Source organism: Variovorax paradoxus (assembly GCF_009755665.1).
Lineage (GTDB): Bacteria > Pseudomonadota > Gammaproteobacteria > Burkholderiales > Burkholderiaceae_C > Variovorax > Variovorax paradoxus_G.
This window is the reverse complement of sequence record NZ_CP046622.1, coordinates 2,244,234-2,355,246: the sequence shown is the minus strand read 5'-3', so window position 1 is coordinate 2,355,246 and position 111,013 is coordinate 2,244,234. Positions and strand designations below refer to the sequence as shown.

Annotated in this window: 113 protein-coding genes (2 of these 113 only partly in view); 46 read left to right on the top strand and 67 right to left on the bottom strand. The window is 66.4% G+C overall.

All coding sequences use genetic code 11. From position 1 onward, the window contains the following. The 4 genes from GOQ09_RS11090 to GOQ09_RS11075 all read left to right on the top strand — a co-directional run. On the top strand, positions 1-341 hold the final stretch of the coding sequence (locus tag GOQ09_RS11090) for a tannase/feruloyl esterase family alpha/beta hydrolase (protein ID WP_157613474.1). It extends 2,410 nt beyond the left edge of the window; only the last 341 of its 2,751 coding nucleotides appear in the window; its start codon lies beyond the left edge, outside the window; its stop codon occupies positions 339-341. After that, a complete protein-coding gene (locus GOQ09_RS11085) occupies positions 338-1,696 on the top strand; it encodes a hypothetical protein (RefSeq protein ID WP_157613473.1) in 1,359 nt (452 codons plus the stop codon). The genes GOQ09_RS11090 and GOQ09_RS11085 overlap by 4 nt, the downstream gene beginning before the upstream one ends. A gap of 29 nt (positions 1,697-1,725) precedes the next feature. Beyond that, positions 1,726-2,700: a tripartite tricarboxylate transporter substrate-binding protein gene (locus GOQ09_RS11080; RefSeq protein WP_157613472.1), complete on the top strand. Its 975-nt coding sequence runs from the start codon at positions 1,726-1,728 to the stop codon at positions 2,698-2,700. 107 nt (positions 2,701-2,807) lie between these two features. Further along, complete coding sequence (locus GOQ09_RS11075; RefSeq protein WP_157613471.1) at positions 2,808-3,014, top strand: dodecin; 207 nt, start codon at positions 2,808-2,810, stop codon at positions 3,012-3,014. On the opposite strand, the gene GOQ09_RS11070 is transcribed toward GOQ09_RS11075, so the two are convergent. Continuing rightward, on the bottom strand, positions 3,015-3,764 hold the full coding sequence (locus GOQ09_RS11070; RefSeq protein ID WP_157613470.1) for a TerC family protein: 750 nt from the start codon (positions 3,762-3,764) through the stop codon (positions 3,015-3,017). It lies immediately after the preceding gene. A gap of 178 nt (positions 3,765-3,942) precedes the next feature. Between GOQ09_RS11070 and GOQ09_RS11065 the strand changes: the two genes are divergently transcribed. Beyond that, positions 3,943-5,715 (top strand): tannase/feruloyl esterase family alpha/beta hydrolase, encoded by a 1,773-nt coding sequence (locus tag GOQ09_RS11065; protein WP_157613469.1) that lies wholly within the window; start codon positions 3,943-3,945, stop codon positions 5,713-5,715. Positions 5,716-5,724: 9 nt separating this feature from the next. Here the strand turns inward: GOQ09_RS11065 and fba are convergent, their stop codons facing one another. Genes fba through GOQ09_RS11015 form a run of 10 tightly spaced genes read right to left on the bottom strand, consistent with a single transcriptional unit; the run spans position 5,725 to position 16,022 of the window. Next, positions 5,725-6,738, bottom strand: coding sequence for a class II fructose-bisphosphate aldolase (fba, locus tag GOQ09_RS11060; protein WP_157613468.1), 1,014 nt, complete (start codon positions 6,736-6,738; stop codon positions 5,725-5,727). 40 nt (positions 6,739-6,778) lie between these two features. Continuing rightward, positions 6,779-8,812: a transketolase gene (gene tkt, locus GOQ09_RS11055; RefSeq protein WP_157613467.1), complete on the bottom strand. Its 2,034-nt coding sequence runs from the start codon at positions 8,810-8,812 to the stop codon at positions 6,779-6,781. Between the two features lie 52 nt (positions 8,813-8,864). Beyond that, positions 8,865-9,743 carry a phosphoribulokinase gene (locus tag GOQ09_RS11050; protein WP_157613466.1) on the bottom strand — a complete coding sequence of 293 codons (879 nt, stop codon included), beginning with the start codon at positions 9,741-9,743 and terminating at the stop codon, positions 8,865-8,867. A gap of 51 nt (positions 9,744-9,794) precedes the next feature. Next, on the bottom strand, positions 9,795-10,868 hold the full coding sequence (locus GOQ09_RS11045) for a class 1 fructose-bisphosphatase (RefSeq protein WP_157613465.1): 1,074 nt from the start codon (positions 10,866-10,868) through the stop codon (positions 9,795-9,797). A gap of 21 nt (positions 10,869-10,889) precedes the next feature. Then, the gene (locus GOQ09_RS11040) at positions 10,890-11,609 is read right to left on the bottom strand and encodes an HAD-IA family hydrolase (RefSeq protein ID WP_157613464.1); all 720 of its coding nucleotides are present in this window, start codon (positions 11,607-11,609) and stop codon (positions 10,890-10,892) included. Further along, positions 11,606-12,331 carry a ribulose-phosphate 3-epimerase gene (rpe, locus tag GOQ09_RS11035; RefSeq protein WP_242631074.1) on the bottom strand — a complete coding sequence of 242 codons (726 nt, stop codon included), beginning with the start codon at positions 12,329-12,331 and terminating at the stop codon, positions 11,606-11,608. Before rpe ends, GOQ09_RS11040 begins: the two co-directional genes overlap by 4 nt. Before the next feature lies 1 nt (position 12,332). Further along, positions 12,333-13,136, bottom strand: coding sequence for an HAD-IA family hydrolase (locus tag GOQ09_RS11030; protein WP_157613463.1), 804 nt, complete (start codon positions 13,134-13,136; stop codon positions 12,333-12,335). Continuing rightward, a complete protein-coding gene (gene cbbX, locus GOQ09_RS11025) occupies positions 13,133-14,062 on the bottom strand; it encodes a CbbX protein (protein ID WP_157613462.1) in 930 nt (309 codons plus the stop codon). The genes GOQ09_RS11030 and cbbX overlap by 4 nt, the downstream gene beginning before the upstream one ends. A 38-nt stretch (positions 14,063-14,100) precedes the next feature. After that, complete coding sequence (locus tag GOQ09_RS11020) at positions 14,101-14,520, bottom strand: ribulose bisphosphate carboxylase small subunit (RefSeq protein ID WP_157613461.1); 420 nt, start codon at positions 14,518-14,520, stop codon at positions 14,101-14,103. Positions 14,521-14,555: 35 nt separating this feature from the next. Next, the gene (locus tag GOQ09_RS11015; RefSeq protein ID WP_157613460.1) at positions 14,556-16,022 is read right to left on the bottom strand and encodes a form I ribulose bisphosphate carboxylase large subunit; all 1,467 of its coding nucleotides are present in this window, start codon (positions 16,020-16,022) and stop codon (positions 14,556-14,558) included. A gap of 121 nt (positions 16,023-16,143) precedes the next feature. On the opposite strand from GOQ09_RS11015, the gene GOQ09_RS11010 reads away from it, so the two are divergent. Then, positions 16,144-17,121 (top strand): LysR family transcriptional regulator, encoded by a 978-nt coding sequence (locus tag GOQ09_RS11010; protein ID WP_157613459.1) that lies wholly within the window; start codon positions 16,144-16,146, stop codon positions 17,119-17,121. An 18-nt stretch (positions 17,122-17,139) separates the two neighbouring features. Here GOQ09_RS11010 and GOQ09_RS11005 read toward each other — a convergent pair whose 3' ends face one another. The 6 genes from GOQ09_RS11005 to GOQ09_RS10980 are packed head-to-tail and all read right to left on the bottom strand — an operon-like array spanning position 17,140 to position 24,256. Then, positions 17,140-19,443, bottom strand: a complete 2,304-nt coding sequence (locus GOQ09_RS11005; protein ID WP_165442077.1) for a TonB-dependent receptor — start codon at positions 19,441-19,443, stop codon at positions 17,140-17,142. A 15-nt stretch (positions 19,444-19,458) separates the two neighbouring features. After that, the gene (locus GOQ09_RS11000) at positions 19,459-20,454 is read right to left on the bottom strand and encodes a tripartite tricarboxylate transporter substrate binding protein (RefSeq protein ID WP_157613458.1); all 996 of its coding nucleotides are present in this window, start codon (positions 20,452-20,454) and stop codon (positions 19,459-19,461) included. Beyond that, a complete protein-coding gene (locus GOQ09_RS10995; protein ID WP_157613457.1) occupies positions 20,451-21,338 on the bottom strand; it encodes an ABC transporter permease in 888 nt (295 codons plus the stop codon). Before GOQ09_RS10995 ends, GOQ09_RS11000 begins: the two co-directional genes overlap by 4 nt. Further along, positions 21,320-22,510: a branched-chain amino acid ABC transporter substrate-binding protein gene (locus tag GOQ09_RS10990; RefSeq protein ID WP_157613456.1), complete on the bottom strand. Its 1,191-nt coding sequence runs from the start codon at positions 22,508-22,510 to the stop codon at positions 21,320-21,322. Before GOQ09_RS10990 ends, GOQ09_RS10995 begins: the two co-directional genes overlap by 19 nt. After that, a complete protein-coding gene (locus tag GOQ09_RS10985) occupies positions 22,507-23,502 on the bottom strand; it encodes a PQQ-dependent catabolism-associated beta-propeller protein (protein WP_157613455.1) in 996 nt (331 codons plus the stop codon). The genes GOQ09_RS10990 and GOQ09_RS10985 overlap by 4 nt, the downstream gene beginning before the upstream one ends. 40 nt (positions 23,503-23,542) lie before the next feature. Next, on the bottom strand, positions 23,543-24,256 hold the full coding sequence (locus GOQ09_RS10980; protein ID WP_157613454.1) for an ABC transporter ATP-binding protein: 714 nt from the start codon (positions 24,254-24,256) through the stop codon (positions 23,543-23,545). Between the two features lie 517 nt (positions 24,257-24,773). On the opposite strand from GOQ09_RS10980, the gene GOQ09_RS10975 reads away from it, so the two are divergent. The 13 genes from GOQ09_RS10975 to GOQ09_RS10915 all read left to right on the top strand — a co-directional run bounded on the left by GOQ09_RS10975 (position 24,774) and on the right by GOQ09_RS10915 (position 36,093). Further along, the gene (locus tag GOQ09_RS10975) at positions 24,774-26,603 is read left to right on the top strand and encodes a methanol/ethanol family PQQ-dependent dehydrogenase (RefSeq protein ID WP_157613453.1); all 1,830 of its coding nucleotides are present in this window, start codon (positions 24,774-24,776) and stop codon (positions 26,601-26,603) included. A gap of 100 nt (positions 26,604-26,703) precedes the next feature. Continuing rightward, positions 26,704-27,108, top strand: coding sequence for a c-type cytochrome (locus GOQ09_RS10970; RefSeq protein ID WP_157613452.1), 405 nt, complete (start codon positions 26,704-26,706; stop codon positions 27,106-27,108). Continuing rightward, the gene (locus tag GOQ09_RS10965; protein ID WP_157613451.1) at positions 27,105-28,001 is read left to right on the top strand and encodes a substrate-binding domain-containing protein; all 897 of its coding nucleotides are present in this window, start codon (positions 27,105-27,107) and stop codon (positions 27,999-28,001) included. Before GOQ09_RS10970 ends, GOQ09_RS10965 begins: the two co-directional genes overlap by 4 nt. Positions 28,002-28,012: 11 nt before the next feature. Then, positions 28,013-28,720: a hypothetical protein gene (locus tag GOQ09_RS10960; RefSeq protein WP_157613450.1), complete on the top strand. Its 708-nt coding sequence runs from the start codon at positions 28,013-28,015 to the stop codon at positions 28,718-28,720. Positions 28,721-28,750: 30 nt separating this feature from the next. After that, positions 28,751-29,125, top strand: coding sequence for a hypothetical protein (locus GOQ09_RS10955; protein ID WP_242631073.1), 375 nt, complete (start codon positions 28,751-28,753; stop codon positions 29,123-29,125). Positions 29,126-29,150: 25 nt separating this feature from the next. Further along, positions 29,151-30,131: a YncE family protein gene (locus tag GOQ09_RS10950; protein ID WP_242631072.1), complete on the top strand. Its 981-nt coding sequence runs from the start codon at positions 29,151-29,153 to the stop codon at positions 30,129-30,131. Between the two features lie 54 nt (positions 30,132-30,185). Continuing rightward, entirely contained in the window at positions 30,186-30,731 is a 546-nt protein-coding gene (locus tag GOQ09_RS10945) for an SRPBCC family protein (protein WP_157613449.1), read from the top strand. Positions 30,732-30,757: 26 nt separating this feature from the next. Further along, positions 30,758-31,777 (top strand): AAA family ATPase, encoded by a 1,020-nt coding sequence (locus GOQ09_RS10940; protein ID WP_157613448.1) that lies wholly within the window; start codon positions 30,758-30,760, stop codon positions 31,775-31,777. A 16-nt stretch (positions 31,778-31,793) separates the two neighbouring features. Then, entirely contained in the window at positions 31,794-32,669 is an 876-nt protein-coding gene (locus tag GOQ09_RS10935; protein ID WP_157613447.1) for a DUF58 domain-containing protein, read from the top strand. Beyond that, positions 32,666-33,535 carry a calcium incorporation protein MxaA gene (locus GOQ09_RS10930; protein ID WP_157613446.1) on the top strand — a complete coding sequence of 290 codons (870 nt, stop codon included), beginning with the start codon at positions 32,666-32,668 and terminating at the stop codon, positions 33,533-33,535. Before GOQ09_RS10935 ends, GOQ09_RS10930 begins: the two co-directional genes overlap by 4 nt. 13 nt (positions 33,536-33,548) lie before the next feature. Continuing rightward, positions 33,549-34,550 (top strand): vWA domain-containing protein, encoded by a 1,002-nt coding sequence (locus GOQ09_RS10925; RefSeq protein WP_157613445.1) that lies wholly within the window; start codon positions 33,549-33,551, stop codon positions 34,548-34,550. Next, a complete protein-coding gene (locus GOQ09_RS10920) occupies positions 34,547-35,098 on the top strand; it encodes an MxaK protein (RefSeq protein WP_157613444.1) in 552 nt (183 codons plus the stop codon). The genes GOQ09_RS10925 and GOQ09_RS10920 overlap by 4 nt, the downstream gene beginning before the upstream one ends. Beyond that, positions 35,095-36,093 carry an MxaL protein gene (locus GOQ09_RS10915; RefSeq protein WP_157613443.1) on the top strand — a complete coding sequence of 333 codons (999 nt, stop codon included), beginning with the start codon at positions 35,095-35,097 and terminating at the stop codon, positions 36,091-36,093. Before GOQ09_RS10920 ends, GOQ09_RS10915 begins: the two co-directional genes overlap by 4 nt. Here GOQ09_RS10915 and pqqE read toward each other — a convergent pair. The 5 genes from pqqE to pqqA form a co-directional block, all read right to left on the bottom strand. Further along, entirely contained in the window at positions 36,077-37,237 is a 1,161-nt protein-coding gene (gene pqqE, locus GOQ09_RS10910) for a pyrroloquinoline quinone biosynthesis protein PqqE (protein WP_431769304.1), read from the bottom strand. The two genes, GOQ09_RS10915 and pqqE, sit on opposite strands and share 17 nt — an antisense overlap. Then, a complete protein-coding gene (pqqD, locus tag GOQ09_RS10905; RefSeq protein WP_157613442.1) occupies positions 37,234-37,527 on the bottom strand; it encodes a pyrroloquinoline quinone biosynthesis peptide chaperone PqqD in 294 nt (97 codons plus the stop codon). The genes pqqE and pqqD overlap by 4 nt, the downstream gene beginning before the upstream one ends. Then, complete coding sequence (pqqC, locus tag GOQ09_RS10900; RefSeq protein WP_157613441.1) at positions 37,524-38,288, bottom strand: pyrroloquinoline-quinone synthase PqqC; 765 nt, start codon at positions 38,286-38,288, stop codon at positions 37,524-37,526. The genes pqqD and pqqC overlap by 4 nt, the downstream gene beginning before the upstream one ends. A gap of 23 nt (positions 38,289-38,311) precedes the next feature. Continuing rightward, positions 38,312-39,232 (bottom strand): pyrroloquinoline quinone biosynthesis protein PqqB, encoded by a 921-nt coding sequence (gene pqqB / locus GOQ09_RS10895; RefSeq protein WP_157613440.1) that lies wholly within the window; start codon positions 39,230-39,232, stop codon positions 38,312-38,314. A gap of 70 nt (positions 39,233-39,302) precedes the next feature. After that, entirely contained in the window at positions 39,303-39,377 is a 75-nt protein-coding gene (pqqA, locus tag GOQ09_RS10890) for a pyrroloquinoline quinone precursor peptide PqqA (protein WP_010100094.1), read from the bottom strand. 161 nt (positions 39,378-39,538) lie between these two features. Between pqqA and GOQ09_RS10885 the strand changes: the two genes are divergently transcribed. From GOQ09_RS10885 to GOQ09_RS10875, 3 genes are read left to right on the top strand one after another with little or no spacing between them, the layout of a single operon-like run. Beyond that, positions 39,539-40,540, top strand: coding sequence for an alpha/beta fold hydrolase (locus GOQ09_RS10885; RefSeq protein WP_242631071.1), 1,002 nt, complete (start codon positions 39,539-39,541; stop codon positions 40,538-40,540). Then, a complete protein-coding gene (locus GOQ09_RS10880; RefSeq protein WP_157613439.1) occupies positions 40,537-41,922 on the top strand; it encodes an ATP-binding protein in 1,386 nt (461 codons plus the stop codon). Before GOQ09_RS10885 ends, GOQ09_RS10880 begins: the two co-directional genes overlap by 4 nt. Next, complete coding sequence (locus GOQ09_RS10875; RefSeq protein WP_157613438.1) at positions 41,919-42,575, top strand: response regulator; 657 nt, start codon at positions 41,919-41,921, stop codon at positions 42,573-42,575. Before GOQ09_RS10880 ends, GOQ09_RS10875 begins: the two co-directional genes overlap by 4 nt. A 147-nt stretch (positions 42,576-42,722) precedes the next feature. Here the strand turns inward: GOQ09_RS10875 and GOQ09_RS10870 are convergent, their stop codons facing one another. From GOQ09_RS10870 to GOQ09_RS10805, 14 genes are all read right to left on the bottom strand, one after another. Further along, positions 42,723-45,359, bottom strand: coding sequence for a hypothetical protein (locus GOQ09_RS10870; protein ID WP_157613437.1), 2,637 nt, complete (start codon positions 45,357-45,359; stop codon positions 42,723-42,725). Positions 45,360-45,374: 15 nt separating this feature from the next. Then, complete coding sequence (locus tag GOQ09_RS10865; RefSeq protein ID WP_157613436.1) at positions 45,375-45,824, bottom strand: hypothetical protein; 450 nt, start codon at positions 45,822-45,824, stop codon at positions 45,375-45,377. 199 nt (positions 45,825-46,023) lie between these two features. Beyond that, positions 46,024-46,206 carry a hypothetical protein gene (locus GOQ09_RS10860; RefSeq protein ID WP_157613435.1) on the bottom strand — a complete coding sequence of 61 codons (183 nt, stop codon included), beginning with the start codon at positions 46,204-46,206 and terminating at the stop codon, positions 46,024-46,026. Between the two features lie 15 nt (positions 46,207-46,221). Continuing rightward, complete coding sequence (locus GOQ09_RS10855; protein ID WP_157613434.1) at positions 46,222-46,686, bottom strand: hypothetical protein; 465 nt, start codon at positions 46,684-46,686, stop codon at positions 46,222-46,224. 20 nt (positions 46,687-46,706) lie between these two features. After that, complete coding sequence (locus tag GOQ09_RS10850; protein ID WP_157613433.1) at positions 46,707-47,033, bottom strand: hypothetical protein; 327 nt, start codon at positions 47,031-47,033, stop codon at positions 46,707-46,709. 15 nt (positions 47,034-47,048) lie between these two features. Beyond that, the gene (locus GOQ09_RS10845) at positions 47,049-47,342 is read right to left on the bottom strand and encodes a hypothetical protein (RefSeq protein WP_157613432.1); all 294 of its coding nucleotides are present in this window, start codon (positions 47,340-47,342) and stop codon (positions 47,049-47,051) included. Positions 47,343-47,887: 545 nt separating this feature from the next. Then, entirely contained in the window at positions 47,888-48,544 is a 657-nt protein-coding gene (locus GOQ09_RS10840) for an HAD family hydrolase (protein WP_157613431.1), read from the bottom strand. 47 nt (positions 48,545-48,591) lie between these two features. Next, positions 48,592-50,508 (bottom strand): aminodeoxychorismate synthase component I, encoded by a 1,917-nt coding sequence (pabB, locus tag GOQ09_RS10835; protein WP_157613430.1) that lies wholly within the window; start codon positions 50,506-50,508, stop codon positions 48,592-48,594. Positions 50,509-50,510: 2 nt separating this feature from the next. Then, positions 50,511-51,044 (bottom strand): formaldehyde-activating enzyme, encoded by a 534-nt coding sequence (fae, locus tag GOQ09_RS10830; protein ID WP_157613429.1) that lies wholly within the window; start codon positions 51,042-51,044, stop codon positions 50,511-50,513. Between the two features lie 51 nt (positions 51,045-51,095). Beyond that, positions 51,096-51,926 (bottom strand): formylmethanofuran dehydrogenase subunit C, encoded by an 831-nt coding sequence (locus GOQ09_RS10825; protein ID WP_157613428.1) that lies wholly within the window; start codon positions 51,924-51,926, stop codon positions 51,096-51,098. After that, positions 51,923-52,885: a formylmethanofuran--tetrahydromethanopterin N-formyltransferase gene (gene fhcD, locus GOQ09_RS10820; RefSeq protein ID WP_157613427.1), complete on the bottom strand. Its 963-nt coding sequence runs from the start codon at positions 52,883-52,885 to the stop codon at positions 51,923-51,925. The genes GOQ09_RS10825 and fhcD overlap by 4 nt, the downstream gene beginning before the upstream one ends. Positions 52,886-52,901: 16 nt before the next feature. Further along, positions 52,902-54,584: a formylmethanofuran dehydrogenase subunit A gene (locus GOQ09_RS10815; protein ID WP_157613426.1), complete on the bottom strand. Its 1,683-nt coding sequence runs from the start codon at positions 54,582-54,584 to the stop codon at positions 52,902-52,904. After that, positions 54,581-55,825, bottom strand: a complete 1,245-nt coding sequence (locus tag GOQ09_RS10810; RefSeq protein ID WP_157613425.1) for a formylmethanofuran dehydrogenase — start codon at positions 55,823-55,825, stop codon at positions 54,581-54,583. The genes GOQ09_RS10815 and GOQ09_RS10810 overlap by 4 nt, the downstream gene beginning before the upstream one ends. A 253-nt stretch (positions 55,826-56,078) precedes the next feature. Beyond that, positions 56,079-56,816, bottom strand: coding sequence for a HisA/HisF-related TIM barrel protein (locus tag GOQ09_RS10805; RefSeq protein ID WP_157613424.1), 738 nt, complete (start codon positions 56,814-56,816; stop codon positions 56,079-56,081). 41 nt (positions 56,817-56,857) lie between these two features. Here GOQ09_RS10805 and GOQ09_RS10800 point away from each other — a divergent pair, with 41 nt between their 5' ends. Genes GOQ09_RS10800 through GOQ09_RS10790 form a run of 3 tightly spaced genes read left to right on the top strand, consistent with a single transcriptional unit; the run spans position 56,858 to position 59,527 of the window. Further along, positions 56,858-57,844, top strand: coding sequence for an ATP-grasp domain-containing protein (locus GOQ09_RS10800; protein WP_157613423.1), 987 nt, complete (start codon positions 56,858-56,860; stop codon positions 57,842-57,844). Continuing rightward, on the top strand, positions 57,831-58,928 hold the full coding sequence (locus tag GOQ09_RS10795) for a hydantoinase/oxoprolinase family protein (RefSeq protein ID WP_242631070.1): 1,098 nt from the start codon (positions 57,831-57,833) through the stop codon (positions 58,926-58,928). The genes GOQ09_RS10800 and GOQ09_RS10795 overlap by 14 nt, the downstream gene beginning before the upstream one ends. Then, positions 58,928-59,527, top strand: a complete 600-nt coding sequence (locus tag GOQ09_RS10790) for an aspartate kinase (RefSeq protein WP_157613421.1) — start codon at positions 58,928-58,930, stop codon at positions 59,525-59,527. Before GOQ09_RS10795 ends, GOQ09_RS10790 begins: the two co-directional genes overlap by 1 nt. Before the next feature lie 37 nt (positions 59,528-59,564). On the opposite strand, the gene GOQ09_RS10785 is transcribed toward GOQ09_RS10790, so the two are convergent. Genes GOQ09_RS10785 through GOQ09_RS10765 form a run of 5 tightly spaced genes read right to left on the bottom strand, consistent with a single transcriptional unit; the run spans position 59,565 to position 65,013 of the window. After that, positions 59,565-60,257, bottom strand: coding sequence for a (5-formylfuran-3-yl)methyl phosphate synthase (locus GOQ09_RS10785; RefSeq protein ID WP_242631117.1), 693 nt, complete (start codon positions 60,255-60,257; stop codon positions 59,565-59,567). 5 nt (positions 60,258-60,262) lie between these two features. After that, on the bottom strand, positions 60,263-60,844 hold the full coding sequence (locus GOQ09_RS10780) for a DUF447 domain-containing protein (protein ID WP_157613420.1): 582 nt from the start codon (positions 60,842-60,844) through the stop codon (positions 60,263-60,265). Beyond that, positions 60,841-62,316: a DUF6513 domain-containing protein gene (locus GOQ09_RS10775; RefSeq protein WP_157613419.1), complete on the bottom strand. Its 1,476-nt coding sequence runs from the start codon at positions 62,314-62,316 to the stop codon at positions 60,841-60,843. The genes GOQ09_RS10780 and GOQ09_RS10775 overlap by 4 nt, the downstream gene beginning before the upstream one ends. Beyond that, complete coding sequence (locus tag GOQ09_RS10770) at positions 62,295-62,948, bottom strand: flavoprotein (protein ID WP_157613418.1); 654 nt, start codon at positions 62,946-62,948, stop codon at positions 62,295-62,297. Before GOQ09_RS10770 ends, GOQ09_RS10775 begins: the two co-directional genes overlap by 22 nt. Positions 62,949-62,967: 19 nt before the next feature. Next, positions 62,968-65,013 carry a sigma-54-dependent Fis family transcriptional regulator gene (locus GOQ09_RS10765; RefSeq protein ID WP_157613417.1) on the bottom strand — a complete coding sequence of 682 codons (2,046 nt, stop codon included), beginning with the start codon at positions 65,011-65,013 and terminating at the stop codon, positions 62,968-62,970. A 326-nt stretch (positions 65,014-65,339) separates the two neighbouring features. Here GOQ09_RS10765 and GOQ09_RS10760 point away from each other — a divergent pair, with 326 nt between their 5' ends. Further along, the gene (locus tag GOQ09_RS10760; protein WP_157613416.1) at positions 65,340-65,771 is read left to right on the top strand and encodes a dihydroneopterin aldolase; all 432 of its coding nucleotides are present in this window, start codon (positions 65,340-65,342) and stop codon (positions 65,769-65,771) included. A gap of 57 nt (positions 65,772-65,828) precedes the next feature. Here GOQ09_RS10760 and fae (GOQ09_RS10755) read toward each other — a convergent pair whose 3' ends face one another. The 9 genes from fae (GOQ09_RS10755) to GOQ09_RS10715 form a co-directional block, all read right to left on the bottom strand. After that, entirely contained in the window at positions 65,829-66,341 is a 513-nt protein-coding gene (fae, locus tag GOQ09_RS10755) for a formaldehyde-activating enzyme (protein WP_012748178.1), read from the bottom strand. An 83-nt stretch (positions 66,342-66,424) separates the two neighbouring features. Further along, positions 66,425-67,363 (bottom strand): triphosphoribosyl-dephospho-CoA synthase, encoded by a 939-nt coding sequence (locus GOQ09_RS10750; protein ID WP_157613415.1) that lies wholly within the window; start codon positions 67,361-67,363, stop codon positions 66,425-66,427. Beyond that, on the bottom strand, positions 67,363-68,313 hold the full coding sequence (locus tag GOQ09_RS10745; protein ID WP_157616657.1) for an ATP-grasp domain-containing protein: 951 nt from the start codon (positions 68,311-68,313) through the stop codon (positions 67,363-67,365). The genes GOQ09_RS10750 and GOQ09_RS10745 overlap by 1 nt, the downstream gene beginning before the upstream one ends. 16 nt (positions 68,314-68,329) lie before the next feature. Next, positions 68,330-69,337, bottom strand: a complete 1,008-nt coding sequence (gene mch, locus GOQ09_RS10740) for a methenyltetrahydromethanopterin cyclohydrolase (RefSeq protein ID WP_157613414.1) — start codon at positions 69,335-69,337, stop codon at positions 68,330-68,332. Beyond that, on the bottom strand, positions 69,334-70,488 hold the full coding sequence (locus tag GOQ09_RS10735) for an ATP-grasp domain-containing protein (RefSeq protein ID WP_157613413.1): 1,155 nt from the start codon (positions 70,486-70,488) through the stop codon (positions 69,334-69,336). The genes mch and GOQ09_RS10735 overlap by 4 nt, the downstream gene beginning before the upstream one ends. Positions 70,489-70,508: 20 nt before the next feature. After that, the gene (locus tag GOQ09_RS10730; RefSeq protein WP_157613412.1) at positions 70,509-71,429 is read right to left on the bottom strand and encodes an NAD(P)-dependent methylenetetrahydromethanopterin dehydrogenase; all 921 of its coding nucleotides are present in this window, start codon (positions 71,427-71,429) and stop codon (positions 70,509-70,511) included. Between the two features lie 55 nt (positions 71,430-71,484). Beyond that, entirely contained in the window at positions 71,485-72,528 is a 1,044-nt protein-coding gene (locus tag GOQ09_RS10725) for a beta-ribofuranosylaminobenzene 5'-phosphate synthase family protein (RefSeq protein WP_157616656.1), read from the bottom strand. Positions 72,529-72,714: 186 nt separating this feature from the next. Next, a complete protein-coding gene (locus GOQ09_RS10720) occupies positions 72,715-73,083 on the bottom strand; it encodes a hypothetical protein (RefSeq protein ID WP_242631069.1) in 369 nt (122 codons plus the stop codon). 11 nt (positions 73,084-73,094) lie between these two features. Continuing rightward, the gene (locus GOQ09_RS10715) at positions 73,095-73,775 is read right to left on the bottom strand and encodes a winged helix-turn-helix domain-containing protein (RefSeq protein WP_207309946.1); all 681 of its coding nucleotides are present in this window, start codon (positions 73,773-73,775) and stop codon (positions 73,095-73,097) included. 551 nt (positions 73,776-74,326) lie between these two features. Between GOQ09_RS10715 and GOQ09_RS10710 the strand changes: the two genes are divergently transcribed. After that, a complete protein-coding gene (locus GOQ09_RS10710) occupies positions 74,327-76,009 on the top strand; it encodes a hypothetical protein (protein WP_242631068.1) in 1,683 nt (560 codons plus the stop codon). On the opposite strand, the gene GOQ09_RS10705 is transcribed toward GOQ09_RS10710, so the two are convergent. Then, positions 75,982-77,193 (bottom strand): LysR family transcriptional regulator, encoded by a 1,212-nt coding sequence (locus tag GOQ09_RS10705; protein ID WP_242631116.1) that lies wholly within the window; start codon positions 77,191-77,193, stop codon positions 75,982-75,984. The two genes, GOQ09_RS10710 and GOQ09_RS10705, sit on opposite strands and share 28 nt — an antisense overlap. Here GOQ09_RS10705 and GOQ09_RS26315 point away from each other — a divergent pair. The 7 genes from GOQ09_RS26315 (at position 77,146) to GOQ09_RS10675 (ending at position 83,210) form a co-directional block, all read left to right on the top strand. Then, positions 77,146-77,307 carry a hypothetical protein gene (locus GOQ09_RS26315; protein ID WP_242631161.1) on the top strand — a complete coding sequence of 54 codons (162 nt, stop codon included), beginning with the start codon at positions 77,146-77,148 and terminating at the stop codon, positions 77,305-77,307. The two genes, GOQ09_RS10705 and GOQ09_RS26315, sit on opposite strands and share 48 nt — an antisense overlap. Before the next feature lie 146 nt (positions 77,308-77,453). Further along, positions 77,454-78,482, top strand: coding sequence for an amidohydrolase family protein (locus GOQ09_RS10700; RefSeq protein ID WP_157613409.1), 1,029 nt, complete (start codon positions 77,454-77,456; stop codon positions 78,480-78,482). Between the two features lie 4 nt (positions 78,483-78,486). Further along, the gene (ligK, locus tag GOQ09_RS10695) at positions 78,487-79,188 is read left to right on the top strand and encodes a 4-carboxy-4-hydroxy-2-oxoadipate aldolase/oxaloacetate decarboxylase (protein WP_157613408.1); all 702 of its coding nucleotides are present in this window, start codon (positions 78,487-78,489) and stop codon (positions 79,186-79,188) included. Between the two features lie 26 nt (positions 79,189-79,214). Beyond that, positions 79,215-80,201 carry a Bug family tripartite tricarboxylate transporter substrate binding protein gene (locus tag GOQ09_RS10690; protein WP_157613407.1) on the top strand — a complete coding sequence of 329 codons (987 nt, stop codon included), beginning with the start codon at positions 79,215-79,217 and terminating at the stop codon, positions 80,199-80,201. 27 nt (positions 80,202-80,228) lie between these two features. After that, positions 80,229-81,536 (top strand): gallate dioxygenase, encoded by a 1,308-nt coding sequence (locus GOQ09_RS10685; RefSeq protein WP_157613406.1) that lies wholly within the window; start codon positions 80,229-80,231, stop codon positions 81,534-81,536. Then, the gene (locus GOQ09_RS10680) at positions 81,533-82,516 is read left to right on the top strand and encodes a Bug family tripartite tricarboxylate transporter substrate binding protein (protein ID WP_157613405.1); all 984 of its coding nucleotides are present in this window, start codon (positions 81,533-81,535) and stop codon (positions 82,514-82,516) included. The genes GOQ09_RS10685 and GOQ09_RS10680 overlap by 4 nt, the downstream gene beginning before the upstream one ends. A gap of 4 nt (positions 82,517-82,520) precedes the next feature. After that, complete coding sequence (locus tag GOQ09_RS10675; RefSeq protein WP_157613404.1) at positions 82,521-83,210, top strand: substrate-binding domain-containing protein; 690 nt, start codon at positions 82,521-82,523, stop codon at positions 83,208-83,210. 18 nt (positions 83,211-83,228) lie between these two features. Here GOQ09_RS10675 and ilvB read toward each other — a convergent pair whose 3' ends face one another. Beyond that, entirely contained in the window at positions 83,229-85,010 is a 1,782-nt protein-coding gene (gene ilvB / locus GOQ09_RS10670) for a biosynthetic-type acetolactate synthase large subunit (RefSeq protein ID WP_157613403.1), read from the bottom strand. 65 nt (positions 85,011-85,075) lie between these two features. On the opposite strand from ilvB, the gene GOQ09_RS10665 reads away from it, so the two are divergent. The 3 genes from GOQ09_RS10665 to GOQ09_RS10655 all read left to right on the top strand — a co-directional run bounded on the left by GOQ09_RS10665 (position 85,076) and on the right by GOQ09_RS10655 (position 86,521). Further along, positions 85,076-85,570 (top strand): Lrp/AsnC family transcriptional regulator, encoded by a 495-nt coding sequence (locus GOQ09_RS10665; RefSeq protein ID WP_207309945.1) that lies wholly within the window; start codon positions 85,076-85,078, stop codon positions 85,568-85,570. Between the two features lie 141 nt (positions 85,571-85,711). Continuing rightward, complete coding sequence (locus tag GOQ09_RS10660; RefSeq protein WP_157613401.1) at positions 85,712-86,158, top strand: SRPBCC family protein; 447 nt, start codon at positions 85,712-85,714, stop codon at positions 86,156-86,158. A gap of 9 nt (positions 86,159-86,167) precedes the next feature. Further along, positions 86,168-86,521 (top strand): DUF2200 domain-containing protein, encoded by a 354-nt coding sequence (locus GOQ09_RS10655; protein WP_157613400.1) that lies wholly within the window; start codon positions 86,168-86,170, stop codon positions 86,519-86,521. 21 nt (positions 86,522-86,542) lie between these two features. Here the strand turns inward: GOQ09_RS10655 and GOQ09_RS10650 are convergent, their stop codons facing one another. Beyond that, entirely contained in the window at positions 86,543-87,436 is an 894-nt protein-coding gene (locus GOQ09_RS10650) for a LysR family transcriptional regulator (RefSeq protein ID WP_157613399.1), read from the bottom strand. A gap of 89 nt (positions 87,437-87,525) precedes the next feature. Here GOQ09_RS10650 and GOQ09_RS10645 point away from each other — a divergent pair, with 89 nt between their 5' ends. After that, positions 87,526-88,326, top strand: coding sequence for an NAD(P)H-dependent oxidoreductase (locus GOQ09_RS10645; protein WP_157613398.1), 801 nt, complete (start codon positions 87,526-87,528; stop codon positions 88,324-88,326). A gap of 22 nt (positions 88,327-88,348) precedes the next feature. Here the strand turns inward: GOQ09_RS10645 and GOQ09_RS10640 are convergent, their stop codons facing one another. From GOQ09_RS10640 to GOQ09_RS10625, 4 genes are all read right to left on the bottom strand, one after another. Continuing rightward, positions 88,349-89,317 (bottom strand): Bug family tripartite tricarboxylate transporter substrate binding protein, encoded by a 969-nt coding sequence (locus GOQ09_RS10640; RefSeq protein WP_157613397.1) that lies wholly within the window; start codon positions 89,315-89,317, stop codon positions 88,349-88,351. A 47-nt stretch (positions 89,318-89,364) separates the two neighbouring features. Next, complete coding sequence (locus GOQ09_RS10635; RefSeq protein ID WP_157613396.1) at positions 89,365-89,730, bottom strand: AtuA-related protein; 366 nt, start codon at positions 89,728-89,730, stop codon at positions 89,365-89,367. Continuing rightward, entirely contained in the window at positions 89,727-91,121 is a 1,395-nt protein-coding gene (locus GOQ09_RS10630) for an acyclic terpene utilization AtuA family protein (RefSeq protein ID WP_157613395.1), read from the bottom strand. The genes GOQ09_RS10635 and GOQ09_RS10630 overlap by 4 nt, the downstream gene beginning before the upstream one ends. Before the next feature lie 306 nt (positions 91,122-91,427). After that, complete coding sequence (locus tag GOQ09_RS10625) at positions 91,428-91,808, bottom strand: helicase SNF2 (protein ID WP_157613394.1); 381 nt, start codon at positions 91,806-91,808, stop codon at positions 91,428-91,430. Between the two features lie 503 nt (positions 91,809-92,311). Here GOQ09_RS10625 and GOQ09_RS10620 point away from each other — a divergent pair. Then, positions 92,312-93,409: a GNAT family N-acetyltransferase gene (locus GOQ09_RS10620; RefSeq protein WP_157613393.1), complete on the top strand. Its 1,098-nt coding sequence runs from the start codon at positions 92,312-92,314 to the stop codon at positions 93,407-93,409. Further along, on the top strand, positions 93,406-94,257 hold the full coding sequence (locus GOQ09_RS10615) for a PA4780 family RIO1-like protein kinase (protein WP_157613392.1): 852 nt from the start codon (positions 93,406-93,408) through the stop codon (positions 94,255-94,257). Before GOQ09_RS10620 ends, GOQ09_RS10615 begins: the two co-directional genes overlap by 4 nt. Before the next feature lie 31 nt (positions 94,258-94,288). On the opposite strand, the gene GOQ09_RS10610 is transcribed toward GOQ09_RS10615, so the two are convergent. Together GOQ09_RS10610 and GOQ09_RS10605 are read right to left on the bottom strand one after the other, a co-directional pair. Next, complete coding sequence (locus tag GOQ09_RS10610; RefSeq protein ID WP_242631067.1) at positions 94,289-94,624, bottom strand: DUF1090 family protein; 336 nt, start codon at positions 94,622-94,624, stop codon at positions 94,289-94,291. Between the two features lie 123 nt (positions 94,625-94,747). Then, positions 94,748-96,106, bottom strand: coding sequence for a homoserine dehydrogenase (locus GOQ09_RS10605; RefSeq protein ID WP_157613391.1), 1,359 nt, complete (start codon positions 96,104-96,106; stop codon positions 94,748-94,750). Positions 96,107-96,502: 396 nt separating this feature from the next. On the opposite strand from GOQ09_RS10605, the gene GOQ09_RS10600 reads away from it, so the two are divergent. Continuing rightward, positions 96,503-96,907: a hypothetical protein gene (locus tag GOQ09_RS10600; protein WP_157613390.1), complete on the top strand. Its 405-nt coding sequence runs from the start codon at positions 96,503-96,505 to the stop codon at positions 96,905-96,907. A gap of 21 nt (positions 96,908-96,928) precedes the next feature. Here GOQ09_RS10600 and ybaL read toward each other — a convergent pair whose 3' ends face one another. The 7 genes from ybaL to GOQ09_RS10565 all read right to left on the bottom strand — a co-directional run bounded on the left by ybaL (position 96,929) and on the right by GOQ09_RS10565 (position 104,457). Then, positions 96,929-98,629: a YbaL family putative K(+) efflux transporter gene (gene ybaL / locus GOQ09_RS10595; RefSeq protein WP_157613389.1), complete on the bottom strand. Its 1,701-nt coding sequence runs from the start codon at positions 98,627-98,629 to the stop codon at positions 96,929-96,931. Between the two features lie 70 nt (positions 98,630-98,699). Further along, positions 98,700-100,043: a dicarboxylate/amino acid:cation symporter gene (locus tag GOQ09_RS10590; RefSeq protein ID WP_157613388.1), complete on the bottom strand. Its 1,344-nt coding sequence runs from the start codon at positions 100,041-100,043 to the stop codon at positions 98,700-98,702. A gap of 126 nt (positions 100,044-100,169) precedes the next feature. Beyond that, positions 100,170-100,907: an acetoacetyl-CoA reductase gene (phbB, locus tag GOQ09_RS10585; protein ID WP_126747179.1), complete on the bottom strand. Its 738-nt coding sequence runs from the start codon at positions 100,905-100,907 to the stop codon at positions 100,170-100,172. Positions 100,908-101,084: 177 nt separating this feature from the next. Then, positions 101,085-101,636: a hypothetical protein gene (locus GOQ09_RS10580; RefSeq protein WP_157613387.1), complete on the bottom strand. Its 552-nt coding sequence runs from the start codon at positions 101,634-101,636 to the stop codon at positions 101,085-101,087. Positions 101,637-101,667: 31 nt separating this feature from the next. Further along, complete coding sequence (locus GOQ09_RS10575) at positions 101,668-102,456, bottom strand: DUF899 domain-containing protein (RefSeq protein ID WP_157613386.1); 789 nt, start codon at positions 102,454-102,456, stop codon at positions 101,668-101,670. A gap of 47 nt (positions 102,457-102,503) precedes the next feature. Then, positions 102,504-103,190: a Vgb family protein gene (locus GOQ09_RS10570; RefSeq protein ID WP_157613385.1), complete on the bottom strand. Its 687-nt coding sequence runs from the start codon at positions 103,188-103,190 to the stop codon at positions 102,504-102,506. Positions 103,191-103,236: 46 nt separating this feature from the next. Continuing rightward, entirely contained in the window at positions 103,237-104,457 is a 1,221-nt protein-coding gene (locus GOQ09_RS10565; RefSeq protein ID WP_157613384.1) for a helix-turn-helix domain-containing protein, read from the bottom strand. Between the two features lie 80 nt (positions 104,458-104,537). On the opposite strand from GOQ09_RS10565, the gene GOQ09_RS10560 reads away from it, so the two are divergent. The 5 genes from GOQ09_RS10560 (at position 104,538) to GOQ09_RS10540 (ending at position 110,209) form a co-directional block, all read left to right on the top strand. Continuing rightward, positions 104,538-105,278 carry an NUDIX hydrolase gene (locus tag GOQ09_RS10560; protein WP_157613383.1) on the top strand — a complete coding sequence of 247 codons (741 nt, stop codon included), beginning with the start codon at positions 104,538-104,540 and terminating at the stop codon, positions 105,276-105,278. A 68-nt stretch (positions 105,279-105,346) separates the two neighbouring features. Beyond that, positions 105,347-106,210, top strand: coding sequence for a cysteine hydrolase family protein (locus GOQ09_RS10555; protein WP_157613382.1), 864 nt, complete (start codon positions 105,347-105,349; stop codon positions 106,208-106,210). A 26-nt stretch (positions 106,211-106,236) separates the two neighbouring features. Beyond that, on the top strand, positions 106,237-107,424 hold the full coding sequence (gene pncB, locus GOQ09_RS10550; protein ID WP_157613381.1) for a nicotinate phosphoribosyltransferase: 1,188 nt from the start codon (positions 106,237-106,239) through the stop codon (positions 107,422-107,424). A gap of 5 nt (positions 107,425-107,429) precedes the next feature. Then, complete coding sequence (locus tag GOQ09_RS10545) at positions 107,430-109,130, top strand: NAD+ synthase (protein ID WP_157613380.1); 1,701 nt, start codon at positions 107,430-107,432, stop codon at positions 109,128-109,130. An 8-nt stretch (positions 109,131-109,138) separates the two neighbouring features. Next, positions 109,139-110,209 (top strand): NUDIX domain-containing protein, encoded by a 1,071-nt coding sequence (locus tag GOQ09_RS10540; RefSeq protein ID WP_157613379.1) that lies wholly within the window; start codon positions 109,139-109,141, stop codon positions 110,207-110,209. 15 nt (positions 110,210-110,224) lie between these two features. On the opposite strand, the gene GOQ09_RS10535 is transcribed toward GOQ09_RS10540, so the two are convergent. Next, positions 110,225-111,013, bottom strand: partial view of a YihY/virulence factor BrkB family protein gene (locus GOQ09_RS10535; protein ID WP_242631066.1) — the 3' portion only. 348 nt of this gene lie beyond the right edge of the window; only the last 789 of its 1,137 coding nucleotides appear in the window; the start codon falls outside the window, past its right edge; it ends in the stop codon at positions 110,225-110,227.

Genomic DNA, 111,013 nt, shown 5'->3' with positions numbered 1-111,013 from the left:
GGCTCGTGAACGGCGCCGCGGTGCCGGTGCACCTGGTGCGCGAGTCGGCCGCCAACGCCGGCCTGCGCATGTTCGGCCTGCAGCAGACGCTGACGCCCGGCACGGCGGACGGCAGCTACGCCATGGCCGCCGTAACGGGCCAGAACCGCGAGGCCACGGTAGCGGGCAGCAGCTTCAACCTGGGCGGCACCTCTGCATCCCTCAGCTACGACACACCGGTGCTCGGGGCGGTGCAGGCCGATGCGGGCCGGCCGGGCAACTTCATCTTCAACAGCGGCGTCCTCGGATTCGTTTCCACGGCAGGAACGAACGCGGCGCTGGAACTCGGAGTACGACATTGAAAAAACAACTTTCGACGCTGGCCGCGTTCGCGCTGCTGGGCACCGCGCTGCCGCTTTCGGCGCATGCGGCTTCTGCAGCCAAATTGGCACCCACACCGGCAAGTTGCCCCGCGCCCGTGCCTGAGGCCACACGCTGCTACATCGGCGAAGACGGCAGCGGAGCTTTCTACTGGATCGCCATTCCGAAAGACTGGAACCGCGGCGTGCTCGTGATGCATGCGCACGGCGGGCCGGAGACAGGGCCGCCCAAGCTGGAGCGCAGCCAGGAAGACCTGAAGCGCTGGGCGATCACCGTGAAAGCCGGTTACGCGTGGGCTGGCTCCACCTACCGCCGCGGCGGCTACGGCGTGACGATGGCGGCGGAAGACATCGAGCGGCTGCGCCAGATCTTCGTGCGCCAGTTCGGACAGCCGCAGCGCACGCTGCTGCATGGGCAGAGCTACGGCGCGGGCGTGGCGGCAAAAGCGGCCGAGCTGTACGCGCCTGCGGACGGTGCAAAGTCGCCCTACGACGGCCTTCTGCTCACCAGCGGCGTGCTTGGCGGCGGCAACAGCGCCTATGACTTCCGGCTCGACCTGCGCGTGGTGTACCAATACGTGTGCCGCAACCATCCGCGCGCCGACGAGCCGCAGTACCCGCTGTGGATGGGCCTGCCGGCCGATTCGAGACTCACTCGCGCCGAGCTGGCCGCGCGCGTCAAGGAATGCACCGGCGTCGGCATGCCCGCCGCGCAGCGCACGCCGGAGCAGGCCGCACGGCTCAAGACCATTCTCTCGGTGGTGAAGATCGAAGAGCGCTCGCTGCTCGGCCACCTGAACTGGGCCACTTGGCTGTTCCAGGACCTGGTGCAAAAGCGCCTGGCCGGCCGCAATCCGTTCGGCAACATCGGCGTGGTTTACCAGGGCTCGGCCGATGATGCGGCGCTCAATGCCGGCGTGCTGCGCTACGCCGCCGATCCGCAGGCCAAGGGCGCCCTGGCGGTCGACAGCCAGCCGACCGGGCGCACCGCGCTGCCCACGCTGGCGCTGCATGCCATCGACGATCCGACCGCTTTCGTCGAACTCGAAAGCGCCTACCGCCGCATCCGCGACACGGCCGGCACCGGCGGCCAGCTGGTGCAGAGCTTCAGCGCGGAGCGCGAGCACAGCTACCTGAGCGATTCGGAATACCCCGCGCTCTTCACCGCCCTGCTCGACTGGATCGACAAGGGCGAAAAGCCCACGCCGCAAAGCCTTGCGCAGCGCTGCGCATCGCTGGCCCAGCGCTACGACACGGACGGCAAGAACGGCTGCCACATCACCCCCGATTGGCAGCCGCCCACGCTTGAGAGCCGCGTACCGGTGCGAGCCCCCTGATTTCCATTTTTTACTTGACGGAGACTTCCATGAAAAAACTGTTCGCCTTTGCGGCGCTGACCTTGGCCATGGGCGCGCATGCGCAAGACTTTCCAGCGGGAAAGCCGGTGACCATCGTCGTGCCCTTTGCGGCCGGTGGCCCGACCGACCGCGTGGCGCGTGACCTGGCCGAAGCGCTGCGCAAGCCCCTGGGCGGTGTGAGCGTGATCATCGACAACGTGCCCGGCGCCGGCAGTTCCATCGGCGCGGCCAAGGTGGCGCGCGCCAAGCCCGACGGCTACACCCTGCTGCTGAACCACATTGCAATGGCCACCGTGCCGACGCTGGTGCGCAACCTGCCGTTCAAGGTCGAGAGCGATTTCGAGTACCTCGGCATCGTCAACGACGTGCCGATGACGCTCATCTCCAAACCCGCCATCGAGGCCGGCAACTACAAGGAACTGACCGTCTGGATTGCAGCCAACAAGGGCAAGATCAACATCGGCAATGCCGGCGTGGGCTCTGCTTCGCACCTGTGCGGCCTGCTCTACCAGAGCGCCACCAGGACCGACATGACGCCAGTGCCCTACAAGGGCACCGCGCCGGCCATTACGGATTTGATCGGCGGGCAGATCGATCTGTTGTGCGACCAGACCACCAACACCTCGCCGCAGATCGAGGCGAAGAAGGTCAAGGCCTACGCAGTCACCTCGCCCAAGCGGCTGGCGACGCCGCTGCTGAAAGACCTGCCCACGCTGGACGAGTCGGGCCTGAAGAACTTCCAGGTCACCATCTGGCACGGCCTGTATGCCCCCAAGGGCACGCCGGCACCGGTGCTGAAAAAGCTCAATGAGGCCATGAAGGCCGCATTGCGCGATGCCGACTTCATCAAGCGCGAAGAAGCCCTTGGCGCGGTGGTGGCCACCGACGGGCGCATCGAACCCGAAGGCCACAGGAAGTTCGTGGCGGATGAAATCGCCAAGTGGACGCCGATCATCAAGGCGGCGGGCGTTTACGCGGACTAGGCCCGCGCCTCCAGCGACGATTCGCGCATGCCGGAACAACAACTCCTGCGTTTGCCCTTGCAGCCGGCGATGACTACGATGTTTCCACCATTACAAGGAGCACAGACATGTCGAATCACGTCTACAAGTCGCTGGAGCTCACCGGCTCGTCCCCCGTCAGCATCGAAGAAGCGGTGCAAACCGCCATCGCCAAGGCACACGAGACGGTGCGCAATATCCAGTGGTTCACCGTGACCGAAACGCGCGGCCACGTCGTGGACGGCAAGATCGCGCACTGGCAGGTCACGGTGAAGATCGGCTTCACGCTGGAGTAGTCAGTCGCCCGGTATGTGGGGCGGACGCAGTTCCACCGCCTTGGCCGCTTTCTTGCGCAGCCTGATGTTGAGCATTTCCACGGCCAGCGAGAAAGCCATTGCAAAGTACACGTAGCCCTTGGGCACGTGGTGCCCGAAACCTTCGGCGACGAGCACCACGCCCACCACCACCAGGAAGGCCAGCGCCAGCATCTTGATGGTGGGGTGGTTGGACACGAAGCGGCCAATGGGGCTGGCGAACAGCATCATGAGCAGCACCGACACGATGACCGCGGCGATCATCACCCGCACGTCGTCCACCATGCCCACCGCGGTAATGATGGAGTCCAGCGAGAACACCAGGTCGATGATCATGATCTGCAGGATGACCGCCGCGAAGGTGGCCTTCACCGCGTTGGACTTCTGCTCGTGGCCGCCTTCGAGCGACTGGTGAACCTCGCTCGTGCTCTTCCAGATCAGGAACAGCCCGCCCAGGATCAGGATCAGGTCGCGCCCCGAGATGCCCTTGCCGAGCACCGAGAAAAGCGGGTTGACCAGGCCCACGATCCAGGCAAGCACCAGCAGCAGCCCGATGCGCATGAACATGGCCATGAACAGCCCCACCCGCCTCGCGAACTCGCGCTTTTCGGGCGGCAGTTTGTCGACCAGGATGGAGATGAAGATGATGTTGTCGATGCCCAGCACCAGCTCGAGCGCAGTCAAGGTCGCAAAGGCAATCCAGACCTGGGGATCCGTCAGGAGTTCAAGCATCGGGGTTCTTTCGCCGCGGCAAACGCCGCCAAGAAGTTCAGGAAATGTCCTGAAGTCTGCCATGACCGGTTCCGCCGCAAGGGTTTGCCCTATTTTTTAGTTATGGATCAAAACTATATTGATTACGTGAAATAACTTTATTGATGAGCCGGGCCGCCCCGGCTGAAAGGAGACAGCGATGGTTCAATCCGTGTTCTCTTCGTTCCGCCCTGCATGGGCGGCTTTTGCCGCGGCATCCCTGCTGGCGGCCTGCGGCGGGGGTGGTGGCGGGGGCGGCGGGGGCGGCGGGGTGGCTTCCCGTTCGTTCCGCCGGCCCCCCCCCGGCGGCTCCACGCCATCGGAAGCGCGCCCGGGCACGCTGCAGTCGTGCACCGATCTCGCCGGCAAGGCGGCGTTCGGCAGCACCGTGTACACCAGCGTGAGCTCCGTGGCCGCCGGCGCGCTCACCGTGGCCGGCGCGAGCACGCCCGCGCCCGAGCACTGCCTTGTGCAGGGCCAGATGAACCAGCGCACCAGCAGCGTCGACGGCAAGACCTACGCCATCGGCTTCGAGATGCGCCTGCCCGTCAACTGGAACGGCCGGTTCTTCTACCAGGCCAACGGCGGCCTCGACGGCAACGTGGCGCGGGCCACCGGCAGCGTGGGCGGCGGTGCGCCGACCACCACCGCGCTGCACATGGGGTTCGCGGTCATCAGTTCCGACGCGGGGCACTCGGGCGCGCAGATTCCGACCTTCGGCATCGATCCGCAGGCGCGGCTGGACTACGGCTACAACGCCGTTGCGCAACTCACGCCCATGGCCAAGAACCTCATTGCCAAGGCCTACGGCCGCGAGCCCGATCGCTCCTACTTCGGCGGCTGCTCGAACGGCGGCCGCCACGCGATGGTGGCCGCGGCAAGGTTCGCCGGCCAGTACGACGGCATCCTGGCCGGCAACCCCGGCTTCAACCTGCCGAAGGCCGCGGTGGCCCAGCTTTACGGCGTGCAGCAATACGCCCGGGTTACCACCGCCAACACACCGGCCGGCAAGCCGGACCTGCAAACCGCCTTTACACCCGCGGAAATGAGCACGGTGGCTGACGCGGTGCTTGCGCGCTGCGATGCACTCGACGGCGCGGCCGACGGCATCGTTGCGGATGTGCAGGCGTGCAAGCAGGCCTTCGACCTTGCCAGGGACGTGCCCACCTGCGGCGGCGCCCGCACCGGCAGTTGCCTCACGGCCACCCAGAAGAACGTGCTCGGCAACATCTTTGCCGGCGCGCGAAACAGCGCGGGCACCGCGCTCTACAGCAGCTTTCCGTTCGACGCCGGCATCAAGGGGGCCGACTGGCGCCAATGGGAGTTCTCCAATTCGCAGAACCTCGACACCGCCGCGGTCGGCTTCGTGTTCAGCACGCCGCCGCTGGCGCCAAGCCGCCCCTTCGGTATCGATTTCGCGCTCGGGTTCAGCATGGACGCCGACGCCCCGACCATCTTCGCGAGCAACGCGGTCTACACCGAATCGGCAATGTCGTTCATGACGCCGCCCGACCCCGCCAACCTGTCGGCGCTTCGCGATCGCGGCAGCAAGCTCATGGTCTACCACGGCACCAGCGATGCGGTGTTCTCGTCGGACGACACCACCCGCTGGTACGAGCAGCTGCGCACGGCCAATGGCGGCGATGCATCGGGCTTTGCGCGCTTCTTTCCCGTGCCCGGCATGAACCATTGCGGCGGCGGCCCCGCCACCGACCAGTTCGACATGCTGACGCCGCTGGTGGCGTGGGTCGAACAGGGCAAGGCTCCGGCCACGGTGATTGCCAGGGCCCGCGGCGCTGGCGCCAACGTGGTCAATGCCGAGCTGCCCGCCGACTGGTCGCCCACCCGCACGCGGCCGCTGTGCCCCTATCCGAAGACCGCGGTCTACCTGGGCGGCCCGCTCGAATCGGCCTCGAGCTTCGCCTGCCAATAGGCAGCAACGCTACAGCGCCGCCGGCTTGATCCTGCCCGCCATGCCGGCGGCACCGAAGGCCTGGAACCGGTCGATGCACAGGTCGCGCGCGGCCGCGGTCGCCTCCTTCAGGAACTTGCGCGGATCGAACTCGCTGCGGTCGCTGCCCATGGCCCGGCGCATGGCGCCCGTCATGGCCAGCCGAATGTCGGTGTCGATGTTGACCTTGCGCACCCCGTGCCGAATGCCTTCCTGAATTTCTTCCACCGGCACGCCGTAGGTTTCCTTGATCTCACCGCCGTAGTCGCGGATCACGGCCAGCCATTCTTGCGGCACCGACGAAGAGCCGTGCATCACCAGGTGCGTCTTCGGAATGCGCGCGTGAATGTCCTTGATGCGGTCGATTGCAAGAATGTCGCCGGTCGGCTTGCGGCTGAACTTGTAGGCGCCGTGCGAGGTGCCGATGGCAATGGCCAATGCATCCACCCCGGTGCGCGAGACGAAGTCGGCCGCCTGCTGCGGATCGGTCAGCAATTGGTCGTGCGAGAGCACGCCTTCGGCGCCGCTGCCGTCTTCCTCTCCCGCCATGCCCGACTCCAGCGACCCCAGGCAGCCCAGTTCGCCCTCCACCGAGACGCCGACCGCATGCGCCATTTCAACCACGCGGCGTGTCACGCCCACGTTGTAGTCGTAGCTCGCAGGGGTCTTGGCGTCTTCCATCAGCGAGCCGTCCATCATCACGCTGGTAAAGCCCGAGCGAATGGCCTGCATGCACATCGAGGGGCTGGCGCCATGGTCCTGGTGCATCACGATCGGGATCTCCGGGTACATCTCCACCGCCGCCTCGACCATCTTGCGCAGGAAAGGCTCGCCCGCGTATTTGCGCGCACCGGCCGAGGCCTGCAGGATCACAGGGCTGTCGGTCTTTTTCGCCGCCTGCATGATGGCCTGGATCTGCTCCAGGTTGTTGACGTTGAACGCCGGCACGCCGTACTGGTGCTCGGCCGCGTGGTCGAGCAACTGACGCAGCGAAATCATGGCCATGGAAAGCTCCTGTGGATGTGGGAAATGCAAATGGATGAGGTCAGCGGCCGCCGTCCTGCAGCGCCTCGGCGGCCAGCAGGCGGCGCGCACGCTCGGCCACCACCTCCGCGGTCAGGCCGAACAGCTCGAACAGTTCGCCGGCCGGGGCTGATTCGCCGAAGCGGTCGAGCCCGACCACGTCGCCGTATTCGCCGACGAACTTCCACCACAGGCCGGTGCTGCCGGCCTCCACCGCCAGGCGCGGCAAATGGCGCGGAATGACCGCATGGCGCCACGCGGCGTCCTGGCGCTCGAACACGTCCATGCACGGCACGGAAACCACGCGGGCTTCGATGCCCTCCTTTGCCAGCAAGGCCGCGGCGGCCAACGCAACGCCGACCTCGGAGCCGCTTGCCAGCAAGGCCACGCATTCCGACTGCGGGCGCCGCAGCACATAGGCGCCGCGCGCAATCGCTTCGATGCGTGCACCGTCTTCACCCGCATGCGGGAGCGCCTGCCGCGTGAGCAGCAGGCAGCTCGGGCCGTCCATGCGGCGCAGCGCCTCCCGCCAGGCCACCGCGGTTTCAGTCGCATCGGCAGGCCGCCACACATCGACATCGGGAATCAGGCGCAGGCTCGATGCATGCTCCACCGGCTGGTGCGTTGGGCCGTCTTCGCCGAGGCCGATGGAGTCGTGCGTGAAGACATAGACGACCGGCAGCTTCATCAGCGCCGACATGCGCACGCCGTTGCGCGCGTAGTCGGAGAAGGTCAAGAACGTGCCGCCGAACGGACGAAAGCCGCCGTGCAGCGCAAGCCCGTTCATGATGGCCGCCATGCCGAACTCGCGCACGCCGTAGTGCACGTGATTGCCTGTGCCCGTGCCCTTGAGCGCGCGGTGGCCCTTCCAGTCCGTGAGGTTCGATCCCGTCAGGTCGGCCGAGCCGCCGATCAGCTCCGGCATGGCGGGGCCGACCTCGTCGAGCACCTGCTGCGAGGCCTTGCGCGTGGCGATGGACGCCTTGCGCTGCTCCGCACCGGCCGCGGCCGAAGCCAAAGCATCTTCGACCTGCGCGGTGAGCGGCGCATCGGTGCGGTGGCGACGCAGCAGCTCGCGCGCAAGCACCGGGTGCTCATGCGCATAGGCCGCAAAGCGCTCTTGCCACGCCTGGTGCAATGCGGCGCCCTTCTCGCGCGCCGACCAGGCCTGGGCAACCGAAGGCGGCACCTCGAAGGGCGCGGCGCTCCAGCCGAGCGCTTCTCGCGTCAGCGCAATCTCGGCGTCGCCCAATGCTTCGCCATGCGCCTTGGCCGTGCCGGCGCGGTTTGGCGAGCCCTGGCCGATGCGCGTCTTGCAGCACACCAGCACTGGCCGGTCCGCCGCGGTGGCCGCTGCAATGGCCGCATCGAGCGCCGCTGCATCGTGGCCGTCGACATCGCGCAGCACCGTCCAGCCATAGGCCTCGAAGCGGCCCGGCGTGTCGTCGCTGAACCAGCCGCCGACCTCGCCGTCGATCGAGATGCCGTTGTCGTCGTAAAAGGCCACCAGCTTGCTGAGCCGCCACGTGCCGGCAAGCGAGCACGCTTCGTGGCTGATGCCTTCCATCAGGCAGCCGTCACCCAGAAACACATAGGTGCGGTGGTCGATCACCTCATGCCCGGGCCGGTTGAATTCTTCAGCCAGCAGCTTCTCGGCCAAGGCCATGCCCACCGCGTTGCTGATGCCCTGCCCCAGCGGCCCGGTGGTTGTTTCCACACCGGGCGTCAGGCCAAACTCCGGATGCCCCGGCGTGCGCGAATGCAATTGCCGAAAGCGCCGCAGCTCATCCATCGGCAGTGCATAGCCGCTCAGGTGCAGCAGTGCATAGAGCAGCATCGAACCATGGCCGTTGGAAACAACAAAGCGGTCGCGGTTCATCCAGCGCGGGTCGGTCGGGTCGTGCCGCAGCCGGTGGCGCCACAGCGCCTCGGCAATGTCGGCCATGCCCATCGGCATGCCTGGGTGGCCCGAGTTGGCGGCTTGCACGGCGTCCATGGCCAGCGCTCGAATCGCGTTGGCACATTGCGTGCGCAAGGCAAGGTTTTCAATCGTCATGCCGAAGATCCTGTTGATGGTTTTGTGCGGTGTGCAGGCAGTGCGCGGCGCGTCAGATCGCATAGGCCTTCTTGCGGCGCTCCATCAGGCGCAGGATCATCGGTGTGAAGATCAGCTGCATGGCCAGCTCCATCTTTCCGCCCGGCACCACCAGCGTGTTGGCGCGCGACATGAACGAGTCGTGCAGCATGCTCAGCAGGTACGGAAAGTCGAAGCCGATCGGGTTGGCGAAACGGATCACCACCAGGCTTTCGTCCGGGCTTGGAATGGTCCGCGCAATGAACGGGTCGGAGGTGTCCACCACCGGCACGCGCTGAAAGTTGATGTGCGTGCGCGTGAACTGCGGGCAGATGTAGTGCACGTACTCGTTCATGCGCCTGAGAATCACGTCGGTCACGGCCTCGGTCGAATAGCCGCGTGTGTTCTTGTCGCGGTGCAGCTTCTGGATCCACTCGAGGTTGATCACCGGCACCACGCCAATCAGCAGGTCCACATGGCGCGCAATGTCGACCTTCTCCGTCGTCACGCCGCCGTGCAGGCCTTCGTAGAACAGCAGCTCGCTGGCGGGCAGCGTCTCCCATTCGGTGAAGGTGCCGGGCTCCTGCTTGAAGGGCGCGGCTTCCTGTGCGTCGTGCAGGTACTTGCGGCTGCGGCCGGCGCCGCATTCGCCGTAGTCGCGAAACAGCGCCTCCAGTTCGGCGAACAGGTTCGCATCCTCGCCAAAGTGGCTGAAGTTGCGGTTGCCGGCGGCCTCGGCTTCGGCCATGGCTACCTTCATCGAATTGCGGTCGTAGCGGTGAAAGCTGTCGCCCTCCACAATGGCCGCCTTGACGCTTTCGCGCCGAAAGATGTTCTCGAATGTTCGCGTGACGGACGTGGTGCCCGCGCCGGACGAACCGGTAATGGCAACGATGGGATGTTTGGCTGACATGGTGGCCTTGGGGAGATAAAAAAAGCTGTGCCGCAACCGCTCTGCAACCGCTCAGGCAGCGGTCGCAAAGAGTCCGCGTTTACCGAAGAGCGGCGCCTGGTAGGTGTCCTGCGGGTCTTCGCTGTGGTAGGCCTCCACGCGCGCCACCTCTTCCGACGAACCGAAGACGAAGCCGATGCGCTGGTGAATCGACTCCGGCTCCACCGCCATCAGCCGCCGCCGCCCGGTGCTGGCCATGCCGCCGGCCTGCTCGATCAAGAATGAAATCGGGTTGGCCTCGTACAGCAGCCGCAAGCGCCCGTCGCGGCCCGATTCCTTGCTGTCGCGCGGGTACATGAAAACGCCACCGCGCATCAGGATGCGATGCGTCTCGGCCACCAGGGAGGCGATCCACCGCATGTTGAAGTCGATGCCGCGCGGCCCCTCCTTGCCGGCCAGGCATTCGTCGACATAGCGCTTCACCGCCGGCTCCCAGAAGCGGCTGTTCGACGCGTTGATTGCAAACTCGCTGGTCTGCCGCGGAATACTCAGGTTCGGGTGGCTCAGCACCCATTCGCCCAGCTGCGGGTCGAGCGTGAACGCATGCGTGCCGTTGCCCAGCGTGAGCACCAGCATGGTCGAAGGCCCGTAGATCGCATAACCGGCGCCCACCTGCTCGGTGCCTGGCTGCAAAAAGTCTTCGGGCTTGGCATCGGCGTCGAGCGTCGGCGCGCGCAGTATCGAGAAGATGCTGCCCACCGCCACATTCACATCGATGTTCGACGAGCCATCGAGCGGATCGAACAGCAGCAGGTACTTGCCGCGCGGATACTGCTGCGGCGGCAGGTAGGGCTCTTCCATTTCTTCAGACACCATGCCCGCCACGTGGCCGCCCCATTCGTTGGCGCGCAGGAACATGTCGTTGCTCAGCACGTCGAGCGTCTTCTGCTCTTCGCCCTGCACGTTCTGCGTGCTGGCGCTGCCCAGCACATCGCCCAGCGCGCCGAGCGCCACCTTGCGCGAGATTGCCTTGCAGGCCAGCGAGACGTCGGTGATGAGCGCGTTGAGCGCGCCCGTGGCACCGGGGTGGCGGCGGCGCTCCTCGATGATGTATTGGGTCAGCGTGGCCTTGCCTGCAATGGGCATGATCGTCTCCTGTTGGATTTTTCAAACTCTGGTCGTCGTCGTTTCTTCGTCGCGCCGCACGGGGCGCGACTCGCGCACCGTCAGCAGCAGCTGCTGCGGCGTGGCGACGCGCCAGGCAGGCGCCGCGCCGGCCGCCGCCGCATGGCCGCCATAGCCCCATGCCACCAGCGCCGCCGGACAGCCGGCCGCATGCGCCGCCAGCAGGTCGGCCGGACCGTCGCCCACCATCAGCAGCCGCGCGGGTTCCACACCCAACTGGCGCGCCGCAGCCTGCAACAGGAAAGGCGCGGGCTTGCGCTGCGCCGCGGCGTCGGCGCCGTAGACCCCCGCCATCGCCGGCAGCAGACTTGCGGCATCCAGCACGGCGCGTGCCAGCGGCGTCGGCTTGTTGGTCACCACCACCATCGGCAGCGTGCGGCGCAGCCCGGCGACCAGTTCCGCAATGCCTTCGAACACGCCGCCGAACTGCAATGGCGCCGCCAGCGTGACGGCATCGAACGCGCGGCGCAGCCGCAGGCGCAGTGCCTCATCGCCCGGCACGCCTTGCCGGCGCAGGGCCTGCAGGATGAGCGCGTCAGGGCCGTCGCCGATCCACGCGCGCACGGTGTCCAGGTCGAAGCGGGCCAGTCCTTCCTGTCGGAGCGCGGCATTCAGCGCCTCGCGAATGTCGGGGGCACTGTCGACCAGGGTGCCGTCCAGGTCGAAGGCGATGGCGTCGATGCCGCGCAGGTCCTTCGTCATGCGGGACACCCTTCCACGGCAAGCCGCCCCTGAAGCGCCTGGGTGCGGATCGCGTCGATGGCTTCGCGGTAGCGGCCGCCGCTGAAGACCGCGGAGCCCGCCACCAGCGTGTCGGCGCCCGCCGCGCCGATGCGCGCCGCGTTGCCGGGCTTCACGCCGCCGTCCACCTCGAGCCAGATGTCGCGCCCGCTCGCATCGATGCGGCGGCGCACCGCCTCGATCTTCGGCAGCACGCTCTCGATGAAGCTCTGCCCGCCGAAGCCGGGGTTGACCGACATCAGCAGCACCAGGTCGAGCTGGTCCAGCACATGGTCGAGCACCTGCAGCGGCGTGGCGGGGTTGAGCACCAGCCCGGCCTTGCAGCCGCTGGCCGTGATGAGCCGGACCGTGCGGTCGATGTGCTCGGTGGCCTCCGGGTGAAAAGAAATGATCGAGGCGCCCGCCTCCGCGAACATCGGGATCAGCGCATCGACCGGCTTGACCATCAGGTGCACGTCGATCGGCACCGTCGCGTAGGGCCTGATGGCCTCGCACACCAGCGGGCCGATTGTCAGATTCGGTACATAGTGGTTGTCCATGACGTCGAAATGGATCAGGTCGGCACCGGCTTCGATGACCGCCGACACTTCTTCGCCGAGCCGCGCGAAATTGGCGGACAGCAGGCTGGGCGCAATGCGCATCGGCTGGCCGGGCGGCGGCGGAGCGGTTTTCGGGTTCTGCATGTCAACAGCCCTCCCGGTAGAGCGCCTGCACGGCATTGAGCTGCGGCGCCGTGGAGGCCATTTCCAGCAGTTCGTCGATTCCGAGCCATGGCGCACGCTGGAGCTGGCCGCCGGGTTCGCCGGGCAGTGGATCGGCCGCGTCTCCGAGCCCGGGCAGCACCAGCCCCGCACCGCGGAAGTCGCTGCCTTCGGTCCAGAAGGTGGGCGTGACCAGCGTCCATAGGCCGGCCCCAAGGGCGGAGCGCAAGCCGTTGGGCGAGTCTTCGATGGCGATGGCGCGCTCGGGCGGCACACCCAGCGTTTCGAGCGCCAGCAGGTAGATGTCGGAAGCCGGCTTCTTTGCGCGCACTTGGTCGCCGCAGGCAATCACATCGAACATCGTGAGGCCGCGCGGGCCCAGCGTGGCCTGCAGCAGCGCATCTATGTTGACGGCGGTGGTGGTGCTGGCAATGGCCAGCCGCAAGCCGGCGTTCTGGGCCTCTTCAAGAAACCGCAGCACGCCGGGGCGCAGCGCAATGCCGCCGCGGCGCGCCATGTCGGTGTAGTGCTGCGTCTTTGCGGCATGGATCTCGGGCACGCGTTCGTGCAGGCGCTTCTTGTCAGCTGTGGCCAGGGGAAGCGAGTCGATGTAGGCCTTCATGCGCTCCTTGCCGCCCGTCACGGCCAGCAGCGAGCGGTACTCGGCCTGCTCCCAGTGCCAGCCGAGCCCCAGCTGGTCGAACGCAAGGTTGAAGGCCATGCGGTGCACTTCCTCGGTGTCGGCCAGGGTGCCGTCCACGTCGAATACAAGGGCTTCGATGCTCATTTGCTTGCTCCTGCTGCCGGCGCGGAATCGGCCGGCGGGTTGAAGACGCGGCTCGCCAGGATGTCTTGCGCCTCGAGCGTGCAAAGCTGCTCGCGCGTCAGGGCGTTCTCGCTACCGAAGAGGCGCGTGGCGTGGCGCAGCCGGATGCGGTCGAGCGCATTGCGGATCGACCGCGCATTGGCAAAGTGCGGCTGGCTGCGCCGGAGGCTCACATAACGCCCAAAGGTGGACACCGCGCCGTCGTCGAAGCTGTAGTTCAGCCGCCCCAGCATGAGCTGCGCAATCTGCATGAGCTCGGCTTCGCTGTAGTCCGGAAAATCGATGTGGTGCGCAATGCGAGAAGCCATGCCCGGGTTGCTGCTGAAGAAGGTCTCCATGCGGTCCTTGTAGCCCGCAAGAATCACCACCAGGTCGTCACGCTGGTTCTCCATCACCTGCAGCAATATCTCGATCGACTCCTGCCCGTAGTCGCGCTCGTTCTCGGGCCGGTACAGGTAGTAAGCCTCGTCGATGAACAGCACGCCGCCCATGGCCTTCTTGATCACTTCCTTGGTCTTGGGCGCCGTGTGGCCTATGAACTGACCCACCAGGTCGTCGCGCGTCACCGCCACCAGGTGGCCCTTGCGCACATAGCCCAGCTGCTTGAGCACCTCGGCCATGCGCATGGCCACCGTGGTCTTGCCGGTGCCAGGGTTGCCAGTAAAAGACATGTGCAGCGAAGGCGGCTGCGACTGCAGCCCCTGTTCCTGGCGCAGCTTGTCGATAAGGAGCAGCGCCGCAACGTCGCGGATGCGCCCCTTCACCGGCGCCAGGCCGATCAGCTCGGCATCGAGCTGGTCGAGCAGCGCCTTCACGCCCGAAGACTCGAAGAGCTGCTTCGGCGCCGTGGCAACGGCCGGGGCGGTGGGAGTTTCGGTGGCGTCCATGCGTGCCTCTGGCAATGCGTGCGCGTGGCGTGTTCCGCTCAGTACCGGCTGCCTTCGGGTCGCGCCTGCGCCGCGTAGCTCTCGATGCTGTAGCGGATCGTGCGGCCCGGCTCCTCGGTGCGAATAAGGCGAAAGCCCGGCTCGTTGGAGGGACGGTTGACGATGAACGACATCACCACCGACTCGGTGCCATGCGTCGAATCGAACGCCGTCACGCGGATGTACTGCTGCGGAAAGGTCTTGCGGCAGGCCGCGAGCTCGAGCATGACGCCGGCCGCATCCTTGATGTCGAACATCGGGTTGCCGAACATCTCCCAGAAGGTGTTGCGCGGGTGCGGGTCGTCGGTGTATTCGAGACCGATGGCCCAGCCCTTGTCCAGGCAATACTCGACCTGGCGGCTGATCTGCTCGTTGCTCAGGTCGGGCAAGAAGGAAAAAGTGCCTTGTGTGATTCGCATGTCGCTTGCTCCAGGAAAAAGGTGAACGGGTCGCGTCAGGCCATCGACGGCGTGGGCACGTAGTCCGACGTGTCGGTGGAGGCGTAGTTGAAGGAGATCTCGCCCCACGTGTCGAGCGCGGCCGCCAGCGGCGTGCACCACTTGGCCGCGTCGCGCAATATTTGCGGCCCCTCGTTGGCAATGTCGCGCCCTTCGTTGCGGGCCAGCACCATGGCTTCGAGCGCCACCCGGTTGGCCGTGGCCCCGGCCTGGATGCCCTGCGGATGCCCGATGGTTCCACCGCCGAACTGCAGCACCACGTCATCGCCGAACAGGTCGAGCAGCTGGTGCATCTGACCCGCATGAATGCCGCCCGAAGCCACCGGCATCACCTTGCGCAGCGCGCCCCAGTCCTGGTCGAAGTAGATGCCGCGCGGCAGGTCGACCTTGGTGTGCGTGTCGCGGCACACGTTGTAGTAGCCCTGCACCGTCATCGGGTCGCCCTCGAGCTTGCCGACTGCGGTGCCCGCATGGATGTGGTCCACGCCCGCAAGGCGCATCCACTTGGCGATGACCCGGAAGCTCACGCCGTGGTTCTTCTGGCGCGTGTAGGTGCCATGGCCCGCGCGGTGCAGGTGCAGGATCATGTCGTTCTGCCTGCACCAGTGGCTCATCGACTGGATGGCCGTGTAGCCGACGACCAGGTCGATCATCACGATCACCGAGCCGAGCTCCTTGGCAAACTGCGCGCGGCGGTACATCTCTTCCATGGTGCCGGCGGTGACGTTCAGGTAGCTGCCCTTCACCTCGCCGGTGGCGGCGCTGGCCTTGTTGACCGCGTCCATCACGAAGAGAAAGCGGTCGCGCCAGTGCATGAACGGCTGCGAGTTGATGTTCTCGTCGTCCTTCATGAAGTCGAGCCCACCGCGCAGGCCCTCATACACCACGCGGCCGTAGTTGCGGCCCGAGAGGCCCAGCTTGGGCTTGGTGGTGGCGCCCAGCAAGGGCCGGCCGAACTTGTCGAGCCGCTCGCGCTCCACCACGATGCCGGTCGGCGGGCCGGCAAAGGTCTTGACGTAGGCCACCGGAAACTTCATGTCCTCCAGCCGCGCCGCCTTCAACGGCTTGAAGCTGAACACGTTGCCGATGATGGAGGCCGTGACGTTGGTGATGGAGCCTTCTTCGAACAGCGAGAGGTCGTAGGCCACGTAGCAGAAATACTGGCCCGGGTTGTTGGGCACCGGCTCCACCTTGTAGGCCTTGGCGCGGTACATGTCGCAGGCGGTGAGGCGGTCGGTCCACACCACCGTCCAGGTGGCGGTGGACGATTCGCCGGCCACGGCCGCGGCCGCTTCGACGGCGTCCACGCCATCTTGCGGCGTGATGCGAAAGAGCGCGAGGATGTCTGTGTCCTTGGGCACGTAGTCGCCGTCCCAGTAGCCCATCTGCGCGTACTTCAGCACACCGGCCGAGTAGCGCTTCTTGGCGTCGGTGATCTGGATTGCTTCGTTCATGTTGCCCATGGAGTGCCTCTCGAAAAGAAGGGGTTTGGTGCTGTCTGGTGAATTGAATGTAGGCCTCGTGAAAGATTAAGAAAAATTAAATCTTTTGACATTCACATTTGCCAAAACTAATATCACAGTCATGCCTCTTTCCAAGCACGCGAGCTTTCGCCAGCTCGCCACCTTTCATGCCGTGGCGCGGCTCGGCAGCGTTTCACTTGCCGCGGACGAAATGCACCTGACGCAACCGGCGGTGTCGATCCAGATCGGTACGCTCGAAGAATCGGCCGGCACGCCGCTCGTGCAGCGCACGGGGCGCGGCATACGGCTTACCGAAGCGGGCGAACTGCTGGCGGGCTATGCGGGCCGCATCCTCGACCTGTGGCGCGAAGCCGGCGACGAAATGGCCATGCTGCAGGGCGTGTTCTCGGGCACGCTGCGTGTGGGCGCGATCACCACGGCCGAATACCTGCTGCCGCCCATATTGGTGAACTTCGCCAAGGAACATCCGAAGGTGAAGGTCAAGCTGCAGGTCGGCAACCGCGACGAAATCGTGCGCATGCTCGCGGGCCAGGAGATCGACATCGCCATCATGGGCCGCCCGCCCGCCGAGCTGAAGACCGACTCCAGCGCCTTCGCCAAGCACCCGATGGCCTTTCTCGCGGCGCCGAGCCATCCGCTCATGTCCGCGGCCAAGCCCACGCTTGCCATGCTCTCGGACACGCGCATGCTGGTGCGCGAGCGCGGTTCGGGCACCCGCACCACGGTCGAACGCTTCTTCAAGGACCAGGGGCTGCCGCTGCGCATCGGCTCCGAGCTGTCGAGCAACGAGGCCATCAAGCAGATGTGCGCCGCGGGCTTCGGCATCGCCTTTCTGTCGATGCACACCTGCGTGCTCGAGATGAACGCAGGGCTGCTGGGCGTGCTGCCCGTGCCCGGCAACCCCGTGGTGCGCGACTGGTACGTGATGCACCTCGCGTCGCGGCAGCTGCCGCAAGTGGCGCTGGCTTTCGAGGAATACCTGCGCATGCATGGGCAGTCGCAGATCCAGCAGCAGCTGGGTTCGCTGCCCGCGGCGCGGGCGCCGACAAAGAAGCGCAGCGCACGGCGCGCTGCCTGAACCGTTCGGCGCGTGGGCTCAGGCGCCCAGTTGCACCCGCATGCCGACCCACACGGCCCGCGGCGCGCCCGGCGCCACGAACTGCGAGTTGCGCCACGCGTCCGGAGACGCCACCACACCGCTCGCGTCAAAGCCGTTGTGGCCCAACTGTCCCGCGGTGGCATAGCGGCGGTTGAACACGTTCGCCACCTTGGCAAAAAGCTCCACGTTGCGCCCGAGCTTCCAGCGCGTGGTGAGGTCGAGCAGCGCATAGCCGCCGATGCGGCCGCTGCCGCTGAAGTCCGCTCCGTCGGGCACGTGCAGGCCGTTCTCGTTGCCGCGCACGGTCTGCCGCGAATACACGCGGTACTGCGCGCCCAGGCTCCAGCTGGGCGTGATCCGCCAGTCGACATTGAGCTTGAGCGAATGCGCCGGCAGGCCCGGCAGGCGGTCTCCGGGGCGCACCGCGATCTCGCCTTCGCCGGTGCAAGCGGGGCTGGTCTCTTCGGTGCTGTTCGATTCGGACACCAGGCACGCCGGCGAGTCGTACCTTGCGCGCAGGTAGCTGTACGACAGCGACCAGTCGAGCTTGTCGCTCTGCTGCGAAAGGCCGAGTTCCACGCCTTGGCGCAGGGTGCGTCCAAAGTTGCTGAAGTAGCCGCGCGAGAGCCCGCTGCTGACGAACAGCAGGTCGTCCTTGTTGACCGTGCGGAACACCGATGCGTTCCACCGCAGCCCATGGTCGAGCGTGCCGCGCAACCCGGTTTCGAAGGTCTGCGAAACCACTTGCTTGAGCGGCGGATCGGACTGCAGTGCATTGGGCAGCACGCAGGCGTTGGCCGGGTCGGAGCAGCCCAGCTCGATAGGGCTCGGCGCGCGGCTGCCCTGGCTCCAGCCGGCATAGGCCGTGAGCCGAGGCGTGGCCTGCCACGTCAGGCCGATGGCAGGGTTGAACTTCTTGTAGCGGCCTTCGCCGTCGAGCTGCGTGGAAAGCCCGAGCAAGGCCCGCCCGTCGTCGCGGGTGGACACGCGGGTGTCGTTGTAGCGGCCTGAAAGGCTGAGCTGCAGGTTCGGCTGCAGCGTGATCAGGTCTGAAATATAGATGCTCGTGGTGCGGCTCTTGCCCGCGAGCAGTGCGTCGGCCTCGGCTTCTTCCTGCGGCACCACGGCGCGCGTGCCGACGAGAAAACCCTCCGCCTCGGTCTGCAGGAAGTGCGTGCGCGCACGGTCCACCGAGGCGCCGAAGGTCAGCTGGTGAATGCCGGCCGTGTAGGTCGACTGCAGCGCCACGCCCTCGCCGCGCTGCCGCGTGTAGGTGCGGTTCTCCACGCCCGTTTCTTCGACCTCGGGCGGTTCGAAGTCGTCGTTGAGGTCGCCGTTGAGCGTGCTGTAGCGCGAGCGCCGCGTGTAGGCGGTCATGGAAATCGTCTGCACGTCGCTCAGCCGGTAGCTGGCGTTGAGCGTCAGCATCGACATGCGGTTGTCGGTGCGGTCGGGCCGCGTGTACACCTGCCTGCGGTTCTGCGACAGCATCGACTCGGGCAGCAGGCCGTTGCCGATCATGCGGTTGTCTCCGTGGGTAAAGCTCAGGTCCCAGGAGAGCTTTCCGCTGTCTTGCCCCACCTTGGCAAACAGCTGCCGCACGCGCGAAGGCGAATAGTTGCGCCAGCCGTCTTCGTTGAGCCCGCCAAGCGCGAGAAACAGATGTCCGCCCTCGCCCAGCTTGCGTCCGTGCGTGAGCTCGGTGCTCACGCGGCCGAAGGAGCCGGCCTGCAGCTCCAGCTCGGTGCCCGGGTGCGTATCGCCCCGCTTGGTCTGCAGCGACAGCGCACCGCCGAGCGTGTTCAGCCCGAACAGCGGGTTGGAGCCCGGCAAGAGCGTGATGCTCGAGATGGCCGCCCTCGGAATCAGGTCCCAGTTCACCACGTCGCCGAAGGGCTCGTTCACGCGCACCCCGTCCTGGTACACCGACAGGCCCTGCGGCGTGCCCAGCACCGGGCTCGCGGTAAAGCCGCGGTAGTTCACATCGACCTGGTACGGATTGCCCTGGATTTCGTTCACGTTCACGCTCGGCAGCTGCGTGGACATGAAATCGGGGAGGTTCAGGCTCTGCGCGCGGCGCAGGCTCCGGTCGTCCGCCGTCTGCACGTTCGACGGGATCTGGTCCTTGGGCACCTCGATGCCCGGCACGGGCGTGGTGCTGACCACTTCGACGGCCGGCAGGCTGCCCGGCTGCGCCGCGGCTTCTTGCGCCTGGCCCGGCATCGGGCACGCCGCCGCGGCCACGGCAAGGCCGATCAGCCGGCGTGGGGTCTTTTTTAGATGCTTGGTCGGTCGGCTCACGAATGCTCCTCCTTTTCAAGTGCCGGTGCGCGTAAGGCCCAGCTTCTCCACCATGGCGCGCTCCTGCGCGAAGATTTCTCGGCAAGACTGCGCGTACGCTTCCGGCCCGAGGTAGTCGACCTCCTGGTCGTACTTGGCCAGCTCGTCCTTGAAGCGCTGGTCGAACATGGCTTTCTTGAAGGCGTCATGCAGCACCTTCACCACGGCCGGCGGCATGCCGCGCGGCCCGGCCAGCCCGTAAGGCGACTTGGCCACGATGTCGAAGCCGAGTTCGCGCAGCACGGGCACCTGCGGCCAGCGCTTCGACCGCTCGCCTGAAAAGATCGCCAGCAGCCGCAGCGTGCCCGCATCCACCGCCGGGCCGAAGCCGGTGGAATTGACGCCCGCCATCACCTGGCCGCCCGCAATCGCGTTCAGCTGCTCGGCCGTGCCCTTGTATGGCACGTGGATGTAGCGCAGGCCGCGCGCCGTGAACAGCCCTTCCAGAACCATGTGCGGCGTGGTGCCGATGCCGTTGGTGGCAATGGTCAGTTCGCCGGGCCGCGCACGCGCAAATGCGAACAGGTCTTCGAGCGAACGCGCCGGGCTGCCCGCCGCGACGAGCATGCCGAAGGTGACGCTGGACACCTGGACGATCGGCGTCACGTCACGGATAGGGTCCCACAGCACCTTTTGCGTGTGCGGTGCGCGAAACACCGGCTGCGGCATCTGCGCGATGGTGTAACCGTCGGGCCGCGCCTGCTGCAGCACCGGCATGGCCAGCGTGCCACCGGCGCCGCCACGGTTTTCGGTCAGCACCGTCTGGCCCAGCGGCACGGAGGCCAGTTCGGCAAGAAGCCGCAGCGAGATGTCGGTGGCCCCGCCGGCGGGCCACGGCACCCACAGCGTGACAGGGCGCGAGGGAAAGGGTTCGGTCGAAGCGGCAGCGCGCGCCAGGGGCAGCGCGGCCAGCGCCAATGCGGCCGCATCGCACAGCCAGCGGCGCCGGGTGGAACTACCCTCTCCGCTCATGGCCCGCCTCCTCCGCGCTTGGTCAGGCCGCCGAAGCCGCGCTGCGGGTCGTAGCCCCAGCAGGCAAAGCCGAAGAAGACGATCAGGCAGCCCAGCACCACGTAGGGCGCGAGTCCCGGGTCCTTGCCGTAGAGCGCAAAGCGGATCCACTCCACGGCGTAGGTAAACGGGTTGAAGCGCGCCAGCTGGTACACCCATTCGGCCCCCGACTCCTGCAGCTTCCATAGTGGATAGAGCGCGGTGGACAGGAAGTACATCGGAAAGATGACGAAGTTCATCGTGCCCGCAAAGTTCTCCAGCTGCTTGATGTGTACCGACAGCAGCAGCCCGAGCGCGCCCAGCATGAGCGCCCCAGCCGCGAGCGCCACCAGCGCATGCAGCCCGGCAAGCGACAGCAGCGGCAGCTCGGTGCCGATGAGCGCCGCCACGATCACGAACACCAGCGCCTGCAGCACAGACAGCAGCGCGGTGGCGCACAGCTTGGAGAACAGCAGCCATGGCCGCGGCAGCGGCGCCGTCAGCAACAGGCGCATCAGCCCCATCTCGCGGTCGTACACCATGGCCAATGACGACTGCATGCCGTTGAACAGCAGCACCATGCCGACCAGCCCCGGCACGATGTAGACGTCGTACGGAATGTAGGTGTCATAGGGCTCGACGATCGCCACGCCGAACACGTTGCGAAAGCCCGCCGCAAAAACAGCCAGCCACAGCAGCGGCCGCACCAGCGCCGACACCAGCCGCCCGGTCTGCTGCGAGAACTTGTAGAGCTCGCGCAGCACGATGGCGCGCATCGCCTGCAGCGCGTGGCCGAGGCCCCGCCGCGCGGCCGGCCCGGCGTGCTCGCTGGAGGGCGTTTCGGTTTTCAGCGCGCGTTCGGACATAGCTTCTCCGGCGCATCGGCCCCCAGCGTGTCGAGCACATTGCGGGCATGCAGCACGCCTTCGGCCGGCGCCTGCGCAATCACGCCCTGGCCGTCGGTCAGCAGCATGGGCTGGCGCAGCTGGCCGTCCCAGGCGCGAAAACTCAGGCCGGTGCCCTTGGAGCCGTCCAGCGCACTCTTCGCGATTGCCTGCGCCCAGGCCGCGTTCGGGCCCTTGGGCGCCGCAATGGCGATGGCCGCCAGCGTCTTGCCGGCCATCCACGCAGACCAGTCGTGCGCCGTCATCGGCCGCTTGGCGGCCTTGGCAAATCGCCGCGAGACCTGAGGCGCACCATACCGCTCGAACTGCGCATGCCAGGCCAGCGCCACCAGCCCGCCGTCGCCCACCACCGGACGCGGCAGCACGGTGCGGTAAGGCAGCGTGCGGGCGAACTCGCCGTCGCTGTCGACCACCCACACGGCGTCGTAGGTGTTGCCGGCCGTAAGCAGCAGCGGATTGGCCAGGTCGCGCTCGCGCGGGTCGGCCGAGAGCTTGAACGGCTTGGTGGCCACCACCTGCAGGCCGTAGCGCTTGATCGACGCCTGCGCGGTGGCCGCGCGCAACGCGTCCTGCGGGCTGCCGCCCACCAGCACAAGCAGCTTGCTCCATTTGCGCGACACCAGCGTCTGCGCCAGCGCATCGCTGCGCATGCGCTCGCTGGGCATCAGGTGGAACAGGCGCGCGCGGCAATCCTGCTGCCGCAGGCGGTCTGATGCGTCGCCCAGGTTCAGCACCGGGAGCTTCACTGCATCGGCCACGGCCAGCGTCCAGTCGGCGGGCAGATCGGTCAGCAGGACCGCGGCGCCCGCTTTCTCGGCCGCCACCGCCGCTGCGCGTGCCGCCGAAATGGAATCGGCCGGCGCGGTGGAAAGCGACACTTCGGTTCCCGCGGCTTCGAGCTCGAACTTAGCCTCCTCCAGGGCCACTTCGAGCCCGTCGGAAAGCGGTCCGCCCGGATGGCCGAGGTAGGCGCGTTCGAGCCGCGAGCGCTCCATGCGAGGGTCGTCTTCAGGCGCGATCAGCGTGGCCTTGAGCACGGCCGCACTCGCCACGACGGGCGCAATGAGCGACACGAGCGCCGCTGCCGTCAACCAGGCGCCCGCTGACCTTTGTGCCGGTGCGCGCATCCTCATTCGACGATCACGAGCCCATAGGGCACGCGCCCTACCGGAACGCTCTTCACGGCCTTGGCGCCGGCCACGTCGACCACGGTCACGTCGTCGCTCAGGCCGTTGACCACGTAGAGCCGCGCCTGCGCCTTGTCGAGCGTAACGTTCCAGGCCCGCTTGCCCACCAGCACCAGCGGGCCCACCTTGCGGCCGGGCACGTCGACAAAAGCCACGTGGTTCGCACGGCCCAGGCCCACGAAGGCCCGCTTGCCGTCGCTCGTCATCTGGATGCCCACGGGCGTGATGTCTTCGGCGCGCGCGCCCTTCACTTCGAACTTGAGCGTGTCGATCACCTCGTTGGTGGCGGTCGAGACGATGCTGACGCTCGCGCCCAGCTCGTTGGTGATCCACAGCTCTTTTCCGTCCGGCGTGATCGCCATGCGCCGCGGACGCTTGCCGGCCTTGATGTTCTTCACCACCTTGCCGGTGGCGGTGTCGATCACGTGCACGAGGCTGGCCACTTCGGAGGTCACGTACAGGGTCTTGCCGTCGGCGCTCACCTTCACGCCCTCCGGCTCCGCGCCCACCTTCACCGAGCGCAGCTTCTTGCCGCTGGCCGAGTCGATGAAGCTGGTTTCACCCGCGTCTTCGTTCGAAACATAGATGACCTTGCCGTCCGGCGAGAGGTCGAAGGCCTCGGGCTCGTCGCCCAAAGCAATGCGCCGCACCGACTTGCCGCTGGCGGGGTCGATCAGGTCGGCCTGGTTGGAGTCGGTGCAGGCCACCATGATCTGGCGCTCGGGCGTCAGCTGGATATGGCGCGCGCGCTTGCAGGTGGCAATGGTGCCCTTCACGGTCAGCGTTGCCAGGTCGATCATGGTCAGCGCGTTGTCCTTCTCGCTCGAAACGTAGGCCGTTCCCTGCGCCAGCGCGGCGCCGCCGGCGGCCAGTGCGAGTGCGCTAGCGGCCGCGCGAAGCAGCGCGCCGGGACACTGAAGGAAAGAAAGTTGCGGCATGCGATGTCTCCATTTTTCTTTGACTCGAATTTCTTCTTGTTCAGGCGGTGCGTGCGATGAAGCCCGCCTCCAGCGTGGTGCCGCCCAGCAGCTGGGTTACCTGGGCCGGCGTGCCGTCCGCCAGCAGCGCTCCCTTGTGCAACACGAGCACACGGTCGGCCTCCTCGGCCTCTTCGACCCGATGCGTTGCCCACAGTACGCACACGCCGCGTTCGCGCACGTCTGCGCGCAAGGCCGCCAGGAGGTCCTGGCGCGATTTCGGGTCGAGCCCCACGGTGGCTTCGTCCATCAGCAGAACGGCGGGCCGGTGCAGCCCGGCGCGCGCGAGCTCGACCTTGCGCCGGTTGCCGCCCGACAGTTCGCGCACCTTGCGGTCGAGGTCGGCATCGATGTTCAGCCGATCGCAGGCCGATGCAATGCGCTCTTGCGCGAGCCGCCGCGGCAAGCCGTGCAGGTCGGCCTGGAACAGCAGGTTGCGCCTGATGCTCAGGTCCAGGTCGAGCGACATCTGCTGGAACACCACGCCGATGTGCCGCAGTGCAGCAGTGGCCGAGCGGCGCAGCGAATGGCCGGCAACCTCGACCTCGCCTTCGTCGGCTGCGAACATGCCCGTCAGCACCTGGAACAGGGTCGACTTGCCCGCGCCGTTGGGGCCGAGCAGCGCCACAAACTGGCCTGCGGGCAATTGCAGCGACAACGACCGCAGCGCCGTGCGCGTTCCATAGCGCTTGGTTAAGTCGATGGTTCGCAGCATGTAGATCAGTGAGATTTGTCGAGCTGTCCGGGCTTCGGTGGTGTTGGCAGTTTGCTGTCGAAGCCGCAAATTCTGTGCCTCTGTCCGGCAAGGGTTTTCACTGTGATGCGTCCCTGTTCATTTGCGCGCGCAAGCGGCCCCCTGCTGCTCATCCGCGCCGGGCACCCGTACTTCGCACGAGACACTTTGCGTCAAATTTGGATGCGCACACAAGGCGCACGCAAGCGTATGCGTGTTGTGCTGCGCTGCGCAATGTGCCGAACGGCCCGGGATTTCCCTAGGTCCGATGCGGCTTGCGGCCCGCCGTCACAAGCTGCGCGCTGCCACGCAGCGCAAGCGTCCCCGCGAGTGAAGCCCGTGGCCGTCGCAACCGGCGCGCGATGCGATGTGGGCCCGGCACGGCTGAAAACGGCAGGCATGGATGTTGCGGACCGCAGCATTCGCCAAAGCGATCGAAAGATCCGCTGGCTGCTGCCAGATCCGTGTTCGAAACCCACTGAAATGTGAGGAGACATATATGAAGTTTTCCAGGCAGATCGCCGGCCGTCTCGTACGGCATGTCGGCGTCGCGGTGTTGGCTCTTCCGGCTTTGGCGCTAGCCAATGCCGACGTGGAGCAAAACATCGCCAACTCCAAGAACTGGGCCACGCAAGCGGGCGATATGTTCAACCAGCGCTACAGCAAGTTGAATCAGATCACCAAGAGCAACGTGGGCAAGATGCAGGTCGCGTGGACGTTCTCCACCGGCGTGCTGCGCGGACACGAGGGTTCGCCCCTGGTGGTCGACGGCACGATGTACCTGCACTCGCCGTTTCCCAACAAGGTGTACGCACTCGACGTCGAAACCCAGAAAATCCTCTGGAAGTACGAGCCCAAGCAGGACCAGTCGGTCATTGCCGTCATGTGCTGCGACACCGTGAACCGGGGCCTCGCCTATGCCGAGGGCAAGGTCTTCCTGCAACAGGCGGACACCACGCTGGTGGCGCTCGACGCGAAGACCGGCAAGGTGGCGTGGACGGTGAAGAACGGCGATCCGAAGGTCGGCGCCACCAACACCAACGCCCCTCACGTCTTCAAGGACAAGGTCATCACCGGCATCAGCGGCGGCGAGTTCGGGGTGCGCGGCTTCCTGGCCGCCTACAACATCAAGGACGGCAAGCTGGCGTGGAAGGGCTTCAGCACGGGCCCCGACGAAGAAATGCTGATGGACCCGGCCAAGACCATGACCTGGACCGACGGCAAGCTCGCGCCGGTGGGCAAGGACTCTTCGCTGAAGACCTGGAAGGGCGACCAGTGGAAGATCGGCGGCGGCACCACCTGGGGCTGGTACAGCTACGACAAGGCGACCAATGCCGTGTACTACGGCACCGGAAACCCGTCGACCTGGAACCCCTCGCAGCGTCCCGGCGACAACAAATGGTCGATGAGCATCTTCTCGCGCGACGTGGACACCGGCAAGGTCAACTGGGTCTACCAGATGACACCTTTCGACGAATGGGACTTCGACGGCATCAATGAAATGATCCTGGCGGACATCAACGTCAAGGGCAAGCCGACCAAGGCGCTGGTGCACTTCGACCGCAACGGCTTTGCCTACACGCTGGACCGGGTGACCGGCGCGCTGCTGGTGGCCGAGAAGTACGATCCCAAGGTGAACTGGGCCACCCACGTGGACATGAAGACAGGCCGCCCGCAGGTGGTTGCCAAGTACTCCACGGCGCAGAACGGCGCGGACGTCAACACCAAGGGCGTCTGCCCCGCGGCGCTCGGCAGCAAGGACCAGCAACCCGCCTCCTTCGATCCCAACACCAAGCTCTTCTACGTGCCGACGAACCACGTCTGCATGGACTACGAGCCGTTCAAGGTCGAATACACCGCGGGCCAGCCGTACGTGGGCGCCACGCTGTCGATGTACCCCACGCCGGGCAGCCATGGCGGCATGGGCAACTTCATTACCTGGGACGCAGGCACCGGCAAGATCGTGCAGACCAAGGCCGAGAAGTTTTCGGTGTGGAGCGGCTCGCTGAACACCGCCGGCGGCATCTCCTGCTACGGCACGCTGGAGGGCTACCTGAAGTGCGTGGACGCCAAGGACATCAACAAGGAGCTCTTCAAGTTCAAGACGCCGTCGGGCATCATCGGCAATGTGTTCACCTATGAGCACAAGGGCAAGCAGTACATCGGCGTGTTCTCGGGCATTGGCGGCTGGGCCGGCATCGGCATGGCAGCCGGCATCGATCCCGAGAAGAGCACCGAAGGTCTGGGCGCAGTCGGCGGCTACAAGGAACTCGCCCAGTACACCGAGCTCGGTGGTTCGCTGACGGTGTTCGCGCTGCCGAAGAACTGACGAGACCGCAACCCGCGAGAAATGAAACGCGGGGCCGGGAGAGCGCACTCACGAGAGGGCTCTCCCTTGTATTTCCCACAATATCGGAGACCCTGGAGCCATGAAATTCCGTACGTCAGCGTTGCTGTCTTCTCTTTTTCTGATTGCAGGCGTGGCCTGCACCCTGGCCGTCGCAGCGCCGGACCCGGCGCCCTACAAGGTGACCGATGGCTACAAGGTCGACCCCGAAACCATGAAGGGTTTCCGTACCTGGCGCTCCGCGGCCTGCGACCGTTGCCACGGCCCCAACCAGGAAGGCATGGTGGGACCTTCCCTCATCAACAGCCTGAAGACCCTGAAGAAAGAAGAGTTCATCAAGGTCGTGCGTGACGGACGGCTCGACAAGGGCATGCAGAGCTTCGGCAACAACCCGGCGGTGATGGAAAACATCAACCAGCTCTATGCCTACCTGAAGGGCCGGTCGGACGGCGCGATTACACGCGCCCGCGTGGAAGAAAACAAATGACCGCCCGGCCGCGCGCTGGCAGGCCCGTTGCTTTCCGCGCTCGCCTCGGGGCGGCGCTGGCGGGCGTGGCATGCTGCTGCGCGCTGGTACCGGCCGTGGCCGTGGCCCAGGAGACGCCGCCGCGCAAGGCGCTGCGCGTGTGCCAGGACCCGAACAACATGCCCTTCTCCAACAACAAGGGAGAAGGCATCGAGAACCGCATCGCCGAGCTGTTCGGCAAGACCCTGGGGCTGCCGGTCACTTACTACTCGTTTCCGCAGCGGCTGGCCTTCTTTCGCAACACGCTGCGCTACAAGCTGCCGGGGCAAGACTATCCGTGCGACATCGTGATGGGCGTGCCCGTCGGGCTCGATGAGGTTTCGGTCACCAAGCCGTACTACCGCTCGACCTATGCGCTGGTGTTTCCCAAGGGCAAGGGCATGGACAACGTGGCTTCGGCGGAAGACTTCCTGAAGCTCGATCCGGCCAAGCTCAAATCGCTGCGCATCGGCATCTACGACCGTTCGCCGGCTTCGCAATGGCTCAACCGGCACGGCCTGCTGGAGCAAGGCATTCCCTACAAGCTCATGAGTGCCGATCCCGCCCAGTACCCGGGCGAGATCGTCGAGCGGGACCTGGCCGAAGGCAAGCTCGACGTCGTGGTCGTATGGGGGCCGATTGCGGGCTTCTTCGCCAAGCGCGTCAAGACGCCCGACCTTGTCGTGGTGCCACTGAAGTCCGAAAAAGGCCTCAAGCTCGACTACCAGATGGCCATGGGCGTGCGCTACGGCGAACGCGAGTGGAAGCAGCAGATCGAGGGGCTGATCGAATCCAAGGCGCCAGAGATCCAGGCCATCCTGAAGGAGTACGGTGTCCCGCTGGTCGATGCATCTTTCGGAGCGCCCAACAACTGATCGGGTCTTTCATGCGCTTCGCCATTGCCTTCCCGCTGCGCACCTCGCTCCGTGCCTCGCTGTGCGCCCTGCTCCTTGCGCCCATCGGCTCGCACGCCGAGACCGACAAGCGCGACTTCTCGCAGGCGGAGCGGCTGCTGTTCATGACGCCGCAGCTCAAGGGCCTGCAGGCGCCCATGCTGCTTCGCTACACCTTCGGCAAGACCGGCACCTTCGAGCAGAACTTCGACGACAGCGTGACCGTGGCGCTGAGCGCCAAGGCCGACGGCCGATGCTGCGACGCCAAGGGCGCGTTTCTCAGCGACGCGCGCAAGGTGCAAGTGCCCGACGTGCCCGCAGCCGAGGGCAACCCGGTGATCCTCTATTTTCTGGAGCACGACGTGCGCGAGATGAAGCGGCTCACGCGCGGCTCCGACTATCACTTTCGCAAGCGCATCCGCATGGCGATCTACCAGGCCGCAGATGTGCGCGACGTGTCGCTGCGCTACCAGGGCCGCACGGTCAAGGGAAAGGAGATTGCGTTCAGTCCCTTCCTGGACGACCCGAACCGGCCGAAATACGAAAGGTTTGCGAAGAAGAGCTACCGCTTCACGCTGTCCGATGCCGTGCCGGGCGGCGTGTACGGCATTCGCACCTCCATACCGGGCGAGAGCGCCGCAGCCCAACCCCTGCTCGTCGAAGAGCTGCTCATCGACGGTGCCAGGGCGCCAGCGCGCTAGCGCCGCTTTTCCGAATTTCCAGCGAAAGCCATGACAAAAAACATTCTCCGCATTCTTTGCCTCCTGGCCCTTCCGGTGGCCGTGCACGGCGCTCCGCGCACGAACAACGACTTTCCCACGGTAGACCGCGTGCTGTACGTGCAGGAGTGCATTGCCGCTCATCCGGACGCCGGCAATTTCGAGATGACGAACAAGTGCTCTTGCGCGCTCGACGCACTTGCCAAGGAAATCAAGTACGACGACTACGTGCAGCTGAGCACCGCGGCCAAGGCCACCACCATCGGCGGCGAGCGCGGCGGCTACATCCGCGATTCGGAAAAACTGCAGGCCGACATCAAGCGCTACAAGGCGCTGCAGGCCAAGGTGACCAAGGGCTGCTTCATCGGCCCGCCGACCGCCCGCTGAGGCACACCACCCTGGGCAAGCTGCCATGACGGCCACCGCACCCCCTGCGCGCCTGATGCTTGCCGCCCTGCTGCTCTGCACCTCGGCCGGGGCCGCGCCGTTCGCCTACATCACCAACCAGGGCAGCCACGACGTCTCGGTGATCGATCTTGCATCGCAACGGGTGGTGTCCAGCATTCCGGTCGGGAAGTCGCCGGCGGGCGTGGTCGCGTCCAGCCGGGCCGGCCGCACCTTCGTCTCCAACCCGGACAGCAAGACCATTTCGGTCATCGACATGCGCCGGCAGCAGGTGGTGAACACGCTGCCCGCGGGCGACGGGCCCGTGGGCATCGACATCTCCGGCGACGGAAAGCACCTGTATGCGGCCGACTGGTACAGCAGCCGGCTATTGGTGTTCGATGCATTGGCTGCCAAGGCTTCGAAGCCCCTGGCCGCTATTGCCGTCGGCCGTGCGCCGGCGGGCGTGGCCGCGCATTCGGACGGCGCCACCGTGTTCGTGGCCGAGCGCGACGACGACAGCGTGGCGGTGGTCGACACCGCGGCACGCCGGGTGGCTGCGCGCGTGCGCGTCGGCAGCCATCCGTTCGCGCTGCTCTACGACGCCCCGCGCGCACGGCTCTATGCACTCAACGTGCAGAGCAACGACGTCACGGTGATCGATGTGCGCGACACACGCCGGCCGGCCGTCGTCGCCACCGTGAAAGCGGGCAAGGCGCCCTATGGCGCGGCGCTGGCGCAGGGCGGCGCGCTTCTGTATGTGACCAACCAGCACGAAGACACCGTGAGCGTGATCGACGCCGCTTCGCTGAAGGTGCTGCGCACCCTCCCCGGCTTTGCGTACCCCGAAGGCATTGCCGCGCATGGCGACCGCGTGTACGTCGTGAACTGGATGGACGACAACGTGCAGGTGCTGGACGCCGCAACCGGGCAGAAGCTCAGCACCATTGCCACGGGGCAGAACAGCCGCGGGTTCGGTGCCTTCATCGGCGCGCCCATGGAGCCCTGAATCTATTTTTTTGCCGCCCGACCTTTCTCTTCTCCTTCATCACGGACGTTTTCCATGCCGACTCAACCTTTCAGCCGAAGAACTCTCTCCGTCCTGCTCGCATCCGCCCTGCTCGCCGCATCGGCCTCCAGCCAGGCCCACGGGCCAACACGCCAGAAGGTGAGCGAGAAAGTCACCATCGAGGCGCCCGCCGACGCGGTGTGGGCCAAGGTCAAGAACTTCAATGCGCTGAAGGAGTGGCACCCGGCGGTGGCCGACAGCCCCGCCGACAAGGGCAACGCCGAAGGCTCGGTTCGCACCGTCAAGCTCAAGGACGGCGGCACGCTGATCGAAACGCTCGAAAGCTACGACGACGCGCAAAAGAAATACAGCTACCGCGCCAAGGACGGCGGCGCGCTGCCGGTCACCAACTACACCTCCACCCTCTCGGTGGTGGCGGACGGCGGCAAGTCGGTCGTCGAATGGCGCGGCGCCTTCTACCGCGGCTTTCCCAACAACAATCCGCCGCCCGAGCTCAACGACGAGGCCGCGCTCAAGGCCGTGACCGGCGTGTACCGCGGCGGGCTCGCCCACCTGAAGAAGATGATGGAGTCGAAGTAGCCGCTGCGGGCTTCGATGGAACCACCATGGGCTCCCAGGAACAACTCGAAGACTGGCGGCGCCTTGCGCTGCGCGTGGAAAGCGAAGTCGCCAAGGCGGTGATCGGGCAGGCGGAGACGATCCGCCTCATCAACGTGGCGCTGTTCGCGCGCGGCCACGTGCTGCTCGAGGGCGACGTGGGCGTCGGCAAGACCACGGTGCTGCGCGCCTTCTCGCGCGCCATTGGCGGCGATTTCGAGCGTGTGGAGGGCACGGTCGACCTGATGCCGGGCGACCTGGTCTATCACACCTATGTCGATGCGCAAGGCCGGCCGCGCATCGACCCCGGGCCGCTGCTGCGCCACGGCGAGCGGCTGGTCACCTTCTTCTTCAACGAAATCAACCGGGCCCGGCCGCAGGTGCAGTCGCTGCTGCTGCGCGCCATGGCCGAGCGCACCGTGTCGGCCTTCGACCGCGAGTACAGCTTTCCGCACATGACGGTGTTTGCGGACCGCAACAAGGTCGAGCGCGAAGAGACTTTCGAGCTGGCCTCCGCGGCGCGTGACCGCTTCATGTTCGAGCTGAACATGCCCAAGCCGAGCGACCGCGCCATCCGCCAGTCGCTGGTGTTCGACACGGCCTACCACGACACCGAAGCGCTCATCGACAAGGTGGCGCCCGCCATCCTGCCGTGGGACCGGCTCAACGCCATTGCCGCAGAAGTGCAGCGCAGCGTGCGCGCCAGCGAAACCATCGAGCGCTATGTGCTCGACGTGTGGGAGGCCACCGAGGTACCGCAGAAGTTCGGCATACGCCTGGACAACGTGGACATGGACCGGCTGATCCTGGCCGGCGCAAGCCCGCGCGGCATGAGCGCGCTGCTGCGCGCCGCGCGCACCGTGGCGTGGCTCGAAGGCCGCTCTCACCTGGAGCCTGCGGATCTTGCGGCAGTGCTGCCGTCGGTGCTTGGGCACCGCGTGTTCTTTACGCCGGTGTACGAGTTGCGGCGCGCCGAGCTGTCGGAAGCGCTGGTCACGCAGATCATCGACAAGATCGCCGCGCCTTGACGCCACCGAGCCCGCCATGGACCGCGTCGACGAATTCCACTACCAGCTGCCGCGCCGCTTCGGCGGCTGGCGGCCCGGTGCGCAGCGGGGCCTGAGCCAGGGCAGCGGGCAGGAATTTGCCGCGCACCGGCGGTTGTTCGACCATCCCGATCCGCGCCGCATCGACCTGCGCGCCAGCGTGCGCGACGGCCGCGGCGACTGGCTGGTGCGCATCCATCGGTTGCGCGTCGCCATTCCCGTGCATGTCGTGGTGGACGTATCGGCGTCGATGCATTTCGGCGCCGAGCGGCGAAAGCTCGACGTGGTGGCCGACCTGGTCGAGGCGCTGGGCTACAGCGCCTTTCGGGCCGGCGACACCGTCGGCCTGCTGGCCTTCGACCAGCGAGAGCGCGAAGACCTGTTCGTGCCCGCGCGCCACAGCCGCGGCAACGGCAGCCTGATGGCGAAGATGCTGCGCGAATGCCGAGCGACACCGGGCGCAGCCCCATCCGCCGACAGCACAGCAGGCGGCCTGCGGCGTGCCACCGAGCGACTGGTCGGCCGGGGCGGGCTGGTGTTTCTCGCTTCCGATTTTCACTGGCCTGTTGCAGCGCTCGGCGAGCTGCTTCCGCAATTCGCGCCGGCCTGCATCGTTCCATTGGTGGTCTGGGACCCCGCCGAAACCGAACCGCCGGATGCACGTGCATTGGTGGCCCTGAGCGATGCCGAAACCGGAAGCCGGCGCAGCCTGTGGATGCGCGATTCGCTGCGCACGCGGTGGCGCAATGCCGTTGCGGCGCGGCGCGCGGAGCTCACCGAGCTGTTCAACGCGCATGGCATGCCGCCTTTTCATCTGCACGGACGCTTCGACGCCGAGGCGCTCACGCGGTACTTCATGGAGACGACGGCATGAACCGGCGCCTTGCAGCCCTGCTGGTGCTAGCAATCGCGACCGGAACGGCAAGCGCCGCGACGGTCGAGCAGCCGCGCGCATTCGGGCATGTGATCGGCGACGTTCTCACGCAGCGCGTGCTGCTCGAGCAGGCCGGCCGGACTCTGCAGCCCGGCGCGCTGCCCAGCGCGGCGCGCATCGACCTGTGGCTCGAACGCAGGCCCTCGCGCATCGAGACCGATGCCGAGGGGCGGCGCTGGCTGGCCATCGACTACCAGGTGATCAACGCGCCGCGCGCGCTTACCGCCGTTTCGCTGCCGGCGCTCAACATTGCGACCACATCGGGCGTGCCGCTCGCGCTGCCCGCATGGCCTATCAGCATCGGCCCGCTGACGCCTCTCGAAGTGCCGGGGCAAGGCGATCTGCAGCCGCTGCGGCCGGACCGCGCCGTCGCGCCACTTCCCACCTACGCGCTCGGCCAACAGCTGAAGTTCTCGGTTCTTGCGCTGCTGGCCGTGCTTGTGGCCTGGCTCGGCTGGTGGGCGTGGCGAAACCGGCGCGAAGCGCAGCAGCTTCCGTTCGCAAACGCCTGGCGCGAGCTGAAGCGGATCGGCGATCCCGCGAGCCCGGAAGCCTGGCGCGTGTTGCATCGCGCGCTCAACCGGAGCGCCGGCCGCGTGGTTCACCACGCCAGCCTGCCGCAGCTCATGGCAGAGGCGCCGTACCTGCGCCCGCTGCAGCCACGCCTGGAGGAGTTCTATCGCGAATCGACGCGGCGCTTCTTCTTTGCCGAGAGCGTTGCCGCGGCCACGCAGCCGGAGGGTGCCTACCCGCTCCGGCCGCTGTGCCGGGCCCTGCGCGACGCGGAAAAGCGCCACCGGCATTGACGGGAGCAGAGCCATGCGCTTCGACCTTGCCCAGCCCTGGATGCTCGCCCTGCTGCCGCTCGCGCTGCTGCCGCTCTTGCGCAGGCGCAGCGACACGCTGGGCTTCTCCTACGTCGCCTGGCTGCCGTCGGACCGGGTCGGCCGCCTTGTCGGCTTCATGTGGCGTGCGTTCGCGGTCGGCGCCATGGCCTTCACCGTTCTGGGACTTGCCGGGCCGGGCCAATCGGGCGCGGTGGTCGAGCGTGCCGGGCGCGGCGCGGAGGTGCTCATTCTCATGGACCGCAGCAGCAGCATGGACGCGACGGTGCACACCAACGGCCTGCAGACCGCGGGCCGCATGTCGCAGGAGCCCAAGGCCAAGGTGGTGCGCGACCTGCTGAGCGAGTTCGTTGCCAAGCGGCCCGACAACCGCTTTGCCTTCATGACGTTCAGCACGGTGCCGGTTGCGGTGGTGCCCTTCACCCAGAAGACCGACACCGTGCAAGCCGCGCTCGCAGCGACCGCCATTGGCCGCGGCCTGCCCGAGACACGCATGGGTGTGGCGCTGCTCGCCGCCATCGAGGAATTCGAAGGCCGAAGCTATTCCGGCAGCCGCGTGATCCTGATCGTTTCTGACGGCGGCGCGCAGCTCGACGAGGCGACGCGCGAGCGCATTCATGCCGGACTCGCGCGCGAGAAGATCGGGCTCTACTGGATCTACGTGCGCAGCGGCCCGAACTCGCCCAACCTCAACACCGAGACGGTATCGGCCTACGGTCTTGGCGAGGAGCTGGCGCTGCACCAGTTCTTCAAGACGCTGGCCACGCCCTACCGGCTCTACCAGGTAGACGATTCGAATGCCATGGCGGCCGCCATGGCCGAGATCGACCGGCAGCAAAATTTTCCGCTGACCATTCATGAACGGGTGCCGCGGCGCGACCACGGCGCGGCCTTCTATCTTGCGGCCATGCTGTGCTGCGCGGGCCTGCTCGCGTGCCGCTCGGTGCAGCTGCAAAGCTGGCGAAAAAGCACATGAAGCGGCGCACGATTCACCTGGTGTTTGGCGTGCTGAGCCTGTGCTGCGTGGGTGTTGTTTGCGAGCGTGGGCTGCGCCTGCACCGCACGGCTGGCCTCAATGCCGAAATCGCCCGCATCGCCGCCATGCCCGCGGGCAAGGACGCAGCGCCGGCCCCGCTTTCGGCCCCGCGTGAACTGCAGCTGGCGCAGGCGCTGGCCCTTTCGAAAGCCGGCGCCCACGATGCCGCGCTCAAGGGCTATGCGGCGCTGATCCAGAGCGGAGAACGCGACCCCGTGGCGCGGCAGGCGTTGTTCAACCTGGGCAACATGTACCTGCGCCAGGGCATGGCGCAAGAAGCCGGCGCACTGCCGCTGTTCGAACTTGGCAAGCAGCGGCTGCGCGACCTGCTGCGCGCCGCGCCGCAAGACTGGGACGCGCGCTACAACCTGGAGCGTGCGCTGCGCCTCGCGCCCGAAGACCAGGAAGCCTTTTCGGCCGAGCAGCAGCCGACGCACGAACAGCGCCGGGTCCGGGTGCCGGGCTTCGTCGCCGGAGACCTGCCGTGAGACCGCGCTTGCTGCCCGCGCGATGGCTGTCCGCTTTGCGGCGCTTCGGCGGCAGCACGGGCAACGGGCCGTTGCTGCTCGCCCTGGTGCTGCTGGCGCTGGCCGTCTGGCCGCCGCGCGTGCAGTTGCAGCGCCCCGTCTTCAGCTGGCAGGTCAGCTTCGACATCACGCAGAGCATGAATGTCGAGGATGTCGAGCTGAACCATGTGGCCGCGAGCCGGCTTGCGCTGGCGAGAGCCGCGATGCGTGACGTGCTGGGCGCGCTGCCTTGCGGCTCCAGAGTGGGCTGGAGCATTTTTGCGGACTACCGCTCGCTGGTGATTCTTGCGCCGGTGGAGGTCTGCAGCCACTACGAAGAGCTGCTGGCCTCGCTCGAACGCATCGATGGCCGCATGCGCTGGGCCAACGCCAGCAATGTGAGCAAGGGCGTGACCTGGGCGGTGCGGGGCGCCCGCAGCGTGGGGCCCGACACCAGCTTTGTCTTCATCAGCGACGGGCAGGAGTCGCCGCCGCTGCGCGTCAACGAAACGCCACCGATGACGGACATCAAGCCCGGCGATGTGAAGGGATGGCTGATCGGCGTGGGCGGCGACGTGCCGGTGCCCATTCCCAAGACCGGCAGCACCGGCGAGCCCGCCGGCTACTGGCGGGCGGACGAAGTGGTGCAAGGCTCGGCCATCGGCGGCACGCTGAACAATGAGCATCTTTCCGAACTGCGGCAAGACCACCTGCGATCGCTGGCCGAACTCGTGGGTGTGAACTACCGGCGCCTCCAGACACCCGATGCGTTGAGAACGGCGATGCTCGACCGCCGCTATGCGCAGTACCTGCCTGCGGATGCGGACCTGCGCTGGATTCCTGCCCTGCTCGCGCTGCTGTTGCTCGCGTGGCGATTTGCGCCGGATTTCGGCTGGGTGCGCGAGCGCCAGCCGATGAGGCGGGAGAAGAAGATGGCCGGCAGCGTTCAGCCGCGCGGCCTCACGCGTCCGGCGTGACGAGCGCTGCGGAAAGCCGGCGTGAGTTGGCCGGATCGCGAAACACCAGCGGGTGCTCCACCGGCGCCGCGGGGTCGCGCGCAGCGGCACGCTCCACGGCCTCGACCACGCGGTGGTGGTCCGGGCTCTTCGCGCACACCGGGTCGGCCGCGGCCGCATCCTGCGCCAGCAGGTAGGCCTGGCAGCGGCAGCCACCCAGGTCCTGCTCGCGCTGGTCGCAGCTTGCGCAGGGTTCCTTCATCCAGCCGGTGCCGCGGTAGCGGTTGAAGCCTTCGGAGTCGAACCAGATCTCGCGCACGCTGTGCGCCTTCACGTTCGGAAACTCCAGGCCCGGCAGCATCTTGGCGGTGTGGCAAGGCAGCGCGGTGCCGTCGGGCGCCACGGTAAGGAACATGCTGCCCCAGCCGTTGACGCACTTCTTGGCCTTGCCCTCGTGGTAGTCGGGTGCCACGAAGAAGATGCGCATGCGCTCGCCCAGGCGCTTGCGCCAGGCATCGGTCACCTCTTCGGCATGGCGCAGCTGCTCGTGCGTGGGCAGCAACTGGTCGCGGTTGACGAAGGCCCACGAGTAGTACTGGGTGTTTGCAAGCTCCAGGTATTCGGCCCCCATCTCGTGCGCCATTTCGATGATGCGGTCGATGTGGTCGATGTTCATGCGATGGATCACCACGTTCAGCACCATCGGCCAGCCCTGGTCCTTGATGATCTTCGCCACCCGGTTCTTCAACTCGAAGGTCTTGGTGTGCGAGAGAAAGTCGTTCATCTCGCGCGTGGAGTCCTGGAACGACAGCTGCACGTGGTCCAGGCCCGCGGCCTTGAGCGCGGCGGCGCGCTGCGCCGTGAGGCCGACACCCGAGGTCAGCAGGTTGGTGTAGTAGCCCAGGCGGGCGGCCTCGGCGATGATGATTTCGAGGTCGTCGCGCAGCAGCGGTTCGCCGCCTGAAAGGCCGCACTGCACGGCACCGAGCTCGCGGCCCTCGCGCAAAACACGCAGCCAGTCGTCGGTGCTGAGCTCGTCCTCCTGTTTGGCAAAGTCGACCGGGTTGAAGCAGAAGACGCAATGGAGCGGGCAACGGTAGGTCAGCTCGGCCAGCAGCCACAGCGGCGGTCCGGGGCGGGGTGCGGCATTCGTCATGGGCGTCATGCAGGGTCCCAGCGCAGCCAGTTCTGCTGCGCCGCCATTTCGACGAAGCCGCGCACCTCGGGTTCGAGCCCGGTGGTGTCGAAGGCTTGTTCCAGGTCGGCCACGATCTGCGCCACGCTGCGCTCGCCATCGCAGCGCTTCATGATCTCGCCAGCGCTGCCGTTCAGCCGCACCATGCCCTCGGGGTACAGCAGCACATGGCACTCTTGCGCCGGCTCCCATTGCAGGCGAAAGCCGGGGCCGACGCGGGGTTTGCTTTCGGCGGTGAGCACGGCTTTGGTTGCTGTCATGTGCTGCTGACCCCGTAGCGCGTGGCCATCGCATCGTTCATGGCCCAGAGAATGTCGAGCTTGAACTGCAGCACTTCCAGCGCACGCTCTTGCAGTGCGCGGGTGTCGAAGTGGTCGAGCGTGATGGCCAGGCCCTGCTCCACGTCGCGCCGCGCCTGGCTCACGCGGTTGCGAAAGTAGCTCAGGCCGCCCGGCTCGATCCAGCTGTAGTGCTCCGGCCAGGTGGCCAGGCGCTGCTTATGGATTTCGGGTGCGAAGAGTTCGGTGAGCGACGAGCACACCGCCTCTTGCCACGGCGCGCGGCGCGCAAAGTTCACGTAGGCATCCACTGCAAAGCGCATGGCCGGCACCACGTGGCGCAGGTCGGTCACCTCTTCGCGCGACAGGCCCACGGCTTCGGCCAGGCGCAGCCAGGCTTCGATGCCGCCTTCGTCCTTGATGCCGCCGAGCTCGAAGCCGTCGTGGTCGAGGATGCGCTGCACCCAGCCGCGCCGCACCGCGGGATCGGGGCAGTTCGAGATCACCGCGCCGTCCTTGATGGGGATGGCGATCTGGTAGTAGAAGCGGTTGGCCACCCAGCCGCGGATCTGCTCGGGCGAGGCGCGGCCGCTATTGAGCATGACGTTGAACGGATGGTGAATGTGATAGCTGCGGCCGCGCTCGCGCAGCTTGGCTTCGAAGTCGTCGCGGCTCCATGCCGGCGCGTTCTGCTGGCCGCCCGCGGCCGGTCGAAACGGATCCTGGATTCTGTCGGCGTGCATGGTGGTGGGCTCGGCGCTTGGCTTCAGAGTTGAATCGTCATCCCGTCCTCGCAGGGCTCGATGCCCGCGCGCCGCAGCAACGCGTGCTCGTCGGAGTCTTCGTCGAGGATGGGGTTGGTGTTGTTGATGTGAATGAGCATGCGCCGCGTGCCCGCGGGCAGCCGCGTCAGCCATTCGATCATTCCGCCCTCGCCGGACTGCGGCAGATGGCCGATCTCGCGCGCGCGCTTGCCGCTGACGCCCAGGCGAACCATTTCGTCGTCGGTCCAGAAGGTGCCGTCGACCATGACCGCATCGGCCGTTGCCATCGCGTCGAACACGGGCGGCGTGATTGCGCCCAGGCCCGGCGCATAGAACAGGCTCTTGCCGCTCCTGCGGTCGAACAGGGTCACACCGATGTTGTCGCCCGGCACCTGCTGTTCGCGGTGCGGCGAATACGGCGCGGCCTTGCCGGTGAGCGCCATGGCGCGAAAGCTCAGGTCGGGCACGCCCGGCACCTCGAAGGCATTGCCGTCGAGCGCAATCGGGTGACGCGCCACGCCGCAATAGTGCGACAGCAACCGCAGCACGGGATTACCCTGACTCAGGTCTTCCGCCACGGGGTCGGTGCACCACAGCGGCAGCGGCGTGCCGCGCTCGCGCAGCATGAAAAGGCCCGTGGCATGGTCGACCTGTCCGTCGATCAGCACCACGCCGGAAATGGCGGTGTCGCGCAATGCGCGCCCCGGCTGCAGCACCGGGCTGCTGCGGATCTGCTCCAGGATGTCGGGCGACGCGTTGAACAGCACGCCGTCTTCGCCATCGTCAGGCCGTACAAAAATCGACGACTGCGTGCGCGGCTTGGCGCGCACAGTGCCGGCACGCACACCCGCACAGTTGGGGCAGTTGCAGTTCCATTGCGGAAAGCCGCCGCCGGCGGCGGAGCCCAGAACGGTAATGCGCATCGAATAAGAAAGAGGGGGTTCGAAACAACCCGCCCTGGCGTGCCGGGACGGGTTGTGAAGAAGCGCGCAATCAGCGTGCGCTGACGTACATCGTGATCTCGAAGCCGAAGCGAAGATCAGTTGCCGTCGGGGTTTCCCATTTCATAGAGTCTCCTGAAAAGGTTGCACAGCGCCACCTGGCGACTGCGGGAACTTCGAGCGCTCCAGAACGCATATTGAACCGATGCACGGCCGCAACCTAGCCGTGAAATCATGAATGGGACTTCATGATTTTCATGAATAGCGGCCACGGAGCCACCGCGTACCATGGCCCTCGTGCTTTCTAACGGCCTCTACCCAGAAACCCAGCCTTGGCGCATCCACGCAATGGAGGCGCCGCACGGCCACGTGCTGCATGTAGAAGAAAGTGGTGATCCGACGGGCATCTGCGCCGTGGTGCTGCATGGCGGACCGGGCTCGGGCGGCTCGCCGCTGCTGCGCCGCTTCTTTGACCCCGCGCGGTATCGGGTGATCAGCATCGACCAGCGCGGCGCGGGCCGGAGCCGTCCGCGCGGTGCGACGGCGCATAACCGCACCGAGGATCTGCTAGAGGATTTGCGCCTTGTGCGCGAACGGCTCGAAGTGCCGCGCTGGCTGGTTGTCGGTGGTTCGTGGGGCGCCACGCTGGCGCTCGCCCATGCGGCGTTCGAGCCGCAGGCAATCGCGGCCTTGCTGCTGCGCGCGGTGTTCCTGCCGAACGCCGAATACATCGAAGATTTCTTCCAGGACACCGCGGGCCGCGCGCCTGCCGAATGGGCGCGTTTTGCATCCGCAGTGCCGGCGAATCAGCGCCACGACATGCTGGGCTATCTGGCACAAGGCCTGCAGGAGCCCGCGGCCGACGGCGATAAGGATCTGCCGCGGCGGCTCGCCCTTGCCTGGTGGCAGTGGGAAAGAACGTTGGCCGGCGGCGAGCCCGTTTCGACTACCGACGTGCAACCCGGCCGCGAGACGCTCGAGGCGCTGGTCGACCGCTACCGCGTGCAGAGCCATTACCTGCTGCATCGCTGCTGGCTCGGCGCGCCCCCCCTTCTCGACCGTCTCGATACGCTCCCGAAGGTGCCGACCCTGTTGCTGCATTCGCGCGACGACCGCATCTGCCGGCCCGAAGGCGCACAGGCGGTGCACGAGCGCATCGCGCACAGCCAGCTTCGGTGGGTCCATGGCGCGGGCCATGACCCTTCGCATCCGGCGATGGCTTCGGCCATGGTCACCGCGCTCGACAGCTATGCGCAGCACGGCCACTTCGGCGACGGGCGCGGGCCATGACGCTGCGCCTGAAGATCAACCTGATCGTCAGCCTGCTCACGCTGCTGTTCGTTGCGGCCATGCTCGCGCTGCAGGTGCGCGCCATGCGCGAGTCGGTGCATGAAGAAGTGGTGGCCGCCAATCGCGTGGCGGCCCAGTTGCTCAACCGCACCGCGTGGCTCTACGCGGCGCAGGGTACGCCGGCCATGCTGTCGTTTCTGCAGGGTGTGGGGCGCGTTCGGTCCAACGACATCACGCTGCTCGACAACGACGACCGCGTGCTGTACAGCTCGCCTACCTCGGTCTACAAGGCCGGCCGCGATGCGCCGGACTGGTTTGCCGGCCTTGTCTCGCCGCCGCCCTCGCAACTGTCCATCGCGTTTCCGGGCGGGCGGTTGATGGTGCTTTCGAACGCCTCGCGTGCGGTGCTCGACGCCTGGGACGACTTCGTGCTGCTGATGCTCAGCGCGCTGGGCCTGCTGGCGGTCGTCAACGCGGGCGTGTTCTGGCTCGTGGGGCGCGCAACACGGCCGTTCGCGGACATCGTCCATGCCCTCAACCAGCTTGAAAGCGGGCGCTTCGATGTCGCGCTGCGCGCCTTGCCCGGCACCGAGGCGGCGGCCATCGGCTCCGCGTTCAACCGCATGGTCGGCATGCTGCAGCAGCACATCGAAACCGAGCGGCGCGCCGTGCGCGCCGAAAGCCGCCTTTCGGAAAGCCGCGAGCTCGGCCGCTGGGTCGACCAGAAGATAGAGCAGGAGCGCCGCCTCATCGCGCGAGAGCTGCACGACGAACTGGGGCAATCGGTCACCGCAATGCGCAGCATGGCGCTTTCGATCGCGCAGCGCGTGCAGGCGCTCGATCCGCAGGCCGAGCAGGCCGCACGGCTCATTGCCGAGGAATCGGGCCGGCTCTACATCGCCATGCACGGCATGATCCCGCGCCTGACGCCCCTGGTGCTCGACAAGTTCGGCCTGGTGGCCGCGCTCGAAGACCTGGTGGAGCGCACGCGCAACAGCCACGGCGATGTGCAGGTCGAATGGAGCCTGGAGCTCGAGCTCGACCGCCTGCGGCTCGACACCGACACCGCGCTGGTGCTGTACCGCGCCGCGCAGGAAGGCATTACCAACGCCCTGCGCCACGGCGAGGCGCACCGCATCGTGCTGGCCTTGCAGGGCGAAGAGCAATCGGTAAAGCTCACGCTAACCGACGACGGTCGCGGCCTGCCCGGCCCTGAGGCCGCAAGGGAAACCAGCACAGGGCACTATGGCCTGCGATGGCTCGCCGAGCGCATCGACAGCCTGGGCGGCGAATTGCGCCTCGAGCCCGCCGAGCCCAGCGGCGCCCGATTGACGGTGCGGCTGCCCATGCGGGCAGACGAAGCGGAGAACACAGACACATGACCCAGGCAGTTCAGGCAGCCCAGCCGATTCGAGTGATGCTGGTGGACGACCATGCGCTGGTGCGCATGGGCTTTCGCATGCTCTTGGCCGACGCGCAGATCGAAGTGGCGGCCGAAGCCGACACCGGCGAGCAGGCCTGCCAGGACTACCCGCAGGTGCAGCCCGACCTGGTGGTGATGGACCTTTCAATGCCCGGCATGGGCGGCCTCGAAGCCTTGCGGCGCCTGCTGGCCCACGACCCGAAGGCGCGCGTGCTCGCGCTCTCGGCGCACGAGGACACCATTCATCCGCGCCGCGTGCTGCGCGCGGGCGCCCTGGGCTACCTGGCCAAGCGCAGCGCGCCCGAAGCGCTGATTGCCGCCGTGAAGGCCGTGGCACGCGGCGAGCGCTATATCGACGCGAACACCGCGCAGGCGCTGGCCACCGCCCAGATTGAGGGCGAAGCCAACCCCGCAGACCTGCTCAGCGAGCGCGAGTTCTCGGTTTTCATCCAGCTTGCGCGCGGCATGACGGTGGCGCAGATTGCAAGCACGCTGAACCTTTCGCTCAGCACGGTGGGTTCGCACCTGTACCGCGTGAAGCAGAAGCTGGGGGCGACCAACCAGGCGGAGCTGACGTGGGTGGCGCTGCGGTGGGGGTTGATTCAGGTTTAGCTCCGGGCCTTCTCTTCGAGTGTCGTTTCAGGCAGGCCGCCGCCTTGATTCCGCCACAGCCACTCGGAGGGGTTGACTGCGCGCTATCGCGGGAAGGTGGCGCAGTTCATTGCTTGATCTTGTTGATGTGCCTCTTGGTGTGCGCCCTCATCGCCCGCCCAGCGCCGGCCCCTGCTGCTGGTTGGATTGCACTGCAGCCTGAGCCTGAGCCTGAGCGTGGACTCGATCATGCGCGCGCTGCTCGTCGAACTGCTGCACGTCCTGCATGGTCTGCTGCACTGTGCGTAAAGGCTGCGTGGCTTCAAGAGCGGCGTATCGGCCGGGCAACGAGGTCGACCTGAACAGAACCGTTCCGTTGATGCCGTGGACGTCGCCCAGATCGTCGGGCTTCCTGATGTTCGACATGTAGCAGGCCGCCGTCGCCTGTGCCACCCATCTCGGAGACGTACCCTCGGGAAGCACCTCTTTGAGGGTGTTGTACAGCGCATGCTGGGGATGACCCGGGTCGCTGAATTCACGCAGCAACGGGCGGCTCGCATCAGCAACGGCAGTGGCGGATACCTGCTTGCCGTGCGTGCCAGCCTCCGAATCTTGCCGGGTGTCGCGGCCTTGCGCGAGTTGCGTGGTCTCAGGCTGATCGCGCTGGTCCCTCTCATCGCGCTCATCACGCCGCTCCAGGCCGTCGTGTCGCTCTGCGGCCATGCGTGCCCTCTGCTGTCGCGTCGCGGCCAATTCGGCCTGCGCCGCAGCCGCCTGGGCTTGCGCCGCCGCAAGGGCTGCGGCATCGCCCTGAGGGTTCGAGTGCACCGGGGCCGCCACTGAGGCGTGGGTTGAGGCGTGGGTTGTCAGCGAGTGCATCGCCTCGGCGCCAGCGGCCGGCCGAGCAGGGCTGACATGCGCCTGTGCCACAGGTACCTCCTCCAGCAAACGCCCTGGCGAATGGTCCTGCGTACGTTCCTGCGTACGTTCCTGCACGCGCTCCTGCGTGCGCTCCACCGAGGGCTGTGGAAGCTTGGGCTCGTTCTTGAACCGCTCCCTGTCCTGCGCCAGCGCAATCTCCAGGTCGCGCATATGGGCCTGCTCCTGCGCCAGGTGCATCCGGTACAACCGGCTGCCCTTGTCCATCTGGGATGTATCCAGCTTGCCCACGGGCCGCAACGAGCCCGGGGAAATCTGCTCGGGTTCGTCGCGGCGCCGGTGCGCCTCGGCAAAGCTCATGCCCCCTGGCGTGGGCACGATGCGCGATTCATGCGTGGTGATGCGCTCGATCTGCTGAGGTGTCAGGTGGCCGCTCGCGGGCTGCGGCTGCGCAGGCGTGTGCCGTGGCGTGGCATGGGGCTCCTCGCGCACATGACCTGAGGTGCCGTGGGTGACGGCGGCCGGCACCGAGCCGTGCTGCTTCCATCCATGCTGAGCGTAGGCCTCCAGATAGCGTTGCGCGATGGCTTGCGGGCTGTGGGCGATGTTCTCGGCCATGACGCGCTGTGCCGCCGCCTCCAGTTGCAGCGTCTGCTCGGGGCTGGCCGCGACCGTGCGCTGGACCGGCATGCCGTGCGTCATGGGCGTGGCCGCTTCGGTGGCCTGCCGCGTCCAGACATGGCTTTGCGGATCGCGTATCCACGGCTGGCCGGCGCCGATGCCGGGGCGCACCTGTTCGCCGATGGTCTCGGGGGTGTGCGAGTACGGGTCTTTGGGGGCAGGCGGACGGGCCAGCGCCAGCTCGGCGGCCGTGCTGCTGGCCTTGTAGTTCAACTCGTCGGCCAAACGGGCGTCGGCATGGACAGGGCGCATGGGCATCCCGCCGCGGCCCGGCCCCTCGTCGGCGCTCATGCGCATCCAGCCGTGGCCGGAGCGCTCGTCCAGGTGCCAGGCGTTGCCGTCGCTGCCGCGCTGGTGGTAGATGCGGGCCTGGTCGGCGGCGTCCAGGAGCTTGTCGCCCGCGACGGCGCCGGCCACGCCGCTCACGGCGCCGCCGATCATCAGGCCGGGCACCCCTCCGAGAGCTGCACCGGCACGCGCGCCCAGCGCTGCAGCGCCGGCCATGCCCAGGTTGCGCGCGCCGAAGTGCAGGACCTCGGATTGGGCGCCCGTCACATTGCCCTGATCGAGCAGGCGGATGGCTTGTCGGGCGGTGGTGTAGGTGTCCACTGCGACCGTGCCGGCGACGACCGCCCTGCCGCCGATGGCGGCGACGTCGGCCGCGCCAGCCTCGGCCGCACGCACGCGCAGACCGGGCGCGGGGGGCTCGAAGGCATTCAGGCGCGTGCTGCCCTGGATGGCCGGGAGGGCCCGGTAGGCCTCGATGTACTTGCGGTACTGCACTTCACCGGCAACGTCATTGGCGATGGCGCCCTTCTGGAAGGCGCGATCGAGCATTTCGGCGCTGTTGGTGGGCCGAATGCCGGGGGCCTTTTGCAGCTCTTGCGGGGAGGCGAAAAATTTGTCGTCGGACCACACGGCGGTGCTGCGGCCCTGGGCATGCTCCCGGGCAGCCACTTCGGTCATGGAGTGTTCGCCGGCGTTTTTGCGAGGGAGGCGGCCTGCATCGAGTTGTTGCTCGGTTTGCGGTGTGGGGATGACGGGAATGTGTCTATCAGAGATGTACTTCAGGAGTTCGGGGCCGCGTGGGGCCTTTTTGATCTCATCTCGAACAGTTGTTGTGATGGCGAGCAGGCGATGTTCTTTGCTTGCCAAGTCATAGTAGATATCGAGCAGCTTCGTCCCGCCGGTGCGGTGGGCATAAGCCAGGCTGTTGGCGTCGGCGAGAAGGTAGCCTTGGTTCATGGCGGTGCTCCTCGGTCAGATCAAGTGGGCTTGGGCGTAGTCGCGCACGCCACTAACCAGTTCTGAGGCGTCCATGGAATCCAGGGTATTCAAGCTGGGCATCCATATTTTCGTCAATGCTTTCATGTCCCACCAGATATCGGGATCGAACCAGCGGTCGTCTTCATCCACGTCATCCAACTCTTTTTGGCGCAATTCCTTTTCATGCTGGAGGTACTTGGCATAGAGGTCAGGCGCCTGCGCCTTGATGTATTCGATGAAGGCGATGACTTCGCTTTCCTGCCACTTTCTCATGCGGGCCTGTTGTTCTGCGGCCATCTGATAGCCGGTGACGATGACCTCAAAAATGTCGTCGTCGGATGCCCGGTGCTCCCTCGGGCTGTCAAGAGATTTAAATATCCTGGCTCTCAGCGCGAGATCGGGCAGCGCGTCAATCCTGGCTTGCAGTTCGGGGCTGATTCGCATGGTTTTTTCCTCTCTGTTTTATGGGTGGCGATTTCAGGTTTGAAGTACGGCGCTATTGCATCAACGGGGCCTGGGCATGCTCCCGGGTGGCCACTTCGGTCATGGCGTGTTCGACGGCGTTTTTTCGAGGGAGGCGGCCTGCATCGAGTTGTTGCTCGGTTTGCGGTGTGGGGATAACGGGACGGTGTCTATCAGAGATCTACTTCAGGAGTTCCGAGCCACGAGGGCCTGGCTTGATTTCCTTCCGCACGGTTTCTGCGATGGCGAGCAGGCGATGTTCTTTGCTTGCCAAGTCATAGTAGATATCGAGCAGCTGTGTGCCACCTGTGTGATGGGCGTAGACCAAGCTGTTGGTGTCGGCGAGAAGGTAGCCTTGGTTCATGGCGGTGCTCCTCGGTCAGATCAAGTGGGCCTTGGCGTAACGGCACGCGGCGCTTACCAGTTCCGAAGCGTCCAGAGCTTCCAGATCGGGCATCCGCTTGTATGCCAATCTTTTGATATCCCACCATAAATCCATGTCAAACAAGACCTCATCAGCGCCGTTCAGCTCTTTTTGACGCAACTCTTTTTCATGCTGGATGTACTTGACATAGAGGTCAGGCGCTTGTGCCTTGAAGTATTCGATGAACTCGATGACTTCGTTTTCCTGCCATCTCCGCAAACGGGCCTGTTGTTCTGCAGCCATTTCGTAGCCAGTGACGCTGATGTCAAAAATATCTTCGTCGGATATCCCCGGCTCTCTTGATAGAGCCAGAGATTTGAGAATTGAAGCTCTCAGGTTTGGATCTTGAAGCGCATCGATCCTGGCTTGCAGTTCGGGGCTGATGGGCATGTTTTTCCTCTCTGTTTTGTGGGTGGCCATTTCAGGTTTGAAGTACGGCGCTATTGCATCAACCGGGCCTGGGCATGCTCCCGGGCAGCCACTTCGGTCATGGAGTGTTCGCCGGCGTTTTTGCTGGCGGCGCCCGCGCGCAGGCTTTGTTCAGTTTCGGGCGCAGGGATGATCGGGATGTGCCTCTCGTCGATGTACTTCAGGAGTTCGGAGCCCCGGGGAGCCTCTTTGATTTCCCGTTTGACGACGGTTGTGATGGCGAGCAGGCGATGTTCTTTGCTTGCCAAGTCATAGTAGATATCAAGCAGCTGTGTGCCACCTATGCGATGGGCGTAGACCAAGCTGTTGGTGTCGGCGAGAAGGTAGCCTTGGTTCATGGCGGTGCTCCTCGGTCAGATCAAGTGGGCCTTGGCGTAGCGGCACGCGGCGCTTACCAGTTCCGAGGCGTCCAGAGCTTCCAGCTCGGGCATCCGCTTGTATGCCAATCTTTTGATATCCCACCATAGATCCCCATCGAACCAGAGTTCATCCTCATCAACGCCGCGCAACTTCTTGTCGCGCAACTCAATTTCATGCTGGAGGTACTTGACATAGAGGTCAGGCGCCTGCGCCTTGAAGTATTCGATGAAGGCGATGACTTCGCTTTCCTGCCACTTTCTCATGCGGGCCTGTTGTTCTGCGGCCATCTGATAGCCGGTGACGATGACCTCAAAAATGTCGTCGTCGGATGCCCGTGGTCCCTCGGGCTGTCAAGAGATTTCAATATCCTGGCTCTCAGCGCGGGATCGGGCAGCGCGTCAATCCTGGCTTGCAGTTCGGGGCTGATTCGCATAGTTTTTTCCTCTCTGTCCGAAGGCGCGAAGGCTCAGGCGGGATTCCAGGGTATTCAAAGCTGGGCAACCGCTTCTGCCGAATGTGTGACGATTAAGCCTAGCACCCGAGAAGAGGTTGCTCGATCTCAGTACCGACCCACGAGCTACGTTGCGCGGATAGATTTCACGATCACGATCAAACTTTCATCGGCGAGAGTAAGTTTCCAATCCCGATGAGTCCGGCACCGCCCGGCGCTATCCAGCCACCTCCCGCTGTTGGCTATCGACCCGGATGTGAGGTTCGCCTGGTATTGAAAGCTGCCCTTGTTCCGGCCGTTCACCCAGCCGATCGGTCAGCTCCGTCCCAGAGTTATCGAGCCAATCCCTGCTGACGGATCTCGGCCCGGTTCTTCTTCGCGTCAGCTGCGCTCGAGAACCGGCCAGCCTGCTTTCAGCACCCGCGCACGCAAGCGCTCGTCCGGCGCCACTGCCACAGGATCCGACACGGCTTCCAGCAACGGCAAGTCGCTAGCCGAATCCGAATAGAACCACGACTGCTCCAGCGCATCGAGTCGCGTGCCGCGCAGCGCAAGCCATTCGTTCACATGCGCCAGCTTGTGAACGCCGAAGCATGGATCGCCGTCGATGCCGCCGTCAAGCGTGTCGTCGATCACGAGCGAGCGCGTGGCCAGCACGTCGGCAACGCCGAACACCCGGCCGAAGGGCTCGGCGATGAAACGGGTGGTGGCGGTCACGATGGCGCAGAGGTGGCCGGCCTCCTGGTGCTTGCGCACCAGCGCACGCATCTGGTCGGGGACCCGAGGCTCGATCTCGGCTTCGAACTCGGCCGCCCACTTTCGCAGCATCGCCATGCCGAAGCTTGCCAGCGGCGCAACGCTCACGCGGTGCAGTTCGCGGATGTCGAGCGTGCCGTCCACGTATTGCTGGCAGTAGCCGAGGTACACCATTTCGGCATCCGCCGGCAGCACGCCTCGCCCAACCAGGAATCGCGTCCAGGCCATGCCGCTGTCGAACGGAATCAGCGTGTGATCGAGGTCGAAGAGCGCCAGTTTCATTGCATGCCTGCATGCGTGCGTGCGGGGCCGCTTACTGCCCTGCTGCGTTAGGCGGCCGAAGCCTCGTGCGGCTGGCGCTCGGCTTGCATGAGCAGCTGCGCCGGCAGCACGCCGCGCAGAGCGTTGCACACCACGAGCTTCTGCGCCGCCTTCAGATCTTGCAGATACAGGCTGCGTTCCGCGGCTTCCCAGATGGAGTCTTCGATGAGCACGCCGCGCATCACACCGGGCAGTGCGCCGTCGGAAACGGGCGGCGTCCACCAGCGCCCGTCGATGCGTGCGAAGAGCGTGCTGCGCCCGCCTTCGACGAGCCGGCCGTCTTCCGTGAAGAAAATGCTGTCGAACGCGCCGGCGCGTTCGGCGGCGCGTACACCGGCGTCGTAGTGCTGGCGCACGGTCGTCTTGAAGGCGCCCAGCGGGTTGGCGTTGGGCAGCCGCTGGTCGGCGATAACGAGCTTTACCGCACCGGGAGGCAGAGGCGGCAATGGCGAGTGCGTGATGCCGATGCGCCCGCCGTGCGCGAGCGCGAGGCGCAAACGCGAAGGCTGGTTGGGCGAAAGCGCAGGCAGCGCATCGCGCAGCGCCTCTATCGCGGCATCGCGGCTGAACTTGAATCCCAGCGCGCGTGCACTGCCCGCCAGCCGGCCCAGGTGACGGTCCAGGTAGCGGATGCCTTCGCCCGGCGTGACCAGCATGGTTTCGAAGAGCTCGAAGCCGGGGTCGAGCGCGGTGAGAAAGCGCGCCTTTAGCAAACACTCTTCGAACTCGTCGGCCGCGATGCTGTCTTGCACGATGCCCGCGCCGACACCCAGGCGCAGAGGCCGCAGGCCTTCGGCTTCCTCGCCGAGCGTGAGTGTGCGAATGGCCACCGACAGGCAGAAGTCGCCGATCGACGCGCCCTGCCCCGGCGCATCGATCCAGCCGATGGCGCCGCAGTAAAGGCCGCGCGGCGTGCTCTCGAGCTCCGCAATCCATTCCATGGTGCGGTGCTTGGGCGCGCCGGTGATGGAACCGCAGGGAAACACCGCGCGCAGCAGCTCGGGCATGCCGACGTTCGCACGCAGCCTTGCCTGAACAGTCGATGTCATCTGGAACACCGTGGCGTAGGGCTCGACGGCAAAGAGCGTGGGCACCTTGACCGAGCCGACCTCCGCCACGCGGCCGATGTCGTTGCGCAGCAGGTCGACGATCATCACGTTCTCGGCGCGGTTCTTGGTGTCGACCGAGAGCAGGCGCGCCATTTCGCTGTCGCCTTCGGGCGCATCGGCGCGCGCGGCGGTGCCTTTCATGGGGCGCGCGGTGAGCACGCCTCGGTCATGGCGCAAGAAGAGTTCGGGCGAGCAGGAGAGCACGTGGGTCGCATCGCTCTCGCCGGCCTTGCCCATGCCCTCGGGCAAGGCGATCAGCGCGCCATAGGCCACGGGCTGCCGCTCACGCAGCCGCCGGTACAGGGCCACAGGCAAGCCGTAGCTTCGGCCATGCAGCCGGTAGGTGAAGTTGACCTGGTAGGTCTCGCCCGCGGCAATGGCCTCGTGAATGCGTGCAATGGCCTCCGTGAACGCGGCTTCATCGATGCTGGGGTGCAGGTCCATCACGCCGGCGGGCTGCGGCTGGCCGGGTGGATGCGACTCGCCGGCCTCGCGCTGTTCGAGCCTTGCCAGCCAGGCGCCCACCTCGTCGGCCGAGAGCCTGGTGCATTCGCGGAACATGAGCACACGCAATGCCGAAGCGTCGTCCGGAGCAAGCCGCGCCTGCCCCGCATGCAGCAGCTTGGCGCCCCATTCGTAGTCGGCCAGCAGCACCGCATGCAGGCCTTGGCGCAAGTCGGCATCGACCTGCGCCCACACCTCGTCGAGCCGGCCTGCATCGGTGCACCGGTGTTCGCGGACGAACCCGGTGTGCAGCCGGCTGGTGGGCCGCTCGGCCGTGGACCCGCAGTCGTCGAGAAGCGCGAAGGCGGGCAAGGTCAGCTCCAGTCGTCCATGTCGTGCTTGATGCGGTGGCGGTTGGCAATCAGCTCGTCCACCGACGGCTCGTTGCTCAGCGCGCGGCGGATGGCGAGCTTGGTGGCTTCGTAGTTGGTGCGGTACATGTCTTTCTTGTCGAGGTGTTCGTCCTTGGCGCAGCGTGGATCGATCCACACCAGGCTGATGATGCACAGCGTGTTGGCCAGGTTCCTGGGAATGATGCCATCGATCAGGCAGTCGACCACCGCGTCGGCCGTTGCACCTTGCACCACCCCGCCAAACAGGTCGATGTTGGCCGAATCTTTCAGCGTCACCTTGGGCACCATGATGGTCGCGGGCCGCACGAGTTGGTTGCAGGCGCGAATCGCGAACATCGCGGTGTGGCCCTTGCTCTGGGCCATCATGCCCGCGAAGGCATGGCCCACCGGGCCGTCGGTCGCGCCGATCAGGATTTCGGGCATGGCGTCTGTGAACTGCCCTTCCCTCGCAAGAACCGTGGCTTCGCCAGCGTGAAAAATATAAGGATGCGTCATATGAAAGAAGAATTCGGAAGGAGGGTTTTTGAAGAAGCTTGAGGAAGCAGGTCACAGGCAAACGATGAGTTCGCCCTTGCCGTCAGCGGAAAGATCGCCCAGGTGCCGCTCGATGCGGCGCATCGGCAAGTCGCTGAAGAGTCCGCCGTGCCGCGCAAGGTCGCGCGCCAGCAGCGCCCAGAAGACCGGCGTCGCGGCGCGGTTCGGCACGAAGGTCGGCGCCGATCGGGTGCCTTCTGGCAAGGCCGCCCGCGCCTCCGCAAAAACGATGCTGCCGCGGCGCATGCCATAGCCCGCATGCGCCCCGACACTGCCGCCTACGGCAATCGTGCCGGCCACCATGCGCGACCCCAGGAAAGCGCCCGCCCCGCCATGAACCAGCGCGGTGCCGCGGCGCATGCGGTCGCCAAAACGCTCGCCCGCGTTGCCATGAACGACGAAGATGCCGCCGCGCATGCCGTCCATGCTGCCGGGCAGTGTGCTGCCGGCAAAGTCGCCGACGTCGCCCTTCACGTCGATGGTGCCGCCGGCCATTTCGCAAGCGACCAGCAGGCCGGCGCGGCCTTCGATGCGCAGCTCGCCGCCACGCATGCAGCCGCCCGCGTAGTGGCCGGCATGGCCTTCGACGCGGATGCGGCCGGCGTCCATCTGCCACCCGATGCGGTCGAAGCGCTCGAGGTCGCCCTCGAAGCGAAGCGCGCCCTCCTCTTTGCCAGGCGCAATGTTGAACAGCTCTGCTAGCGCAAGCATCTCGTTGCCATGGCCCACGGGCAGCTGTTCGACCTGCGCGGCCGAAAGTCCGGCCAGCGCAGATGGCGTGACGCCGCGCAGATCGACGCGCAACGCGGGCACTTGCCGCAGCCTGAGGTTCCATCCGCTCATGCCGCATCTCCCGCGCCGAGGAGCTCGTGCAGATGAAAGTGAAACGGGCCGAGCTTGCCGCCGTAGTTGCCCGCCGAAATGCGCAGCAAGCCGCCGGCCGGGCCAACGCCGATGGCCGCTTCCATGCCCACGCGCATGGCGGCGGCCACGTCGGCTTCGGTCAGGCCGTCGATCACGATCTCCATCACGCAGCCGATCTGCTGTGCGTGCGCGCCACCGTTGCTTGCCAGCTCGCTGTGAGGCACCAGCCCGACGAGGCTCGGGCAAAACGCATCGTTGGTCGACGCGTTCAGGTTCGCATAGCGGCTCCCCACCTTCGAGCCCGAGCGCACCACGCCGCCCGGAAACGGCATGACCACGTTGGGCAGCCGCTTCATCGCGGCCACGGCCGCCTCGGCCGCCGCCAGCGCGCCGTCGGTGTCGCGCGCGAGCAGCAGCAAGTTGCCGCCGCCCACGGCCTTGACCACGGGCGTGTCTTCCTGCGCGACGAATTCGCCGTCCATTACCGGCACGCGCCAATAGCGCACACCGTCGATCACCTTCGAAATCTGCCAGCCATCGCCGAAGAAGCGCAGGTTCTTGCCGAGCGCCGCCACATCGCCGCCGGCCGTGCGCGGCAGGCCGGCAAACACGGCCGTGGTCGGGCAGGTCAGCACGCATTGGCCGACACGGCGCTCCAGCTGTTTGCCAAGCTCCTTGCCCGACATCGAGAAGATCAACACGTTCACGCCCGGCCGGCCGTCCGGTGTTTCGTGCGGGCCAAGCTCGCGCTCGATGCCCGCCTCGCAGCCGCAGGCGATGACCGAGGTTGCAAACCCTGTGGCCGATACCGCCGCATGGCGCGCCCACTCGAGCGTGTGCGCCGTGATGACGATGCGCGTCGCCTTCATCGGAAAGGCCTCGGCGAAGGTCTGGTCGATGACGACGCCGTTGCGCTGAACGGATGGGAGGTCCGTCATGCCGCGCACGCCTTCCTCATGACGACGCCTCCTGAAAACACTCCGCCGGCAGCAGTCGCCCGCCGTTGCAGCAGCGGCAAAGCTCGTCGTGGCCAATGCCAATGTGGTCGAAGTTGACCGAACCGTGCGCCGCCAGGTGCCGGCGCAGCCGCTGCTCGATGCCGCGGTCGTACTCCGGCGCCACGAAGTGCGTGCCGCCCGTGGGCACGGCCGTGACTCGCCCGGCGCGGGAAACCAGCACGCCGTCCTTGAACACGTATTCGGGCGTGGCGAACATGGCCTCGCGGTTCTCGTTCTCACGGTACACGGCGATGTCGGCCGCGGCGCCCGCACCCAGGTGCCCGCGGTCTCGCAGGCCGAGCAGGCGCGCGGGGCCGGCGCGCGTCATGATGGCGATCTCGTAGAGCGAAAGCTCGCGCGTGATCGACCGCAGCGCCGCCTGCGCCGCTACCTCGGGGTGCAGCTTGGCCAGCTGCTCCTCGCGAAAGCTGCGGTCCATCAGCAGGCGGATCAAATGCGGGTAGCTGGTAAACGGCCCGCCGTTGGGATGGTCGGTGGTGAGCACCACGCGCCACGGATCGTCGACCAGCAAGAAGATTTCGAGCCCGATGACCCACTGCAGCGCGTTCACATAGCTCTGCTCGCGGTAGCGGAACGGCACCACGCCGCAGCCAGCTTCGCATTCGATGTCGGCGCCGATCCACTTGCGCGGATCGGCCAGGCCCGACTGCGCATGCTGGCGCATGGTGTCGCCCGAGGCGGTGACGGTCTGGCCGAACATGATCTGGCCGACGTCGATGCTCACGTTCATGTTGGCGTTCACCACCTCCGCGAGCTGCAGCGCGGCGGAAGAAAACTTCTTCGGCCCCTCGGTGCCGTAGGCATGGAACTGGATGTGCGTGAGGTGCCCTGGCAAGCCGTCCAGCGCGGCAATGGTGTCGAGCGTCGACTGGATGTTGCCCGCCACCCCGAGGTTGCTGCCGTGAATGTGCAGCGGATGCGGCACGCCAAGCTCGCTCAGCGCGCGCGCCAGCGTGTGCACCACCTGCCGCGGCGTGACCTGCCAGTGCACATGGTTCTCGTCGACGTCGAGCTTGCGCTGATTGAATTTGAATGCCGAGATGCCGCCGGGGTTCACCACCTTCACGCCCATCGCCTTGCTGGCATTGATGGTCCAGCCCGCGTAATCGCGAATGCGCTCGAAGTCCCAGCGCTCGGCCAGCATGCGCAAGAAGAGCTCGTCGTTGCCGAGCATCACGTATGCGCCATGGTCCAGGATGGGCGTGTCGCCCATTTCCATGTGCGTGTGGCGTGCGTTACAGGCCATCATGGCCGGCTCGAAGGCCGCCGTGTAGCCCATCTCCACATAGCGGTAGCCGGTGGCCAGCGTGCCGGGCGCGCAGCCGCCGCACGATGCTAGCTCGAGCAGGTTGTCCGGCAGCGCCAGGGGGTTGGCGTTGGCGCGATGGTCTTCGGGCAGCAGCATGCGCGCAAGGTTGACCTTGCCGCCGCCGATGTGGGTGTGCATGTCGATGCCGCCAGCCATTGCGATGCAGCCGCCGATGTCGATCTCTTCTGTGGCGGTCTCGTGCGGCCCAAGTTCCACCATGCGGCCGTCACGCACGTACAGGTCGCGCACTTCGTCACGGCCGTTCGTGGGGTCGATCACGCGGCCACCGCGCAGGCGCAGCGTCGTCATTGCGCCCGCTCCCGCTTCAGCGCTTTCACGGCTTGCGTCAGGCGCCTGACGACATCGTCCACGCTGGGCAATCCGTCTTCGTATAACGGCCGCAGGGGCAGCAGCACCGAGCCATCGGTGCGAAACAGATGGCCGCTGCAACCGATGCCAGGTGTCGACACGGGGACGAACACCTGCTTGCGCGCAATCGTCCCCCCACCCTGCGGCCGCATTCCCGGATGCCCGAGCACGATGCGCGGCATGTCGGCCAAGGGCGGTGCGGGTTCGGGGCCGTAGCTCGACACCCACAGCAATGCGTCGATCGCGTCGTCGGCCAGCAGGCGCCCGGCATCGAAGCACAGAGGCTCATGCTCCAGGCCCAGCGGCCCGGCACGCGAGCGCAGCGGCAGCCCCGAAAGCCAGGTGAACACCTGGTTGGCGGTGGCGGCGCCATCGCCACCGCCAAGCGAGAGCGACGCCGCGCGCGTGCTCCGGTTGAGCGTGGCGACAATGCGCTGGATGGCTTCGACAATCAACGCGCCTTGTGCCGGCAGGCGGCCCGGCTCGTACACCAGCACCGAGTAGCGCGCCGCCCGCAACCGCACCGACAAGGCCGCAAGCTCCGACGGCACGCGCGCGTGGTCCACCGGAATGCGGTCCGCCACCAAGGCCGCGAGCAGGCCCACGGTATCGAACATGTCGCCTGCCATGGGCAGCATTTCGGTCTGCACGTCGTCCCGCTCGCCCACTCCGCATCGGCGGAAGAACTCCGGATATCGCGCGGTGGGGTCGCCCGTCATGCAGACGGTCAGCTCGGCGCGCGTTCTTGCTTCCGCCAGCGTAGTGGTGAAGCCGCCGCGGTCTTGCAGCGCGCGCAGGCCGTGCATCATGGCCTGGCCCTGCGCAGCATCGCAGATGGCACCGGTTTCGCAGGCCAGCGCGTACAGCGCGCGGGCACCGGCCACGTCGGTTCCAATGCCGCCGAACAGGGGCTGATGGCTGGCTGAGAGGAGGGACGCGGCGGCAGCAATGGCCGTGTCGAGGTCGCAGTCGCTGCCATCGACCTGTGGCTGCGACGCGACCGGGGCGCCGTCGAACTCGGCCAGCGCGGTGTTCGCCCGCGGGCAGTCGCTGCCGACAAGCTTCAGCGGCGTGCCGGGCGGGCCGACGTCAACGCCGAAGGTATCGCACAACAGGGGGCAGAACGGGCAGGTCCACGGAGGGGGGCCGGGCTGCGCGGCGGCGGGATCGAGTTCGCTCATGGGCTGGCGACCACGCAAGCCATGTGCCATTCACCGGCCGGGCGGGCCCGCCTAGCGGCGTCTTGGCCGGACAGCTACAGGAAGGCCTTCATGACACTCGCGTTTGAGACACAGTGTTGCGATTTTGGCGGTCAATGCGTGCTGGCACAGGTCATCGGCAGTACTTGCAAGCCCCTCCCGGGATGGCACGGTTCGTGTGTGCGGCGGGTTGATGGCATGTCTCACCCCCCCTCGTTGCATCGGACCCGCCGGATCAGCGGTCCACCCGCGGCAACTGCAGGTCGTGCAACGCGCTGGCGACCAGCCAGGCGTCGGCACCGGCGGCACTGGCAAGCGCCAGGTCTTCGGGGCTGCGGATTCCGCCGGCGCCGATGACCATGGCGCCCGGCGCCAGCCGCCGCACTTCTTGCAAGGTCTCCAGGTCGGGGCCGGCACCGGAGCCGACGCGCTCGAGCGTCATCACGATCAGCCGCCGCGGCCACAGGTCCACGGCGTCCCAGCAGCCCGCCGGGTCGAGCCGCCGGCCGTCACGGCGGTCGAGCGACAGCGCGGCGCCGGACACACCTGCTTCGGCTTGGCCGTTCGCGTTTTCGAAACAGCGCTCGAGGGCCTCGCGCGAACGCAGGGATTCGCTGCCGAACACCAGCACGATGCGCGACGCAAAAGGCGCGAGCTGCTTACGCACCGCCGCGCCGGCCGCTGCATCCGCCAGGCCCACGTCGAGCCAGAGCTCGATGTGGGGCAATGCCTCCAGCACATCGGTCAGCACCGCGATCTGCACCGCTCCGCCCTGCAAGGCATCGAGGTCGGCCACGTAGAGCTGCCGCGCCGCGCAGTGCTCGCACAGAATGCGCGCCACCGTCACCGGATCGCTGCTGGCGCACAGCGCCGAGACGATCGGCCGGTACGACTTGCGGTCGCCGCGCACCGCCCTCACCACCTGGCCCTGCAGCAAGTCGACGACGGGGATCAGGTTCAGTTCGGAAGTCATTGGGAAGTGATGGGGAACGTACCCGGAAAGTGGATGATGAAATGACGACACGCGTTTTTGTCTACGAGTATCTCAGCGGTGGCGGCTGGAGCGACTACGGCGACGATGCGGCCGCCGATGAGCTGTTGCCGCTGGGCCTTTCGATGCGCGACGCCATGGTGGCCGACTTGATGCGCGTGGTCGATTGTTCGGTCTCGGCGGCGGTCTGCGAACCGGGGAACACCCTGCCCGCTGGAGCGGTGCCGCTGCGGCCGCTTGCAAACGAATCGGCCTTCGACTTCGTGGCACGACAGAGCGTGCTGCACGATGTGGTGTGGCTGGTCGCGCCTGAGACGGACGGGCTGCTGGCAAGATTCCAACGCACGGTCGGCAATGCGCGCTGGCTGGGTTGCAGTGCCGGTGCCATCGAACTGACGGCGGGCAAGAAAGCCACGCTCGCGCACCTGGCGGCCCATGGCGTTCCAACGCCCCTGGCCTTTGCCGATGCGCCCGGCATAGAACGCTGGGTGGTCAAGCCGGACGACGGCGCCGGCGGGGTGGCCACCCATGTGCACACGCGCCACGCAAGCGCTCTCGAAGACCAGGCCCGGCGCACGCAGGCCGGCGCCACCTTGACGCTGGAGCCGTGGATCGAAGGCGAAGCCCTGAGCCTCTCGCTGCTGTGCACGGAGCAGAATGCTGAAATGCTGAGCATCAACCGCCAGTGCATTTCGGTCGACGCGCAGGGAAGCCTGTCGTTCGATGGTGTGAGCGTCGATGCGGTGAACCGCAGCGACCCGAGCTGGCCACCGCTGGCCGCACTGGCCATGAAGGTGGCGCGCGCCATTCCCGGGCTGCGCGGGTTCGCGGGCATCGACCTGGTGTGGCATCCGCGGCAAGGGCCGGTGGTGATCGAGGTGAACCCGCGCGTCACCTGCGCCTATGTCGGGCTCTCGGCCGCGCTGGGCCGCAACTTGGCGGCCGAACTGCTGGCGGACCGCGGACGCGGCCAACTCGCCGAACGGGAACTTGCACGTGCCGACGCCTGAACGCACCACCATCGGGTGGGACATCGGAGGCGCGCACGTGAAGGCCTGCCTGCTGCAGGGCGGCGAGGTGGTCGACGTGGCCCAATGGGGCTGCCCGCTCTGGCAAGGCCTCGATCATCTGGCGCGCGCGTTGCAGGCCGCACGCGTGCGCTGGCCGGCTTTCGATGCTGCACAACATGCGGTGACCATGACGGGTGAAATGGTCGACTTGTTCCCCGACCGCGAAGCCGGCGTGCGAGGCATTGCGGCTGCGCTTGCGGCAGCGCTTCCCTCGCGGCCGGGTGCCTTGCATTTCTTTGCCGGGGACGCCGGCTGGTGCACCCCCGCGCAGGTCACGCGGCATTGGGAGCACATTGCCTCGGCCAACTGGCTGGCCACCGCGCGGCATGCCGCGTTGGTGTTTCCGCAAGGCGTGCTGGTCGACATCGGCAGCACCACCACCGACCTGATCGCCTTCGGCAACGATTGCGTGCTGACCACCAGCCGCACCGACGCCGAACGCCTGGTGAGCGGAGAGCTCGCCTACCACGGCGTGGTGCGCACACCCGTGTGCGCGCTGACGCAGCGCATCGAATGGCGCGGCCAGGCAAGCCACGTGATGAACGAGTTCTTCGCCACCACGGCCGACGTCTACCGCCTGTGCGGCGAGCTCGATCCGGCGCACGACCTGTACCCGAGCGCCGACAACGCAGCCAAGAGCCTGCCCGCGACGCGCCAGCGGCTTGCCCGCATGGTGGGCCTGGACGAGCGCGATGCCACCGCGGAAGAATGGCTGGAGCTCGCACGCGCATGGCGCGCGGCGCAGGTCGAGGCCATCGGATCGCAGCTGCGCCGCGTATTGGCGGCGCATGCGCTTTCGCGCGAAGCGGTGATCGTGAGCGCGGGCTGTGGCGCATTCCTGGTGCCGGACCTTGCAACCGGCGTTGGCGCCTCAAACGCTACATCGGTGCCGCACCGCTTTGCTTCCTACGGCAGCGGCGTGGCCGACGTGGCCCGCCATGCAGCCGCGGGCATCACCGCCTGGGCACAAGTGTGTGCACCCAGCGTGGCGGTGGCGGCGCTTTTCGAAAGGGAGCACGACTGATGTGGGTCGTCAAGATCGGCGGCAGCCTTTGCTCCGACCCGGTGCTGCCGCAGTGGCTCGACCTGCTCACGCAGATCGGCGGTGGCCGCGTGACGGTGGTCTGCGGTGGCGGCACCTTTGCGGACGAAGTGCGGCGCGTGCAGGCGCACTGGCAGTTCAACGACCTGGCCGCCCATAACATGGCGGTGCTGGCCATGGCGCAGACGGCGTATCAGCTGCATGCGCTGAACCCGGCGCTGCAGCTCGCAACACGCAAGACTGAAATCCCCGACCTGCTGCGGCGCGGCAAAACCGCGCTGTGGCTGCCGCTTGAACTGCGGCGCGACAAGCCCGACGCCCGCACCGGCTGGGAGGCCACCTCGGACACGATTGCGCTCGATCTGGCGAAGCATCTCAATGCAGAGCAGCTGGTGCTGGTCAAGTCTTGCGCCATCGATCCGCAGATGACGCTGGGCGAACTCGGTGACGCCGGCGTGGTGGACCAGCAGTTTGCCGACCGCTCCGGCGATGCGGCTTTTCCGATCACACTGCTTCACAAGAACCAGCTGGAGACCATGCGGGCACTGCTGTTGGGCGAAGCCACCTTCGTTCCGCGCTGAAGCTGCCGGGCGAGGTACGGCCGCCCACGCCGGGCACTCAGGCCGCTGCAGGCTCCACAGCCTCGCCATGCAACGATGCGGCCAAGGCCGCAAGCCGCTCCGGGCACAGCGCCGTCTTGCGGTCGGCAATGCAAACAGCACTGCGAAAGCCCGCGAAATCGGGCGCCAGCGATTGCAGCAAGGGAAGGTGCGCCATGCGCAGCGCGCCCGCCAGGCCCACGAGGCGGCCCGAGGCGCGCACGCGCGCGACAAAGGCGCGCAGGTCCGCCGTCGGCACGGCATCGAACAGGCTGCCGGCCAGCTTGTCCGCGGTGTCGGCCATGAGCGCTGGAAAGCCCAGCGTGCAGGCATGCGCGACCAGTGCTGCGTCGATGCCATGGTCTGCAATGAAGACCGGCACCACCGGCCAGTCGCAGGCCGAGAGCGCATCGAGCACCACAAAGGCCCCGGGGCCGCGCTCGATGCCGACTTTCACGTAGTCAACGCCGCAGCCACCGACCGCATCGACTTGCGCGAGGATGCCGTCCAGCGCCTGCATGGGCAGGTCGCCGATCGTGGCGCTCACGGGCAGGCCGATGCCGTGCGCACGCAATGCACTCACGATGGCGCCAATGGTCGCCACCGGCAAGCCGCCCAGTGCGCCGTCGCTCGGCTCCTTCAGGTCGATGAAGTCGGCGCCGCCGCGCGCGGCGACCAGGGCTTCGTCCACGCTGCGCACGCTCACCAGCATGCGGGTCACGATGCGCGCTCCGGTGTGCCGTTGCGGTGCTGCGCAACGGCAGCGCTCAGCCACTCCCAGGCCTCGTGCTCTTCGGGGCCGGCGGTCTTGTCGATGGCAATCTGCAGGTAGGTCATTTCGGTTTCCACTTTCTCGGGGGGCAGCATGTGCAGGCGGCTGACCAGCACGGCGCCTTCGATCACCGCGGCCTGTGCCCGATTGAAGCCAACGAAAGGCGCATGGGTGGCCTCGTGCACTGCCACCATGCGCAGCACCGGCCGCTGCACGTCGTCGCGCTGCTCGGCCAGTTCAAGCTCCACATGGCGCAGTGCCGCGGCAAGCCGTACGCCTTCGATGCGTTCGGCGGGCAGCGTGGGCCACAGCTTGCGCCCGGTGACGCAGCCCGCGAACACGCGGGTGTCGCACACGATGTTGAGCACCGCATGGCCGGTGGCCACGATGTTGTCGTGCGTGGTCGAGGGCTTGAACGGCATCAGCAGGACGCCGTCTTCACGGTAGCGGATGCCCATCGGCGCCACATGCGGCTTGCCGCCGGGTGCGACGGTGGTGACCACGGCTTCGAAGATCTGGTCGTTCATGTGGGTGATGGCGCGGCGGCCGTGCTCACGGCGCCGGGCTCTTGCGCGTTGTTCTTCGATGTCTTCATGGTGGTGCCCGGTGCGCACCAGCGCGCAAGGTCTTCGGCGGGCCGCGGCGCGGCGCAGCCCCAGTCGAGCGGCTGGTCCTGCACATAGCGTTTGCCAAGCTGCCATGCGATCTCGGCGCGCGCAAGCTCCACGCCCATGTAGAAGGCATGGTCGGCATCGTCCTGCAGCTTGAGCTGCGGCCAGAGTTCGAAGGCGCCCTGCCCCAGCCGCAGGCCGTCGCGGTTGTACACGTGCAGGCCCAGCGGCGATATCTGCACGCGAAAGTTGGGGTCGTGCACCTGCGAGGCGATCTCGCCGATTTCTTCCGGCGTATCGGGGAACGGATGCTTGGCATGCACGGTCATCAGCGCATCGCTCATGCCCTTGGGCAGCGTGGCATTGCGGGCCGCCGCATGCATGATGCGGCGCGCCCAGTCGGCCTCGCTCACCGCGCGGCGCGCATGCTGGCTCACTTGCGTCGTCAGCACCGCCGCCACGTTCAGCTCGGCGGCTATGCCGAACAGCACCGCGTTGATGCCGCTGGTGTCGGCCTCGGTGAGCTCGGTGACGTTGCCCACGCCAAGCATGATCGGCGCATCCGGAAAGCGTTCGCGCAGCCGGTGGTAGCGCACGATGGAGGCCGTCAGTCCGAAGGGTATGGGGTCGAGAATGGAATCGGCCAGAAAGGCGCGGCCACGCTGCTGCATTTGCGCCACCGCTTCGTACAGCGATTCTTCGTCTGCCGGAACGCGCGGGATCAGCACCGGTGTTGCGGCCACTTCGTCGGCAATCCACAGGCTGTCGAGCGTCAGGCTCAGCAGGTAGTCGGCACCGGCCTTGCCGCCGAGCAGCAGCTCTTGCGAGTCGCTCGAATCGACGCTCACCTGAAAGCCCGCGGCCTTGAGCGCCTGCACGCTTTCGGCCAGGTGATCGAAGCGCGTCTCGGGCAGGCAGCCCAGATCGATGACGTTGGCACCGTCGGCCACAAGCTGACGGGCTCGCTCGATGATTTGCGCCACTGTGAGCCGCGGTGCATCGACGATCTCGGCAAAGATCGCGACCTCGTATTCGGTCAGGTCGACGGCGCGCGCGCTGCGGTTGAAGTGGCGCGGCAGATCCTTCAGCTCTTGCGGCCCGCGTTCCACCGGAACGCCGAAGTATTGGGTCAAGGCCTCGACATCGCCGCGGCAGCGGCCCGGCACCATGATGCGGTCGGCACGGCGCGGCGCGGCGCCCTCGCCGTCAGCCTCGGTAACCACTGGTGCCGCAACGCGGCGGCGGATCATGTCGGCCGTCATCAATGCGGCCACCTGCAACCCGATCTCCCGCACTTCCCACGTGAACGGTGCCGCCTCCATGCCGGCCAGCACCCGCGTGAGGCTGGCTTGGGCGAGGCGCCCGGTCAGGAAGACGATGTGTTCCATGCGAGAGAGAGTTCCTTCATGCGTGCATCGAGCACGGCTTCGAGTTCGGCAGGCGACGAGACCACCTGGCAAAAATCGATGCCGCGCAGCCGCTCCACGTTGTCCAATTCGATGCGCCTCGGACGCAGCGTGACCCAGTCATGCGGCGACTTTGTCACCACCACCGGTTCCGTGTCGCATGCAAACACGATGCCAGGAATGCCGAGCTTGCCGGCCTGGGCAAACATGTTGGTCGGCAGCGAATCGCTGATGCCGAATGCGCACTTGGCCACCGTGTTGCTGGTGGCCGGCGCCACCACCACGGTGTGATAGATGTCGTCGTAGAGCATGCCCACGGGCACGCCGCTGGCCGTCTTGTCCCGGAACACCCGAAAGCGCGACTTCAGCGCCTCGATGTGCAGCTTGTAGATGGGCAGCACTTCTTCCGCCGCGGCCGAAAGGAACAGGTCCACCGAAGGCAGCCGCTCTGCGAGCGCCAGCGACTCCTCGAGAAAGTGGCCCGAGCCGGTGATGCACCAGGCCAGCCGAGATCGCGGCGGCGAGGCAGGCAACGGCGGCTCGCCGTCTTCCACTGCCAGGCCCGCACCGCGCGGATCGATCTTGCCCTTTTCCGGTATCCCTCCGTTCGTCATGACTGGCGAGCCTGACGGCTCAATCGGGTGGAGATATCTCGATGTGAAGCTTGTGGAGTTTTCGGTACAAGGTGTTGCGGCTGACATCGAGCGCCTTGGCGACGTTGCTCACGTTCCAGCGGTGCTGCTCGAGCATCTGCAACAGCACCTGCCGCTCGTTGGCCTGGATCGGATTGAGTTTGACGGCCGGTGGCGCATCGGCGGCCGCGGCTTCGCCCTGGGCGTCGGCCGCTTCGGCAGTGGCGGCAGGCAACGCGTAGGCCGAGGCAGGTGAAGGTGCCGGTCTTGCGGCCAACGAAGGCAGGTGCTCGCGTGTGATGGTCTTGCCGTCTGCCAGCGCGGCCGCGCTGCGCAGCACGTGGCGCAGTTGGCGCAGGTTGCCCGGCCACGGATAGGCCATGAGCATGCGCTCGGCATCTTCACCAAGCCTGCAGTCGCTGCCGCCTTCATCCTTCAGCACGTCATGAATCAGATCGCGCTTGTCGGTGCGGTCGCGCAGCGCGGGCAAATCGAGCTCGATGCCGGCGAGGCGGTAGTAAAGGTCTTCCCGGAAGCGGCCTTCTCGCACCAGGCTTGGCAGGTGCTGGTGGCTTGCGCTCACAAGCTGGAAGTCGACCGGGTGCGTTTCTTCGGTGCCCAGCGGCGTGACCTGCCGCTCATCGAGCACGCGCAGCAGGCGGGCTTGCAGCTCCAGCGGCATGTCTGCAATTTCGTCCAGAAACAGCGTGCCGCCGTCGGCCTGCAGGATCTTGCCGCGCCGGCCGCTGCGCTGCGCGCCGGTGAAGGCGCCGGCCTTGTAGCCGAAGAGTTCCGATTCGATCAGCGTCTCCGGCAGGCTCGCGCAGTTGACAGCGACGAAGGCACCTTCTGCATGCGGACTGGTCTCGTGGATGGCGCGCGCGAACACCTCTTTGCCCGAACCTGTTTCGCCGCACAGCAGCACGGGGGTTCGGCGCGCGACCACGCGGCGGGCGGTATCCAGGTGGGCCACGAGCCGCGCATCCTTGAAAGTGCGGATGCCGGGCGCACGCGCTGCCGCGGGCCGCAGCGGCGCACGAAAGGCCTCGGCACCCGCCTCCGCGGCCATGGGCGCCGCGATCGCACCGACGGCACGCGCACGCGCCGGCGTTGCCGCATCGGATGCAGGCCGACGCGCCACCGCAAAGAAGCGCAGCGCCGCGTTGGCCCGGTACGCCACCACCGGGTGGAACGAAGAAGAAAGACTGCGCTGCACGATGTCTTCGAGCGAAGTCTGGAACAGGTCGTCGATGCGTTGCGTGCGGATCTCGTCCATCGTTTGCACGCCAAGCTGGAACAACGCGCTGCGATTGGCCGCAAGAATGCGCCCGTCGTCACCGACGGCGAGCTTGCCTTCATGCAGCGTGTAGACGAACTCCGGCCGGCTGTGGAAGTGCAGCGGGTGCGCATTCGAGAAGCGCTTGTCGATGAGCCGGTTCTCGATCATGCGGGCGGTCATGCCAAGCAGCACGAGCACGTGCTGTTGCATGAGGCTGGAGCGGCTGGTCACGTCGAGCACCGCGATGATCTCGCCGGACGGATCGAACACCGGCACCGCCGAACACGTGAGCTGCGTGAAGTGGCTGAAGAAATGTTCTTCGCGCCGCACAGAGATAGGGTGAGCGGCCGCAAGGCAGGTGCCCATGCCGTTGGTGCCCGCCTCGGCCTCACCCCACATGCCGCCTGCACGCAGGCCCATGGGCTCGGCTTCGGCGGCAAACTCCGGCGACGACACCATGTGCACGATGACACCGTCGGTATCCGTCAGCACCACCGCAGACTCCGCATCTGCCAACTGCTGGTAGAGCGTGGTCATCTCGTAGCGTGCGCATTCGATGACGTCGGCATGCTGGTTGCGCCGGCTCTGCAAGGCCGAGGACGCAATGACCACCGGTTCGCGCGGGCGGCCTGGATCGAGCTGGTACTGGTTGAGACAGCGGCTCCAGGAGCGGGTGACCAGGTCGTTGCCCTCTTCGTGAAAGCCCCGCCTCACCACGTCGAGCACTCGGTCGGCATGTCTGTCGCCTTGTCGCAGCGTCAATGTCATTGGATGTCTCCAGCGCGTTCCATCGTGTCTCCTTGGCCGGTCCATTGTTGTACTTGCCGACACGCTGCACACCCGGTGAAACACCGAGCAGTGAAAAGCGCCGCAGTGGATCCGCTCTCTCTGGCCTGCATTTTGCGTTGATGAATCCTGCATGGGGGCATTGCCTCGCCTGCAGACACACTTTCAAACACATTCGAATCCACTGGAGACACCGCTTGAACACCAGCCAGAGCCCTTCCATCGGCCACTTTGCTTCGAATGTTCCTCATGCTTCCAGCGCGTCCGCTGGCGCCGGTGAGGGGCCCGCCTCCGGGAGTGCAACGCCCATGGACCTGATCTTCATCGAGGGCTTTCAAGGCAACACGGTCATCGGCATCCACGAATCGGAGCTGCATCACGCGCAGCCGCTGGTGATCGACGTGCATGCCGGCCTGCCCCGCTCGCGCGCCTGCGACACCGACCGCATCGGCGACACCATCGACTACGGCGTGGTGCGCGAGCGGCTGCTGCGCCTCATGGCGGAACACCGGCTGCAGCTGCTCGAGGCCTTTGCCGAGGCCATCGCCGACATCCTGATCGACGAGTTCAATGCCAGCTGGGTGCGCGTCAAGGTCGTGAAGCCGCGCAAGTTCGACGATGTGCAGGCAGTAGGTGTCCAGATCGAGCGTCATGCGGCAACGCACCGTGCCTCGAAGCCTGCCCACAGCGCAACCGTGCTGAAATTTCTGGCGAGCGGCATGGTGCCTGCGAAACACTGAGCAAGAAAAAAGAAGCCGGCCCGGATTCACGGTCGGCTTCTTCCTTTCAGGTTTGCATCAAAGATGCGCGGCGAACGGGTGTGCCGTGGTGCCCTTCTTGTCGACCACTTCAGCCGCAGTAGGCGAGCCGGCCACCGCACGTTGAATGGCTTCGCGCGTAGCCTGATAGTTGTAGTCCTGGATCTTCTTGTCGTCGTCGGCAAGCCAGTGGATGAACACGCCGACGCAGATGAACAGGTTGTCCGCCTCGGCCATGGGAATGGTGCCGTCCTCGACGCTGTCTGCCACCGCCAGGGCCACGGCGCGCTGTGCCGGCCCGAACATCTGCACCGCCTGTTTGGCGCCCTTGATAGTCACTTTGTTGAACATCACGGTCGCGGGCTTGGTCAGCAGGTTGGGCGCCACCACTGCGAGCAGCGAAGTGAAGCCGTCCTTGTTGTTCGTCAACGCGTTGGCGAAGGCGGTCTCGGCGGCGCTTCCGCGCGGTCCGATGATCAGGTCGATATGGGCTACTTCGTTGCCGTCGCCGACGAGCGATTCGCCCACCATCAGTCGATCTATTTTTGCCATGGTTTCGGGTCTCCTCTTAGAGGTCCAAGGTGGTTAGGGTCATTACGACACCGGTCAGAACGACCAGCGCAATGCCATGGTTATCACGATCCGTGCCATCCGGCCGCAGGGTCGCGGGCGGGCGCCGGGCAAGAGCGGATCCAGCCCGACAGCAGCAGCGCGGCCACGGTGAAATCGGCGCTGGTTCCCGGGTTGATGCCCGCAGCCTTGAGCGAAACGTCCCACGCCGCGAATTCGGCGTCCGCATCGAGCACCGCGCCGTCGCCTGCGCGCGCGCGCCAGGCCTGCGCCGCCGTCATGACAGACTGTGCCACGCGCCCGCCGTGTTTTCGAACAATGTGTGAATCGGGAAAGGCGCCCATGCAGGACAGGTAAAGCCGTTGGACAGAAGCCACAGTGGCCTCATCGGGAGATGCTTCGGCGCCGGCCGGCGCGTTGACCAGGCCCGCTTGGTGCACCGGCACCTGGAACGCCAATGCAAACAGGTCTGCGAAGCCGTCGCGGTACTGCCGCGCGATGAGGTCGCGGTCAGCCGCAAGCGCCATCGCCGCGCGCAGGTCGACCGTCGGGGCGTCGTGCACGTCTTCCTGGGGCGCGCTTCCAAGGCCGCCCGGGTGCGCGCGTGCGATGGCGCGGTAGGCCGCGCGGGCGTCGTCGATGTCGAGCGTGGCCAGCACGGACTCCACGGCCGCTCGCAATGCCGCAGGCGTTGCGGCGGTGGGGTTCTGCTCCACGGCCGCGGCTATAGGCGCGCACAGCAGCAATATGCCGAGGTTGGTGTTGCAACCCGCTACTGCCCAGGTGGCTTCCACAGCGGCTTCGATGCGTGCTCCCACGCGCAGCCCCGGCTCGAAGAGCGGGACTGCCGCGGCCTTGGCGCTCTCGATGAACATCGAAGCCTGCATGCGGTGGCCAGGTGAGTCGCGGCTGACGTTGCCCGGTTTGCGCACTGCAACATCGAGCCAGCAGGCGCGCAGGAAGCAGGCACGCGCCCGTTCGATGGCCGCCTGCCGGGCATTCATCAGGCACGGCGCTCCGGAGCCAGGCTTTCTTGCACGCGCCTGCGGCTCTGCGCCATCTTGCGGTCGAGCAGGTCGTCGACGATGGCACGGGCGATGTTGAAGCCCGTGACGCGCTGCAGCCCCTGCCAGGCGGCCACGCCGTTGACTTCCAGCACCTGGATCTTCGGACCGCTGGCGGCGGCGATGAGGTCTACGCCGGCGTAGTCCATGTCGAGTGCATGCGCCGCGCCCTCGGCCATTTGCGCGAGTGCCGGTTCGAGTTGGGCGGGCTCGCAGCGTGCGCCCTGCGCCACGTTGTGGACCCAGTGCGTACTGACGCGCCGCATCGCAGTAATGGCACGCCCTCCGACCACGAGCACGCGCCAGTCGAAACCGGGCGACCCCATCGGCGGCACAAAGCGCTGCAGATAGGCGAGGCCCGCATAGCGGGCGTCGGTGTCGGGCATGGGGTGATGCACGCCGTCTACCTCGCCCACGAGCCGCAGGTCCTTGCCCTGCGAGCCGAACAAGGGCTTGATCACCAGCGCATGCCCCACCGCCGTTTCGCGCATGGCAATGCGCCTGGCCTGCGCCGCCGACTCGGTGGCCCATGTGGCGGGTGCGGGAATGCGCGCGGCATGGAGCAGCAGGCTGGTCATCGACTTGTCGACCGAACGCTCGATGGCGCGTGCATCGTTGTAGACGGGCACGCCAAGCTCGCGCAGCGCATGCAGCACGCCGAGCCGCTTGGTCACCTGCTCGAAGCTTCCGCCGGCAATGCCGCGCACCAGCACTGCGTCGGGCAGCTCCCGGCCATAGCCGGGAATGACGAGGCCGTGCCACGCCGCGGTGGTGTCGATGCTGCAGTCGGCCAAGTCGACGCAGCGGCCCACCGCGCCGCGTGTGCGCAACGCGGCTTGCAGCTGGCGGGTGTGCCAGCCGATTTCGTCCGTCATGATGGCGATACGCATGTTCATCGAATGGCCCTCATGCCTGCTGCAGCCACAGGCGCTGCAGCAGTGCCATCTCGGGCGCGCCGCCGTGCCATGTGTTGCCGCTGTCGATGTTGCTCACCCACACTTCGGCGGGCGCAAACAGCGCGCCGTCGATCTTGTAGAAGTCGTACTCGACCTCCTTGAAGATGTGGGCGAACGAGCGGCCGTGGTCGCGCGAATTGCGGGAGGGCAACGCCCGGGCCAGTTCGCGTGCGGCCTGGTCGTCGCCCCGAACCGTGAGGTGCACGCGGCCACCGTAAAGAATGGAATCATTGGTGCGCCCCATCGCCTCGACCCCATCGGCACTGGGCGAAGGCAGCGGCGCGCTGCCTGCGCCATCGACGATATTGGCGAGCGCAAAACCAAGCTCGTGCGACTTGTGCAGCGCCACCTCGAGCACCCGCGCCACGACCTGCGTGGTGCCCGCAAGACTGGTGGTGGGCGTGAGGATCAGCGTGAGCGCGTCGGCCGCCAGGTTGCAATCGCGCAGCAGCTTGTCGATCACGATCTTCGGCGGGGCGCGATCGACTTCCAGCACCAGAACGCCGCACTCTGCGCGATCGCGATAGTCCAGTTCGGCAAAGAGTTTCTCCTTGACCGCCAGCGCGCGCGCCGGGCCGGAACCGAGCGAAAAAAACTTCTTGCCACCGGTTTCTTCCTTGGTTGCCGAAAGGCTCCAGCCGGCGTACTGGCTGCCGAGGCATGCCAGCACGGGCTGCGAGCTGCGCACGTCGAGCCATGTGGGCCAACCCTCGGTGTCGCTGCCGCTGCGCAAGTGCACATGGCCGAGCCCACCCATGCAGATTTCGCCGACGCGCAGGCCGGCCTCCACAGTGCCCGGCGCCTCGATGCCCGCGTCAACGATGTGCACGCCGCTCTCGTCGCGCCGCACTTTCAGTCCGAGCGCATCGGCATCGTGCAGCAAGCGTTCGACAAGAGGCCGCGCCATCCGGTTGACGCTCAGGCTCGCGGCGAAGGGCGGCGGTGGTGGGTTGCTCATGCCGATGTCTCCAGTGATTGCAACAGCCGCTCGCGGCTTTCTCCGAGGCGTGCGCGCACCTCGTTTGCGCTGGTGCCGCTCGCGGTGAGGGTGCAGACGGGGTCGTCGATATCGAAGCGCTGGCCGGCGCATGGAATGTCGCGGATGCCCGGCCATTCCGCGAGTTGCCGGGCCACGGCAGTGTCGAGTTGGATGGATCGCCGTGCGAAGAGGATCTCGATGCCTTCAACGTCTTGCGCATGCGCATGCGCAGGCACTGCAGGCAACTCGCCATGCAGGCAAGCCCGCAGGTGCGCATGCATGAGGCCCGGTGCGCCTGCCGGCCGACGGTAAAGGCTCATGCTCGCAGGAGGCCTCGGATTGACTTCGAGCACGCCGATGGCGTCGTCGTCGCGCATGAAATCGATGCTGCACAGGCCCCGCAGTTCGAACTCCGCGGCCAACGCGCGTGCGATTTCGGTCACGCGCATCGCCATGTTCTCCGGCACGGGCACAGGCCCGACCGCGCCGCAGAACACGAAAGGCCGCGCGCCGAAACGCCGCACCGTCATTTCATTGAAGCCGAGCACGTGAACATCACCTCCGTTGGCAATGAAGGTGGCGGACATCGGCCGGCCCGGCACCTCGCGCTGGAAGTAGTGGTGCGACGACAGCGGCTCTTCCACCGACCACGGCGCGTGGCGAACATGCCATCCGCCGCAGCCGTGCGCGTCTTTCATCAACCATCCGGTGGGGTCCTCGGGAGGTTCGAGCAGCACCTGCGGGTACGGCATCACGCGTGTGCGAAGAAATCCGAAGAAGCTTGCCGGGTCGCGCACGCGGCGCACGGCATGTGGCGTGGTGCCGATCAAGGGCAGCACAGCCGCACCCTGCTCGAGCAAGCCGGGCTCGCCCTCGAAGCCGCTGCCTGCGATCCAACCCATTACCGCGTCGCCGCCCTCGCCTTCTTCGGCCAGCCGGCGCAATGCGGCCAGCGTGCTTGCCGCATCGATCTGCAAACTGCCGGGCGTGCCGATCGGCAACCAGCGCGATGCGGCGCGGCGCGTGTCGGCGTCCCCGAAGAGATCGAGCGCAACGACCTTGAAGCCGTCATTCGCCGCCGCCTCGGCCATGGCGCGCGCGGAGATGGCTGCAACGGCAATGGTCTGCATTTCGCGAGCGGGCCTGCTTGTCAAGACGCCTTCGTCGCGGCCTGCTCGACCAGGAATGCGCGCGCCACCGCAAAGGCTTCGGCAAAGCTCAGCACCTGCGCCTTCTCGGCCTCGCACATCTGCACCAGCATGCGGTGCTGCGTCTGGTACTTGACGTTGCCCACGGCCAGCGCGCCGATGCCCACCGCTCGCGTGCCCGCAAGCGGCTTGGCGTCGTCCATCACGCCGACGCCGGCAATGCCTTCGGGCGGCACGGCATTCACGTCGGCGGCAACCTTGAGCCGCGTTGCGGCACCAAGCGCTTCGCTCGAGACCACCTGCACGCCCGCGGCGGCGCAGGCCAGCAGCACGTCGGCATCGGCAATGGAGCGACGCACGGCATCGGGGTCGCCGCCCGAAAGGCCGTGCAGCTTGACACCAAAGCGATGGCCGGTTTCGTCCGCCGCGTCTTGCGCCGCGTCGATGCCGTTGCGGCTGGACAGGTACACCTCGGCACCGGCCTGCGCCGCGATGACGCCCGCTACGCGGCCCACGGGGCCGGTACCACCGAGGATCACCACGCGCTGGCCCTCGAGGCCCTGGGCATGGTGGCGCTTCAAGGCGGCCTCCACGCAGGCCACCATGGCCGCGGCGGTGGTGTAGGCGCCGCTCGGGTCGGCCATGAGGGAGACGACGAAGGGCTTGACCATCGAGGTTCTTGCACGCTCGAGCATGTCGGCCGCCAGCTGCGCGTCGCGCCCGCCAATGAAGATGCCCGTGCGCGCAACGCCCTTGGGCCCGCGCGAGAAGATGGTGTCTTGCGTCAGCCCCGTGATTCGGTCGAGGGCCACATCGCAGTAAGGCACGATGATCTGATAGCCCGCGTCCGCCGCCATGTTGATGTCGAAGGGACTCATCTGGGGGCCGGGGGTGAACATGTGAAGAATACGGGGACGTTCCATGAGAGCCTGTGTGGTGTGGAAGAAGTGGCGTCGGCTTGGGACGACAGCGGTGAATTCAACGGGTGCGCGGCTGCGCGATGCGGTCGTGCACCGCCGCGCCGCTGTTGCGGCCCGAGACGATGTGCAGTTCCAGCTGCGGTGCGGCGCGTTCGGATGCGCGCGCGGCGTCCACAAGCAGCTGCGCCTGTGCCTCCGTGGGCACGATGGCAAAGCCGGTCGGCCCCCAGGAGCTCTGGCCGATGGCGGCTCCGCCTGAGCGGCTCGCGTCCGCGAACCATTGCATCAGCCGCGCGACCGCTGGGCTGGTGAAGACACCGCCCTGCGCCGGCGCGAAGTGCTCGCCGAGCAACTGCTGCATGCGGTTGATGCCGGCGGCAAACGGCGCGAACTCCGCGCCGGCGGCGGCGGGCAGAACGCGCATCAGAACCTGATGGCAGATTTCGGCAGCCGCTGCCTGCGGCAACGGCGGCAAGGCTGCGATGGCTTTTTTTTCCTCTCCGCCCGAAAGGCCGCGGTGCGCGGGATCTTGCACGACGACGATGCGCCACGCAGGCGGAAACGCAATGCGCGACAAGAGTGGCGCAGGCAGGCCGTCGGGACCGGGGCCGCCGTCGAGCAGCAGGCCGCCGGTATCGAAGCCCGCGATTCCAATGCCCGATCGCAGCCCGCGGCCGAGCCAGTGCGCCAGTGTGGCGGTGCCCAGCTCGAGACCATGCCACTCGGCAAAGGCCCGCCCGATGGCCGATGCCAGCTGCGTGCCCGAGCCAAAGCCCGCGTGTGCCGGCAGCACGCGGCGCAACCTCAGCGAAAGCGGCGCATGGCGGCCGCTGCGCTGCTTCAGCCGTTGGAGATGGGCTGCAGCCCGGTCGAGCTCCGCCTCCGCAGCCGGCGTGTCGGCTGCCAGGCGGTCACAGCCTGCGGCTGTCAGTTCGACTTCGGTGGTGAACCCGTCGATGACCACCCCCAGGCTGCCGAACGAACGCCCCAGCGAGCCGGAGGGGTCGAGAAAGCCCAGGTGCAGGCGCCCGGGAGCACTCACGCTCACTGTGCGAAGGCTCAGGTCTTGCCGCGGAGCAACGGCGAAGTCGGCGGAGGTCATGGGCGGATTCGGGCGGCGGGACGAAGTCATGGACTTGCTTGTCATAGCAAGGGCCGTTCCGTCCATGCGCCCACAGGGCGGCGCCGCGGGTTCACGCGCGATGAGTGCGGGCGATGTCCCAGGAGCGTGACAATGTGTCACGTCATTCCGCCAGGAGGAAGATGGCTGCCGCAGTGCGGCGCCGCGCTACCGCGATTCCGCCAGGAAGGTCGAAATCACCAGTGCCGCGGCACGCTCGAACTCAAGCACTTCGATCACGCTGTAGTGCCGCCCTCGCCGATGGCCGCAGACGCTGGGCAAGCCCCGGACTTCAAGCAGGACCTCGGCAGCCAAGTCGCGGTCGCTACGGGGTTGGCCGTTGGAAATGAGCCAGTTGTCGATGCTGTCGCTCGGCATGCGCCTGAAGGCAGCAATCACCGGAACATAGGTGCACTCGCTTCCAATAAGAATCGGCAGATCCATCGGACGGCTGAATCTTTCTTCAGCTTTCAACATATCTGCGGCTTCTTTCATTGCATTTTGAGCCGCTTGGCTCGTTTTTTGTTGGAGCAACATGGCAGCCTGCCTCAACCAATAGCCTTGCCCATGCCGGTCTCCACGCTGGCCATCCGGCTCAAGAAGCGTTGGCTCTGATCGTCGGGTCGTTCGGGCATGTCACTCAGCTGATAGCCTTGGCCCCAGATCGCCTGCAGCTTGAAATGCAGGCCCAGCTTGCGGCGCAGGCCCGATACGCTGACATCCAGTGACCGGGAAACGGGGCCGCTCTCTTCTTCTTTTCTTCCCCAGACATTCACAAAGAGCCATTCGCGCGTTAAGAGCCGGTTGACGTTGCGAAAGAAGGCCACCGCCAGATCGAACTCGCGGGGACGCAGCTTGATGACAGCGCCGGCAAGTTCTGCCTTGTCCTCGTCCAGAACGAAGCGATAGCCCTGCCATTCGAGCACCCGCTCCGCAATGGGCACTCCGCGGCGCAGCAAATCGGTTTCGAGCAGACGGTAGGTGTCTTTGAACGAAGACGGCGCATGCACCACGGTGGAAAGCGCATCTGCATGAAGAACCGACATGACGCGGAACTGGCTCTTGCACGCGCTGAGAATCAAGGGCACCTGATGGCCCAGGATTTCGCGCACCTGGGCGATGAGCGGCTGAAATAGAGCGGGGTCCCTGGGGCAGGCGAGCAGGAAAACACCAAAGCTCTCAACTTCGGAGCCATGCTCCTGCAATTCATCCAAGCTGGCAAAGGTCACTGGCACATGGCCCAACCTGCAGATGGCACGGCGCGCCAGCTCTCGGGATCGAAGTGTCGGATCTAGTACGGCAATTTGCAAAATGGTTCTCGCGGTCAATCGCTTCCCGCACAGGAAGCAGTTGGGTCGGAGTGCATCGCGAACTAAAGGACTGTTCGCATGCGTTAACGAATTCCGACATGACCGCAGAATCTAAAGAAACCGATAGTTTGAGTCCCCCTAAATTGCGCACCATATGTCCGCAAGATTACGCATGCTTCGATGACCGCCAAAAAAACGCAAACTAAGTCCGCAAAAGGCGGTTAGGAAACGACAAACGCTGTCGGTTTGCGCCGCAGCGTCGATGCGATCACCCAGAGCTGATTTACCCGAGGTCTGTGCGAAATTAAAACGAAAGCCAACAACATGACTCTTGGCGGCTCGCGGGCGCGGCGCGACGAGCGCCGCTCGCAGGCCTCATGAAACGGCGCGGCACAATCGGTCGCGTGCCCCTCCTTACACCGAGCCTGCCCGCTGGCCTCGCGGCTTTGGCGTTCCTAGCGTCCCTCGCCTTGGCCCCCGCCGGCGCGGCGCGTGCGGCCGAGCGGCCGCTGCTTCTCGTCACTTCTCCGGCCGCCTTGCAACTGGCCGAAAAATCGGGAGCAGGCTTTGGCCGCTGGTTCGCAGAGGCGTCCTCATCACCCGACGGTATCGCCACCAATCAGTTGCTGATGCGCTCGCCGGCCTGGCAATCCATCGCCCGTCCGCTGAGCGAAAGCCTTGCCCGCATCCAGCGCAGCGACAGGCAGGCCGGTGTCGGCATCTCCCGCTATCCGCACCGGCTGTTCGACGCACGCTGGCTCGCAAGCCCCGATGCATTTTTCGAGCTCGTGGGCGTTGCCAACCGCATGGACCGCCGGCCATTCCAGAACGGCGCCTGCGGCGAAACACGGCTGGTGTATCGCCTTGCCTACCGCACGCCCTCGATGCAGTCCCGCCTGCCGATGACCGTCAATGTCGAACTGCGCGGCGATGCGCCTGATGCAAACGGCAGTTGTGCTGCCACGGCCCGGCGCTGGCAGCCGCCAGAGCCTTCGATGACCGACGAAGCGCTCGGCCGCTGGATGGTGTCGCCGGACGGTCCGCTTGCGCCAGAGCGCCTGGCTCCGGCGCGCATCGCGCAGGTCACCACCAACCTGCAGAGCGTGCGCTGGCCCTCCGCGGTGCGGCCCGACCTGGGTGGCCACGCGGAATACATGCTGCGCGCCTTTCGCTGGAACGCAGGCGCACAGCGCTTCGACGCGGCGCCTCTGGAGAACACGCCCGACGTCGTGCGGCTCAAGGCCAACGCTCCGTTGCGCAACGAGCTGCGCCAATGGCTTCAGCAGCCTGGAAACATGCGCGCACTGGACGAGGCCACGCTGCAACTGCCCGAGAAGTTTCTGGCAACCGAAGCGATCTCGGTCGCACCGCGCGGTCTGGAGCGGCTGGCAAACCGCTCGTTTGCCCAGGTCTTTTCAGCCGGCGACTGGCAGGCCGTGCCCGGCAGCCGCACGCTCCAATCGCCGCAGGCGGTGCTGCGCCGGCTTGACGACCTCAGCTGCGCGGGCTGCCACCAGAGCCGCGCGGTTGCGGGCTTTCATTTGCTGGGCATAGACCGGCGCGGCTCATCACGCACGTTTACCGCGGGCAATGCGCTCGCGCTGCCGCATTCGCCGCATCTGCAAGACGAACTGTCGCGGCGGGGCCGCTATGTGCATGCCGCGCTTTCGACACCCCAGCCCGACCCGTTCCGGCCGCTGGCCGAGCCGCACGACGCGAATGGCGTGGTCCAAAAAGCCACCGTCGGCGCAAGCTGCGAGCCCACCCGAATCACGCAGTCTGCCAACCCATGGCTGGACCGCGCAGAGAAACTGCCGCGCATCGCCTGCGAAGGTGCGCTTTCCGTCTGCGAAAAAACCTCGGTCGGTTTTCCGGGCGGCATGTGCTCCGGTCCGTGCGACCCGTTTGACAAGAACGGCACCTGCGGCGGCATCGCCATCCTCAGCGACTTCAATCAGTGCCTGGCCGCGAATCGGCCATTCGGCGAGTGCCTGAGCAAGCACACGCGGCCCGGCAACCTGCGCAGCTGCTCGGCGCAGCAGCCCTGCCGCGACGACTTCATCTGCGCGCAGGCGGAGGGACAGCCCGAAGGCCGGGGTGCGTGCATACCGCCCTACTTCCTCTTTCAGATGCGGGTGGACGGCCACTCCTGAGGATGAAAGTCGGCAGAGCGCTCGATCACTGCGCGTATCTCTTGCATCAGGGCCCGCGCCCCAGGTGACGGGAACGCGCCCAGCCGCTGGCTGAGCCCGATGTCGCGCCGCGTCTCCTCAAGCGGAAAATCCAGCACGACCAGGCTGCCGTCGCGAATTTCGTAGTGCAGTTGATGGGCCGAGATGGCGGTCAGCATGTCGCTCTCGAGCAGCAGGCCGCGCAGTACGGCAAGGTCACCCGTTTCCACGGCAGGTATGGGCGGCGCCTCTCGCGCGGCATGAAAAAACCGCTCGAACAGTTCGCGCCCCGGCGTGCCGTGCCGCGAAAGTGCCCAGGTCGCCTGCCGCAATGCATCGATGTCGACTCGCGCAATGCGCGCCAGCGGATGGCCGGCGCGGGCAATCACGGAGATGCGATCGACGAAGAGCGCCTCTTGCTGCAGATCTTTGGCTGTGGCGCCGCTGCGAAGCGCACCGAGAATGAAGTCGACCTCACCGCTTCGAAGCGATGCCGCCAATGCGTCGTAAGGGCTCTCGACCGTGGCAACGTGCAGGCGCGGATGGCGCGCCACAAGCGAGGCGATTGCAACCGGCAATATCTGCGTGCGGCCGAGCGGCAGAGCGCCAACAGTCACGCTGCCCTGCAGCGTGCCTTCGCTGGCCGCGATGTCGGGGCCGATGTGGCGCAGTTCCGCCAGCACCCGCTTGAAGTGGAACGCCGCAATTTCGCCCGCCGCCGTTGGCACCAGTCCGCGCGACTTGCGCTCCAGCAGCGGCACGCCGAGCCCCGCCTCCAGGTCTTTCAGCGCACGGCTGATGGCCGGTTGCGTGATGCCGAATTCACGTGCCACCGCGGGCATGTTGCGCTTCTCGACCAGGCTGGCAATCACCGCAAGCCGCCGGCCGTTGAGGATGGATGCGAAGAGCGAATGCACATCGGCAGATGTACCGATGCCGCCCCGCGCGACGAGCTGGGCGCGCGCCTCTTCGAACTCGCGCTCGATGCGGTGCGCGCGCGCCAGTACCAGGCCGCCATATGAATTGAGCGTCATACCGCGGGAGCCGCGGTCGAAAAGCGGCCTTCCCAACGCACCTTCAAGTTCCGAGATGGAACGCGTCACGCCCGAAGCCACGCGGTGCAGCTGCTCGTCGGCGGCTTTTGCAATGCTTCCGGCGGCGGCCACGGCCGAGAACGCGCGCAGATGCCTCAGGTTGATGCCAAGCGCGCCGGCATGCACCCTTTCGATAACTTTCTCTCGCTGATTCTGGGGATCGGCTCTGCGCATGTTCCGCCTTGAGGATGTTCCCGCAACCTTCCCGGGTAAACCCTGATCGATAAAAAAGTCTGATGGTAGACCAAACCGAACTCATCCCACGCATCCGCTGCGCAGAACACACTGTCGCACTGCCATCTTTACAGCCCAAGCAACCCACGGAATTGCCAATGATCATCGATTGCCACGGCCACTACACCACGGCACCCAAGGCGCTGGAGAACTGGCGCAACCAGCAGATCGCAGGCTTGAAAGACCCTGCACTGAAGCCCCGCGCATCCGACCTGAAGATCAGCGATGACGAGCTGCGCGAATCGATCGAGAGCAATCAGCTGCGCCTCATGAAGGAACGCGGCAGCGACGTCACCATCTTCAGCCCACGCGCCAGCTTCATGGCGCACCACATCGGCGACTTCGAAACGTCTTCGACCTGGGCCGCCATCTGCAACGAGCTGTGCTTTCGCGTGAGCCAGCTGTTCCCGGACCATTTCATCGGCGCGGCCATGCTGCCGCAATCACCCGGTGTCGACCCGCGCAGCTGCATTCCAGAACTGGAGCGCTGTGTGCGCGACTACGGATTCGTCGGCATCAACCTCAACCCCGATCCATCGGGTGGGCACTGGACTTCACCGCCCCTGTCGGACCGCCACTGGTATCCGCTCTACGAGAAGATGGTCGAGCACGACATTCCGGCCATGGTGCACGTGAGCACCAGCTGCAACGCCTGCTTTCACACCACCGGCGCCCATTACCTGAACGCGGACACCACCGCCTTCATGCAGTGCCTTACGTCCGACCTCTTCACCGACTTTCCGACGCTGCGCTTCGTCATTCCGCACGGCGGCGGCGCGGTGCCCTATCACTGGGGCCGTTTTCGCGGACTGGCGCAAGAAATGAAAAAGCCGCTACTCGAGGACCATCTGCTGAACAACATCTTCTTCGACACCTGCGTGTACCACCAGCCTGGCATCGACCTGCTGACGCGCGTGATTCCGGTCGACAACATCTTGTTTGCGAGCGAAATGATCGGCGCTGTGCGCGGCATCGATCCCGAGACGGGCTTCTTCTTCGACGATACGCGGCGCTACATCGACTCCACACCCATGCTCGACGCCGAGGCCCGGCACAAGGTGTTCGAGGCCAACGCACGCCGCGTATACCCGCGCCTGGACCGCGCACTTACCGCCAAGGGGCTCTGATCTCATGTCTTCATCCAACACTCTCCAACAGCTTGGTGTTGTCTACCGCAACGTGGTGCGCGCAGACGCCGCCGCCGTCGAAAAGCTTTCGCGCTTCGGCGTTTCCACGGTGCACGAGGCGCTCGGCCGGCTCGGGCTGATGCAGCCGCGCATCCGCCCCATTCATCCTGAAGCACGCTTTTGCGGCCCGGCCGTCACCGTGCTGCTGCAGCCCGGCGACAACTGGATGCTGCACGTGGCGGCCGAGCAGATCCGGCCGGGCGACGTGGTGGTTGCGGCCTGCACCAGCGACAGCACCGACGGCTTCTTCGGCGACCTGCTCGCCACGTCCTTCAAGGCACGCGGCTGCAAGGGCCTGGTGATCGACGGCGGCGTGCGCGACGTGCGCGACCTCAACGCGATGGGCTTTCCGGTGTTCAGCCGCGCCATTCATGCCAAGGGCACCATCAAGGCGACGATCGGCTCGGTGAACGTGCCGGTGGTATGCGCCGGCGCGCTGGTGCACCCCGGCGACGTGGTGGTGGCAGACATCGATGGCGTGGTGGTGGTGCCTGCCGCACGTGCGCAGCAGGTGGCCGATGCGGCCGAGGCCCGCGAGGCCAACGAAACCGCCAAGCGCGAACGCTTTGCAGCCGGCGAGCTCGGCCTGGACATGTACGCCATGCGCGAGCCGCTCGCCAAGGCCGGCCTTCGCTACATCGACTGAGCCGGAACCGGAAGGCTGGAGACATCATGAAAAACAATCCCGGCATCCTTGCCACCGCGGCACTGGTTGCCGCCGCCTTTTCGCTGGCAGCGGCTCCCGCCAGCGCGCAGGACTACCCCACGCGGCCCGTGCGCATCATCACGCCGTTTCCGGTGGGCAGCGGCCCTGAGGGCGTGGTGCGGCTCTTGGCGGACAAACTCAGCCGCGCATGGGGCAAGCCGGTAACCGTGGAGAACCGGCCGGGCGGCAACGGCTTCATCGCCATCGATGCCTTCAAGCGCGGCGCGCCCGACGGGCATGACCTGATTCAGCTCGACAACGTGCACCTGGTCGCCTACCCGCATCTGTTCAAGAAGCTGCCCTACGACCCGGTGAAGGATTTCGAACAGATCGATCCGCTTTTTCGCACCAACTTCTTCGTCGCGGTGGCCACCGACAGCAAGTACAAGACGGTCGGCGAGATCGTGGCCGATGCAAAGGCCAACCCCGGCAAGCTGAACTACGGCTCCTGGTCGATCGGAAACCCGGTGCACCTGGGCTCGGCGCTTTTCGAGTCGACCACCAAGACCTCGATGGCGCACGTCATTTACAAGGAAACCACGCAGCTCTACACCGGCGTGGCAACGCAAGAGCTGTCCTTTGCGCTGGGCACGCTGGGCAGCACGCGGGCACTGCTGCAGGCCGGCAAGCTGCGCTACTTGGCCGTGGCGGCGCCGCAGCGCCATCCGGCGTTTCCCAACGTGCCGACCGTCGGCGAATCGGGCGGCCCGGCCGGCTTCGAAGTCACGGGTTGGACCACGATCGCGGCGCCCGCGGGCCTGCCGCGCGCCGTTGCCGGCAAGATCCGGCGCGACGTCGAGAAAGCGCTGGCCGATGCGGACTTCAAGGCCAAGTACGAGGCCTTCGGCTACGAGCCATTCCCGGTCGCGCACGATCAGTTTCAGCAGTTCGTGCAGAGCGAATCGACACGCTATGCGGCGGTGATCAAGAACGCCAAGGTCTCGCTCGACTGACGCAGGGCCGCAGAGAAAGAAATCACCATGGCTCGCATCATCGGCGCCGTCGCGTGCTCGCACACGCCCACCATCGGCTTCGCTTTCGACAAGAAGAAGCAGCAAGACCCTGTGTGGGCGCCCATCTTCGAGGCCTTCAGGCCTGTGCAGCGCTGGCTGACGGAGCGCAAGCCCGACGTGATCTTCTTCATCTACAACGACCACGTCAGTTCGTTCTTCTTCGACCACTACTCGGCGTTCTCGCTCGGAGTGGGCGAGCGGCACGAAGTGGCGGACGAAGGCGGCGGCGCGCGCGATCTTCCCGCGCTGGCGGGGCACCCTGCCCTTGCCCGGCACATCGGCCGCTCGCTGGTGGCCGACGAGTTCGACATGTCCTTCTTTCAGGACCGCGCGCTGGACCACGGCGTGTTTTCGCCAATGTCGCTGCTGTGCCCGCATGAGCCCGCCTGGCCCATACCGGTGGTGCCGCTGCAAGTGGGCGTGCTGCAGTCGCCCGTGCCCTCGGCGCGGCGCTGCTACAGGCTCGGGTACGCACTGCGCCGCGCCATCGAGAGCTATCCGGAAGACCTGGCCGTGGCCATCGTGGCCACAGGCGGCCTCTCGCACCAGGTGCACGGCGAGCGTGCGGGCTTCAACAACACCGCGTGGGACGCGCAGTTTCTCGAGCTGATCGAAAACGACCCGGTACGCCTCACCGAAATGACGCAGGCCGAGCTGGCCACGCTCGGCGGCATGGAAGGCGCCGAGGTAATCATGTGGCTCGTGATGCGTGGCGCGCTGTCGTCCAACGTGCGCAAGACGCACCAGAGCTACTACCTGCCCTCGATGACCGGCATTGCCACTGCCATCTACGAGAACCTGGCGAGCCCGCCCGTGGCCGGTGAAGTGCAACGGCACCGCCGCCGCATGGACGAGCAGCTTGCGGGTATCGAGGTGCTCGAAGGCTCTTATCCGTTCACGCTGGAGACCAGCGTGCGCGCCTACCGCCTCAACAAGTTCCTGCACGGCATGACGCGCGAGGAGCACCGCACGCGTTTTCTTGCCGACGAAGAGGCCGCCTTCGAAGCGGCCGGGCTGACTGCGGAGGAAAGCGACCTGGTGCGCCGGCGCGACTGGCGTGGGCTCATTCGCTACGGCGTGATCTTCTTCATGCTCGAGAAGCTCGGGGCGGTGGTCGGCGTTTCGAACCTGCACATCTACGCTGCCATGCGGGGGCAATCGCTGGAGAAATTCCAGCAGACACGCAACGCGCCCGGTGCGCTGTATTCGGTTGCCGGCAAGAACGCGGCACCTCAGGCCTGGGAAGAAAAATCCGTTCAACCTACCAAGCAATGAAGACAAACTCAATTCGCCGCCACGTTCTGGCGCTGGCCGGCCTGCTCGCACTCGGTGTCTCGGCCAATGTGGCAGCCGCCGATGCCTTTCCCACCAAGCCCCTGAAGATTCTGGTCGGCTACAGCGCCGGCGGCGCGGTCGACGCCATTGCGCGTTCGGTCGGCCAGCGGATGTCGGCCATCCTCGGGCAGCCGGTCATCGTCGAGAACAAGCCGGGCGCAGGAACCAACATTGCCGTAAAGGCGCTCATCGCCAGTCCGCCCGACGGCTACACCCTGCTGCTGGCGGCCAACGCCTTGGCGGTAAACCCTTCGCTCTTCGAGCCCGCGCCCTACGACCTGGAGCGCGACCTGACACCCGTTGCCTCGGTCGGCCGCGTGCCCGTGGTGTTCACGGTGCGAGAGGGCTCGGCCATCAAGACCTTGCCCGAACTGGTGGCCGCCGCCAGGGCCAAGCCGGGCAGCGTTACCGTTGCAACCCCGGGCAACGGCTCCACGCCGCACCTGGCAATGGAACTGTTCCAGCACACGGCCGGTCTCTCGCTGCGCCACGTGCCCTACAAGGGCGGTGCGCAGGCCATTACCGATGTGCTCGGCGGCCATGTGGACGTGGTGGCGGTCAATGCGCTCGAAGTGCTTCCGCTCGCAAAGTCGGGCAAGCTGAAAGTGCTGGCGGTCATGAGCACCGAACGCGCCGCGGTGCTGCCGGGCGTCCCCACCGTGGCCGAGTCCGGGTACCCTGGCTTCGAGGCCAGCGTCTGGTATGGCTTTGTGGCGCCCGCCAAGCTGCCGCAGCCTGTGCTGGCCAAGCTGCACGACGCGGTGCAGAAGGCGCTCGAATCGCCCGAGGTGCGCGACCAGCTCGCAGCAGCGGGCGGCGGGCCGCTGCCGGGGCCGACCTCGCAGTTCGACAAGCTGCTCAAGACCGATGCGGCCCGCTACGGCAAGCTGATTCGCGAAGCCAACATCAAGCCGGACTGAAGCCATGACCGCAACTCTTCAAGGCGTCTGCTCGATGGCAACCCGGGCGCTGCTCGAAGAGCTTGCCGCAGCGCATTCGCAGCGTGCCGGCACGCCCGTTGCCTTCGTGGCAATGGGTGGCGTCGAAGCCGCCCGGCGTGTGGCCGCAGGCGAAGTTTTCGACGTGGTCGCGCTAGCGTCGGACGCCATAGACGGGCTGGTTGCGGCAGGCAGGCTCGATGGCGCGGGCAAGGTGGACCTGGCCCGCTCTGGCGTGGCGGTTGCGGTGCGCGCCGGTGCCCAGCGGCCCGACATTTCAACCGGCGGTGCATTGCGAAGCGCCGTTCTGGCCGCCCAGGGCATTGCCTATTCGACGGGGCCGAGCGGTGTGGCCCTGGTCGCGCTGTTCGAGCGCTGGGGTATTGCCGACGACGTTCGCGGCCGGCTGGTGCAGGCGCCTCCGGGCGTGCCGGTCGGCTCCCTGCTTGCACGCGGCGAAGCGGCGCTGGGCTTTCAGCAACTGAGCGAACTGATCGGCGTCGAAGGCATCGATTTGCTCGGCCCGCTTTCGGCGGACGTCCAGATCACCACTGTCTTTTCAGCCGCTCCCTCCACCCGCTGCGCGCACCCGAAGGCCGCGCGGGCGCTGCTCGAATTCATGGCTTCGGCCGAGAGCGCGCCCATCAAGCGGCGCTATGGCATGGAGCCCGCCTGAGACCCAAAATCCGGCCGCTCAGCGCTCCTCGAACCAGCGGTCTTTTCCAAGCATGACCCGGTGATGCCCGTGCCCGGCCGGCATCATCGGAAAGCAGTTCTCCTGCGGCGCGACCTGCACGTCGAGAAAGAATGGACCGTCGCTCTGAAGGCATTCGGCCAGCGCGGCCTGGAGCTCGGCGGGGTCCGACACCCGCCTCGCGCCCCAGCCGAAGGCCTTGGCCAGTGCCACGAAGTCGGGCAGCGCCTCGTTCCAGCTGTGGCTCAGCCGGTTGCCGTGGTTGAGCTCCTGCCATTGGCGCACCATGCCCATGTAGCCGTTGTTGCACAACACCAGCTTCACCGGCGTGCGGTGCTGCACAGCGGTTGAAAGCTCCTGGATGTTCATGAGCACCGAGGCATCGCCGCTCACGCAAACAACCAATGCCTCCGGGTGCGCCACCTGCGCGCCGATCGCTGCCGGCAGTCCGTAGCCCATGGTGCCGGCACCGCCAGAGGTAAGCCAGCGGCGCGGCTGTTCGAAGTGCAAATACTGCGCAGCCCACATCTGGTGCTGGCCCACGTCGGTCGACACGATGGCATTGCGCCCGCCAATGGCTTGCTGCAGCGACGCCATCAGCTGCTGCGGCAAGATCGCATCGCCGCGCGGCTCGAAGCCAAGGCAATCTTCCGCACGCCAGCGCTCGATGCGTTGCCACCAGGGCGCGAGCCGCTCAGGCGCAAAGCTCTCGGCCGGCAGCAGCGCCAGCAAGGCATCGACGATGGCACCGCAATCGCCCACCATCGGCACGTCGACCTTCACCACCTTGTTGATGCTGCCCGGGTCGATGTCGATATGGATCTTGCGCGCATGCGGACAGAACTCGTCGAGCTTGCCGGTCACGCGGTCGTCGAAACGCGCACCCACGCACACCACCAGGTCGGCCTCATGCATCGCAAGGTTGGCTTCGAGCATGCCGTGCATGCCCAGCATGCCGATGAATTTGGGGTCCGACGTAGGAAAGGCGCCGAGCCCCATCAGCGTGAGCGTGCAAGGCGCGTGCAGCCGGTGCACCAGCTGTGCGAAGGCCTCGCAGGCGGCAGGGCCCGAGTTGATCAACCCGCCGCCGCCATAGAGCACCGGCCGTCGCGCCGTTGAGATCAGGTCGGCCGCGCGCTGCAGCATGGCACGGGGCGGCAGCGCCGCCCTTGCCGCGCGCAAAGCACGCATCGGCCGGGACGCGGTGCCATGGCCCAGCCGCGCGAGCTGAACGTCCTTGGGTACATCGAGCAGCACTGGCCCCGGCCGCCCCGAAGCCGCGATCTCGAGCGCGCGCCGCACCAGCGCCGGCACGTCGTCGGCCTTGCGCACCTGCTGGTTCCACTTGGTCACGGGCCGCGACATGCCGAGCGCATCGCTCTCCTGGAAAGCCTGCGTGCCGATCACGCCGGTTGCCACCTGGCCGCTGATGCACAGAAGCGGAACCGAATCGCTGATGGCGTCGAGCAGGCCGCTGATGGTGTTGCCCACGCCCGGCCCCGAAGTGACGAGCACCACGCCTACGCGCCCCGTAGTGCGCGCATAACCTTCGGCCGCATGCACCGCCGCCTGCTCGTGACGCACCAGCACATGGCGCAGCCGCGGCTCGCCATGAAGCGCGTCGTAAAGAGGCAGCGCAGCGCCGCCGGGGTAGCCGAAAAGCGTGTCTACGCCGCACTCGACGAGCGTGTCGAGCAGCGCCTCGGCGCCGTTGCGCACGCGAGGCACCGGGCCAGGCTGCAAGGGTGGAGAAGAAGCGGGAGGAAGATCGAGCAGTCGCATGCCGTCGATTCTTCCGACTTTGATGCAGAATTTGCATCTTTCTTTTGGCTAATTTAGCTCAACTTATGAAAATCAATCGGCAAACAGGCGCCAATGAAGAAGGATCTTTCGACAAGACCGACTTGGCGATCTTGCGCGTGCTGCTGCTCGACTCCCGCAAGACGCTGCAAGAAATCGGCAACGAGGTCGGCCTGTCGCCCACCAGCTGCTGGACGCGCATCAAGAAGCTCGAAGCCACGGGCGTGATCAAGCGCTACACCATCGACGTCGACCCGGCCAAGCTCGGCTATCACGACTCGGTCATCGTGCAGGTCACGCTCGAGAGCCACACCGACGAAACCCTGTACGACTTCGGCCGCACGCTCGCCACCATTCCCGAAATCCAGGAGGCGTATCTGGTGTCGGGCGACTACGACTACTACATTCGCATCGCGGTGCGCGACACGCGCGACTACGAGCGGCTGCTGCGGGAAAAGCTCTACAAGATTCCAGGCATACGCCACAGCAAGTCGCACTTCGTGCTGCGCGTACTGAAGGAAGCCAGCGTGCCCGTGATCTGACCGGCACAACGCTGGCTCGAATCGGTACTATCGGCTGCCGCCGGGTGGGTTAAAAAAAACAGAAGCGTCGTGTCGATTTCCCGCCGGCTCGTTCGTCGTGCCAGTAGAGGGTCATCCTCTGCACTTCAGGAGAACACATCCATGGCTACCAACACCATTCGTCTGCATCGCGTACTCCGTTCCCCGCCGGACCGTCTCTACCGCGCCTTTACCGAGCCCGCCGCCTTCGAGCGCTGGCTGCCGCCGTTCGGTTTTACCGGCAAGGTCCACAGCATGGAGCCGGTGGTCGGCGGCGCCTGGCGCATGTCGTTCACCAACTTCGGCACCGGCCACAGCCACTCGTTCGGCGGCAAATACCTGGAGCTCGTGCCCGGCCAGCGCATTGCCTACGATGCCGCCTTCGACGACCTCAACCTGCCGGGCACCATGAAGACCAGCGTCACGCTCACGCAGGTGTCTTGCGGCACCGAAATCTCCATCGTGCAGGAAGGCATTCCCGACGTGATTCCTGCCGAGATGTGCTACCTGGGCTGGCAGGAGTCTCTTGTGGCGCTGGCCCAGCTGGTCGAGCCCGATATTCCGGGGTGAGAAAAACCGATGGCGACCCGACAATCGTTCTCCACGATGGCCTTTGCCAAGGTGTACCCCTTGTACGTTCAAAAAGCCGAACGCAAGGGACGGACGAGAGAAGAAGTCGATCGGATCATTTGCTGGCTGACGGGCTATGATATGCCCGGGCTGAACCGGCAGATCGAACAGGCGAGCAACTTCGAGACCTTCTTCGCCCAAGCTCCGGCCATTCATCCGAACAGCTCGCTCATCAAGGGTGTGGTGTGCGGTGTTCGCGTTGAAGACATCGACGACCCGCTCATGCAGAAGGTCCGCCAACTGGACAAGCTGATCGATGAGCTCGCCAAAGGCAAGGCGATGGAGAAAATTCTGCGGGCGTAGTTTTTTGCGAGCGGTTGCCGTTCACAGGCTTTCGGCAATTCGCTCCCGCAGCCACCGGTGCCCCGCATCGCGATGCCGGCGCTCATGCCAGAGCATGGCCATTTCGTAGCCCGGCACCTCCAGCGGCGCCTCCACCACGCGCAGCCCCGGCGCGCCGCGCGCCAGCCGCTCGGGCAGCATTGCCACCATGTCGGTACTGGCCAGCACCGACATCATGAAAAGGAAGTGCGGCACCGACAGCGCCACGCGCCGCTCGAGCCCGTTCTTCGCGAGTGCCTCGTCGGTGGGCCCGATGAAGCCACCGCCGCCCTGCGACACCATCACGTGCTCCAGCGCGCAGAACTGCGCCAGTGTGGGCCGGCGCTTCAGGCGCGGATGGCCTGTGCGCCCGGCAAGCACATAGCGCTCGTGGAACAGCACTCGCCGGTGCAGCCCGGGCGGCGCACCCACGCTGGTATGAAAGAACAGGTCGATCTCTCCCTGCTCCAGCTGCCGGGGCATGCGCGAGGGCACCGCCTCCACCACGGCAAGGCGGGTGTTCGGCGCGGCGGCGCGCAGGCCGGCAAGCGCCGGCAGAAGAATGGCCGACTCGGCATAGTCGGCGGCGGCCACCCGCCAGGTGGTGTTGGCCTCAGCGGGGTCGAAAGGCTTGGTGGGCGCCACCGCGCGGCCCAACGACTCCAGCGCCTCGCGCAGCGGCTCGCGCAGCTCGTCGGCGCGAGCGGTGGGCCGCATGCCGCGTTGCGCGGGCACCAGCAGCGGATCGTTGAATACCTCGCGCAGCTTGGCGAGCTGTACGCTGACCGAAGGCTGCGAAAGGTTGAGGCGCTCGGCGGCGCGGGTGACGCTGCGCTCTGCCAACAGCACGTCGAGCGTGAGCAGAAGGTTGAGGTCGATCCGGTTGAAATTGTTCAACACTATTCCTGGGATTTCGAATATTCATTTCCAATATAGCTCGGCCGAACCTAACCTGCATGCATCTTCATTCAACGCAACATGCAGCCGTGAAAATTCTTCTTGTTCATGCCCACCCCGAGCCCCGCTCCCTCAACGGATCTCTCAAGCAGTTCATGGTGGAGCGCCTCGTGCAATCCGGACACGAAGTGCGCGTGTCCGACCTTTACGCCATGCAATGGAAGGCAACGCTCGACGCGGACGACTTCTCGCACGTCGAGCCCGTCGCACACTTCGACCCGGTGACCGACTCCCTGCGCGCATTCGAGGCCGGCACCCAGCGCGACGAGGTCGCTGCCGAGCAGGCCAAGCTGCTGTGGGCCGACGCGGTGATCTTCCAGTTTCCGCTGTGGTGGTACACGATGCCGGCCATTCTCAAGGGCTGGATCGACCGCGTTTATGCCTATGGCTTTGCCTACGGCGTGGGCGAGCACTCCGACTCGCACTGGGGCGACCGCTTCGGCCAGGGCGTGATGAGCGGCAAGCGAGCCATGCTGGTGGTCAGCGCCGGCGGCTGGGCTTCGCACTACAGCGCCAGGGGCATCAACGGACCGATGGACGATCTGCTGTTTCCCATCCACCACGGGGTGCTCTACTACCCCGGCTTCGAGGTGCTGCCGCCCTACGTGGTCTACCGCACCGGCAAGGTGGATGCAGGCGCCTACGCAAGAATCACCGAAGAACTCGGCCACCGCCTCGACACGCTGTGGACGATGGACCCGATTCCGTTCCGCCCGCAGAACTTCGGCGACTACGAAATCCCCGCGCTCACGTTGCGCGAGGAGATAGCGCCGGGGAAATCAGGCTTTGCGGTACACACCGATCCGAAGAAGAGCGCGAACGTGCGCTAGCAGCGGCCGCCGCCTTCCCCGGCTACTCGGCTTCGATGCCAGCGGCCTTCACGATGCGGCCCCACTTCTGCGACTCCGCCGTCTGGAACTTGGCGAGCTCTTCAGCCGAGGTGGTGAACACCTCGGTGCCCGTGGGTTCGTAGAACGCGGTCTTCGCAGACTCGCTCTTCGCAGCCTTCACCAGCAGCTCGTTGAGGCGCTTGACCACAGCCGGCGGCGTCTTGGCGGGCGCATAGGCCGCGAACCAGTAGCCCATTTCGTAGCCCTTCACGCCGGCTTCGGAAATGGTGGGCACATCGGGTGCGAGCGGTGAGCGCGCCGCGCTCGACACACCCAGCGCGCGCAGCTTGCCGCCCTTGACCTGCGGCAGCCCGGTGGCCGCGTCGGTGATCATCATGTGGATCTGCCCGCCCAGGAGGTCGGTCACGGCCAGCGTGTTGCTCTTGTAGGGCACGTGAAGCAGCTTGATGTCTGCCATCTGCTGCAGCAACTCGCCCGCCATGCGGCTCGATGAACTGCCGCTGCCAAAGCTGTACTTGCCGGGCTCCTTCTTCGCAAGCGCCACGAACTCGGCCACGCTCTTGGCAGGGAACGAGGGGGTCACCACCATGATCTGCCCGCCCTTGCCCAGCGCGGTAATGGGCGAAAAATCTTTCACCGGGTCGTAGGGCAGCTTCTTGAACAGATGCTCGTTGGCCGCGTGCGTCGTGTTGGTGGTGATCAGCACGGTGTAGCCGTCCGCCGCGGCCTTGGCCACCTGTTGCGAGGCGATGAAGCCGCTGGCACCGGCCCTGTTGTCGATGACTACAGGCTGCTTTGTTTCCGCCGTGATGCTGTTGCCCAGCGCGCGCGCGATCTGGTCGGTGGCCGTGCCGGCCGCAAAGGGCACCACGAAGGTGATGGGCTTGTCTGGAAAGGCCTGCTGCGCATGGCCAAGCAGCGGAACCAGGGCCAGTGCGGCGGCCGAAAGGGTGAGGGAACGTCGTTTCATTGTTTTGTCTCCGGATGGATGGGTGAGGAAAAGAAATCGGATTGCCGCTATGGCCCCGCCAGCAGCGGCACAAGCGGCCGCGGCACGCGGATGGGCATGTCCAGCAGCAGGAACGAGAGCGCCTTGCCGTGCGCATCGAGGTTCAGCGCATCGTTGACGCCACCGTCGAGCACCGCATCGAGCACGAAGTTCATCGCATGCAGCCTGGGCAGCAGGAAGCGCTGCACCCGCGAGGGCGCGCGGTGGCGAAACTGCGCGGCCACGCGTTCAGGCGTGAGCTGTTCGGCCAGCAGCGGGTAAAGCTCCGGATGCCAGGCGATCACGCTGATGTTGGAACGGTCGCCCTTGTCGCCGGTGCGGCCGTGGGCGGCGCGGTAGAGCGGTACTTCGACGAAGTCTGTGGGCGTGTTCATGCCAGAGCCTCCGCGCCGAGCAGTTCGAAACGCACCGGCACCGCTTCGCGTGGCAGCAGGCACGACAAGGTATTGAGCCGCGGCGTGAGCGCGGTGCGCACGCCGCCGCCGCCCGCCGGCCCGCAGGTGTACAGCGCCATGACTTCGCGCGTGAGGCGCTCCGCCTGCGCACGGTCCGTGTGCGAGGCCGCAACCCGCAGCCGCACGTCGCGCAGGCCGGTGTCCGGCGTATCGGCCAGCATGCGGCCGGCGTCGTCCCCAAGAATGCTCAGTGCGCCGATCAGATCCACGCGCAGCGCAAGGCCGTCGAGCCGCTTGCGCAGCACATCCGCCGCGAGCCGCGCACGCGCCTCGGCGCGCGGGCCCGCATAGGAAATTTCGCCCTCGGCCAGCCAGCCGCCTTCATGGCAGACATTGACCTTGTAGTGGCTGGGCCGCGCATGGCCGCGCACGCCCGACAACGCCACGCGATTCGCCGTGCCCGGCAGCTGATCGACCTGGGCTTCGGCAATGTCGGCCACCACGTCGGGCGTGAGGTAGGCGCTCGGGTCGTGCACCTCGTACAGCAGCTGTTCCTTCACCGTGGCCTTGCTCACGAGGCCGCCGGTGTTGTCGGCCTTGCCGATGGTGCAGTGCCCGTCGGCATCGATCTCCGCAATCGGGAAACCCACTTCTTCCAGGCCCGGCACGTTCTTGTAGCCGGGGTCGGCAAAGTAGCCGCCGCAGACCTGCGCGCCGCATTCGAGCAAGTGGCCGGCCATGGTGGCTCGGCCCAGCCGGTGCCAGTCGTCGGCGCGCCAGCCGAAGTGCGACATGGCCGGACCTACCGTGAGCGACGGATCGGCCACACGGCCGCACACCACGATCTGCGCGCCCGCGTCGAGCGCTGCGGCAATCGGCTCGGCGCCGATGTAGGCGTTGGCACTGACGATGCGCAGGCCGTCCATCTGCGCACCCAGCGCTTCGTGCAGTAGCGCGAGATGCGCGGGGCCGGAGAGATCGTCGCCCTCCACCACCGCGATGCGCGGCGCAGCGGCGCCGAGTTCTCGCGCCATGCGGGCAATGTGACGGGCCGCGGCGCGCGGGTTGGCCGCGCCGAAGTTGCTCACGATGCGAATGCCGCGCGCAAGGCAGCGGGCCAGCACGGGCCGCAGCATGGCATCGAGCAAGGGCTCGTAGCCAGCGTCGGGGTTGTCGCGTCGGCGCAGTTGGGCGAGCGCGAGAGTGCGCTCGGCCAGCGTTTCGAAGATCAGGAAAGCGCGTTGCTCCGCCGGGCCGCCTTGCAGCCGGGCAATCAGCGTATCGACCACCGGCCCGGCCGCATCGGTGCGGTCGCCGGAAAAGCCGGCAGCGCAGCCGATCAGCAGTGGGGGCGAGGCAGTGGCGTTCATCGAGGCGGACTTTAGGGAGCCCTCCGTCATCCGTAAAATCGAAAATTCAGATCAATTGATCCAGATTTTGGATTACTGCGCTCTTGCCGGTGGTGGCGCCCCACTTGCGGCCTCGCTGCCGATGAAGAACCTGATCGCCCGCTGCCACCGAAAGCCCGGCGAGCGGCGAGCCTGCACAAGAGCCGACCGGCTGCCTTGGCTCAGCATTGCACTGCTGGTCTGCCCAAACAAAAAGCCGGACCTGCTTTCGCAGGACCGGCCTTCGGGTGAACCGTCTTTGCAGACGAGGTGTGTGGTGTCAGGCAATTACAGCGGCAAGGCGTCGCCGCGAGCGGCAGCATAGGCTTGGGCGCGCACCGTCGCGCGGTCCACCGCGCCAGCAACCATCGGGGCCACACCCGACGAAGCGCCTTCGGCATACGGATCGGCATTGCGAGCCGTAGTCACCGCTTCGGCGCGCACGGCTTCGCGGCTGTTCATGGCAACCGGCGCGTAGGTCGGCCCCGAATCGGCGCCGGTGGCGTAGGGATTGCCGACACGCGCGGCAACCACGGCGCCGGCCGCCACGTCGGCACGGTTTTCGGCGGAGGTCAGGGGATGGACGCCTTCATAGGTTTCGGCATGGGCCGCACCAGCGGCAGTCACCAGGGCCAATGCAGCGGCGGAAAAAAGTTTGGAGGCGGTCATTCGGTTTCCTTTGTTCAATGACGTGAAGTTGGTTGGAGAAGCTTCGAACCGTTTTCGCTTCATGCGCAGGTCCGTGAAAACAATTCTGCGACCACATCTAAGTACAAACCCTTGGCGAGTGGAATCTCGTCAATCGCGACGTGGAAACGATGCGCCTGCTTTTGAAAGGACGCGCGAAAGCTGGTATGGCTCAGCAGTGCGGATCCACAAGGTACTTCACATCGCGCAACAAGGCCGCTACATTCGACGCCTCGACAAACAACCAGACCGGAGGTGAGCGATGGAACACACAGCTATTCAACGCCCCGCTCCCGGCCGGTTTGTCGGTTTTTCAAAGACCTGCTGACGCGCTTTCTTCCGTAGCGCGAGCCCTGAACGGGCACAGCCAGCCTGACCCTTGCGGCACCTGCTGCCGCAGCGACAAACCGCCCGAGATTCAAACGCCGCCGTCGGCATGCAGTGCCGGCCGCGATTGCCCGTTTCCTGAATCATCAAGGCTCACCATGCTTGAACCCCGTGCCGCCTACGTGCGGCATTTCGCAACTTGTGTTTTCGATCCCCGGCAGGCATCCGCTGAAGAGTGGAGGAAGGCTCTTGCCTACTGGCGTCTTCGCAACGAGCAGGACTTTCCGGGCGAACCCTGGCCGAGCGACGCCGACAACATGCAGAACGTGCGCCAGCACACTCCGCTGCACGTCGTGCATCGCATTTTTGCGCTGGACGGCCGCGGCGGCATCGTCGGTAGCCTCAACATGAGCTTCCGGCGCGAAGGCACACCCGAGTACCAGGCCTATGCGCCTTTCGTGGATGTGTGGGGTGGCGTGCTTCGGTCGCAGCGCCGGCAAGGCGTTGCCACCACGTTGCTGCACACACTGCTTGCCACCATGGAAAAGCGCGGCGCGGCCGTGGCGACCATCAAGGCTTCGCTTCCGGAGGGACACGCATTTCTCGCGATCGTCGGTGCGGCCGAGAAGCACCGCAGCATCGAGAACCGCATGGTCTTCGCCGATCTCGATGACGCCGAACTCGCTCGCTGGCGGACCCAGGCGCTCGCAGCCGGCCGCGGGTTGCGCCTGGAGATCCACGCCGGTCGCGTGCCCTTCGAGCGCCTTGCAACGCTGATGGCGCCGTTGTCCGCGCTGCTGAATGACGCCCCCACCACGCAGCTCGAGCGCCCGCCCATGCGCTTCGAGCTCGAGGAGTTTCGCGCCTGGTATGCCGAAATCGACCGGCGCGGCGGCGAGCACTTTCTCGTGCTGCTGCTCGACGGCGACCAGGTGGCCGCGGTGTGCGACGCCAGCTGGAATCAGCAATACCCCGACCGCATGTTCCAGCGGCTCACGGCCGTGGCCCCCCGTTGGCGCGGACACGGTCTGGCCAAGGGAGTGAAGGCGATGATGCTGCAGCTGGTACGCGAACGCCATCCCGCCGTCACGATGGCCGTGACGCACAACGCCGAGGTCAATGCTCCCATGCTCTCCATCAACCGGCGGCTGGGCTTTGCCGCGCACAGGCATGATGCGGCCTACCAGATCGGCCCGGAAAGCCTGAGGGCCTTCCTCTCGACCCGCCCGCTGGCCCTGAGGGAGCAACATCAATGAAAGCACCGCCACGACTCCAGTCGCTGGTCGACGAAGGACTGATCGACACGGTGGTACGCCAGCTGATGAGCGGCAAGGAAGCCATGGTGTACGTGGTGCGCTGCGGCGATGAAACACGGTGCGCCAAGGTCTACAAGGAAGCCGACAAGCGCAGCTTTCGGCAGGCGGTCGACTACACCGAGAACCGCCGCGTGCGCAATTCGCGCGAAACGCGTGCCATGGCCAAGGGCACCCGCTTCGGCCGCCAGGTAACCGAGGCCATCTGGCAAAGCGCCGAGGTCGATGCGCTCTACCGCCTTGCGGCGGCCGGCGTGCGCGTGCCGGTGCCCTACAACTTCCTTGAGGGCGTGCTGCTGATGGAGCTGGTGACCGACGCCAACGGGGACGCGGCGCCGCGCCTCAACGACGTGGCCTTTACGCCCGAAGAGGCAGTGCGCCACCACGGCAGCCTGCTGAAGGAGGTGGTGCGCATGCTGTGCGCGGGCGTGGTGCACGGCGACTTGTCGGAGTTCAACGTGCTGCTGTCGGCCGACGGCCCGGTGATCATCGACCTGCCGCAGGCGGTGGATGCGGCGGGCAACAACCACGCCAGGCGCATGCTGCTGCGTGACGTGGAGAACCTGCGCAACTTCTTCGGCCAGTTTGCGCCGGAGCTGCTGGGCACGCACTATGGCGACGAGATCTGGCACCTGTACGAGCGCGGCCTGCTGCGCGTCGAATCGGTGCTGACCGGCACGCACGTGCGCGACGCCGGCCCTGTCGACCTGGGCAACGTGATGCGCGAAGTGGACGACGCGCGCGAGGAAGAAGCGGCGCGCCGGGTGCGCATGCAGCAGCCGCGGCTTTAACCGGTCGCTTGGCGCCTCGCAGGGCGGCCGGTCATGGCCGCTCGTTTCTCAGCTCGCGCAGTTGATCTTCCGCGCGCTCCAGTTCCGCCCGGAGCGTACGAATCTCCTGCTCGAGCTTGTCGATGCGGGCCGCGCGGCTCTGCTGAGGTTCCGCTCCGTGGCAACGCGTGCGCAGCGCGGTCAGGGTTTCGGCGAGTTGCCGCCGGCGCAGCATCTGGCCCCGGGAGCGCGCAAGGTCCATCTCACGCTCGAGCGCGGCTTCTTCCGCCTCGCAGGACGCGCCCTCCACTTGCTTGGGCTGCTCCGCCGGCTGGGCAAACACGGGGGCTGCCCCAGCCAGCGCGGCGGCCATCAACCAGCGCTTCACGCGCGCGTTCCTCCGCGCTCTTGAAGCTCATCCAACCCATCGATGTCCATTGCGGCTCCCATTGCATGTGCGGTGCAGGCGCCCGCGTTCGGGCGCATTCTGTCCCAATTAGAAAGGAGCGGGTCACGCCAGTTCCTCCACCCGCAACGCCGTGATTGCTCCCGCCACTGCCGGGTGTGCCTGGAGCGCGTTCACGGCCGGGTCCATCGCGGCTTGCTGCACCGGTTGCGTCAGCACGAGCACCTGCGGGCCGGTGCCGGACAGGCCGGCCCCAAGCACTACTTGCCGCACCGGCAGCTGCCGGCCGGCAGCCCAGCCCCCCACCGCCTCGATGCCGTTCGCGGCATGCACGGGCACTCGCAGGTAATGGCACGAACACACGTCGGCGCGAGGAAGCACCGGCAGTGTGTTCATCGCGTGCGCATGAAAGCCCAGGTGCGGCACGCGCTGCGCAGCGCTGGTGCCCGCCAGGCGTGCGACATCGACCAGGTCGGCAATCACCGCCGACGCGGTCTGCTCCGAGCCGGCGCCCGCGCCGTAGTACATCGTCAGGCCGGCCGCGTCGCCCTTGACCAGGACGCCGTTCATCGACCCGTTCACCTGCGCCATGAGGTGCGAGGCGGGCACCAGCGCGGGCTGGACGCGCAGCTCAACGCCCTCTTCCCGCCGCCGCGCCACGCCCAGCAGCTTGATGCGATAGCCCAGCTGCTCGGCGCAGGCCACGTCCACCCGCTGCAGGGCCGTGATGCCTTCCACCTGCACATCGCCGAAGCGCACCGGCGTGCCGAACGCATTGGCGGCCAGCAGCGTGAGCTTGTGCGCGGCGTCGATGCCCTCCACGTCGAAAGCCGGGTCGGCTTCGGCATAGCCCAGCGCCTGGGCCTCGGCGAGCGCGGCGCCGAAGTCCAGGCCTTCATCGCGCATCTTGCTCAGGATGAAGTTGGTGGTGCCGTTGATGATGCCCGCCACCCATTCGATGCGATTGGCCGTGAGCCCCTCGCGCAGCGCCTTGACGATGGGAATGCTCACCGCCACCGCGCCTTCGTAGGCCACGGCCACGCCATGCTCCCGGGCCGCCGCGAAAATTTCGGCGCCGTGCACCGCCAGCAGGGCCTTGTTGGCGGTGACCACATGCTTGCCGTGGGCAATGGCGGCCAGCACCCAGTCGCGTGCCGGGCCGGTGCCGCCGGCCACTTCGACCACCACGTCGACGTCGGGGTGCGTGGCAACGCGCAGCGGATCGTCCGTCAGCGGAACGTTCCCGCCCACCACCGCGGCGGCTCGCACCAGGTTGCGCGCCGCGACCATCACCACCTCGATCGGCCGCCCGGCGCGGCCGGCAATCTCGGCCTGGTTGCGGGCCAGCACGCGAAACGTGCCCGAGCCGACAGTGCCGATGCCGATCATGCCCACGCGCAGTGCGTGGGGGGCCGCGCTGCGGCTGGGCAAGGGTTCGAGTGACTGGACTGGATCGCGGTACATGGAAATCTCCGGATGAAAAAACAAAAACCCAGCTGCCAGAGCTGGGTTTCAATCATTCGGAGAGAAGAGCGATACACCAGGTGGCTGCCGAAACGGCCACCTGCGCGTGCTCAGGTGGCCGCGGTGGTAATGGTGGTAATCATTCGTGCAACCAATGCCCCATTCGCCCGCGCAAACGCAGGCGGCATCATGCGGGCCATGAAGGCAACGCAATCGGCGGTGGGGAAGAAGCGGCAAGACATGAGAAGGCGCAGTGTACAGGAGCTTGCCGAGGCATTGCCCAAGCTTTGCCGTGCCAACCTGCGGAAATATAGGGAGCAGGCCTACAGCGCACGGCCCGCTGAAGGCCTAGCGTGGTGGGCAAAGCAAAGAACTGCATCACCAGGAGGCAGCACCATGAAGAACTTCGTCCTAGAACCCCGCATGCGAGCAACCATCGGCGGCGCCTTTTACCCGAGCGGCTACTCGATGGTGATGTTTCCGAGCGCGGAAGACGCCAACCGTATCGGCCATCAACTGCTCCAAAAGGGCGTGAGCGGCGATGAGATCTACCTGATTCCGCCGCAAACGGTGCTCGAGGAGATCACGCCCACCGTGAAAGAGTCCGACGACCCGCTGCCTTCGGCGGGTACCGACGCCGCCACCGTGCGCGCCTACACCAAGCTCGCGCGCGAAGGCCACACGGCCTTGCTCGTCAAGACGAAGAACGAAGAGGAAGCGAACCGCTTGATGGAGGTGGTGCGCGCCGTGCCGTACTCGATCGCGCAGCGCTACCGCACACTGGTCATCGAAGACCTCTGAACCGTTGCGGTGCCCGGCGGTTCACGCCGCTGCCACTGCCCGCCGGACCACGTCGCGGGCCATTGCCTGCGCCAGTTCCTGTTCGCCAAGAAAGACTGTCGCGGCGGTCTGCTGGGTCAGCAGTTGGGCTTCGTCTTCGTTGTGGCTGCGGATGACGGTTTCGATGGCGGGGTTGAGCGTGTGCGCGGTTTCCATCATCTGGCGCACGTTCAGGGCGTCGGGCGTTGCGACCACCAGCACGCGGGCACGCGCAATGTGCGCCTGGATCAGCACCGCGGGGTCTGCCGCATCGCCCCACACCGCCGCAACACCGGCTTCGCGCAGCTTCTCGACCAGCTCGCGGTTCTGCTCGGCCACCACATAGGGGATGTCGTTCGCCTCCAGCTCGGCCGCAATGCGCCGCCCGACGCGGCCGTAGCCCACCAGCACCACCTGCCTGGACAAATACCTGGCCTCGGTGGTGGTCGGCAGTTCGGCCAGCGGATGGTCGCGCGATTCGAGTCCGCGAGCCACGGGCAAACGGGCATGCAGCCACTTCTGCAATGGCGTGATCAGGCTGAACCACAGCGGATTGGTGGCAATTGAAATCAGCGCGCCGGCAAGGATGAGGCTCTGGCCCTCGACCGGCAGCACGCCGAGCGATACACCAAGGCCCGCCAGGATGAACGAGAACTCCCCGATCTGCGCGAGGCTCGCGCTCACCGTAAGCGCCGTACCCAGCGGATAGCGGAAAGCCAGCACCAGCGCGCAAGCGGCAAGCGACTTGCCCAGCACGATCACGCCCACCACCGCCAGCACCTGCAGCGGACGCTCGATGAGCACCGAAGGGTCGAACAGCATGCCCACGGACACGAAGAACAGCACCGCGAAGGCATCGCGCAGCGGCAGCGACTCCTGCGCCGCACGGTGGCTGAATTCCGATTCGCGCATGACCATGCCCGCGAAGAATGCACCCAGCGCAAACGACACGCCGAACAGCGCCGCCGATGCGAATGCGATGCTGACGGCCGCCGCAATCACGCACAGCGTGAAGAGCTCGCGCGATCCGGTCCGCGTGACCTGCCAAAGAATCCACGGAAAGGCTCGCCTTCCGACCACGAGCATGAGCGCCACGAAGCCGCCCACCTGCAGCAGCGTGAGCCCGAGCGTTTGCCACAGCGGGTCCATGGGGCCTGCCGCATCGGCGGCATGGCCGCCCAAGGCTCCCGCGAGAGGCGGCATCAGCACCAACACCAGCACCATCGCCAGGTCTTCAACGACCAGCCAGCCCACGGCGATGCGGCCGGTGAACGAGTCGAGAATGCCCAGGCTTTCGAGCGCCCGCAGCAGCACCACCGTGCTTGCCACCGAAAGCGCCAGCCCGAAGACCAGCGCCTCGCCCCAGGACCAGCCCCACCACAGCGCCAGTGCACCGCCGAGCAGCGCGGCCACCGCGATCTGCGCCAGCGCGCCGGGCAAGGCGATCTTGCGCACCGCCAGCAGGTCGTCGAGCGAAAAATGCAGGCCCACGCCGAACATCAGCAGCATCACGCCGATTTCGGCCAGCTGCGCCGCAATGCCCCCGTCGGCAACGAAGCCCGGCGTGAAGGGGCCGATGATCACGCCTGCCAGCAGGTAGCCCACCAGTGCGGGCAGGCGCAGGCGCACCGCGAGAAAGCCGAACACGAGCGCCAGCCCCAGGCCGGCGGCAATGGTGTTGATGAGGGAGACGCTGTGGGGCATCGTTGCATTTTGCAGGAACGATGCGCGGCCTTTTACTTCACCCGGCCCTTCATCGGGCCTTCAAGGCCATTCAGTCGGCCATCTTGCTCACGCGCGCGCCTTCGAGCACTTCAGGCTCCTGCGACTCCACCCAGTTCTCGTTGTTGAGCCCGGCCTTCAGCCGCTCGGTGTCGAGTTCGTTGGTCCACTTGGCCACGACGATGGTCGCCACGCCGTTGCCGATCAGGTTGGTCAGCGCACGTGCTTCGGACATGAAGCGGTCGATGCCCAAAATGAGCGCCAGGCCGGCCACCGGCACGTGGCCCACGGCAGACAAGGTGGCGGCCAGCACGATGAAGCCGCTTCCGGTCACGCCCGCCGCGCCCTTGGAAGTGAGCAGCAGCACGGCCAGCAGCGTGATCTCCTGGGTCAGCGTCATCGGCGTGTTGGTGGCCTGTGCAATGAACACCGCTGCCATCGTCAGGTAGATGGAAGTGCCGTCCAGGTTGAATGAATAGCCGGTGGGAATCACCAGGCCCACGCAGGCCTTCTTCGCGCCCAGGTTTTCCATCTTCTCCATCATGCGCGGAAGCACCGATTCGGACGACGAAGTACCCAGCACGATCAGCAGCTCTTCCTTGATGTACTTGATGAACTTCCAGATGCTGAAGCCGTGGAAGCGCGCAATGAGCCCCAGCACCACGAAGATGAACAGCAGGCAGGTCAGGTAGAACGTGCCCATCAGCTTGCCGAGCGAGAACAGGCTCCCCAGGCCGTACTTGCCGATGGTGAACGCCATGGCGCCAAAGGCGCCGATGGGCGCGAGCTTCATGATGTAGCCCACGATCACGAAGAGCACGTGCGAGCCCTTCTCGATCACGTCGAACACCAGCGTGCCGCGCCCGCCGAAGCGGTGCAGCGCAAAGCCGAACAGCACCGCGATGAGCAGCACCTGCAGGATTTCGCCCTTGGCGAAGGCGTCGACCACCGTGCTGGGAATGACGTTGAGCAGAAAGTCGACCGTGCCGGTCATCTTGCCGGGGCCGGTGTAGGCGGCAATCGCCTTGGTGTCGAGCGTGGCCGGGTCGATGTTCATGCCCGCGCCGGGCTTCAGCAGGTTGACCAGCAGCAGCCCGACCACGAGCGCGATGGTGCTCACGATCTCGAAGTAGAGCAGCGCCAGGCCGCCGGTCTTGCCCACCTTCTTCATGTCTTCCATGCCGGCAATGCCGACCACCACCGTGCAGAAGATGATCGGCGCGATGATCATCTTGATGAGCTTGATGAAGCCATCGCCAAGCGGCTTCATGGCTTCGCCGATGGCGGGATAGAAGTGCCCGAGCAGCACGCCGATGACCACCGCGGTGATCACCTGAACGTAAAGAGAGCGGTAGAGAGGGAGTTTCCGGGTCGGTGTGATTGTTGTGTCTGCCATGTCGTGTCTCCTGGGGGTGCGAAACTTTATGGCCGTTCTCGCGGCTTTCCATTCGTAGAAGCCACATCGCTGGAAACAAAAAAACCCGCCGAAGCGGGTTTCTCGATCAGGTTCCAGTCAGCATGCTCAGTGCATGTGAAGCCCGCCGTTGACCGAGAAATCGGCCCCGGTGGAGTAGCCGCCCTCGTCCGTGGCAAGCCACGAAATGATGGAGGCGATTTCGCTCGGTTCGCCCAAGCGCTTGACAGGAATGGTGGCCACGATCTTGTCGAGCACTTCCTGGCGGATGGCTTTCACCATGTCGGTGCCGATGTAGCCCGGGCTCACGGTATTGACCGTGACGCCCTTGCTTGCCAGCTCTTGCGCCAGGGCCATCGTGAAGCCGTGCATGCCGGCCTTGGCCGCCGAGTAGTTGGTTTGCCCCGCCTGGCCCTTGGCACCATTGACCGAGCTGATGTTGATGATGCGGCCCCAGCCCTTCTCGACCATGTCGCCCACCACCTGCTTGGTGACGTTGAACATGCTGTTGAGGTTGGTTTCGATCACCGCGCTCCAGTCTTCCGGCGTCATTTTCAGGAACATGCGGTCGCGCGTGATGCCTGCGTTATTGACGAGCACGTCGATGGGGCCGTGCGCCGCCTTGGCAGCAGAAAACGCCTCGACCGTGGATTGCCAGTCACCGACATTGCCGACCGATGCGTGGAACTCGAAGCCCTGGGCTTTCTGCTCGGCCAGCCATTTGGCATGGTCGCGCGTGGGGCCGCAGCCTGCGACGACAGTGAAGCCGTCCTTGAAGAGGCGTTGGCAGATGGCAGTTCCGATGCCACCCATGCCTCCGGTGACATATGCAACTTTCTTGCTCATGAAATTTTCCTTGATGTGTGCGAAGCAAAAGCCTGAACGGCCGCCTTCACTCTAGCGAGTTTCAGGCCATCGTTCTCTGAGGAAAACACTGAGCCAAGCTTGCAACCAGCTGTCATGGCACCGCCAATGTGCAACCAGATGCGCGAGTCTGTACCTTCTTGCTTGTTTCGCCGCGCCTCACGAGTTCGAAAGTATGAGTTTCAACCCCCGGCACACCCCGCTGGCAACCAGCGCCGTCACGGCAAGCATTGCGGCCGTGTGAACGCCGACTGCCGCAAGCGCCAGCATCAGCGAGCCCGATGCCGCAATGTCCCGGGCCGACGTGTCGCCCATGCAGAGCGGAATCAGCGCCGGCACCAGCATCAACCCGGCGCCGTGCGCGGTGGCCATCATGAAGGACCAGAGCGCCAACCCCGCATGCCCCGCCGGCGCACGCACCGCCTTGGGTGTGCGGCCCGAGAGGTGCAGCACCGCGAACAAGACCACCAGCCCACCCGCCACCACTTGCATCACCGTCCGGTCCATCGACACGCCGAACGCCACTGCGGCCGCCACCAGCGCGACCGAGGCGGCGTGTCCGACCGCGATGGGCACCAGGGCCCGCAGCGCCTGGCCCCGGTCTTTCGACCGGACGCCCCAGGCCGCCGCCCACATCCATCCGGTGGCCGGGTTCAGGCCATGAATGGCGCCGAGACCCGCCACCACCAACCAGGGCCAGAGGCTTTCCACGGCATGCCTTCGAGTTCAGCCCGCTTGCCGATCAGTTCGACGCATGGCAGCACGCATGGGCCGCCGGTTTTGCGGCCGGCGCCGGCTCGTAGCGGTCGTGATGGCGCACCCAGTCCATGGTGTAGACCGCGTTGTGCTCGTCGCGGCCCTTGGGAGTGAGGTCGAGCAGGTTGTACGTGCCCATCATCACTTCAACGCCACGCTCGTAGGTCGAATAGGTGTGGAAGACCTCGCCCGCATCGTTCTTGTAGAACACGCTGATGCCGGGTGCCTCCTCGGCCGGGAAGGGCCGCACGCCGTAGTTGTAGTAGACCTCGCCCCGGCCCTCGGCCCATTCCTCCGACTTGAAGCTCACGCCGAAGTCGTAGTTGAAATCGCTGCCGTACGCCGACACCCAGTTGAACTGCCAGCCCATGCGCTGGCGAAAGCGCTCGATCTGATCCAGCGGCGCACGGGAAACCGCCAGCAGCGTGACGTCGCGGTGCTCGAGGTGCACCTTCATGCCGTCGACGTGGTCGGCCATGTAGGAACAGCTCGGGCAGCCCTGCTCCCAATCGGGGCCGAGCATGAAGTGCTGCACCAGCAACTGGCGGCGGCCTTCGAACATGTCCGCAAGGGTGCGGGGGCCGTCGGGCGTGTCGAAGGTGTAGTTCTTCTCGACGCGGGTCCACGGCAGTGCGCGGCGCTCGCGGGCGATCTGGTCGCGCAGGCGCGTCAGTTCCTTTTCGCGGGCCAGCAGCGCCTTGCGCCGCGTGAGCCAACGGTCCTTGGCAACGACGGGATGATCGGCAATGCCGGTTTCGGCAACGGTGGTGTTCATGGCGATGTGCTCCTTGGTTCGATGAATCGTTTCGCGGGCGGATGCGCTCACGCCCTGGCGGCTGCCTTGGGGCGCCGCACGGCGCGGACCTTTCCGCTGCCCCCGCCGCCGCAATAGAAGAGGTCTCCCCCATCGGATTCGAGGCCGCTCACGCCGGTGCCGCGCGGCATTTCGAGCCGCTCGAGCACGGCCCCGCTTTCGGGGTTGATGCGGCGGAGCTCGCTTTCGTCGCCCTCCCAGGTGCCGTGCCACAGTTCGCCGTCCACCCAGGTCACGCCAGTGACGAAGCGGTTGGACTCGATGGTGCGCAACACGGCGCCGGTGGCCGGGTCGATCTGGCGGATCTTGCGATCGCGGTACTGGCCCACCCACAGGCTGCCCTCGGCCCAGGTGAGCCCCGAGTCGCTGCCGTTGCCCGGAGCGGGAATCGACGCCACCACGGTGCCCGTGACCGGGTCGATCTTGTCGATGCGCGCCTCGGTGATCTGATACAGATGAGTGCCGTCGAAGGCGGTGCCGGCATCTCCGGCGCACGCCAGCGTGCGCGTGGTCTCGCCGCTCACGGGGTCGAAGGCGATCAGCCCGTCGCGCGTGGCGGCCCAGACGCGGTGGCCGTCGTGGGTCACGCCGCCCACGCTCGCCTCGCCGGCCAAGGGGCCGTACTCGCGAACGATCTCGGCTGCGTGTGCCGTTACGGGTGTCTGGTCCTTGCCTGCCTTGCTGCCAGTGCTCATTGCTGCTCCTTGTTTGCGCCCGGGGATCGGGGCCTTGGAGACAACTCTATTCAATCGGCAGCGCGGCGGGGAGTAACAAGATCGTCGTGAATCCGGTCAGCGGCGGCGAAAGCCAGCGCTGCGCCCGCGCCCGCCCGATGGCCCGCACGCGTCCCGCAGCCTCCAACTCGGCGAGCGCGCGCTGCACCGTGCGCTGGCTGGCTCCCAATGCCAGGGCCAGCGCCGAGGTCGACCACGCTGCGCCGTCGGAGAGTAGCGCCAGCAGCGACGCCTGGTCGCCATCGATGGGTGGCGCCAGCACGGCAACCTCTCGCCCGCCGTGCGGCTTGAGAACAAAACCCCGCGCCGTCGCCTCGATGCCTGTCAGCGGCGCAACGAGCGCGCGCAGCCTGCCGACCTCGACCCGCAGGCGTGCCCGGAGCGTCTCGTCGGGGTGGCGGGTGTTGAACGCATAGGCAATCAGCGCTTCGCGATCCACATCGCCGGGCCACGCCTCGGCCAGCCCGCGCGCCAATGCGAACAGCACCGGGCGCCGGGCCAATGGCCGCCATGCATCGCCCGCGCCGACCCCGCGGCGGCATGCATCGACGACCAGCGCGTCCGAGCCCAGGAGCGCCTCCACCTCGTCGAGGCGCAGCGTCTCTTCGCCGCCCGCGGAGCGGCGTCGCGCGGCCGGACGACTGAGCGCCGCCCGCGCCTCCGCCACCTCGGCCAGGAGCGCAGGCACGCGCGCACGCTCGGCCGCCTCATGCGCGCGGGCGAGCGCCGCCTGCGCCGCGCCGGTGCGCAGCGATCGCAGCGCCAGCTCGGCCGCGGTGAGCTCCGCCACGGCCGCCAGCGACGGGGCAAGGCCTCGCGCATCGAGCGGTGCCAGCGTGGCCGCCGCCTCGTCGAGGCGGCCGAGCAGCAGGAACTTGCGCGCCGCAATCAGCCGCGCCTGCAGCGCATTGCCATGGTCGGCATGCGCGTCGAGCGTGGCGGCTGCAGCGGCAAGAGAGCGCGGCGATCCACCGAGGTCGCGCATGGCCAGCGCCACCTCTGCTTCGGCAACCAGGCAGCGGGCACGCGCCAGTTCCTCATGGGCGCCGAAGCCCCGGGCGGCCCGCCGCAGGAGCTCACGCGCGCGCGAGTGTTCGCCAAGCTGCGCCATGGCAATGCCGCGCAGCGCCAGCGCCGGCGGGTCGTCGCGCAAGGCAACCCGCTTGAGGGCGCCAAGCGCGTCGCCGGCGGCAAGGGCGCGCGCGGAGGCGGCAATCAGGGAATCCATAGGTCGCGGAGGTTAACCCGCCCTGTCGGTCGGTCCCTTGGAGTTGTACAGTGCAACCTCTTTGGAAAGGAGGCCCGGTCTTGAAACCATCCAACACACCGGCCGAGTTGAAATTCGCGAGGCCGCTGGTCACTGTCGACGTCGTTATCTTCACCGTGCTGGAAGATGAGCTGAAGGTCGTCCTGATGCGCCGCCCCGGCGATGCCCACGAGCCGTTCCCGGGTCGCTGGGCCCTGCCGGGAGGGTTCATCGACGTCGACAAGGACGCCAGCCTGCTCGGCTGCGCCCTGCGCAAGCTGCAAGAAAAGACCGGTGTTTCCGCGCCGTACCTCGAGCAACTGGGCAGTTGGGGCGGCGCAAGCCGCGACCCGCGGGGCTGGTCGACCACGCACGCGTTCTTCGCGCTCGTGCCGAGCCAGGACCTGGTGCTCGAAAAAGGAGCGAACGCCGCGCAGGTCGAATGGATCGGCGCCGCCGCGGCCACCCGCAAGCGCCTGGCCTTCGACCACGCCGAAATCCTCGAGGCCGCCATCGCCCGCCTGCGCAGCAAGGTCGAATACACCTCGCTGCCTGCCTTTCTCCTGAGCGAACCCTTCACGCTGCCGCAGCTGCAGCACACCTATGAGGTCGTGCTGGGCCGCCCCGTCGACAAGAGCGCCTTTCGCAAGCGGATGCTCGACGCCGGCTTCATGGAAGAAGCGGGCACCGTAGAAGGCACCTTCGGCCGGCCGGCCATGGGCTACCGCCTGCGCGATCGGTCCCAGGCGGCCCTGTTTCCCCGCACGTTCAGCCCGCGCGACGCCTCGGAGCTCGGCGCTTGACTTCTTCCTACTAAGTTGTACTATGCAACCCATATAGTTGCACAGTACAACTCAACCAAGAGAACACCATGAAGCAGAACATCCAACTTCTCCTGATCGATCCGCAAAACGACTTCTGCGACCTTCCGGCCGGTTGGCTTCCGGCAGACGCAGCCACGGGCGCGCAGTTGCAGCCGGCCCTGCCGGTTGCGGGTGCCCATGCCGACATGCTGCGTGTGGCCCAACTCATCCGCGAGGGCTCGCAAGGCATTGGCGGCATCACGGTCACGCTTGATTCGCACCACAGGTTCGACATTGCGCACCCCACGTTCTGGCAAACGCGGGATGGCGGCGGTGTGCAGCCTTTCACCTCGATCACTGCGGCAGAAGTCAACGCCGGCGACTACCGTCCGCGTGACCCTGCTGCCCTGCCCCGGGCGCTGGCCTACATCGACGAGCTCGAGCGCCGGGGCCGCTACACGCTGATGGTGTGGCCGGTGCATTGCGAAATCGGCAGCTGGGGGCACAACGTGCACGCCGCGGTCAAGGCCGCCTACAACGCCTGGGAGGACGAGCAACTGCGCGTGGTGCAAAAGGTCGGCAAGGGCAGCAACCCGTGGACCGAGCACTACAGCGCCATTCAGGCCGAAGTGCCGGACGAGGACGACCCCGCCACCCTGCTCAACATGCCGCTGGTGGAATCGCTCGACCGGGCCGACCTGATCGTGATTGCGGGCGAAGCCAGCAGCCACTGCGTGAAGGCCACCACCGAGCACATTGCCGCCAACCTGCCCTCCGGCAATCCCGCCAAGCTGGTGCTCGTTACCGATTGCATGAGCCCGGTAACCCGCTTCGAGGCGCAGCACCAGGCATTCTTGCAAGACATGGGCAACCGCGGCGCCCGGCTTCTCACCAGTGCCGAAGTGCTTTCCATACTGACCGCCAACATCTGACCGAACGAACAGCGAAGGACCACACCATGCAACCCATCATCCGCAGCCTGCTGGACACCGACCTGTACAAGTTCACCATGTGGCAGGCCATGCTGCACAGCCACCCGCAAACGCAGGCCGAGTACACCTTCGTCTGCCGCAACCAGCCCGCTTATCCGCTGGCCGAATTGCTTTCGGACGTCGACGAGCAGCTCGACCATCTCTGCACCCTGCGCTTTGCGCCCGGCGAACTCGCCTACCTGGGCGGCCTGCGCTACATCAAGAGCGATTTCGTCGACTTCCTGCGCATCTTCAGCTTTCAGCGCGAATTCATCTCTGCCACGGTGGAAGGCGATGCGCTGCACATCCGGGCGGTCGGGCCGCAAGTCCACACCATGGCTTTCGAGATCTTCGTTCTGGCCATGGTCAACGAGCTGTATTTCCGCCGCTTCGATGCGGACGCGGCGTTGGCCGAGGGCCGCAAGCGCCTGCAGGCCAAGATCGAGCTGCTGCGCGGCTTTGCACAGGAGCCGGCGGCCCGGCACCCTTTCGAGTTTTTCGACTTCGGCGTCCGCCGCCGTTATTCGCGCGACTGGCAGCGGGAGGTGGTCGCCACGCTCAAGCGCGAAGTGCCCATGTACTTCAAGGGCACCTCCAACGTGCTGCTGGCCAAGGAACTGGAGTTGGTGCCCATCGGCACCATGGCACATGAATACCTGCAGACCTACCAGGCACTGGGCGTGCGGCTGCGCGACTTCCAGAATGCGGCGCTCGAGGGCTGGGTGCAGGAGTACCGCGGCGACCTGGGTGTGGCGCTGACCGACGTGGTCGGCATGGACGCCTTCCTGGCCGACTTCGACCTGTACTTTGCCAAGCTGTTCGACGGCCTTCGCCACGACTCCGGAGACCCGGTCGTATGGGGCGAAAAGGCGCTGGCGCACTACACCAGGCTGCGCATCGATGCGCACACCAAGCGGCTGGTGTTCTCCGACGGGCTCGATCTGCAGACGGCCATCCGGCTGTACCGCACCTTCGCCGACCGCACGCAGACCGGCTTTGGCATAGGCACCAACCTGACCAACGACGTCGGCCTCACGCCACTGAACATCGTGATGAAGCTCACCGGGTGCAACGGCCAGCCCGTCGCCAAGCTGTCCGACAGCCCGGGCAAGACGCTGTGCGAAGACCAGACCTTCCTGGCCTATCTGCGCCAGGTCTTTCACATCGAAAGTTGAGAGCCATGCTCCGAATCACCGCCGCCCAACTCAACTACACCATCGGCGACCTGCGCGGCAATGCCGCGCGAATGATCGAGGCTGCGCGCAAGGCATCGTCAGAAGAGGCCGACCTGGTCGTGTTTTCCGAAATGTCGCTCACCGCCTACTACCCGGCCGACCTGCTGGAAGAAGAAGGCTTCATGGACCGCGTGGAGGCCGCTTTCCAGGAGCTGCTGTCGGCATCTCGCCAGATGCCTGCGCTGCACTGGGCCGTCGGGTTGCCGGCACGGCGCGAAGGCGCAGGCAAGAAGCTTCGCAACGTGCTGCGCGTCATCCGCGGGGGCGAAGTGCTGCTCGAATACACCAAGCAACTGCTGCCCACCTACAACATCTTCGACGAGCGCCGTCACTTCGAACCGGGGCCCGACGTGGCGCGCGTGCTTCGCATCCGCGACTTTCAGGTGGGCCTGCTGATCTGCGAGGACGGTTGGAACGACGAGGGGCAGGACTACCTCGTGAATCCGTTCGAGCGCATGCGCGATGCGGCGCCCGACCTGGTGGTGTCGATCAACGCGAGCCCGTCGAACATCGGCAAGCGCGAGCAGCGGCACCAGATCTTCGGCGCGGCCAGCCGCCGCAATGGCCTGCCGATCCTTTACGTCAACCAGGTGGGAGGCCACGACCAGCTCGTGTACGACGGGGCGTCGTTTGCGGTCGAGCCGCAGGCCGGTGTAGTGTACGAAGCGCGGCGCTTCGCGGAAGAAGTGAGCACGCTGTGTTTCGACAAGGGCCGCTTCTTGACGATAGCCGGCAAGGCTCCGTCGCCGGTCGCACCGGAGGGCTTGCCAGCCCTGGAGTTCTACCGCCAGCAGATCGTGCTGGGCCTGCGCGACTATGCGCGGCGCTGCGGGTTTCGCCAGGCCGTTGTCGGCTCGTCGGGCGGCATCGACTCGGCCCTGACACTGGCGCTGGCGGTCGAAGCGCTGGGGGCCGAGAACGTGGTCGGCATCACGATGCCGTCGAGCTTTTCATCGGAAGGTTCGGTCAGCGACTCCGAAGCCCTGTGCCGCAACCTGGGCGTGCCGCTCAAGCACCATGCCATTGCGGGCATCGTGTCGCAGTTCACGCAAGGTTTCGAATCGGCATTGGGCGGCGAGCTGCGCGGCGTGGCTCTGGAGAATCTTCAGGCGCGCGTGCGGGGCACCATTCTCATGGAGTACTCCAACAGCTTCGGCCATCTGCTGCTGACCACGGGCAACAAGTCCGAGATCTCGGTCGGCTATTGCACGCTCTACGGCGACACCAACGGCGGCCTGGGCCTGATCGGCGATCTCTACAAGACCGAGGTCTTCGCCCTCTCGCGGCACTTGAACGAAACGGCGGGTCGCGAGATCATTCCCCAGGCCATCATCGACAAGGAGCCCTCGGCCGAACTGGCGCCGGGCCAGAAGGATGTCGACAGCCTGCCGCCCTATCCCGTGCTCGACCAGATCCTCAAGCTGCTGATCGAAGGCTCCCGACTTGCGCAGCACGAGTACCAGGAGGCGCGCGCATTCGTCGACACGCTGCGCGCCCAAGCATCCGGCGAAGCGCTTCTCGAGCGCATCCGCGGCATGGTCGCGCGCAATGAATACAAGCGGCGGCAATCGCCGCCGATCGTCCGGGTCAGGGCGCGAGCCTTCGGCTCCGGGCGCCAGATGCCGATTGCAGCCAAACTGTCTTGAGAACCCCAATGACAAACCAACTACCAGCCACACCCCAGGCCCACGACGTCGCCGTCTACATCGGGCGATTCCAGATCTTCCACAACGCGCAGCTCGCGCTGCTGAGGCGCGCGCTGGCCGCGGCGCCCGAATGCGTGGTGGTGTTGGGCTCCTCTTTCCAGGCCCGCACGCCCCGCAATCCCTTCACGTGGGAAGAGCGCGCGGAAATGATTCGCCTCGCCCTGCCGCAAGCAGACCGCGAGCGGCTGAAGTTCTTGCCCGTGCGCGACTACTACGACCAGGCGCGCTGGGTGGCGGCCGTGAAACAGGGCGTGGCCGAGATGTACCCAGCCCAACCCTCGGTGCTGCTGGTCGGCCACCTGAAGGACGCGACCAGCGTGTACCTGCGCGACTTTCCGCAATGGACGCTCGACGACACCGGCTTGCAGGGTGACATTCACGCCAGCGCTTTGCGCGATGCGTACTTTGGAGCGGCGGCCGATGGTTCGCTGGAAGCGGCTCTGGCTGCATTGGTGAACCAGGCACCCGCGAGCACGCTGCAGTTTCTGCGCGCCTGGGCAAGCCTGCCGCACTATGCCGCGCTGACACAAGAATGGGAGAGCCTGCGCCAGGACAAGGCCATGTGGGCGGGCACGCCCTACCCCGTCATCTTCGTCACGGTCGACACGGTGGTTCAGTGCGGCGACCAGGTGCTGCTGATCCGGCGCGGCCGCTCGCCGGGCAAGGGCATGCTGGCGGTGCCGGGCGGCTATCTCGAGCCGCGAGAAACGGTGTGGCAGTCGGCCCTGCGCGAGCTCGACGAGGAAACCGGCTTGCGCCTGCTCGACAGCGACATTCAAAGCGCGTTCAAGGCGGTGCAGGTGTTCGACAACCCAGACCGCAGCCAGAAGGGCCGCGTCATTACCCACGCGCACTGGTTCGACCTGGGCCCGCGCCGCCCGCCGGAGCTGACGGCCGGCGACGACGCATCATCCGCCGAGTGGGTGCCCATTGCAAAGCTGGCCGGCATGGAAGACCAGTTCCATGACGATCACTTCCACATACTCGACTCCTTCTTCGGGCTGACGCGGTCCAAGTGAGGGCCGGATTTCGCCTCACCCCGTGCGGCGAATTTCCCGTTGCATGCGCGCGGCACGGCGGCGGCGCTGCTTGCGCCGCCGCGCAAGCAGCGTGGTCGTCACGCTGATCGCAAACAGGCCGATCGCCTGCTGTAGCAGCTTGGCGGTGGCCTTCCTTGTGCGCACCTCGAGTGCCCGCTGCGCGTTTTCCATCTTCTCGATCGCCTCGAGCTTCTCCGTTCCGGGCTGCCGTGCAGCGGCGCTGTCCGTGCCCGTGCGGGCCTGCTCCGCCGCGGCCTCCGTCGCAGCCTGCGCCCTGGAGGCGGCCACCGAGCCATGGGCATTGGCATAGACCTTGGTGAACTCCGCACCCAGCAGGAATATCTGCGCGGCGTAATACACCCAGGCCAGCAGCACCACCAGCGAGCCGGCCGCGGCAAACGATTCGCTGACGCTGCTTTTTCCGAGGTACAGGCCAATCAGTACCTTGCCGACCTCGAAGAGAACCGCCGTTACCACCGCGCCAATCCACACGTCAGGCCATGCGATGGGCGTGCTCGGCATCAGCTTGAAGATCATTGCGAACAGCAGCGTGAGAATGCCCAGCGTAACCAGCGCGTTGGCAACCTGCAGCAAGAGCTCCCACCCCGGGAAAAGCCCGCTGCTCCAGCTGCCCACCGCCGCCAGCGCGGCACTGACGACCAGCGACACCATCAGCAGAAAGGCAAGCCCAAGAATCAGGCCGAACGACAGCACCCGCGCACGCAGAATGCCCCACACGCCGCTCGGCTTCGCGCGCTCGGGCACATGCCAGATGCGGTCGAG

Bases quoted from the DNA above. Each gene is read 5' to 3' on its own strand.
- GOQ09_RS11080 (WP_157613472.1), top strand. From the start codon at position 1,726: ATGAAAAAACTGTTCGCCTTTGCGGCGCTGACCTTGGCCATGGGCGCG.
- GOQ09_RS11075 (WP_157613471.1), top strand. From the start codon at position 2,808: ATGTCGAATCACGTCTACAAGTCGCTGGAGCTCACCGGCTCGTCCCCC.
- GOQ09_RS11070 (WP_157613470.1), bottom strand. From the start codon at position 3,764: ATGCTTGAACTCCTGACGGATCCCCAGGTCTGGATTGCCTTTGCGACC.
- GOQ09_RS11065 (WP_157613469.1), top strand. From the start codon at position 3,943: ATGGTTCAATCCGTGTTCTCTTCGTTCCGCCCTGCATGGGCGGCTTTT.
- fba (WP_157613468.1), bottom strand. From the start codon at position 6,738: ATGGCCATGATTTCGCTGCGTCAGTTGCTCGACCACGCGGCCGAGCAC.
- tkt (WP_157613467.1), bottom strand. From the start codon at position 8,812: ATGACGATTGAAAACCTTGCCTTGCGCACGCAATGTGCCAACGCGATT.
- GOQ09_RS11050 (WP_157613466.1), bottom strand. From the start codon at position 9,743: ATGTCAGCCAAACATCCCATCGTTGCCATTACCGGTTCGTCCGGCGCG.
- GOQ09_RS11045 (WP_157613465.1), bottom strand. From the start codon at position 10,868: ATGCCCATTGCAGGCAAGGCCACGCTGACCCAATACATCATCGAGGAG.
- GOQ09_RS11040 (WP_157613464.1), bottom strand. From the start codon at position 11,609: ATGACGAAGGACCTGCGCGGCATCGACGCCATCGCCTTCGACCTGGAC.
- rpe (WP_242631074.1), bottom strand. From the start codon at position 12,331: ATGCAGAACCCGAAAACCGCTCCGCCGCCGCCCGGCCAGCCGATGCGC.
- GOQ09_RS11030 (WP_157613463.1), bottom strand. From the start codon at position 13,136: ATGAGCATCGAAGCCCTTGTATTCGACGTGGACGGCACCCTGGCCGAC.
- cbbX (WP_157613462.1), bottom strand. From the start codon at position 14,062: ATGGACGCCACCGAAACTCCCACCGCCCCGGCCGTTGCCACGGCGCCG.
- GOQ09_RS11020 (WP_157613461.1), bottom strand. From the start codon at position 14,520: ATGCGAATCACACAAGGCACTTTTTCCTTCTTGCCCGACCTGAGCAAC.
- GOQ09_RS11015 (WP_157613460.1), bottom strand. From the start codon at position 16,022: ATGGGCAACATGAACGAAGCAATCCAGATCACCGACGCCAAGAAGCGC.
- GOQ09_RS11010 (WP_157613459.1), top strand. From the start codon at position 16,144: ATGCCTCTTTCCAAGCACGCGAGCTTTCGCCAGCTCGCCACCTTTCAT.
- GOQ09_RS11000 (WP_157613458.1), bottom strand. From the start codon at position 20,454: ATGAGCGGAGAGGGTAGTTCCACCCGGCGCCGCTGGCTGTGCGATGCG.
- GOQ09_RS10995 (WP_157613457.1), bottom strand. From the start codon at position 21,338: ATGTCCGAACGCGCGCTGAAAACCGAAACGCCCTCCAGCGAGCACGCC.
- GOQ09_RS10990 (WP_157613456.1), bottom strand. From the start codon at position 22,510: ATGAGGATGCGCGCACCGGCACAAAGGTCAGCGGGCGCCTGGTTGACG.
- GOQ09_RS10985 (WP_157613455.1), bottom strand. From the start codon at position 23,502: ATGCCGCAACTTTCTTTCCTTCAGTGTCCCGGCGCGCTGCTTCGCGCG.
- GOQ09_RS10980 (WP_157613454.1), bottom strand. From the start codon at position 24,256: ATGCTGCGAACCATCGACTTAACCAAGCGCTATGGAACGCGCACGGCG.
- GOQ09_RS10975 (WP_157613453.1), top strand. From the start codon at position 24,774: ATGAAGTTTTCCAGGCAGATCGCCGGCCGTCTCGTACGGCATGTCGGC.
- GOQ09_RS10970 (WP_157613452.1), top strand. From the start codon at position 26,704: ATGAAATTCCGTACGTCAGCGTTGCTGTCTTCTCTTTTTCTGATTGCA.
- GOQ09_RS10965 (WP_157613451.1), top strand. From the start codon at position 27,105: ATGACCGCCCGGCCGCGCGCTGGCAGGCCCGTTGCTTTCCGCGCTCGC.
- GOQ09_RS10960 (WP_157613450.1), top strand. From the start codon at position 28,013: ATGCGCTTCGCCATTGCCTTCCCGCTGCGCACCTCGCTCCGTGCCTCG.
- GOQ09_RS10955 (WP_242631073.1), top strand. From the start codon at position 28,751: ATGACAAAAAACATTCTCCGCATTCTTTGCCTCCTGGCCCTTCCGGTG.
- GOQ09_RS10950 (WP_242631072.1), top strand. From the start codon at position 29,151: ATGACGGCCACCGCACCCCCTGCGCGCCTGATGCTTGCCGCCCTGCTG.
- GOQ09_RS10945 (WP_157613449.1), top strand. From the start codon at position 30,186: ATGCCGACTCAACCTTTCAGCCGAAGAACTCTCTCCGTCCTGCTCGCA.
- GOQ09_RS10940 (WP_157613448.1), top strand. From the start codon at position 30,758: ATGGGCTCCCAGGAACAACTCGAAGACTGGCGGCGCCTTGCGCTGCGC.
- GOQ09_RS10935 (WP_157613447.1), top strand. From the start codon at position 31,794: ATGGACCGCGTCGACGAATTCCACTACCAGCTGCCGCGCCGCTTCGGC.
- GOQ09_RS10930 (WP_157613446.1), top strand. From the start codon at position 32,666: ATGAACCGGCGCCTTGCAGCCCTGCTGGTGCTAGCAATCGCGACCGGA.
- GOQ09_RS10925 (WP_157613445.1), top strand. From the start codon at position 33,549: ATGCGCTTCGACCTTGCCCAGCCCTGGATGCTCGCCCTGCTGCCGCTC.
- GOQ09_RS10920 (WP_157613444.1), top strand. From the start codon at position 34,547: ATGAAGCGGCGCACGATTCACCTGGTGTTTGGCGTGCTGAGCCTGTGC.
- pqqE (WP_431769304.1), bottom strand. From the start codon at position 37,237: ATGACGCCCATGACGAATGCCGCACCCCGCCCCGGACCGCCGCTGTGG.
- pqqD (WP_157613442.1), bottom strand. From the start codon at position 37,527: ATGACAGCAACCAAAGCCGTGCTCACCGCCGAAAGCAAACCCCGCGTC.
- pqqC (WP_157613441.1), bottom strand. From the start codon at position 38,288: ATGCACGCCGACAGAATCCAGGATCCGTTTCGACCGGCCGCGGGCGGC.
- pqqB (WP_157613440.1), bottom strand. From the start codon at position 39,232: ATGCGCATTACCGTTCTGGGCTCCGCCGCCGGCGGCGGCTTTCCGCAA.
- GOQ09_RS10885 (WP_242631071.1), top strand. From the start codon at position 39,539: ATGGCCCTCGTGCTTTCTAACGGCCTCTACCCAGAAACCCAGCCTTGG.
- GOQ09_RS10880 (WP_157613439.1), top strand. From the start codon at position 40,537: ATGACGCTGCGCCTGAAGATCAACCTGATCGTCAGCCTGCTCACGCTG.
- GOQ09_RS10875 (WP_157613438.1), top strand. From the start codon at position 41,919: ATGACCCAGGCAGTTCAGGCAGCCCAGCCGATTCGAGTGATGCTGGTG.
- GOQ09_RS10870 (WP_157613437.1), bottom strand. From the start codon at position 45,359: ATGAACCAAGGCTACCTTCTCGCCGACGCCAACAGCCTGGCTTATGCC.
- GOQ09_RS10865 (WP_157613436.1), bottom strand. From the start codon at position 45,824: ATGCGAATCAGCCCCGAACTGCAAGCCAGGATTGACGCGCTGCCCGAT.
- GOQ09_RS10860 (WP_157613435.1), bottom strand. From the start codon at position 46,206: ATGAACCAAGGCTACCTTCTCGCCGACACCAACAGCTTGGTCTACGCC.
- GOQ09_RS10855 (WP_157613434.1), bottom strand. From the start codon at position 46,686: ATGGCCACCCACAAAACAGAGAGGAAAAACATGCCCATCAGCCCCGAA.
- GOQ09_RS10850 (WP_157613433.1), bottom strand. From the start codon at position 47,033: ATGAACCAAGGCTACCTTCTCGCCGACACCAACAGCTTGGTCTACGCC.
- GOQ09_RS10845 (WP_157613432.1), bottom strand. From the start codon at position 47,342: ATGGCCGCAGAACAACAGGCCCGCATGAGAAAGTGGCAGGAAAGCGAA.
- GOQ09_RS10840 (WP_157613431.1), bottom strand. From the start codon at position 48,544: ATGAAACTGGCGCTCTTCGACCTCGATCACACGCTGATTCCGTTCGAC.
- fae (WP_157613429.1), bottom strand. From the start codon at position 51,044: ATGACGCATCCTTATATTTTTCACGCTGGCGAAGCCACGGTTCTTGCG.
- GOQ09_RS10825 (WP_157613428.1), bottom strand. From the start codon at position 51,926: ATGAGCGGATGGAACCTCAGGCTGCGGCAAGTGCCCGCGTTGCGCGTC.
- fhcD (WP_157613427.1), bottom strand. From the start codon at position 52,885: ATGACGGACCTCCCATCCGTTCAGCGCAACGGCGTCGTCATCGACCAG.
- GOQ09_RS10815 (WP_157613426.1), bottom strand. From the start codon at position 54,584: ATGACGACGCTGCGCCTGCGCGGTGGCCGCGTGATCGACCCCACGAAC.
- GOQ09_RS10810 (WP_157613425.1), bottom strand. From the start codon at position 55,825: ATGAGCGAACTCGATCCCGCCGCCGCGCAGCCCGGCCCCCCTCCGTGG.
- GOQ09_RS10805 (WP_157613424.1), bottom strand. From the start codon at position 56,816: ATGACTTCCGAACTGAACCTGATCCCCGTCGTCGACTTGCTGCAGGGC.
- GOQ09_RS10800 (WP_157613423.1), top strand. From the start codon at position 56,858: ATGACGACACGCGTTTTTGTCTACGAGTATCTCAGCGGTGGCGGCTGG.
- GOQ09_RS10790 (WP_157613421.1), top strand. From the start codon at position 58,928: ATGTGGGTCGTCAAGATCGGCGGCAGCCTTTGCTCCGACCCGGTGCTG.
- GOQ09_RS10785 (WP_242631117.1), bottom strand. From the start codon at position 60,257: ATGCTGGTGAGCGTGCGCAGCGTGGACGAAGCCCTGGTCGCCGCGCGC.
- GOQ09_RS10780 (WP_157613420.1), bottom strand. From the start codon at position 60,844: ATGAACGACCAGATCTTCGAAGCCGTGGTCACCACCGTCGCACCCGGC.
- GOQ09_RS10775 (WP_157613419.1), bottom strand. From the start codon at position 62,316: ATGGAACACATCGTCTTCCTGACCGGGCGCCTCGCCCAAGCCAGCCTC.
- GOQ09_RS10770 (WP_157613418.1), bottom strand. From the start codon at position 62,948: ATGACGAACGGAGGGATACCGGAAAAGGGCAAGATCGATCCGCGCGGT.
- GOQ09_RS10765 (WP_157613417.1), bottom strand. From the start codon at position 65,013: ATGACATTGACGCTGCGACAAGGCGACAGACATGCCGACCGAGTGCTC.
- GOQ09_RS10760 (WP_157613416.1), top strand. From the start codon at position 65,340: ATGGACCTGATCTTCATCGAGGGCTTTCAAGGCAACACGGTCATCGGC.
- fae (WP_012748178.1), bottom strand. From the start codon at position 66,341: ATGGCAAAAATAGATCGACTGATGGTGGGCGAATCGCTCGTCGGCGAC.
- GOQ09_RS10750 (WP_157613415.1), bottom strand. From the start codon at position 67,363: ATGAATGCCCGGCAGGCGGCCATCGAACGGGCGCGTGCCTGCTTCCTG.
- GOQ09_RS10745 (WP_157616657.1), bottom strand. From the start codon at position 68,313: ATGCGTATCGCCATCATGACGGACGAAATCGGCTGGCACACCCGCCAG.
- mch (WP_157613414.1), bottom strand. From the start codon at position 69,337: ATGAGCAACCCACCACCGCCGCCCTTCGCCGCGAGCCTGAGCGTCAAC.
- GOQ09_RS10735 (WP_157613413.1), bottom strand. From the start codon at position 70,488: ATGCAGACCATTGCCGTTGCAGCCATCTCCGCGCGCGCCATGGCCGAG.
- GOQ09_RS10730 (WP_157613412.1), bottom strand. From the start codon at position 71,429: ATGGAACGTCCCCGTATTCTTCACATGTTCACCCCCGGCCCCCAGATG.
- GOQ09_RS10725 (WP_157616656.1), bottom strand. From the start codon at position 72,528: ATGACCTCCGCCGACTTCGCCGTTGCTCCGCGGCAAGACCTGAGCCTT.
- GOQ09_RS10720 (WP_242631069.1), bottom strand. From the start codon at position 73,083: ATGTTGCTCCAACAAAAAACGAGCCAAGCGGCTCAAAATGCAATGAAA.
- GOQ09_RS10700 (WP_157613409.1), top strand. From the start codon at position 77,454: ATGATCATCGATTGCCACGGCCACTACACCACGGCACCCAAGGCGCTG.
- ligK (WP_157613408.1), top strand. From the start codon at position 78,487: ATGTCTTCATCCAACACTCTCCAACAGCTTGGTGTTGTCTACCGCAAC.
- GOQ09_RS10690 (WP_157613407.1), top strand. From the start codon at position 79,215: ATGAAAAACAATCCCGGCATCCTTGCCACCGCGGCACTGGTTGCCGCC.
- GOQ09_RS10685 (WP_157613406.1), top strand. From the start codon at position 80,229: ATGGCTCGCATCATCGGCGCCGTCGCGTGCTCGCACACGCCCACCATC.
- GOQ09_RS10680 (WP_157613405.1), top strand. From the start codon at position 81,533: ATGAAGACAAACTCAATTCGCCGCCACGTTCTGGCGCTGGCCGGCCTG.
- GOQ09_RS10675 (WP_157613404.1), top strand. From the start codon at position 82,521: ATGACCGCAACTCTTCAAGGCGTCTGCTCGATGGCAACCCGGGCGCTG.
- ilvB (WP_157613403.1), bottom strand. From the start codon at position 85,010: ATGCGACTGCTCGATCTTCCTCCCGCTTCTTCTCCACCCTTGCAGCCT.
- GOQ09_RS10665 (WP_207309945.1), top strand. From the start codon at position 85,076: ATGAAAATCAATCGGCAAACAGGCGCCAATGAAGAAGGATCTTTCGAC.
- GOQ09_RS10660 (WP_157613401.1), top strand. From the start codon at position 85,712: ATGGCTACCAACACCATTCGTCTGCATCGCGTACTCCGTTCCCCGCCG.
- GOQ09_RS10655 (WP_157613400.1), top strand. From the start codon at position 86,168: ATGGCGACCCGACAATCGTTCTCCACGATGGCCTTTGCCAAGGTGTAC.
- GOQ09_RS10640 (WP_157613397.1), bottom strand. From the start codon at position 89,317: ATGAAACGACGTTCCCTCACCCTTTCGGCCGCCGCACTGGCCCTGGTT.
- GOQ09_RS10635 (WP_157613396.1), bottom strand. From the start codon at position 89,730: ATGAACACGCCCACAGACTTCGTCGAAGTACCGCTCTACCGCGCCGCC.
- GOQ09_RS10630 (WP_157613395.1), bottom strand. From the start codon at position 91,121: ATGAACGCCACTGCCTCGCCCCCACTGCTGATCGGCTGCGCTGCCGGC.
- GOQ09_RS10625 (WP_157613394.1), bottom strand. From the start codon at position 91,808: ATGACCGCCTCCAAACTTTTTTCCGCCGCTGCATTGGCCCTGGTGACT.
- GOQ09_RS10620 (WP_157613393.1), top strand. From the start codon at position 92,312: ATGCTTGAACCCCGTGCCGCCTACGTGCGGCATTTCGCAACTTGTGTT.
- GOQ09_RS10615 (WP_157613392.1), top strand. From the start codon at position 93,406: ATGAAAGCACCGCCACGACTCCAGTCGCTGGTCGACGAAGGACTGATC.
- GOQ09_RS10605 (WP_157613391.1), bottom strand. From the start codon at position 96,106: ATGTACCGCGATCCAGTCCAGTCACTCGAACCCTTGCCCAGCCGCAGC.
- GOQ09_RS10600 (WP_157613390.1), top strand. From the start codon at position 96,503: ATGAAGAACTTCGTCCTAGAACCCCGCATGCGAGCAACCATCGGCGGC.
- ybaL (WP_157613389.1), bottom strand. From the start codon at position 98,629: ATGCCCCACAGCGTCTCCCTCATCAACACCATTGCCGCCGGCCTGGGG.
- GOQ09_RS10590 (WP_157613388.1), bottom strand. From the start codon at position 100,043: ATGGCAGACACAACAATCACACCGACCCGGAAACTCCCTCTCTACCGC.
- phbB (WP_126747179.1), bottom strand. From the start codon at position 100,907: ATGAGCAAGAAAGTTGCATATGTCACCGGAGGCATGGGTGGCATCGGA.
- GOQ09_RS10575 (WP_157613386.1), bottom strand. From the start codon at position 102,456: ATGAACACCACCGTTGCCGAAACCGGCATTGCCGATCATCCCGTCGTT.
- GOQ09_RS10570 (WP_157613385.1), bottom strand. From the start codon at position 103,190: ATGAGCACTGGCAGCAAGGCAGGCAAGGACCAGACACCCGTAACGGCA.
- GOQ09_RS10565 (WP_157613384.1), bottom strand. From the start codon at position 104,457: ATGGATTCCCTGATTGCCGCCTCCGCGCGCGCCCTTGCCGCCGGCGAC.
- GOQ09_RS10555 (WP_157613382.1), top strand. From the start codon at position 105,347: ATGAAGCAGAACATCCAACTTCTCCTGATCGATCCGCAAAACGACTTC.
- pncB (WP_157613381.1), top strand. From the start codon at position 106,237: ATGCAACCCATCATCCGCAGCCTGCTGGACACCGACCTGTACAAGTTC.
- GOQ09_RS10545 (WP_157613380.1), top strand. From the start codon at position 107,430: ATGCTCCGAATCACCGCCGCCCAACTCAACTACACCATCGGCGACCTG.
- GOQ09_RS10540 (WP_157613379.1), top strand. From the start codon at position 109,139: ATGACAAACCAACTACCAGCCACACCCCAGGCCCACGACGTCGCCGTC.